The sequence below is a fragment of the Flavimaribacter sediminis genome, from assembly GCF_019492055.1.
Lineage (GTDB): Bacteria > Pseudomonadota > Alphaproteobacteria > Rhizobiales > Rhizobiaceae > Flavimaribacter > Flavimaribacter sediminis.
Map to the genome: position 1 here is coordinate 56,850 of NZ_JAICBX010000001.1, position 114,722 is coordinate 171,571.

Below are 114,722 nucleotides of genomic sequence, written 5' to 3' on the forward strand. Positions count from 1 at the left end.
GAGGCAAGGGCGCTGGCGAGGGTGAAACCGGCTGCCGAAATGCTGAACAGCACGCGTGTGGACAAAATTCGCGCCAGGATACCGGACAGTGGAATCATGATGACCTCGGCTATGAGATAGGAGGTCTGCACCCAGGCGATCTCGTCCTGTCCGGCGCCGAGGCCCGCCTGGATCTCGGACAGCGAGGCCGAAACGATCTGGATGTCGAGAATGGCCATGAACATGCCGAAGACCATCGCCAGAAAGGCGATGACGCGGCGCATCGGCACCGCGTCCCCGGACGGTTCGGCGAGGTCCGGAGTAAAGGTCGCGTCGGACATGGTCGCAGGCTCTAGTGGGCGGCCGCGGTGCGGGTCATGTCATCGGGCGCGGTGCGGCTGTCGATGTCGACAACGACGCTGAGGCCCGCGCGCAGGCGGCCGCTTTCAAGCGCATCGGCCGGCAAGGCGATCCGCACGGGCACACGCTGGACGATCTTGGTAAAATTGCCCGTGGCGTTGTTGGCCGGCAGGAGCGAAAATACCGAGCCCGAGGCCGGCGAGATCGAAACCACGGTTCCCACAACCGGTTCGCTTTCAAAGGCGTCGACATGAATGTCGACCTTCTCCCCGGGTACTATGCCCTCAAGCTGGGTTTCCTTGAAATTGGCGTCAATATAGAGCGCATCGACGGGCACAAGCGCGGCGAGGCGCTGGCCGGCGGAAACGAAATCGCCTTCGTGCGTGGCGAGATTGCCGACAACGCCGTCATAGGGCGCGCGAAGGACGGTAAAGGAAAGATCGCGGTCCGCCTTGTCGGCGGCGAGTCTCAGGGTAGTCAATGTGCTCTCGGCTTCGGCCTTTTGGGCGTTCAGCACCGCGATATCCGCATTCGCCGCCAGGATGCCGGCTTTTGCTCCGGCAAGATTGGCGTGCGCCTGCTCGTAGGTAGCCTTTGCGGAATCAAGCATCGCTTCCGATACGTGCCCGGAATGCTGCAGCTTGGACGCCCGCTCAAGCGCCGTCCTTGCGTTCTCGGTCGTCGCCTCGAGCGCTTCCTGCTGGGCTTCGGCTTGCGCAAGCGCTGCGCGACCGCCTTCGATCTGGGCGGCGATCCGCTTGATGGTAAGCTGCTGGGTGGCAATCTGCGCTTTGGCCTGCTCGGCTGCAATCCGGTAATCGCCGTCATCGAGCGTGATCAGCGGATCGCCCGCCTTCACGTGCTGGTTCTCGACCGCGTTCACCGCGGCGATGTAGCCGGTGATCTTGGGAGATATCGTGGTGATGTCGCCTTCGATATAGGCGTCGTCGGTAGAAATCATGAACCGTCCGACGGTCCACCAGTCATAGCCAAACCAGCCGCCGCCGCCGAGAGCGACCAACAGGATTGTCATGAGGATCATGCGACGGACGGGCGACCCGCCGTCGGTATTTGTCGCCTTTTCCGCCGTCGTCGTATCGTTGGCCGGATCCGGCTTGCGCGCCGTTTCTTCGCCGGCCGCCGGCGTAGCGGGAAAGTTCTTCAGTTCGGCAGTAGGGCGGACCGCTGAGGCTGTCTCGTCATTCGCTTCTTCAGTGTCAACACGGTCGGACGCGGGCATCACTGCATTCCTGAAACTTTAAATCGAACCGAACGGTTCGGTTCGAATTGACCTAGGACGTTTTGTGCGCCATATCAAGAGCAAATCGAACCGGGTGGTTCGAAAAAGATTCGTGGAGGCGAGATGTCGGCGGTGTCCATCAGGGACGAAAGCCTGAAGGCGGCTATGGACGCAGCCGACAGGCAGCCTGGCAGGCGGGTGGCGGGACAGGATCCGGCCAAGCGCCAGCAGATCATTGACGGCGCAAAGCGCGTCTTCATGCAGGTGGGATATGACGCCGCCAGCATAAACGACATCACGCGCGAGGCAGGCGTGTCGAAAGGTACGATTTATGTCTACTTCGAGAACAAGGAAGACCTGTTCGGCGCGCTGATCGAACGCGAGCGGTCGGCGACCTTTGCTTCACTGGCGGAGGTGCTGAAGGAAGGTGGAAGCATACGCGACACCCTGTTGCACTACGGAGTTGTCCTGGCGACACGTTTGACGATGCCGCAGGCCGTGCGCGCGCAGCGCATTGTGATCGGCGTGACGGAGCGAATGCCAGCGCTCGGCAAGCGCTTTTTCGACACTGGCCCGGATTCCGGCAAGACGATGCTCAGGACCTATCTCGAAAGGCAGATGGAGTCCGGCCTGCTCGACATACCGGATTTGTCGCTCGCGGCTCAACAGTTCTTCGATCTCAGCACGGCCGGCCTGTTTCGCGCCTGCATCTTCGGAATGCGGGAGACGCCGCCGCCATCGGAAGAGATCGAAACAACGGTGACGAGCGCGGTCGATATGTTCCTGGCGCGCTATGGAACAGACCTCCTCCAGGCGTCCTGATCGTTGATCTGACGGTGCGCGTTTGCGACGTCCTGTCGACAACGGCGGAAAGCGACTGGCGTCCAGGTTTTCCTCATACCACGAGATCGGCATGTCCGGGCGCTGTGATAACGTGCTTCTTTACCGGGGCCGATTCGCCGCGACAGGAGGACATGAGGGATGGCTGGCAAGTTTTACGAGGAATTCGAGATCGGCATGGTGATTGAACACGAGGTTCGGCGCACCGTCACCGATATGGACAACACGCTGTTCTCGACCCTGACGATGAACCCGGCGGCCATCCACATCGACCACGAATATGCGAAGACCACCGAATTTGGAAAGCCGCTCGTCAACAGCATCTTCACGCTTGGTCTGGTCGTCGGCCTGTCGGTTGGCGAGACGACGCTCGGCACGACCGTCGGCAATCTGGGCTGGGAAGACGTCAGATTTCCGAAGCCGGTCTTTGCCGGCGACACGATCCGCGCGACCACGGAAGTGCTGGCCAAACGCGAAAGCAAGTCGCGACCGACGCAAGGCATTGTCACGTTTCTGCAGCGCGGAATCAATCAGCGTGACGAGATCGTGTGCGAATGCCGGCGCCTCGCGCTGATGCTGAAGAGACCGGCGTAACAGGATCCGGTTGTTCGGGTGAATCTGCAAAGCCTCAGTCGCGCGCGAGTGAATCAAGCATCGAGCGCAGCTGATCCATGTCGCCGGCGAGGTCTTCTATCATTTGCGACTGTACGACGTTCCATGTCCGTGCAGCGTCCCGTAACAATGTTTCGCCTTCGTCGGTCAGAGAAACCTGCCGACGCCGCCGGTCGCGGGCGCTTGAGTGATCCATGATGAGCCCGTTCCGGCCAAGCGGTTTCAGGCTGCGTGACATTGCCGATTGATCCATGTCGAAGAAATCCGCCAATTCCTGCACCGACGTGACGGATCGCCCTTTTATTGCCGCCATGATGCCGAGCTGACCGATCGTCAGGCCATGATGCGCGAGCGCCTCATCGTAGCGCCGACTAACCCGACGCACCGCCTGCCGGAGCGTAAGGCCTACGCAGTCACCTCCAACAAGGGCGTCGAGCGCCTCGGTCTTGTCGTCATTCTTCATGGAACTTTCTCTGGACAGCGTCAATATGAATGCATATGCATGCAATTAGTAGGCATATGCATTTAATATCCGGGAGCATCGGGTTTTGGCAAAGAAATTTTTTTTGCAGGGCGTTGCCGTCGAATGCGGGGTCTCCCGGGTCCGCGCAACTGATGAAACTCGGCAAATGTGACCGCAGCCAGATAGGGGATTGAAGCATGTTTCGGATTCTTGTTCTTTCGCTTGCTCCATTTGCGTTTGCGACCGGTGCTTACGCTTTTGCCGGATTGCTGGAGCCGATGGCGTCAGACCTTGGTGTTTCTGTCGCCGTCGTCGCCCAGTTGCAGACAGCTTTCATGATCGCGTGCGGCGTGGGCGGCCTCGTCCTGGCCATTGCGACTGCAAGCGTCGAGAAGCGGACCTTGCTTCTTCTCGTCCTTGTCATCCTGGCCGCCGCCAATGCGCTTTCAGCGATGACATCGTCCTTTTGGCAACTCTCGGTCATTCGGACATTCGCAGGGTTTGTAGGCGCCCTTACAGTGCCGGTCGCTTCAATGCTTGCGGTGATGCTGATCCTACCCGAAAGGCGCTCCGTTGCGCTGGCCGCAATTCTGGGCGGAAACTCGCTTGCGTTTCTTTTCGGCATACCGCTCGGCTCGGTCATCGGATCGGTATACGGCTGGGCTGCGTCCTTCTGGTTCTCCGCGTGCCTTTGCCTTCTCGTGGCGACGCTGACCTACCTGTTCATTCCGAAGAGTGCAGCGCCGCCGCTTTTGTCAGCAAAAGCCTACAGAGTGATCCTTCAATGGCCGATTCCCTGGCTTCTTGGCGTCACCCTGTTGGCGTTCACCGCAACCTTCGCTACCGTTGGCCTGATTGGGCCGGTCGTAACTGCCGCAACAGGTCTGTCCGGCGGATCGATCGGCTTGATGCAGCTTTTGATCGGCGTCGGCTCTGTCGTCGGTCTTTCTGCGGGCGCGCGCCTTGCCGACAAATCCAACCGCCCGCTGCCATGGCTTCTGGCTGGTATACTCGCAACACAGTGCCTCTACATACTCTCACTATCTGGCGGATACATGGCGGCGAATTCAGTAGCTCTCATCGCGACAGCGCTTCTCGCTGGCTCCGCATGTCTTTTTGCCTGCGCCCCGATAATCCAGACGCGGCTGGCCTCGGTCGCCGGACCCGCAGCCACCATAGCTTTTGCCTTCAACGGATCGATGATCTTCATGGAGCAGGGGCTGGGGACAGCCGCGGGCGGCATTGCAACGGCTCGGTTCGGCTTGTGGAGCGTCGGTCTGGCCGGAGCCTTGATTGCCGCCATGGGCCTGGCGCTGTCGCTGCGCGACCTCACCCCGAAAACGACTGCGGAGCCGGCAACGCCAGACGGGGCGGCGCAGAACCGCACAGCCCGGGCATCGCGGATGAGGTGATCGTTGTCTGTTTTCAGGATCCGCCGTTTGTCGACACGACCTGGCGAGTCCCGGCTGTCGCCGGTTTCAGGCACCCGTTCAGGATCAGCGTCACGATATTTTCGTAGGCTTCTTCGTAGTCCCTCGCCGAAAGCCGGCTCTTGCACAGCGTTACGGCCGCAACCGTGGCGAAATCCGCGTAGAACTGGGTCGACGCCCAGATCGTCATGAACAGGTGGTTGGGGTCGACCGGCGCCAGCTTGCCGGCCCTGATCCAGCCCTCGATCACCGCAGCCTTTTCCTTCGTGATCTTCTGCATGTGCTTCTTCTGCTTGCGCGAAAGAAACTTGCCGCCGCGCAGCATCTCGTTGGCAAAGAAGCGCGAATCAACGAGGTTCTTGCGGGAATAGTCCATTTTGGCGCGGATATAGTCGCGCAGCGCATCCTCCGGTTCGCGTTTCGGGTCGATATGATCGAGGGCCCTGTCCCAACCGGCGAGCAGCCTCTCTATCAGCGTCGCGTAGATCGCTTCCTTGGTCTCGAAATAATAGTAGACATTGGCCTTCGGCAGACCGCTCGCCTGCGAAATCTCGGCGATGCGTGTGCCGTCGAAACCCTTGCGGGAAAACAGGTCCACGGCGGCTTTGAGGATCTTCGCCTCGTTGCGCGCGCGTATGCGAGCCTCTGAATTTTTCTTGGGCGCTACCATGGTCGTCCTGTTGTCTCCGGCATTGATCTCTCCCGGTCTGCTTTCTCCGCCTCGGTCGTTTCGCAGTCAAGGGCAATAAACCGTTCTTTTCGGCGAGGGAAGGGGCTGCAGGAAAAATCTGACGTTTTGGTCAGGTTTTGCAATTTCATTACTTGACGTTTTGGTCAGGTCTTGCAAAGCTTGATCCCGTTCCAGGGGGATTTCATGCCGCAACGACTGGTCGAAGCTTTGCAGGAAACGCTGAAGGACTGGCAAGATGATCTGCCAGAGGCCTGGCGCGCGGTCTTCGGCGACGTCGCGCTTGGTTTCGACGATTGCGATCCTTCTCTGATGCTTGAGCCCTGGGAGCCGATCTTTCCCGCCCGCCGCGGCCAGACCTTTCCTGGCGCGCCTGAGGGCGCGCATATGCTGCGCGCATTTGACGATATTGCACCGGAAGACGTGACCTGCCTGATTTTGGGGCAGGACCCCTATCCCGCGCCGGACTTTGCAACCGGTCGTGCTTTTGAGGCCGGCAATGTCGCGGTGTGGCGCGAGCTGGACAAGATGTTCTCGAAAAGCGTTCGCGCTTATATGCAGCTGATCTGCGCGGCGCGCGCTGACAAACCGGAATACGCCCGTTCGTTTGAAGCCTGGCCCGGACTGCTGGACGAAATCGAGTCCGGCAAGGTCGATCTTGAATCCGCCGATCGTCTGGCCGACCGGTGGGTCAGGCAGGGCGTGCTGTTGCTGAATTCCTCGCTCACGCTGTCCCGCTTCCAGGTCGCAGTCGATCCGCATCAGGCGCGCGGGCATTTGCCCGTTTGGCGTCCGCTGATGTTGCGGGTGCTCGAGATTCTCGTCGAACGCGGCGCCCCTCTGGTGATCATCGCGTTTGGCGATGCGGCGACGGACTGTCTGGCTCTCGCCCGCCTGACCAGTCCGTCGCCGCCCATTCATGTGATCTCCCGCCCGCATCCGGCGTTCGCCGACGAATTGCTGCCGATGGAAAACCCCTTTGTCGCCTGCAACCGCCTGCTCGAGGCGAAGGGCGTCCAGCCGATTGACTGGTGACGATATGAGCAAGACCTTCGACTATATCATCATCGGCGCAGGCTCTGCCGGCTGTGTGCTTGCAAACCGGCTGTCCGCCGACCCCGGCGCCAGGGTGCTGCTTCTGGAAGCCGGCGGCCGGGATCGCAATCCGCTGTTTCGCCTGCCGATGCTGATGGGCAAGCTGTTTCAATCCGGCGTCTACAACTGGCATTATCACACGGAGCCGGAACCGTATCTCAACGGTCGATCTCTCTACTGGCCGCGCGGCAAGGTGCTGGGCGGTTCGTCCACCATCAACGGCATGATCTACGTTCGCGGCAATCGCCACGACTACGACCGCTGGTCCCAGATGGGCTTGCCCGGATGGTCCTACGATGACGTGCTGCCGGCCTTCCGCCGCTCCGAAGGACACATTCAGCGCAATGGGGAGTACCACGGCTCCGGCGGGGAATTGACCGTATGCCGGGCGCGGGGCTCCAATCCGCTGCACGAAATCTTCATCAATGCGGGCGTCGAGGCCGGACACCCGGCCAATGACGACTTCAACGGGGAAGGCCAGGAGGGTTTCGGCCGGTTCGACTTCACGATCAAGGACGGCAAGCGCTGGTCGACCTCGCGCGCCTTCCTGCAGCCTGTCCTCGACCGGAAGAACCTGACTGTCGAGACCGGCGCGCTGACAAAGCGGATTGTCGTGGAGAACGGCCGGGCCGTCGGCGTCGAATATCTGCAGGACGGAGAGACCAAAACGGCGCATGCGGATCGCGAAATCGTCGTTTCCGCCGGCACGGTCAACTCGCCGCAGGTTCTGCTTCTTTCCGGCATCGGTCCGGCCGATGAAGTCGCAGCGCACGGCATTGAGCCGGTGCACGATCTTCCCGGCGTTGGCAAGAACCTGCAGGATCACGTCGATTGCGTCATGTCCTGGGAATGCACCAAGCCTGTCACCCTCTATTCGGACCTGCGCGCCGACAAACTGGCATGGTCGATGGTGGAAGGGATGATGTTTGGTCGCGGCATCGTCACGACCTTTTCCTATGAAGGCGGCGCCTTCCTGAAATCGGATGACCGGCTGGAAGCGCCGGATATCCAGCTTCACTTCATGCCGGCGCTGGAAAAGACCGCCAATCTGCATTTCCCGAATCCCTTCAAGCGCAAGAACCCAACGGAAAGCGATCACGGCTTCACCATGCGGGTCGGTCCGGTCAATCCGGAAAGCCGCGGCGAGATCACGCTGCGCTCGGCCGATCCTTCCGATGCGCCGCGCATCCAGGCCAACTATCTCCAGTCCGATCACGATCTTCAGACGATGATCGCCGGCATCCGGATGACGCGGGAGGTGATCGCGCAGAAATCCTTCGATCCCTATCGCGGCAAGGAACTTGCGCCGGGCCCGGAAGCGGCGAGCGACGCCGACCTCGAGGCCTGGCTTCGGGAGACGGCCATGACGACCTTCCATCCGGTCGGCACCTGCAAGATGGGAACGGATGCGAACGCCGTCGTCGATGCGCGGCTCAAGGTGCGCGGCCTTGAAGGTCTCCGGATCGCCGATGCGTCCATCATGCCGATCATATCGAGCGGCAACACCAATGCGCCCGCCATCATGATCGGCGAGAAGGCGGCGGAATTCATGACAATGGAGGATCAGCGCTCATGATTGTCGAACATCGCACTTACACGTTTCGTCCCGGCTCGGTCGACGGATGGCTCAAGAAATACGAGTCGCAAGGTCTTGCGATCCAGAAGCGGCATCTCAACCGGTTTCTGGGTCTCTATGTCAGCGAGATCGGCCGGCTGCACACAACCGTTCTCATGTGGGGATACGACAGTCTGGCGGATCGCGAGGCGCGACGCCAGGCCATGTATCAGGACCCTGACTGGCAAACCTTCATTTCGGAAGTCTGGGCCCTGGACGCGATCCGGAGCCAGGACGTGATGATCATGAATCCTGCGCCCTTTTCTCCCGGCGCTTGATACGCGAAACGGCCGCTTCGACGCGCCGCGGCCGTCATAACAAGAACTGCGAAACTCAGAGAAGGAACTGAACGATGACTGGAAAGATCTTAACAGGAAACACCATGCTTCGCGTCCCGGTTCGGCGGCGCGGTCTGCTCAAGACGGCGGCCGGCGCGGCTGCGCTCGGCATGACTGGCAATCTGTTCTCCTCGCTGGCACACGCGGCCGATGGCCTCGTGGCGCTCGTCCACACGCAGGCCGCAGGCGACAGCGGCCCCGTCGACTCGATGATCTCCAAGCTGAAGCAGCTTGCTTCGGAAAAGGGTTTTCCCTACCGGGCGATCTACGCCCAGGATCCGGCGACCTACGAGACCATCTTCCGCACGCTGGGCGACGCAGGCGCCGCCGTGGTCGTCTCGACCTTCAACGAAGTCGCCGAGCCCATCAAGGCCGTCGCGCCGGATTACCCCGACACCAAGTGGATCCAGTTGTTCGCCGATCCGTTCGAGCCGCCGATGCCGAACGTCGTCACGGTGTCCTATGACTATTACCTCGGCTGCTACCTGTCCGGCATTTTCGCTTCCGGCGTCAGCGCGAGCGGCAAGCTTGGCTTTATCGGCGGCATCTCCATTCCACCGATCAACGCCGATTTCAACGCATTCACGGCGGGCGCCAAATCGCTGCGTCCGGACGTGACGTCGACCGCCGCCTTCGCCGGCTCATTCCAGGATCCGGCCAAGGGGCAGGAAATCGCCACGCAGATGTTCAGCGACGGGATCGACTACATCCAGACCGACGCCGCAGCGACCGATTTCGGCATCATCACCGCGGCGAACGAAGAGGACGGCCGCATGGTCAGCGCTCTCGACCCGGCGCAGTTCCCGCTCGGTCCGAAATCGTTGATCGCGATCGTCGGCCTCGATTTCGGCATGTCGCTCTACAATGAAGTCAGCAACGCGCTCGGAGACGATTGGGACGGCGGAAGCCATGTCTCGACGGGTCTCGGCACGGGCGTCATCGACTTTGTCCGCTCGCCGCTCTTCGAAGAAGACGGTTCGGACGCGCTCAACGCCAAGGCGAAGGAAATCTGGCCGGAAGTCGAGAAGGCCAAGGCCGCAATTCTCGACGGATCGCTCAAAGTGCCGTTCAATACCGAACTCTGAGGAGATTGGTTGCGATCCGCGGACAAGGGCAAATGAGCGAAACGACGGCTGCCGTTCTCGACTGCCATGACGTCACCGTTCGTTTTGGCGACGTCGTGGCCCTGTCGAATGTTTCGGTCTCATTCGCCAGCGGAGCGATCCACGCGGTTGTCGGCCAGAACGGCGCCGGCAAGACCACGTTCGCCCGCGTCATCGCGGGTCTTATCGATCCAGACGAGGGCAGCGTCCGGATATCCGGGCGCGACATGCCGAAAGGCAGTGTCAACGACGCCAGGCGGGCGGGCGTGGAACTCGTACATCAGAGTTTCGCGCTGCCGCCGTCCTTTACCGTCGCCGAAGCCATGCAGTTCGGCGGCTCGGGCGGAAAACTCTATACCCGCAGCCAGCTCGAGCGACGCTGGCAGGCCCATCTGGACGCCCTCAACATCAATGTGAAAGCCGGGCAGCGGATCCGAGACCTGCCTGTGGAAAGCCAGCAGAGCGTGGAGATTGCGCGCGCGCTCGTCACCGACGCCAAACTGCTGATCCTGGACGAGCCTACGGCCGTGCTCTCGCCCGAGGGAGCCGAAAAACTCTTTCAACGCATAAGGCATCTCAAGAGCGCCGGCGTCACCATTATTCTCATCCTTCACAAGATACGCGAAGTGCTGGCGATCGCCGACACGGTTTCCGTCCTGCGGGGTGGCAAGCTGGTGGAAGGTCCCGTCGCATGTTCGGGTATCGACGCGGACAAGCTTTCCGAGCTGATCATCGGCCCCTCCGCCCGGCCCCTCGACGAGGACGACCGCGCGGCGCTGACCGGATCCGCGTCTTCGCTGCACACCCATGTCGGCGTCTCCGGAAAGGACGGCGCTGCGCCGCCGATCCTCGACATGAAGTCGGTCTCTTCCGCGCCGGATGGCGACGGACCGCCGCTCACCGACGTCAGCCTCGCCATCCGACCGGGCGAGATCGTCGGCGTCGCCGGCGTGGAAGGCAATGGCCAGCGCACGCTGGTGCGCGCGCTTTCCGCTCTTGCCGATGTCGAGAGCGGAACAATAGCGCTCGACGGACGACAGGTTACGACCTTGCCGTTGCAGGGGCGCCGGATTGCCGGATTGCGGGTCATTCCCTTCGAACGCAATGTCGAGGGGCTGAGCCTGACCAGTTCGCTGTGGGAAAACTGGTCCGCCCGAAAATTGCTGCAGGGTTCGCTCCTGTCCTGGATCAGGCCGTCCGCGCTGCGATCGGAATGCAAATCCGCCCTCGACGCCTGGGACGTGCGCTATGCGACTGTCGCCCAGCGCGCCGGAAGCCTGTCCGGCGGCAACGCCCAGAAGGTCATCCTGTCGCGGGAGATGGACGAGGACGCGCGGCTCATCATCGCCGCGCAACCGACGCGCGGACTGGATATCGGCGCGACCGCCTTCGTCTGGAACGCCCTCGACCAGGCGCGGCGACGCAATTGCGGCATCCTGCTGATCTCGTCCGACCTCGATGAAATCATGGACATCTGCGACCGGGTGGTCGTGATGCTCTCCGGACGGATCGCCGGCACGTTCGAGCCTCCCTACGATATTGCGCGCATCGGCGCCGCCATGACGGGGGTGACGCATGACCGATAGCCTCGTCTCCATCGCCCGCGCGCTGGTTTTCATCGTCGTCGCGCTTGTGCTCTGCGCCGTGATCTTCTCTATCGCCGGCTTCTCCGCGGAGCTCATGTTCAGCGCCATCATAGACGGGGCGTTCCTGCGCAATGGCGCGCTGAACCACGCGCTGCGCTGGGGTTTGCCGCTGTTCATCACGGCCGTCGGCGTCGCCATTTCGTTCCGCGCGGGTTACTTCAATATCGGCGCGCAGGGCCAGTTTTACGTGGGCGCGATCTGCGCCGCTTTCGTCGCCGAATGGACGAGCGGCGCGCCGGCCTTCGTCGTCCTTCCCCTGTGCTTCCTGGCGGGCATGATCGGCGGCGCCCTGTGGGCGCTTTGGCCCGGCCTTTTGAGGTTGCGTTCGGGCGCGGACGAGGTGATTACCACGCTAATGGGCAACTTCCTGGCCGGTCTGCTGCTCATCTATGTCACGTCCGGGCCGCTAAAGGACCAGTCCGGATCGGGCCAGCAGGCGTCGAGCCGACCGCTCGAAGCCGCCTATCGCATCAGCAATTCGCTGGGCGTGTCGCCGCTCATAATCTCGATTGCCATCGTCGTCGGCCTCTCGATGTGGCTTCTGGTGAACCGCACGTCGTTCGGCATGATGTCGGGTCTGGCCGGTCGCAACCCGACGATGGTCACCTGGCAGGGCGCGAAGCTGTGGAAGGTCGGGCTCGCCAGCTTCCTGATCAGCGGCGCGCTTGCCGGCCTCGCGGGAACCATCGAACTGATGGGGCCGAACGGGCGGCTAGCCTCCGGCTTTCTTCCGGCCCACGGCTTCACCGCCATCCTGATCGCGCTGGTCGCCAATCTCTCGATCCTGGGAAGCGCTGTCGCGGCACTGTTCTTCGGCGGTCTCGCCTCCGCCGCGCTTTACCTTCCGGTCATCGCCGGACTGCCGTCGTCGGCGATCGACATCATTAATGCGGCGATCGCACTCTTCATAACCGCGCGTTCGCAGTTGATCGACCGCATCATGCGCTTCAGGAGCAGAGCCAATGGATGACATCATCATCGCCATCCTGCGATCCGGCACGCCGCTCGTCTACGTGACGCTCGCCGGCGTGATCGCGCAGCGCGCCGGCATCTGGCACCTTGGCCTGGAAGGGCTGATGATCGCTGGCGCATGCGCCACGATCCTTGGCATCGTGTTCACGCAATCGATTGTGTTGGCGTTGCTCATCGCCGTGGGCGTATGCATGGTCGCCTCGGTTTTGTTCTGGTTCGTGGTGGAAAAGCTCAAGGCAAACCAGATCATCGCCGGCCTCGGCCTGACAGGCCTTGGCCTCGGCGGCACGACGCTGGCGATCGAATCGATTTTCGGCAGTCAGGCGGCGGTCAGCGCGCCGTTCGGGCTGCCGCGCATCGGACCGTTTTTCGGTTCTTTCGGCAATCTCTCGATCCTCGTTCTGCTGATGCCCTTCTTCGTTTTTGCGTTCTGGGTCCTGCTTCGCCGCACGCGTTTCGGTTTGCGGTTGGCGGCGGCGGGCGAGCACCCTTACGCGGCGAGAAGCGTGGGCATCGAGCCGTCGCGGATCCGTCTTGCAGCGCTCGTCATCGGCGGCGCCCTGTGCGCGCTGGGCGGCGCGGAGCTTGCCGCCGGCAGTTTGCAGTTCTTCTCGCAAAACATGACCGCGGGCCGTGGCTTCATGGCCTTCGCCGCCGTTATCTTCGGCGCGGGGCATCCCGTAGGCGCCGCGCTCGCCGCCATGTTCTTCGCGATTGTCGGCGCGCTGGGCATCAGGGCGCAACTTGTCTTTGGAGACCGGGTGCCGCACGACCTGCTTTTGGGTCTTCCTTATATCGCAACCGTGATAGGCATCTGGATGAGCGCCCGCCTGCGCGGCGGCGCAAAGGCCATCTCCGGCTTCGGCGAATTGCGCGACAATTGAGAAAGGCGGCGGTGTGAAACGCAAACTCATCATTCTTACCGATCCGGGACAGGACCAGGCGGCCGCAATCCTGATGATTCTCGGCGCGCCGGAAATTTTTGACGTGCTCGGCATGGTGGCGACCGCCGGAAATATCGATCTCGGCTACACGACGACGAACTGTCTCAAGCTACTGGAGCTTGCCGGCCGCACCGATATTCCCGTCTATGCCGGGTGTCCGCGCCCGATGATGCGCGACCTCGTCACCGCCGAACATGTGCACGGACCGACAGGACTCGACGGTCCTCAGCTGCCGGAGCCCGTGACGGAGATCGCCTCCGGTCACGGCGTCGAGTTCATAATCCACACATTGCGGGAACAGCCGGCCGGCGAGGTGACGATCTGCGGCCTCTCGCCACTGACCAATCTGGCCATGGCGCTGGTTCAGGCGCCCGATATTGCGCCGCGCATACGCGACATCGTCGCGATGGCCGGCGCCTATTTCGAGGTCGGCAACATCACCCCGTCGGCGGAATTCAACGTCTATGTCGATCCGGAAGCAGCCGATATCGTGCTGAACGCCGGCATTCCGATGACAATGCTGCCGCTGGACGTGACCCACCAGATGCTGTCGACTCCCGATCGGCTTTCGGCGATGCGCGCGCTGGGGAATCGGTGCGGCGTTGCGACGGCGGAAATGCTGGAGTTCTCCGAAAGCTTCGATCTGAACAAGTATGGCTGGGAGGGCGCGCCGCTACACGGTCCGTGCGTGCCAGCCTTCATGCTGCAGCCGGAGATGTTCGAGGGCCGTCAGATCAACGTGACTGTCGAGACCGGCAGCCAACTGACACGCGGGATGACTGTCGCCGACTGGTGGCAAATCACCGATCGCGAGAGAAACGTCTTTTATGTTCGCAACGGCGACGCCGAGGCCTACTACGCGCTCCTCCTGAAGTGCCTCGGCAATTTGCCCTGACGCTCATATCAACCTGAAAACCTCGAAATCGCCGGTTCTGCCTTTCAGCGTGTGGGCACCGGCGGCGACCGTTTCGAATTCCGGCCCAAGCGCTGCGGCGGTCGATCCGCTGATCAGGATCGCGACTTCGGTGTCCGGCGGATAGACAACCTTGCCCAGTTGCTCCAGGCGCTGGCCGATATTCACCGTGTCTCCGATGATGGTGTAATTTATCCGTCCCGGCGCGCCGATATTGCCGACGGTCGCGTTACCGGTATGGATGCCGATGCGAATGCGGACCGGCGTTTCGTTCCGGCGCCTGCGCTCCTCGTTCTCTTTCTTCACCGCCTTCTTCATTGCGAGCGCGGCGCGGCAGGCCCGCCGGGCGGAATCCGGTTGCGGATCGGGCGCGCCCCAGAACGCCATGACCGAATCGCCCATGTATTTGTCGATCGTGCCTTCCTCGGCGTCGATGCATGCTCCGAGGATTTCGAAATGCCGATTGACCAATGTAGCCACTTCGGGCGCCGTCATGTCCTGCGAAGCGGTCGAGAACCCGGCGATGTCGGTGAAGAGCACCGTTATTTCCTGTTCCGTGGTTGCGGTTGCTCCGGCTTCGCCGCGCTTGATCAATCGTTCCACGATCTTGCGCGGAACGTAAAGCTCGAACCAGCGCAGCGCATGCAGCATGGCGTTGAAGGCTTTCGACTGGTTGTCGATCTCCCTGAAAATGCTGCCTGGCAGATCGCTGATCTGATTGATCTCCAGATCGCGGATGCGGCCCGCGGCGTCCGAGAAGTTGACGATTGGTCTCGCAATGCGACGGCCCAGCAAAACGGCGGCGATCAAAGCAACCAGCAGCGCGCCGACGCCGACATAGCCGGAGATGATCAACCGGCGAATTTCGTCTCCCATATCGGACGTATTGATATAGGCGCCCACGAGCAGGGGTTCGTCGCCGTAACCTTCGAGAGTTTGATAGACGTAGACATATTGTTCGCCGCCGATATCAAGCGCATGGCCCTGATTGCCTTCAGCGAGCGCCAGGTCAAGTTCATAGCGGTCGACTTCGCTCCAGATGGAGCCAAGGATATTGTCGCTGAAATTTTCCACTGAGGGCAACGGGTTGTCTACCGTTCGGCCGGGATAGGGGCCGAGCAGATCGGGATGCGCGAGCACGTGGTCGCGCCCGTAAAGGATGAAGCGCTGCGTGGGATCACCCTTGTCCGTAGACTGAACGAAGGACGAGAGTTCGGGAATGGACACGGCGGCCGCCACCACGCCGACGAGTTTCCCGTTTCGGTGCACCGGGTAGGCCATGTTGATGAAAGTGCTGTCCGGTCCCTCTCGATAGGTTGGCGGAGACCATTGCGGTTTGTGGGTAAACTTGTCCCAACCTTCTCGTATTTGCTGGTCGTCCGAGACATCCCCGGTCCGGATTCTGACGCTGGCGTCTGGCAGTCGCTGCGCCTGGATCGACTGGAAATCGGCGTCCATATAGGAGATCGCCTTGATTTGCGGCGTCGCGGCCAGGGCCCCGGTCAGCAACGTTCCGAAGGTGTTGACATCATGCGGATCGACATCGCCGCGCACGATCTGGTTGGCGATGAATTCGGCCTGATATTCGGCTGGCCGCAAATGGTCGCGAACGCGATTAACGGCATAGGCGATGTTCTGGTTCGCATTGGCGCTTAGCAGGTCGATCGTGTTTCTTTGCGCCAGCCACACGCCGACGAAAAGCACGCTGCCGACGGAAATCAGAACGAGCACGCTGATCGCAGTCGCCAGAGTCACGGTGATCGACAACCGGCCGTCCCATTGATCTTTCTGTCGCGCCGCCTTCCCGGGTTTTACGCCGGGATCGGGATTTGTCGACGCATTGCCCTCCCGGTCAGACATCCTCCAGTCGACCTTTCCGTTTGCCTCTCGGCCTCAGCCCCATGGCAACATATGCCTGCGCGATATGAAAGGTTCAATCCCCCTTCTTGACCGCTCCAGTGTCGATCATTTGTCGAAACATTTCCGTTATCGAAGATTTGATCGACCGGTATTGCATACCGAGCGCCTGTTTTGACTTGCTGTTGTCCGCACGCCATGGATAACCCATATTCAGCGTCACCATCTTGCGGGTGATGGCCTTGTTGGTTATCGGACCAAGGAGCCAGACCAGCCATTTCGGCAGTTCCCGGGTCGGGAATGGCCAGCTTTCGCCGAATTCCTCGCGCAGCATTTTGGCGAGATCCAGCAGGCTGTGATGTTCCGCATAGACAATATGACGGCCTTCAGCCTCGGGCAGAAACGCGCCTTTCAGATGGGCCTCGGCGACATCGCGCACGTCCACAAGTCCGAACTCATAGGGAGGAACCCCAGCCTTCATCGTTCCGTCTCCCAACTGCCGCATCAGGTTGAAGGACTCGGAAGTCTGGGAGTCCGCTGTTCCGGGTCCGACAATGAGCGCCGGATTGATCGTGACGAGCCGCCAGCGGTCCTGCGCCTCGGCGATTTTCCAGGCGGCCTTTTCTGCTTCCACTTTCGAGTAGGAGTAGCTTTGGTGATCCAGGGAAGAGGACCGGTTCCACACCGCCTCCGTCAAAACGCCTCCCGGGGCGTTGGAGACATCGGCGTTGTCTCCATATATCGCGGCGCAGGAACTGGTCAGCACGACCCGTTCGACCGATTCCGTGCGATTGGCTGTCTCGAGGACGTTGCGCGTGCCCTTGACCGCCGGATCGACGAGGTCGTGCTGCGGGTCTTCCACGTCCAGGGTGAAGGGTGAGGCGGTGTGGAAGACGATGCGACAATTTTCCATCGCCGGACCATAGCTGCCTTCCTCAAGCAGATCCGCCTTGAACAGGATCAGTGCGCCAGGCAGATCTGCTTCCATTGTTTTCAAATGGGCGGTCTTTGCCTCATTGTCCGGATCGCGAACGGCGGCGTGGACCGTAAAGCCTTCTTCAAGCAGACGTCTGACTATCCACCCGGCCAGATAGCCGGTGGCGCCGGTCACCAGAACCGGTCGAGAGGTGTCCTGAGTCATGAAGATCTCCGCTTAACAAGTGCCCACGACTGTAAATATAGGTTGCCTTGGAGAAATTGCACTTGTCCTTTGGGATCAATTCCAGGACCAACGGCGCCAGAAGGCAACGTCAGGTCTGATGACTATTCCATGGAAAGTGGCTGATTATGCGTTCCGGGGCGGTTTGGGCGCCGCGCGCCGCGTCGAGCAGCACTTTGGGCGATCGCAGGGATTCACCGCGCCAGGCAATGTACTGATCCGGACGGACGAGCGCGTATCGCGTTCGGTAGAGCGCGCTGACGGCGAGACTTTCGGGCGCGTAAATGGTCAGCGGCATACCGATGGCTCTTGCCGCCTCTATCAGGTCCTGCTCCTGGTCCTCCAGGGGCTGGTCCAGTCGCAGGAGCGTGAACCCCTTGCCGAAATGATCGTAGAGCGACGATCCGTCGGGCAGCCACGCATGGGGCGCCAGAGACCCGGGACAAGTGGATGGCCTGTATTGGGTTACCGAGAAGGCTGGCGGTTTGTCGCCCTTCTCGGAAAGTATCACCGGCGACTCATATCGATAGCCGAGGACGACGCCGAGCGGGTAAAATTCGGGCGCTTTCACCTGTTTCACGGCTTCAGCGGCTTCGCTGCGCCGGGTTGCGCCTTCCTGCGTGTCATCATCGAGAGCAGATGAGAGGAACTGCTTGCTCAGCGCGTTGGCGTTTTCCGTCGAGGTTTCAAGCACCTTTTGATGCAATGGTTTGCGTTCGGTCTCGTAGCTGTCCAGCAGCGTTCTGTCCGCCCAGCCGTCGAGCACGCCGGCAATCTTCCAGCCGAGATCGACGGCGTCGCCAATACCGAGATTAACACCGTGGCCGCCGAATGGTGAATGCAGGTGACAGGCGTCTCCGGCCAGAAAGACGTCGCCGCCGCCGTAGCGCTCGGCAAGAAGCTCGTGAGCGCTCCAGTCGTCGCGCCCCAGCACTTCAACGGGATAGTTGCGCCCAATCGATTGTCTGACCAATTCCAGCAAGGTTTCGCTGTCTGCTTCCTTGTTTCCGACAGCGCTTATGCCCCAAAACCAGACATCATTGGTGTCCATCGGACCCATGATGCACGGGGCTTCCGGGTTGACGAGAAAATGAAGCAGCGCCTGCTGGTCGCCAAGGTCGTCGTTCAGCCCCGGAATGCGCAGGATTAGGGTCGTAAACGATTCGATTGAACTTGCGCCGCTCATGGTGACGCCGAGAGTCTTGCGCACCGTGCTGTCTGCGCCGTCGGCGCCAACAAGAAAACGCCCCTCGAGAGTGACGACTTCGTCCGTCTCCAAATTGCGCGCCGACGCCGCGACGCCGCCATCCTTGTGCTGCTGGAGGCTCTCCAGTCGATGCCGGAACTTGACGTTGGCCAGAGGCTGCTTGCGCAGATGGTCAAGCAGAACGCCTTCTATGGAGGATTGCGGGATGAAATCCGCGCGTTCCGGGAAACGGTCGTCACGAATTGGGGACAAGCAGAAGGCGTTGTCGAAGAAGTAAATGTCTTTGCCGAAAAGTCTGGTCGAATATCGGACGCGTCGCGGAAAATCTGTCGTGAAAGGAGATTGCCACCGCATAAGGCCGGAAAGCCCCCATCGCCGCAAATGCGCCATGGTGCGCACGTCAGCAATTTTTGAGCGAGTCTCTTTTCCGATCTGCTCGTTCTGTTCAATGACGCAGACGGTGCGGCCGCGCGATGTCAGTTCCGTCGCAAGCGCCAGCCCCACAGGTCCCGCTCCGGTAACGACCACATCATATTGCTTTGCAGTCACCTAGTTACCCTCCGGTCGGACTGCGGTGGGGCTTTTCAGCGATCACGAAGACCGTACCGAAACCGCCTGGTCCAGGTCGTTACAGGCGACAATCGCTTCAAATCTTCTGAAAACCGTAATGCGAGCCTAACAGACCGCGGACCGTAAGAATTCGAACTGGCCACCACCATACCGAGTGTGTAAATGTACTAATAACTTACAAGTGTATTACCTTAAGTTTCACCGTCGCCTTTTTACATGCATAGTAAACCTGTAAGAATGAAAAAAAGAAATTGTCAATAAAAAAAGATTTTTGGTGATCATGGATCGCTGGAAAGCAGAAACCCGTGGAAGACCCGACAGCGCATAAAAGCCTGACCGCCCTTACCTATGAACGTATTCGTATGGCCATTGTCACCGCGCGTTACAGGCCGGGTGAAAAACTGCGGATCGATTCTTTGAAGAAGGAATTCGACGCGAGTACCGGCGCCGTGCGGGAAGCGCTGGCGAGGCTTACCTCGGAGGGCCTTGTGACGGCGGAGCCGCAGAAGGGATTCATGGCTTCGCTGATTTCACGCAAGGAACTGACGGATCTGACCGATGCGCGTGTCGTCATTGAACAGATATGCCTGGAATCCTCGATAAGGAATGGCGACATTGCGTGGGAAGGACGCGTGCTTTCGATTGCGCACCAGTTAACGAAGCTTAAAGTCGTCAACATCGCGACGAAAGGCCGCGATGTGGAATGGCATCGTTGCCACGAAAAGTTTCACGACGAGTTGACGTCGGGATGCGCGAACGATTGGTGGTTGAAACTGCGCCAGCAACTCTACGTCCAGTCCGAGCGTTACCGGCGACTGTCCGGCCCCTTTGGAGATGCCGACAGGGATGTCGACGCCGAACACAGGACCATTGTCGACGCCGTTCTGGAGCGTGATGTGGATAAAGCGAAAGAACTGATGGCGAACCATCTTCGCCTGACCGCCGAAAACCTGCTAAAGTCGGAAATTCCTTTCTCCGCGCCTCTGGCTCCAGCAAATGCATAGTTTGAAAACTATTCTCCAGTCAGGCCGCGAGGCTGCGCAGAGCGCATGAACGACACCGCGTCCGCCGCTATGCCCACCAGGGGCTATCGCTGGGTTCTGCTGGGCGGCATCTGGCTTATCTACTTCTGCTTCGGCCTGATCGCGGCGTCCATGGCGCCGCTGTTGTCCCGCATCGCGCTCGATCTCGACATCGACTATGCGACGATCGGTACGATCCTCGGCGCCTGGCCGCTGGTCTATATCGCAGCCGCCATTCCGTGCGGGGCCTTGCTCGATACGATGTCTCCGCGCCTGACCATGTTCATCGGCTGCGTCATCATCGGTCTTTCCGGAGTGTTGCGCGGCGTCGCCCAGTCCGATCTGACCATGTTTCTGGCTGTTGGCGTTTTTGGCGTTGGCGGACCGCTGATTTCGATCGGCGCGCCGAAACTCATCTCACTCTGGTTCGACGACAAGACCCGCGGCGCGGCAATGGGCCTCTATATTACCGGACCGGCGCTCGGAAACGCGGTTGCGCTTGCTGCGACCAACAGCCTGGTGCTGCCGCTTGCCGGCGGAGACTGGCGGACGGTGATGTTTGTCTACGCCGCTATCGCTTTCGTTATTTCCATCCTTTGGCTCGCCATCTCCAGCCATCCCGACGCCGGCGATTCAAAGCTGCATTCCGACGGGGTGCAGTTCAGTTTCCGCGCGATTTCAGAGATTCTTTCCGTGCCCACCGTCAGAATTGTGCTCCTGATGGCGATCGGCGTGTTCTTCATCAACCACGGCATCAACAACTGGCTGCCGGAAATGCTCCGGCTCAAGGGGCAATCCGCGGCCGAGGCCGGATTCTGGTCTTCCATCCCGACGATCGTCGGCATTGCAGGCTCGCTGCTTATTCCGCGATTCGCCACGCCGGAAAGACGCATTCCCTTACTGCTCGGACTGTTCATCTCCGTTCTGTTGTCGAGCCTGCTGTTGCAGGCGTCGACAAGCGCGCCGCTCTTTGCAGCTCTCATCCTGTTTGGCGTCGGCCGTGGCGCGCTGATAGCGGTGGTGATGCTGGTGCTGATGTCATCGCCCGACGTGCCGAGGCGCCGGCTGGGGCTCGCCGGCGGCATGTTCTTCGTCGCCGCCGAAATGGGCGGCGTGCTCGGTCCCGTCACTATGGGCGTCCTGTCCGACTGGACGGGCGGGTTCTCGGCGCCGGTACTCGCCATCACCGCTGTCAGCCTGGGGCTTGTCCTGCTCGCGTCGTTTCTGCTCTTGCGCGGACGGGCGTCAGCTTCCTGAGAACTCTTCCGCGAGTGCGCTCGCCTGGCGCACAAGCAGGCTCGCATCGACATCCACCGCCGTGAACACCGTGCCGATGTCGATGCATCGTTTCGCGAAATCCCTGTCGAGCGTCAGGATGCCTGCGGGCTTGCCGGCCTTGCGGATCCTTTTGATGGCGTCTTCCACGGCGGCCACGACCTCGGGATGTCCGTGTTCGCCGGGAAAGCCCATGCTGGCTGCGAGATCCGCCGGACCGATGAAGATCCCGTCGATCCCGTCCAGCGCTGCGATCGCCTCGATTTCGTCGAGCGCCGAGCGGGTTTCGACCTGCACGATCAGGCACAGCTCGTCGGCCGCCAGTTTGGCGTAATTTTTGATCTTGCCGAAACGGGTGGCGCGGGTGGAGCCGGCGACGCCGCGGATGCCGGCCGGCGGGTAGCGCACGGCCGCAACCGCCTCTTCGGCCTCTTTCCTGTTCTGGACATAGGGCACGAGCAGGGATTGGGCGCCGATATCGAGAATCCGCTTGATCAGGACGGCGTCGTTGCTGGCCACGCGAACCATTGGAGAAACAGGGTAGGGCGCGACGGCCTGCAACTGGTCGAGAACGGTTACAGGGTCGGCGGGCGAGTGTTCCGTATCGAACAGGATCCAGTCGAAACCGCATGTCGCAAGGGCCTCGGCCGTATAGGCCGAAGGCAAAGTGCACCAGATCCCGATCTGCTGCTTGCCTGCGGCGATGGCGTGCTTGAAATTGTTTTTCGGCAGTTCCATGGCGCTTTCTTCCTTATAATGCTTCGGATTGTGGCCATCGCCACATATGCACCATCTGGCGCAGTTAATCCGTCAGATGTATCTACTTGTGCGCAAGTGTGAAGATCAACACCAATCGGAGCTAGCAAATGCAACCGAACATGAAGACTTTCCTGGAAGAGCGTCGACGCGTGCTCGCCGCCCTTGCGGGTGTCGCGGGTTCGCTGCTTTTCACCGGCGGCGCCCGCGCCGAAGATTCCGTCGGCAAGGTCGGCCTGTTGAGCGGCCGCGCGACAGCTGTGCGCGGTTCGTTGGACGTCGCGCTCGAGAAGGGTTCCGAACTCGAAATCGGGGATCTTGTGAAGACGGATGTCCGCACCATCGTGGAACTGCTGCTCGGACAGCGCACCACGATCAGGCTTGGAGAGAGCGCGGAGCTCCTGATCGATTCCTTTGTCATGAACATGCGCGGCAGTTTCGACCTGATGCAGGGCGCGATGTTCTTCGACAGGCCGGAAGACGAGCCGAGATCCGATGTGATGATTCGGACGGTGTTCGGTCGGCTCGGCGTGCGCGGCACCCGGTTTTTCGCCGGTCCCAACCGGGGCGTCTTTGCTGTATTCGTGGAGCGCGGCGCCGTCGTCGTCGCGGCAGGCGGCGAAACCGTCACGCTCGGGCCCGGCGACGGGGTGAACATACCCGAGCCCGGCGCGCCGCCGGAAGACGTCGTGCAATGGGGCCAGGGACGCATTGACGAGGTTTACGCCAGCGTCGGGCTTTGATCCGGCGACGGCGGCCGCTTTTGCCCGTTGGAAGGCGTAAACACATGCATGGCGCCGATGCCGCGTAGCTCGGTCTCGCCGAGATCGATCAGGTCGCGTTCGGGCATCAGGGAACGCGCCCTTTCGCCCACGAGGATCGAGGTTTTGAACATCTTGTTCGCCTGTTCCAGCCGCGCCGCCATGTTGATGGACGAGCCGAAGGCCGCATAATCGACCCGGTCGGTGTCGCCGACGTCTCCAAGCACCACTTCGCCGGATTCGATGCCGATGCGGGTTCGGCCAAGACCGTGATCGATCGCCGGCGACGTTTTGCGGAAGCTTTCGGAGAAGCTGATGATTTGGGTCGCGCAGTCGAGGGCGGCGTCTGCGTGTCGTTCTAGCTCGAGCGGCGCATTGAAAATGGCGTGAACGCCGTCGCCCGTTGTTTTGTCGACCATGCCGCCATGGGCGATAATGATCCTGGTCAGACCGGCGAAGTAGCGATCGAGTATGTCGATAAGCTGCTCCGGCGTCGTGCGCTCCGAAAAGCCGGAAAAGTCTTCCAGATCGCTGATGAGCGACGTCGCCAGGCGCCGTTCTCCACGCAGTTTCAGCAAATCGGGCTCGTTGACGAGCTTGGACACGAGCGCTGCGGGCATGCGTTGTTCGAACCGGTTGCGGATAAGGGTTTCGGCGGCCCGAACAGCCGAGTATTCGAAGGCCGCGCCGGCGACCGAACCGGCGATCACGGTGACAAGCGGCAGCGTTGGCCAAACGATGATGTTGAATACGTGAAACAGAAAGGCGCAGGTTGCGAGCCAGATGGCTATCAGCAGCACGACCACGGCGGGCACAGCGATCGGGCGCACCGTGGAACAGTAAAACGCCATCACAACGCCAAGCGCGATCGCGACAAACAGCGTCGCCGCTTTCGCCCAGCCGGGAACATAGAGGCTTGATCCAGTCACGATGCTGGCGACGGCGTCGGCGTGGATCTGCACTGAGGGCATCAGGGGATCGCCGGGAACGGGTCGCAGACCTCCAAGTTCCGGCGCGCTGGATCCGATGAAAACGATCCGGTCGCTGAATACGTCGCTTTCGATTGCGCCGTTCAGCACGTCTGCGGCCGAAACAGTGCGGTCGCTGCGCTGTTGGCTGGTTGCGAATCGAGGCCGCAAGCTGCCGCTCCTGTCGATCCGCGCATGACGGTCGCCGAGCCTGATTTCGTTTGGATTCCCGAGCAGGAAAATCGCGGTCGGCGGCAGCGTCAGCCGAAGCGTGTCGACGGGCAGCGAGGCGTATCCGGCGCCTGCGATGCCGACAGCCACGGGCACAGAACGAATTCGTCCATCGAAGCCGCCCGTCAGCGAAAGCGTCGAATTGCCGGCGGCTGCGTCGAGATAGACGCTGCATGACGCGTCGGCGCCATTGGCGATCCAGAGATCCGGCACTTCGAGACTTCTCTCCAGAACCATCGTGTTTGCGGCCGGCGGCGCTCCACCGGTTTTGTCAGACAGCAGGAAACCCATCGAAACGGGCGTTTCCCGAAGCGCCCGCGTCAGGCGCTGTACATCCGGATCGGACGGATCGCAGGGTTCGCCGAGGACAAGATCGAGACCGATCGACGACGCCCCCGATTTTCCGATTGTTTCGATCAAGTCCGCGAAGCGTGCGCGTGAAATCCGGCGCCCGCCGATTTCCGCGAGGCTTTCGCTGTCGATATCGACAACGAGTACGCGATCGGTGTCCGGGGGCGGCCTCAGGGACGCGATCGTGTCGATGATAGCGTAGTTGAAGCGATCCGTGATGCTGGCGGGGGAAAATACCCAAAGCACGGCGAAGAGGGCCGCAATGACCGCCCCCTTTACCCCCGAACCCAGTTCCCTTCGGCGCATCAACATAATGGCAATTCCAGTTCGCCGGCGCCGTCAGCAACCATCGCGAAATGCAGGCGCGGCGGGCTCGCGTCACTTTTACGCGCTATTCGCAGGGAAATGCAAAAGTCTCGCCTCCGACTGCAATATTTTGTAGGTCAATGGAGACGTCGAATGCATGTCCGTTTGTTGAAGGAGAAGAAAAGTGCGCCGTCCCTGCTTGTATTTGATCCTGGCGATGCTTGCTTCGAGTCTGCTCCTCGGCGCGGCGCATACAGCGGCGGCGCAGGGGGAAAACGGCCAGGCCGCGATCGCGGCTGGCGACCATACCATCGGCGACACCGAGATCGAAGACCGGATTCGCCGCATTTACAACGAAATCGCGGGTTTGCAGGACGTTGCTGTTTCCGTGCGGGCGGGCGTGGTGCGATTGACCGGAAAGGTCGCGGAACTGCAGGTGGCGACGCAGGCGGAAGCGTTGGCGTCACGCGTCGAGGGCGTGGTCGCCGTCACCAATGAAATCGAGGAGGAGACGTCGGTATCGGAGAGACTGGTGCCGGTCTATGATCGTCTGGAGACGCGGCTTTTTCAGTCGATCAACTATTTTCCGCTGTTTCTCGTCGCTCTGTTTTTCTGGGCCGCCGTCACGGGCGTCGGTGTTCTGATCGCCCACTGGGAGTGGCCGTGGAACCGCATTGCGCCCAACGCCTTCATCGCCAATCTGATCCGGCAGCTTGTCCGCATCGTCTTCTTCGTGATCGGCGCGGTGCTGGCGCTGGATATCCTTGGAGCGACCGCGCTGCTGGGCACGATCCTCGGCGCAGCCGGCATCATTGGTCTGGCGGTTGGCTTCGCCGTGCGCGACACGGTCGAAAACTACATCGCCAGTATTCTGCTCAGCGTGCGGCAGCCGTTCCGACCCAAGGATTTTATTGCGATCGAAGGCTATGAAGGCCTCGTCATCAGCCTCACGTCCCGCGCCACCATATTGATGGAGCAGGATGGCAACCACATTCGCATCCCCAATTCCACGGTCTTCAAGGGCAATATCGTCAACTATTCGACCAATCCGGATCGCCGGTTCCTCTTCAAGATCGGAGTTGGTCCCGATTGCGATATCGACAAGGCGCTTGAGACCGGGAAACGCACGATCAGGGATCTCGATTTCGTTCTCGACGACCCCGTCGCGGATGGATGGATTGACGATTTCGGCGATTCCACGGTGGTTTTATGTTTTACCGGCTGGATCAACCAGACGGAGACCGATTTTCTGAAAGCTAGGTCGGAAGCCATGCGTCTCGTCAAACGGGCGCTCGAGGCAAGTGGATTCGAACTGCCGGAACCGACATACCGGCTGCGCGTTGACGGTGGTGTCGCGGGCGGCGAACTGCCGCGCCTGACATCGACGGACACGGACAGGGCGGAGAGAAAGTCAATCGAACGCGCAAAGGCCGAATCGGCCACGCCGAAAAACACCAGCGCCGATCACGATCTCGAGCGGCGGGTGGAAGAGGAGCGCGATGCCCGTTTGAAGGGCGATCTCCTTGATGTCGCCGCGCCGAAGGAATATGGCGATTCCTGACGGTCCGTTTCGTGCGTACCGACCGGATCCCCGACGGGGACCGGAAATAACTTATCGGAGTAGAAAATGATCAAATCGAATATTATGAAAACGGCTGCGGTCGCAGCGGTGCTGGGTCTGCCTTTCGCCACTGCCGCGAAGGCGGACAACGTGGAAGTCGGCGCCCTGGACTGCACTGTCAGCGGCGGCGAAGGATTCATCTTCAAATCGACAAAGGAACTTGCCTGCACGTTCAAGTCCATCGACGGCAGCCGCCCGGTCGACACCTATGCCGGCTCGATCACCAAATACGGTCTCGACATCGGCAAGACCGACAAGGCTCTGATCAGCTGGGTCGTTTTCGCTCCGACGGGTGAAAACACGCCTCCCGGCGCGCTTGCCGGCGAATACGGCGGCGTGAGCGCCGAGGCGACCATCGGCGCCGGTCTCGGCGCAAATGTGCTTGTTGGCGGGCTTGAGAAGAGCATCGCCCTGCAGCCGGTGAGCGTCTCCGCCCAGACGGGTCTGAATTTCGCGCTTGCCATCAGCGAGCTGAAGCTGACCGACATTCCTGACTGATGTCAGCATGCACGCCCCTCGACAGTTCTGTCGAGGGGCGTGCAACAATGCGGGCGTTACAGGATGATGATCAAGACAATGAGAACAGCGCAGACGGCGCCAATCGCCCCCGTAATGCGCCAGTAATTGCCCGACGCCCTCTTTATTCGAGACATGTTCTCGATGGATTCAGGATCGCACGGATCCCGTTTCTTTACGGCTTTCTTCTTTTCACCCGTTCCAGTGATATCCGTCATGACAGACCTCCTTGCAGGCTGTGATGGATTAAAGCTTGGCGCGCCGAAAAGTTCCCGAAATCAGGCCTTTTCAGGGCCCCGCGCTCTACCTTCGTCAGTCCTTGATGAAACCAATTCAGGCCATCGGCGTTAACTATTCATCAAAGGAGGCTAACGATGCCGCACCTGAAAGCCATGAAAGCACTGTTCATTTTCGCAGGCGTCGCGCTGACGCCGGCGGCTGCTCTGGCGGCCGACGACGAAGCGCATCCGGCAAACGATTCGGTTCTCGGATTGACTGTCGTGTCTGAAAGGGGAACCCCGCTGGGTTACGTGCTGGACGCTCCAGTCGATGATCAGGGCGTCATCGAAACGATCGAGGTCGCGGAGTTTCACACAGACGAAACTGTTCAGGTGACCTTCAGCGTCGACGCCAAGCGCGTGCTTCGCGTGGATGACCTGCAGGTGGTCATCCGGCCTTCCGACATCGAAAGCATTCCGGTCGCCAGGAACCGCGTAACGCGGACCGGGGCCGAGGGCTGATCAAAACGGAGATAGAGATGGTTACTGCTCTGAGTTTACTCGCAATTCTTGTAGCCGGGATGTTTCTCGGCACGATGAGCGCGGCGATCATGAAGATGCGTGAAGAAGACGAAGCACGGGCGCATTTTGTGGCCCGCCACGCAAAATTTCGGAACTTCTACCGCGCTTGACGGTTTGGTTTCTGTCAGCGGCTAACACTAACGGAGCGATCAATGGAATTTCTGTTTGGTATTCTGGTACTCATTCTCGACATCTATGCGATTATCAAGGTTATCCAGAGCGGCGCAACCACCGGCGCCAAGGTGCTTTGGATACTTGGTATCATCATCTTCCCGATCGTCGGCTTCATTGTCTGGCTGATCGCCGGCCCGAAGGCGCCAGGAAGCGTGACGGTCTGAGAATAGCTGTAACGCACTCGACGGCCCGGAAATTTCCGGGCCGTTTTGATTCGGGCAGATTGCGCTTCCACCGTCGGGTCCTTATGGTCCGGTCTGCAATTCAAGGTCGGAGATTGGCGTGGCAGTCAGCGCGGAAAAGCAGAGCCTGTGGGACCAGAGGTTTCTCGCCCTCAGCAATCACATTTCACAGTGGACCGAAGACCGGAATTTCAAGGTCGGCGCCGTTATTGTCGGGCCCGCGCTTGAGATCCGTTCCACAGGCTACAATGGTCTGCCGCGCGGCGTGAAGGACGATGACGACAGCCGCTTCGATCGTCCAAGCGGCGAAAAATTCTTCTGGTTCGAACACGCCGAACGCAATGCGATCTACAATGCGGCGAGAGCAGGAACGCCTGTTGATGGCTGCACGATTTATGTGAACCGTTTTCCCTGTTCGGATTGTGCCCGTTCCATCATCCAGTCGGGCATTTCCCGGGTGTGTTGCCCCGCCAAACCGGAATTCGACGGGGCGCTGGATCACAGTTTCGACGTTTCCGAAATCATGCTCAGGGAAGCGGGCGTCAAACTCGATACTCTGGAAATCGAATAGTCTGGCGGTTTGTGGGTCGCCCGATTCAATACAGTTCCACGACATCCTGAATCTTGAAGTTTGCGTTGCCAACCTGGGTGATGTCGGCGATCACGAATGACGAAGCGGCGATTTGCACATAGAAGTCTGTGTCCGATCCGTCCTTGAAGACGATCTCCAGGTCATCGAGACTGTCGACGCCGTAGGCGTCCATCGAGATGTGGATCGTTTCACCGTCGGCGATGCAGAGGTCCGCGATCTCGTTGCTGCCGCCATTGAGGTAGAACGTATCGACGCCGCCGCCGCCCTTCAGCCAGTCGTCTCCGGTGCCTGACACGATGATGTTGGCCTCGTCCGTTCCCCAGATCTGGTCGTCGAAGTCGCTTCCGATGTAGTTCTGGATGTTCTTCAGGTCATCGGAGAAACTTCCGGATTCGGAATACGCCTTGACGCCGAACCACATGACGATGCCTTCGGTACTGTCTGCGTAGGAAACAGTGTTGTTGCCTTCGCCGCCGTCGATGACGTTCTTCCCGGCGCCCGCCACGAACAGATTGTCGCTGGAGCTTCCCGTCATGACGTCGTCGCCCGACTCCGCCCACCGGTCCATCGCCTCTTGCCGGTCCAGATCGGCGTCGAACTGGTAGCCGGCGTAAATCTTGTCGAGATTGATGCCGAAGGCCTCGTAAGGGTTGACGATACCGTCACCGGTTTCCACCGCTCCGTTTGCGCCTTCGCCGTCAACAGTGATCCGGTCGAGGAGTTCCTCGGCCGTCCAGCCATCTCCCTGGACGCTGACCAGGGTGATGACGTTGCCGGTCTGGCCGTCGATTATGAAGAAGCGGTTGCCACCGAACTGCTCGATGACGAGATCGTCGAATCCTGTAAGGCCATAGGCGTTGCTGGAAATGTGGATCACCTCGCCTTCGGCGATCGAGAAATCCATGATCCAGTGTTCGTAACCGCCGCGCAGCACGAAGTTGTCGACACCGTCTCCGCCGGTGATGTTGGTGAACCCGCTTCGGCCGGCATAGAGCCAGTTGGCTGATCCGTCTCCCGTAAGCGCGCCGCCCTTGTCATCGTCGGCGAAAAGCTTGGTCGGTATGTCGAAATCGATGGAAAACGACTTGCCTGTCATATTCTGCAGGATCGCAATCGTTTCGCCGGTTGCCGCGATCCTGAGATAGCCGTTTCCGTCGGCGTCGGGCCCCTCATAGATGAGCTCATCCCGTCCGGTTATCCCGTAGGCTTCATAGTCGACCTCGATATGGTCTTCGCCAGGTTCAAAGTCGACGATCGTGTTCTCGCCGCCGTCCAGGATGAACAGGTCTCGGCCTTCTCCACCTTCCAGGATGTCGTCGCCTTCTCCGCCGACAAGCACGTCGGCTCCGGCGCCGCCGAACAGGTAGTCGTTGCCGCCGCCGCCCATCAGCGTGTTCGACTGATGGTCGCCGCGGATGGTGTCGTCATACTCGGTGCCGCGAATATTCTCGATGCTGTAGTTGCGGTCGACGCCGATGACGTCAGTAAGCACGCCATTGAGTTCCATCTTGTAGGCGTGGCCGTTGACGACCTCGTAATACTGGTCGCCATTGTTGTCGAAATAGGTGACTGACATATCGACATCGATGCCGCGATTGGCGGTCACGTAGGAAGCCGTGTCGTTGCCGTCTCCGCCGTAGAGGAAGTTGTTTCCGCCTCCGCCATAGAACACGTCGTCGCCGCCAAAGCCGTGCAGCGTGTCGTTGCCGTCGTTGCTGGTGGTATAGCCATCCGGGGTGTAGCCGTAGAGGGTATCGCCGTACTGCGTTCCCAGGATCAGGTCGTCCGACACCGTGCCCTCCACGGTGAAGCCGCCATGGGCGCCGAGGATGAGAAAGGAGCCGTCGCCGATCCCGGCCAGTTGCTCGGGGTCGATGCCTTCGAGAGGGGTAGGTCCGTTGATGCCCCTGTAAACGCCGTCCGGGGTGATCAGGATGGCATTCTGCTTCAGCGCCTCGGTGAAGGCGGCCTTCTCGGCCGTATCGAGGCTCGATCCCAGTCCGAGTTCCTCCGCCAGCGCATCGAACTTGACCGTCAGGATCTTGTCGGCGGTGTTTTCGAGGTCCTGGGTGAAACTGAAGTCGCTGACGAAATTATAGTCCTCGGAAAGGAAAATGCCCTGCTTGGAACTGCCGTCCAGCGGGAAGATGATGACGTCCCGCGTCGGATCGAAATCGGTGATCTCGACGAAGGCGGCCTTCGGAGCCGGAATGACTTTGGTGCCTCCGGTGGAAAAAAGGGCTGTTATGAGGTTCGACACAACAGGGAACAAGCCTCGAGTGGCCTTGCTGCCGCTGAGTCCGATAAGGCCCAGGTCGCCCGCCGTTTGGCCGAACGCACCGGCGAGTTCGGAGCTCCAGTGGCCCCAGTCGAAATGCGTGTAGGTGGGGCCTTCCAGTTCCCCGATGACAAAGGTGTCGAAACCCTCGCCGCCGGTGAGCGTGTCGCCTTCATTGTCTTGGAGCGGACCGGTGAACAGCCAGTCGTTGCCGCTGCCTCCGAAAAGCATATCCGCGCCGGCGCCGCCATAGAGGAAATCGTTTCCGGATCCGCCATACAGCCAGTCGTCGCTACCGTAGCCGTAAATGATATCGTCGCCTTCTCCACCATAAATTGTATCACCGATACCGCCTTGCTTGATGATGACCTTGTTCGTGTTTCCCGGACTATATTCAATGTAGTAGGTCCTGGAGTAGTCATCGTTTCCGTGAATCACGTCGTCGCCGTCGGTTCCTATGATCGTGGAATAGGCATAATGACGGGTGATGAACGACAGGAAACCGCCGGGGACCGTGTCCCAGCTATTATCGAAATAGGTGTCGGACATCTGGTAGGTGCCCTTGCTGCTGAACTGGAAATCTTGCCCCAGTTCCCATTCCCACCACTTTCTGATCTGGCCGCCGTCGTCAGGCTCGATCCAATGTTCATCCCATTGATATGCAGACATAAAATTGTCCTCCTTGGTCGTGATACAATAATGTCGGGCAAAATCGCCACGCCATTGGTGCTGGCTTTAGACACAGGAAATGTGTTCGATCAATGCCGCTTGCACCATCATGGACGAGATTTAATCCAGGGGTTAGTCGCCGGTAATGTTTCGACCTGAGATTGTGCCAGGACCTCCAGTCACTGCGCAAGCAGCACCGGGTCGGACCAATGTTCGGGATGCAGGGGCGTGGGTCCGCCGGAGGCGTGCTCCTGGTCGCGCGAGGCGCAGGATGCTGTCTCCGGCGGATTGGATTGACTGCAACCTTGAGTAAAACATCTATGATGTTCATGGCCGGTTGCAGGTCGAAAGAGCTCTAATACAGTTCCACGAAATCCTGGATCTTGAAGTTGGCGTTGCCGACCTGGGTGATGTCGGCGATCACGAACGACGAACCGGCGATTTGCACATAGAAGTCTGTGTCCGATCCGTCCTTGAAGACGATCTCGAGGTCATCGAAACTGTCGACGCCGTAGACGTCCATCGAGATGTGGATCGTTTCACCGTCGACGATGCAGAGGTCCGCGATCTCGTTGCTGCCGCCATTGAGGTAGAACGCATCGACGCCGCCGTCGCCTTTCAGCCAGTCGTCTCCGGCGCCCGACACGATGATGTTGTCCTGGTCGCTGCCCCAGATCCGGTCGTCGAAGTCGCTTCCGATATAGTTCTGGATGTTTTTCAACTCGTCGGAGGCGCTTCTGGAATCGGTGTAGGCCGCCATGCCGAACCAGACGGTGACGCCCTCTGCGCTGTCCGCATAGGAGACGGTATTGTTGCCGCCGCCGCCGTCGATAACGTTGTTTCCGGCCCCAGCTACGAAGAGCTCGTCGGCCGACGAACCCGTCATGACGTCATCGCCGGACTCCGCCCACCGTGCCACGACTTCTTCCCGGTCCAGTTCGGAGTCGAACTGGTAGCCGGCGTAGGTCCGTTCGACATTCACGCCGTAGATATTGAGCGGGTGTGTCGGTCCGGTCTCCTCTGAATCGGCTACATCGTCATTGTAGCGGACCCCGTCGAGGTAGATCTGCCCCAGCAGATCCTCGGCCGTGGCCTGAGATCCCTGGACGGAGATCAGCGTTATGGGATTTCCTTCGGCGTCGAAAATGAAAAAGCGGTTCGCGCCGAACTGCTGGATGACGAGGTCGTCGAACCCGGAAAGCCCGTAGGCATCTCCCGAGATATGGATTTCTTCACGTTCGGCGACCGAGAAATCCATGATCCAGTGTTCATAGCCGCCGCGCAAAATGAAAGTGTCGACGCCGTCGCCGCCGGTGAGGTTGGTGAAGCCGCCTCGGCCGGCGAACAGCCAGTTGACGTTTGCGTCTCCCGTCAGGCTGCTTGCGTTGTCGTCGTCGGCGAACAGCTTTTCTGGAATGTCCACCTCCATGGAGAAGGTTTTTCCCGTCATGTTCTGAAGGATGGCGATCGTCTCGCCGGTCGCGGCGATCTGCAGATAGCCGTTTCCGTCGGCGTCAGGCCCGACATAGACGAGGTCGTCGCGGCCGGATACGCCATAGGCCTCGTAGTCGACCTGGATGTGGTCTTCGCCCGGTTCAAAGTCGACGATCGTATTCTCGCCGCCGTCCAGGATGAACAGGTCGCGGCCTCTGCCGCCTTCCAGCGTATCGTCGCCTTCGCCTCCGGCCAGGACGTCGTCCCCGTCGTCGCCGAACAGGTAGTCGTCGCCGCCGCCGCCCATCAGGGTGTTCGAATTCGCGTCTCCACGAATGTCGTCGTCGAACTCTGTTCCCCTGATGCTCTCGATACTGTAATTGCGGTCGACGCCGATCACTTCCTTTAAGACACCGTCTATCTGGTCCTTGTAGGCGTGGCCATTGACGACCTCGTAATACTCGTCGCCATTGGCGTCAAAATAGGTTTCCGTCATGTCGACGGTAATGCCGCGATTGGCGCTGACGTAGGAAGCCGTGTCGTTGCCGTCTCCGCCATAGAGCTTGTTCCTGCCGCCGCCGGCCATGAAAAGATCGTCGCCGCCGAAGCCGTGAAGCGTGTCGTTGCCGTCATCGTCGGCCGTGTATCCGTCAGGTGTGTATCCGTAGAGCACATCGCCATACTGCGTTCCGAGGACGAGATCGTCAGACACAGTGCCTTCGACGGTGAAACCGCCATGGGCGCCGAGAATTAGAAACGAGCCTTCTCCGAGTTGCGCCAGCTTATCCAGATCGACGCCTTCGATCGGTTTCTGCCCGTTAATGCCCATATAGGCGCCGTCCGGCCGGATCAGGATGGCATTCTGCTTCAGCGCTTCGATGAAGGCGGCTTTTTCCGCCTCATCCAGGCTCGAGCCCAGTCCGAGTTCCTCGGCAAGTTCATCGAACTTGACCGTCAGGATTTTGTCGGCGGTGTTCTCGAGGTCCTGCGTGAAGCTGAAATCGCTGACGAAATTGTAGTCCTCGGTCAGGAATATGCCTTGCTTGGAGCTTCCGTCCAGCGGGAAGATGATGACGTCCCGCGTCGGATCGAAATCGGTGATCTCGACGAAGGCTGCGGAAGGCGGCGGAACCGTCTTGTCTTTTCCGGCTGCCTCGTAAGCGTTCATGAAATCGAGAAGCATGGGCACGACTTCCTTCATCACCTTGCTGCCGTTCCCGACAACGAACGCCAGATCGCTTAAATCCGTGAACAGACCTTTAAGCAGATCCGAACTCCATTCTCCCCAATTGAACGACTGGTGGAGGGATTGTTCTATCTCTCCGATAACGAAGGTGTCGAAGCCTTCGCCGCCTGTCAGTATGTCTCCCTCATTGTTCTTCAGACTGCCGGTGACAAGCCAGTCATTGCCGGTCCCGCCAATCAGGATGTCGGCGCCGGCGCCGCCGTGAAGGAAATCGTCGCCCGATCCGCCTTCCAGTCGATCGTTTCCGCCGTAACCGTAGATAATGTCGTTGCCTACGCCACCGTAGATTGTGTCTCCGATGCCGCCGTAGCTGATGGTGTATGTGTTTGTGGCGTTGCCGCCGGTGCTGACCACATACGTCTTGGAATAATCGTCATTCCCGTGGATGACGTCGTTGCCGTCAGTCCCGATGATTGTGGAGTAGGCCTGGTGCTTTTTGAGGAATGACAGGATTCCACCGGAACTGACATCCCAATTGTTTTCGAAATAGGTGTCGGTCATCTGGTAGGTTCCTTTGCTGCGGAACTCGATCTCCTGCCCTTCGTCCCAGGACCACCATTTCTTCAGTCGACCCCCGTTATCGGGTTCGACAATATGCTCATCCCATTGATATGTAGACATGATTATACGATCCTTCTCGAATTCCGAGTTTGGTGATTGTGTGATTTATGCTGGCTTGTGCGCGTCTGTATGGCCGCTGAGTTAGGCTGAACCGCGCGGTCGGGCAATCCGGTTTTCGCGATTGTGGAGGAGAATTAATCCAGCCTTAATCGCCATGTAATTCTACGCGCACTATGTGCATCAAATGAGCTGCGCCGACCATCGGTCACAGCCGCAGGAGACGCTCGAAACGGGTGTTGGTCGGAAAAAACGCTTCGTTGCGACAATCAATGAATACGCCTTTGACGACCGGATCCATCCGGAAGTCGAGCTTACCAAAGTTTAAGGAAAAACTGATGGCGCTCAACCGCAGGTTAAACCATATGAGGGGCGTCAGCCGCTCGTCTTGAGCGAGCCTACCCAAACCGATGGGAGCACGGGATCATGTCAATGGCAGGGAATCCGACGCCGATTGAAGGCGCTGCATTCGCGCCTGTTTCAGGCAAGGATGCGCCTCGAAGCGCATCCGGCGCGCGCGCGCCGACCGGCAAGAGCGTCGATCCGGTGGGAGACGCCTTCCGGTCGCTGCGCGCCTGTTTCACCGGCGTCGCCGTCGTCAGCGCCGTCATAAACCTTCTGATGCTGACCGGACAGATCTTCATGCTGCAGATCTATGACCGGGTGCTTGCGAGCGGCTCGGTTCCGACCCTTGTCACGCTGTCCGGGCTGGTGCTGGCGCTCTTCGGCTTCATGGCGCTGCTTGACGGGTTGAGAAGTCGTATTTTCACCCGGATCAGCCAGGATGTGGACAACCGTCTGTCGGGGCTGGCGTTCCGGACATCGACAGTCCTGCCGGTCCGGTTCGGCGCGAAGGGCGCGGCGATAAGACCCGTTCAGGATCTCGACAATGTCCGCGCATTCCTCGCCGGATCCGGTCCGGCGGCGATCTTCGACATGCCCTGGCTGCCGTTCTATCTGGGGATTGTTTTCCTGTTCGCCAGCCTCCTCGGCTTCGTCGCCCTTGCCGGCGCGGCGATCATCTTCACCCTGATCATCATCAACGAGCTCATTGCGCGAAAAGCGGTGAAAAGCGCCATGCAGACAGCCGGTCAGCGCACCTCCAGCATCGAGGAGTCCCGCCGTAACGCCGAAGCGATCCAGGCCATGGGCATGTCCGGCGCGCTGACCGCCCGCTGGACCGACAGCAATGTCGGCTACCTGGATAAACAGCGCCACGCGGCGGACTGGTCGTCGCTGTTCTCGACCATGATCAAGAGCACGCGCATGGTGCTTCAGTCCGCCATGCTCGCCGTCGGCGCCTGGCTCGTCATCCAGCAGGAGATCTCTGCAGGGGTGATGATCGCGGCCTCCATCATGACGGCGCGCGCGCTTGCGCCGGTGGAAGCGGCGATCGGCAACTGGCCGGTCTTCGTTACGGCGCGCAGAAGCCTCGGCCAGCTGCGAAAGATCCTGCGGGAGAATGAGGGAGCGTCCGGTCTCATTCCGCTGCCGTTGCCCAACAAGTCGCTTAAACTCGACCGCTTCACCTGCGGTCCGGACGGCCAGGCCGTCGTCAAGGCGGCGACCTTCGATCTCGAAGCTGGCGACGCGCTGGCGGTCGTCGGCCCCTCCGGATCGGGCAAATCGACACTGGTGCGGGGCATCGCCGGCGCGATCCCGCACATGTCGGGCGACGTGCGTTTCGACGGCGCCGAACTCGAGCAGTGGGCCGATGACCGGATCGGCGCCTTCATCGGCTACCTGCCGCAGGACATTCAGCTTTTCGACGGAACCGTTGCGGCGAATATCGCGCGGTTCGCGGGGGAGGCGGATCCGGCCGCCATTGTCGAGGCGGCCCGCCTCGCCGGCGTCCATGAACTGATCGTGGGTTTGCCGGACGGCTACAATACGGTCATCGGATCGGCGGGCTATTCGCTCTCCGGCGGCCAGAGGCAGCGCATCGCGCTCGCCAGGGCGCTGTTCGGCGATCCCTTTGTCGTCATTCTCGACGAGCCGAATTCCAATCTCGACGCCAACGGGGAGGCCGCGCTGACGGAGGCTATCAAGGCCCTGCGCGAGAAAGGCTCGATCGTCATCATCGTATCCCATCGTCCGTCCGCCATGGCCGTCAGCAACAAGGTGCTGTGCCTGAGAGACGGTCAGGTGGCGGCGTTCGGGCCAAGACAGAAGTTTGTCCGGCCGGTGGAAGCCGTCAAGGAGGCAGGAGAATGACAATGAAAACTGCAAGCTCGTTCACCAAAAGCATACGCAGTCATCTGACAGCCGCCTTCGTTGTTGTTCTCGCCCTGACGGTCGGGGTCGGAAGCTGGGCTGCCTTCACCGAGATCTCGGGCGCGGTCGTTGCGCCCGGAACGCTGGTCGTGGAATCCAGGATCAAGGCGATCCAGCACAAGGAGGGCGGCATCGTTCGCGACATCCGTGTCCGCGACGGCGACTACGTTCAGGCCGGCGATCTGCTGCTGGTTCTGGACGACACGGTCACGCGCGCCGAGGTCGCATCGCTGACGCAGCAGCTGGAATCCCTGCATGCAAAGAAGCTGCGGTTGAAGGCAGAGCGCGACGGCCTTTCGGACCTCGCCGTTCCGGCGAGCGAAAGCAGCGCGACCGAAACGGCGCGTTCGCATCATGAGGAACACCAGGCCCATCTCATGGACGCTCGCCGCCAGAGCCGCGAGGGCCGCAAGGATCAGTTGATCGACCAGATCGGTCAGATCCACAAGAAGATCGAGGGGTTCGAGGCCCAGCTTGTTGCGAAGGTGGAGGAAATCGAGCTGGTCGAAAAGGAGCTCGTCGACCTCGAGCATCTCCTCAAACAGCAGCTTGTCCAGCAAAGCCGCGTCACGGCGTTGCAGCGCAATCGCGCGCAACTTGTCGGCCAGCATGGCGGCCTGACGGCGGCGATCGCCGAAGCCAACGAGGCGATCAGCGAGCGACGCGTCCAGGAAATCCGGATCGACGAGGATTTTCGGGCCGAAACGCTGGAATTGCTCGATCAGGTCCGGACTGAAATCGCCAGACTGGAAGAGCGGAAGGTGGACGCCGAGGATCGCCTGACCCGCAACGAATTGCGGGCGCCGAAATCCGGATATGTGCATGCGTTGGGCATGCATACGGTGGGCGGCGTGATCGGCGCCGGCCAGACGGTCATGCAGATCGTGCCGGGCGCAGACCTCCTGGTGGTCGAAGCGCCGGTGTCCCCTGTCAGTATCGACCAGCTGGCGCCGGGTCAAAAGGCGACCCTGCGGTTCCCCAACTTCAACCAGCGCACCACGCCGACGCTCACCGCATCGGTAAAGTTCATTTCGCCGGATCTGGTCTTCGACGAGACGACCGGTCAGGGCTTTTATAATCTTCGTCTGGAGATCGACAGCGACGAATACGCCAAATTTGGCGACAAGCCGCTGCTTCCCGGCATGCCGGTGGAGGTTTTCATCAAGACCGAAGACCGCAATGTCCTGTCCTATCTGGTCAAGCCGATGACCGACCAGATCGCCCATGCCTTGCGCGAACGCTGATTAAGGCGTTCGACGCTGCGGCATGGGGATATTCAGTCCGAACTCCTCGGCGCATTCGATCGCCGATTCATAGCCCGCGTCGGCGTGCCGGATGACCCCGCTTGCGGGGTCGTTCCATAGCGTGCGTTCGATCATGGCGTCGGCTTCCGCCGAGCCGTCTGCGACAAGGGCGATGCCGGCGTGCTGTGAATAGCCCATGCCCATGCCGCCGCCATGGTGGAAGGAGACCCAGGTCGCGCCGTTGGCCGCGTTCATCAGCGCGTTGAGTATCGGCCAGTCGGAGATCGCATCCGATCCGTCCTTCATGCCTTCCGTCTCGCGATTGGGACTGGCGACGGAGCCGCTGTCCATGTGATCACGGCCGATCACCACCGGCGCCGACAATTCGCCGTTGCGCACCATCTCGTTGAAGGCGAGGCCGAGGCGATGCCGGTCGCCAAGACCGACCCAGCAGATACGGGACGGCAGACCCTGGAACTTGATATGCTTGCGCGCCTTGTCGAGCCAGGTGTGCAGAAACGCATCGTCCGGCATCAGTTCCCGCACCTTCGCATCGGTCTTGTAGATGTCTTCCGGATCGCCCGAGAGCGCCACCCAGCGAAACGGTCCCTTGCCCCGGCAAAAGAGCGGGCGGACATAGGCTTCCACGAAACCGGGAAAGCCGAATGCGTTTTCGGCGCCAGCCTCTTGCGCCATGGCCCGCAGGTTGTTGCCGTATTCGAGAACGATCGAGCCTTTCTCCTCGAAATCGAGCATCAGGCCGACATGCCGCGCCATGCTTTCCTTCGCAGCCTTTGAAACAGCATCGGGATCGCTCTCGCGCATACTCTCCCATTTTTCCAGCGTCCAGCCATGGGGCAGGTAGCCGTTGACCGGATCGTGCGCCGAGGTCTGGTCCGTCAGCACATCCGGCGTGATGCCAAGGCGCTGCGTCTCCTCCAGCATGTCGATGACATTGCCGGGCACCGCGACGGAAAGCGGCTTGCCGTCGGCGTTGGCCTTTTCGATCATCGCGAGGGCGTCCGAAAGGTTCGGCGCTTGCGTGTCGAGATACCCTGAGCGCAAGCGGAATTCGATCTTGCTCGGCTGGCATTCGGCGACGATGGCGTTGAAGCCCGCCATTGTGGCGGCCAGCGGCTGGGCGCCGCCCATGCCGCCAAGGCCGCCGGTCATGACGAGGCGGCCGGCGGTTTCGCCGCCAAAATGCCGGCGGCCGATCTCGGAGAAGGTTTCGAAGGTCCCCTGAACGATCCCCTGGCTGCCGATATAGAGCCAGGAACCGGCCGTCATCTGCCCGAACATCGTGAGCCCCAGCCGGTCGAGCTCATGGAATTTCTCCCAGGTTGCCCAGTGCGGCACGAGATTGCCGTTGGCGATCAGCACCCGCGGCGCGCCCTTGTGCGTGCGCAGCACGCCGACCGGCTTGCCGGACTGCACAAGCAGCGTCTCGTCGCTTTCGAGATCCTTCAGTTGCTCGACGATCGCGTCGAAGGATTTCCAGTCCCGCGCCGCCCGGCCAATGCCGCCATAGACCACCAGGTCCTGGGGCCGTTCGGCGACCTCCGGGTCGAGATTGTTCATCAGCAGGCGCAGCGGTCCTTCGGTTTGCCAGCTTTTGGCGTTCAGTTCCGCGCCCCTCGGCGCGCGAACAACCCGTGTGTTCGACAGGTTGGCGTTCATGTCCTCACCCTTCAGATTATTTTCTTTTTTCTCATGGCGGCGATGGCGTCCTCATCAAGTCCGAGCACATCATGCAACACGTCATCCGTATCCTCGCCGAGCATCGGCACATGCGGATCCCTGACGCCCGGCGCCCCTGAAAACCGAACCGGTTGCGGGACAAGCGGGACGCTTCCGAATTTCGAATGCGCGCCGTCGACGACGAGGCCGCGGGCGGCCGCGTGCTCGCTTTGCGTCAATACCTTCAGGTCCCAAACCGGGCCAGCCGGGATGCCGGCCTCCTGCAGGCGGGTCACCAGCGCTTCCTGCTCCTGGTTGCGGGTCCAGTCGGCAATCAGCGCGCGCAGTTCGTCTTCGTTTGCGTTGCGGTCGGCGTTGGTTTTGAAACGCGGATCGTCGGCAAGGTCGGGCGCGCCCATCAGCGCGCAGAGCGACCGGAAAGCCGTCTGCGAGAAACAGACCATCACGATGTCGTCGCTGGTGGTCGGGAAACTGTCGACCGGATAGGTGACGGGATGGCGGTTGCCGGCCGGCTTCGGCGTATCGCCGGAATAGAGCTGACGGGAGAGGCCGGTCAACTCCATCGCCATGACGGAATCGAGCATGGCGACATCGACATGGTGTCCCTTGCCGCTGCGTTCGCGGTCGAACAGGGCGGCGACAATGCCGAAGGCCGCGAACATGCCGGTGCAGACATCGGCGATGGATTCGCCAACCGCAGTCATCGGTCCGCCTTTCGGTCCGGTGGTGCTCATCATGCCGCTCATGGCCTGGATCACCAGGTCGAAGGCAGGCCAGTTCTTCAGCGGGCTGTCCTGGCCAAAGCCGGAAATGCTGGCGTAGACGATCGTGGGATTGAGCGCCCGCACCGAGGCTTCGTCCATGCCGAGCCGGGCCATCACGCCCGGTCGGAAATTCTCGACGATCACGTCGCATTTCGGGATCAGGTTTTTCACGACCGCAAGGCCTTCCGGATCCTTCATGTTGATGGTGACGCTCTTCTTGGCGCGGTTGAGCATCATGAAATATGTGCTCTCGCCGTCCCTGTAGGGTCCGAAATGGCGCGCCTCGTCGCCGGTTTCCGGCATTTCGATCTTGATGATCTCGGCGCCGAGATCGGCCAGCATCGACGTGCAGTAGGGACCCGACATGACCCGCGTCAGGTCGAGAATGCGAATGCCGGAGAGGATCGGTCTGTCACTCATTGCCCGTTCCTCATAGCGTTAGCACCAGCTTGCCGACGGAGTTGCGGTTGCTCAGCGCGTCGAGCGCTTGCGGCAGATCCTCGAGCGTGAAATCGGAACGGACCACCGGATTGATCTTTCCCTGTTGCAGCAGCTTCTGAATTCGTTTGGTCATATGCGCGATCATCGGGCCGTCACGGTCGTGATCCCACAGCACGCCGCGCGCCGTCAGGCTTTTCAAAAGCAGGTAATTGGACGGCAGCTGCGCAATCTTGCCGGAGGCGAAACCGACGATCAGGAGCGTTCCATGCCGGGCGATGCAGCGCAGGCTCTCGGTCGCCACGTCGCCGCCCACCGGATCGACGACAATCGTGGCGCCCTTGCCCTCGGTCGCTTCCTTCACGGCGTCCTTCCAGTTCTTGTCGCGGTAATTGACGCCGATATCGGCGCCGTGATTTTTCGCGAGGTCCAGCTTTTCGGAACTGCCGGCTGTCGCGATCACCTTTGCCCCGGCGGCGTGGGCGATTTCGACGGCGGCCAGGCCCACCCCGCCGGCTGCGGCGTGAACAAGCACGCTGTCCTGCGGTCCGACGTCGACGCTGTCGTGTAGCGCCACCATCGCCGTCATGTAGGAGACCGGCAGCGCTGCGCCCCTGGCGAAATCGACATCGTCGGGCAGGGCGATCGCCATGTCCTCGCGCACCTCCGCGAATTCCGAGAAGCCGCCCCAGAAAACCTTGCTGGCGATGCGATCGCCCGGCTTCCAGGCGCTGTCTCCGGCGACCTCCATCACGGCGCCGGCGATTTCCTGACCAGGTATGAAGGGGCGGGGCGGACGCACCTGGTACTTCCCGTCGATCATCAGGATGTCGGAGAAATTCAGCGCGGACGCAGCGACCCTGACGACCATCGTTCCCGGTTTCGCGCGCGGCGCCGGGCGGGTCGAAAACGTCAGATGCTCTGCGCCCGGCGTTTCGCCGGAAATCCATGCAGCCATCGAAACGGGAAGGGCGGCGGTCATGCAGCCCCTCCGTTGATGTGTCGGGTCACGCCTGCTGCAATCGACACCAGTTCATTGGCGATGACCTTACAGGTTTCGGGCTTTGCGCGCGGGATGGGCAGGGCGACGGCGAGGCTCGCCACCGCCGTTCCGTTCGGACCGAGAATGGGAGCGGCGATGCCTATCGTGCCTTCGAAGGTCTCTTCCCTCGATATCGCGTACCCGCGCTCGCGGGTCAGCTTCAGAGCCTCCTCGATCGCTTTCCGGTCGACAACCGTGTGATCAGTGTAGGATTTCAGGTCCCTGTCCAGCGCCTCCTGTTGCAGGTCTTCGGGCAGAAAGGCCAGTATCGCCTTGGGCGCCGCGCCCGCATGAAGGGGAAAGCGCGATCCGATGCTTTCGAAAACCCGCAGGCCCTCCTGCCGGCCTTCTATCTGGTCCACGCAAACGGCGGCGAGATTGGCGGCGTCCAGGGCGCTCAGGATAACGGTTTCGTTGATTTTGGCGGCCAGAGCCTCCATGCTCGACTGACAGACCTTTCTCAGGTTGAAGCCGGCGCTGGCGCGGTTGCCGAGTTCTATCGCGGCCAGTCCCAGCGTGTGCTGACCGGAAGAGCCGATCTGGACGAGATAGCCATGGCTTGCGAGAAAACGCACAAGTCGATTGACGGTGGACCGGTTGAGGCCGGTCGCACGGACGAGGTCGGCCTGCGACCAGGCCGGACTTTCGATCTGAAACATGTCGAGAATCTGGAAGGCCTTGGCGACAAGAGCCACGCCTGCCGGAGATTCGGCCTTGACTTTCATGCAATGTAACCCGCTATATGTGACATGCGTTCATATTATGAGACGCTATTTCGTCTATGGCGTCAACCATATTGTCGAGAGTGCAGAGACAGATCGACGGAAGATCAACGAAAATCCCCGCAGGGGCGGAACAGACAGGAGACCAATATGACAGTATTACTGAGAAGCGCTGTTGCAGCGATCGTTCTCGGCGTCGCGGCGACATCCGCATTTGCCGACGACATGAAGAAGGTTGCTATCTCGACCATCGTCGAGGTGCCGGCTCTGACGGACACGAAGCAGGGTATCATCGATGCGCTCGCAGCCCGCGGCTACGTCGACGGCGAGACGATTACCATCGACTACCAGAACGCCAACGGCAATATGCCGACCCAGCAGCAGATCGCCAAGAAATTCGTCGGCGACAGCCCGGACATCATCATGCCGATCACCACGCCGACCTCCCAGGCGATGGTTTCGGCCACGTCGGATATCCCGATCGTCTTTTCCACGGTTACCGATCCGGTCAAGGCGAAGCTTATTTCCCAGTACGAAAAGCCGGGCGGCAACGTCACCGGCGTGTCGGACGCTGCGCCCATCGAGCCGCAACTCGACCTGTTCCAGGAAATCGTTCCGGATCTCAAGAAGATCGGCTTCATCTACAATCCGGGCCTCGACAATGCCGTCGCCACGCTCGGCTGGGTCAAGGAATTCGGCGCGCCGCGCGGCATCGAGGTCGTCGAATCGCCGGCCCCGACCACGAACGAAGTCATTCTCGCCACCAAGAAACTGATCGGCGAAGTCGACGCCATCTACATCCCGAACGACACCACGATCGTTGCGGCGCTGGAGGCCATCGTGAAAGTCGGTCAGGATGTGGACCTTCCGATCTTCACCGGTGAAACCGGCGGCGTCGAGCGCGGCGCGATTGCGTCCGTCGGTCTCGACTATATCGGTATCGGAGAAATCGCCGGCAACATGGCCGCCGACGTGCTGGAAGGCAAGCCGGTCGGCGAGATCGACGCCGTCATCGCCTACAAGGTGCTGGACAAGTTCAAGGTCGTCATCAACAAGGGCGCGGCCGAGCGCATGGGCGTCACGATCCCGGAATCGGTGATGGCCCAGGCGACCCAGGTCATCGAATAGCAATGTTGCGGCGCGCCTTCCGGCGCGCCGTTCTCTCCATTTGAAAGCCTTTCTTCATGTCCCTTTATGAAATCCTCGGAACGCTTGAAACGGGGTTCATTTTCGGCATCGTGGCGCTCGGCGCCTTCCTGACTTTCAGGATCCTCGATTTTCCCGATTTGACGGTCGAGGGAAGTTTTCCACTAGGCGCCGCCGTCGCCGCAACGCTGATGGTGTCGGCCGGATGGAACCCGTGGATCGCGACGATCTGCGCCGGACTGGCCGGGTTCGTCGCGGGCTTCATGACCGCCTTGTTGAATGTGCGCTTCCGGATCCTGCACATCCTTGCCGGCATCCTGATCGCGATATCGCTCTATTCCATCAATCTCAGGATCATGAGCGGTCCAAACAAGCCGCTGCTCATGGTCGACAGCGTGTTTACCTATCTCGAGATTTTCGGCATTCCGGGCTATATCATCAACCCGATTTTCCTGGGCATTCTCATCATACTGATCAAACTTGGGCTCGATGCGTTCCTGGCTACTGGCTACGGAATATCGATGCGCGCGGCCGGCTCCAATCCGGCCATGGCCGAAGCGAACGGCGTCAATGTGGGTAATATGAAACTGTTCGGCGTCGGGTTCGCCAATGCGCTGACGGCTTTTGCCGGCGCGCTCTTCGCGCAGATCTTCGGCGCCGCGGACGCTTATATGGGCATCGGCGTCATCATTGTTGGACTGGCCTCCGTCATCGTGGGCATGTCCATCATGCCGTCCGGGACCATCTTTCTGGCGACGATCGCCTGTATTGTCGGCGCTATTCTCTATCGTCTCGCGGTGGCGCTGGCGCTGAACGCCGACTTCATCGGCTTTCAGGCCTCCGACGTCCAGCTCGTCACGGCGTTGCTCGTAATCATCGCATTGATCCTGCAGCAGTCAGGTAATGTCCGGTCGATGTTCCGCAAGGGGAACAAGCGATGATTCGTCTCAAGGATATTCACGTCACCTTCAACAAGGGGACGCCGCTGGAGACGCGCGCGCTGCGCGGCGTCGATCTGGAGGTGCCGGAAGGCCAGTTCCTGACGATCATCGGCTCTAACGGCGCGGGCAAGTCGACCTGTCTGAATGTCATTGCCGGCCTTACGAAAGTCGAGAGCGGCTCGACGGAAATCGACGGCAAGATCGTCACCGACTGGCCCGTTCACAAGCGGTCGCGAATGCTGTCGCGGGTCTTTCAGGACCCGAAGATGGGCACCTGCGAGGACCTGTCGATCATCGAGAATTTCTCGCTGGCGCACGGACGGACAAATCCGCGCGGCCTGCGCTTTGCGGTCGCGTCCGGAATGCGCGAGGAAGCCGCGGAACGTCTCAAGGTGCTTGGACTGGGGCTGGAGAACCGGCTGGACGACAAGGTCGGCCTGCTGTCCGGCGGACAGCGCCAGGCGGTTTCCCTGCTGATGGCGGCGACCGGCGACACCAAGGTGCTGCTGCTGGACGAGCACACGGCGGCCCTTGATCCAAAAACCGCCGAATTCGTCCTTGAGCTGACGAAAAGTATTGTGTCTACGCTCAAACTGACAGCGGTCATGGTCACGCATTCGATGGCGCAGGCGCTGCATACCGGCGAGCGGACGATCATGTTTCACCGCGGCCGGATTGTTTTCGACGCCGCCGGCGAGGCGCGCGACAAGCTCGAAGTCGGCGACCTGCTCGAACTGTTCAAGCGCGAGCAGGGCGAGGAACTCGCCGACGATTCCCTGCTGCTGGGTTGAGACTACAAAGTTGACGGCCGCGTCCGCGGTCGCCTTTCTGACCAAGGAAACTGAAATGCCCTGGATCGACACGATCGATTACGAAGACGCCGACGGCAAACTGAAGATGCTCTACGACCGGGTGAAAGGCCCGGACAACAACGTCGACAACATCATGATGATGCATTCGCTGCGCCCCCACACCATGGAAGGGCACATGGCGATCTACAAATACGTGCTGCATCACAGCGCCAACAAGGTGCCGAAATGGTTCCTGGAAACCCTTGGCGTCTGGGTCAGTTCGCTGAACGACTGCGATTACTGCGTTGAACACCATTTCGCCGGCCTGAAGCGTTTGCTGAAAGACGACGAGAAGGCCGACGCCATCAGGATGGCGATCGAGTTGCGCAACATTGATTCCGCGCCGCTTGAGCAGAAACAGAAGCTGGCAATGGTGTATGCGCGTGAACTGACCCGTGACCCTGGCGGCATGCGGGAAGATAGCGTTCAACGACTGAGGGACGCGGGGTATAGCGACGGCGAGATCCTGGAGATCAACCAGGTGTCCGCCTATTTCTCCTATGCAAACCGCACGGTTCTGGGATTGGGCTGTTCCACGAAGGGCGACATTCTCGGGTTGTCTCCGGGCAATTCCGAAGATCCGAACGACTGGAGCCATGGATAAGCGATGGGTGGATTTCCGATAGAGCGAATCCGCGCAATCACCTTTCCGCCGCCGCCCTCGATTGCCGACGTTGCCGGCAGGGCCGACGTCGGCCTTGTGCGCATGAACTTCAACGAATCCGCCCGCGCTCCGTCGCCGAAGGCCATGGAAGCGGCGTCGCTGGCGCTGCTCGATGCGAACCGATATCCCGACCACGAATCCCGGGTCCTGGCTGCGGCGATCCACGACAAGACCGGTGTTCCGGTCGACCGGATGAGTTTTGGCAACGGCAGCGGCGAAGTTCTTGTCGCGGCCGCCATGGTCAGCATCGAGCCGGGAGACGAGGCTGTCATGCCCGCTCCCACGTTCCCGACCTGCGGCAAGGGCGTGCAGATCGCCGGCGGGCGGATCGTCAATGTTCCGCTGAAGCCGGACGGAAGCAACGATATTCCGGCAATGCTCGCGGCTGTGACCGAACGCACCCGGCTGTTCTATCTCTGCACGCCCAACAATCCCACGGGTGGCGTAATCGCTGCCGATGACCTGCGGACGGCCTTCAATAAAGTGCCGGACACCTGCATGCTTGTCGTCGACGAGGCCTATTTTGAATTTGCCTCGGTGGAGGGCGGACCGGATGTTCTTTCGCTTCTGAAGGAGCGGGCGGGGCCTTGGATTGTCACACGTTCGTTTTCAAAGGCCTATTGCATGGCCGGGCTTCGGGTCGGTTATGCGCTCGCCAGCGACAATGATATCGCCTACGGCCTGTGGCAGCTTCGGCCGAACTTCAATCTCGGCCGTCCGGCGCTCGCCGCCGCGGCTGCAGCCATGCGGGATGAGGCCTATCTGCAGGAAACGCTGAGACTGACGATCGCCGGGCGCCAGCGCCTGTCCGAGGCGCTTGCGTCCTTGGGTTTCGAGGCCTTTCCGAGTTTCGCTAATTTTCTCACCGTACGTGCCCCTTTGCCCGCATCGAAACTTGGCCGGGAACTTGAGAAGAAGAAAATTCTCGTCCAGCCGCTCCCCTGGCCGGATGAGCGGGGTTCGCTGAGGATAACGGTGGATTCCAGGGAGAGCACGAACCGGCTTGTCGAGGCTCTCGCCGACCTGATAGAGCCATAGGCATGCGGGAACCAATTGACGAAATCATCGCCGAGCTCGGCGAACGCGGCGTGGTGACGGAAGAGGCGGCCATGGCGCGCCATCTGGACGACATGATCGGGTCGACGCCCGTTACGCCGGTCGCTGTCCTCTGTCCGGCGAGCACGCAGGAAACATCTGCGGCCGTCAAGTGGTGCGCCCGGCGCGAATTCGCGATCGTGCCCCAGGGAGGGCTGACAGGGCTGAGCAGTGGGGCCGTGCCGCTCTCGAACCGCAAATCCGTGATCCTGTCGACGCATCGCATGAACAGGATCCGCGAAGTCGATCCGCTCAACAACAGCATGACTGTCGAAGCGGGCGTCGTTCTCGCCGAAGCAAAGGCGGCGGCTGAAGAGGTCGAGCGCTATCTGCCGCTCAGCCATGGCGGCCAGGGCTCCAGCCAGATCGGCGGCAACCTGTCGACCAATTCCGGAGGCAACAATGCCCTGAGATACGGTACGGCGCGCGATCAGGTCATGGGTCTTGAAGTCGTGCTGCCGGACGGGACGGTCTGGAACGGCCTGAGGAAACTCAGGAAGAACACGGCCGGTTACGATCTCAAACAGCTCTTCATCGGCGGCGAGGGGACGCTGGGCGTAATCACCGCCGCGGTGTTGAAACTGCGGCCCTTGCCCCGCAATCGCGTGACCGCATTCGCCGCCGTGCAGTCGCCGGAAGCGGCCCTGCGGGTATTGCGGCGCCTGGAAGCTGCGCTTGGCGAGACCGTCGCCGCTTTCGAGCTGATCTGTCGCACCGCCCTTGAACAGGGCTTGAGCGCAGAAGGCGTCGTATTGCCGCTTGCCGAACCGGCCGACTGGAGCGTCCTGGTCGAGGTCGAAACGCCGGCGCTTTCGTTCGATATTTCCGCAGCGCTTGAGGAAGGTTTGGCGGCATGCATCGAAAGCGGCGACGTGGCGGATGCTGTCATTGCCCAGTCAGTCGCCCAGCGTCAGGCCATGTGGCGTCTTCGCGAGGCGATCGCCGTCGTCTTCATCGAGGACAAGCATTCATTGAAAAACGACACGGCCGTTCCGGCGGGGAATGTTCCCGACTATATCGTCAACGCGACAGCCGCCGTGTCCGACTATCTGCCCGGTGTCCGGTCAGCGCCCTTTGGCCATGTCGGCGACGGCAACATCCATTTTAATCTTCTGCGACCGGAGACGATGAGCGGACCGGATTTTCACGACCGTCACGAGACGTTGAAAAAGATCGTCGAGGAAGAGGCGCTGAAACTTGGCGGGACGATCAGCGCCGAGCATGGCATTGGCGCAATCCGCCGCAAGAGCTTCGACCTCAGCGCCGACCCGGTCGAAAAGGACCTCATGCGCAGACTGCGCAAGGCGCTCGACGACAACCGGCTGTTCAATCCCGACGTGCTCCTCTGAGGCGCGGTGAGGCTGGAACGCAAGCAGAACATTGTTGCTGCAATATTCGGGTTTTTGTGCTATGTTGGTCGTTTCGCAAGGAAGGAAACGGCATAACGGGGAAACCGCCGTTTATGCAGGGGTTCGTCAAAATCGCGGATTCCCGAAACAAACCCAAATGGCAGAAAGCGTAGAATCCCGAAACAAACCCAGATGCACCACAAAGCGGAATCCCGAATCAAAGCCATATGGCTAAAAACGTGAATTCCCGAAACAAACCCAAACGCCTCGGAATACAAATTCCCGAAACGAAGCCAGATAGCGTGAATCACGAATTCCCGAAACAAAGCCAGATGGGAGGGAAGGCAGGGCCCTGGAATGAACCGGGAATAATAATACAATAAAAACAATATTTTAGTAAAAAATGAATGTAATCCAATGGAGCATCGTCCATGGTGAGCGCGGACAAGGTAATCGAGTGGCTGGTCACGTCCGGCTCCCGCTGCAGTTCACCCGCAGAATTGCTTGCGGGATATTGTGAGCGCCTGGGTGAAGCCGACATTCCGGTTGACCGGTCGACGCTCGGCGCTCCGCTGCTGCATCCGATCGCGCAGTCATCCTATGTCTTCTGGGACGTCGAAACCGGATCGAGCCAGCGCTGGTTCCAGTGGACGGCGGATGCGCTGGAAACCATGCGCGCCAGCCCGATCTATCCCGTCTATACGGAAGGCCGAAGCAGCCGCTTGCTCCTGGCGGACGAGGAAGACCGCGCCCGTTTTCCGATCGGCGCAGACCTTTGGGACGAGGGGTACTTCGAGTACCTCGCACTGGCGCTTTCCTTTTCGGACGGTTCCTGGAAAGTGCTCACGCTCGCCACAAAGAACGCCGAAGGTTTCAGCGACTGCGACAGGCGGGAAGTCGACAAGACATTGCCGGCCCTGGCGCTGGTTTTCGAAGGATTCATCGCCCGCAATACGGCGCGCACGCTCATGGAAACCTATGTCGGCAAGCGGGCCGGACTGCGCGTGCTCGACGGCGAGATCGCGCGCGGCGACGGCAGCCGCATCGACGCCGTGATCTGGTTCTGCGATCTGCGAAACTACACGGCGCTTTCCGAGAAACACGGCGAGGAGGAACTGCTGGCCATCCTCAACGCCTATTTTGAACTTGTGACCAACGCCGTCGAAAACAATGGCGGCGAAGTGCTGAAATTCATCGGCGACGCGATGCTGGCGGTCTTCCCCGTCGACGGAGACGGCGAGCAGGCAGTCAAGCGGGCGGAAGACGCCGCTTTTGAGGCTCTCGCAACCTGGCGCAAGCAAGGGACCGATCGTTTTGCCTTCGGCGTGGCTTTGCATCCGGGCGAGGTGTTCTACGGCAATATCGGAGGCGGGGCGCGGCTGGATTTCACCGTTATCGGCGCTGCTGTCAACATGGCGAGCCGCATCGAAAGCCTGGCGGGCGACCTCGGCGAGCCGCTGCTGGTTTCACAGGCGATCGTCGAGCGTTCGTCGCGCAGCTGGCGGGAAATCGGAGCCTACGATCTCAAGGGCGTTTCAGATCCCGTGACCGTTTTTGCGCCGGAGGCCTGACCCATTCTACTGGATCAGCCCTCCGCGCAAAGCCGTGACCGCGGCGTGATGCTTGTTCAGGCTGCCGAGTTTGCGCGTCGCCGACAGCGCATGGTGATTGACGGTGGAAACCGAGAGATTGAGGATCGTCGCGATTTCTCCCGCCGTCTTGCCTTCGAGCGTCCATGCGAGGCATTCGCGTTCCCGGATGGAGAGTTCAACATCTTCCTCGACGCCGGGAAACGGCAATCTGATCTGCTCGCGCATCACCCGGTCATGGGTGCCGTAGGCTGCCGCGAAGATGCGGCCGTGCTCGCTGCGGGTCGCATCGAGCAGGTGGCGTTTGTCCGACGAAACCACGTTGAAGACAGACACCTCGCCGTCCGGTCCGTGCATCGGGATGGCGAGACCATAGGAAATGCCAAAACATTTCGCCTCGTCGAAGACAAGCCGCTGCGGCTTCTTGAAATCCCTCAGGAAACGCCCCTGACCCCAGTAGAAAGGCTGCATGATGCGCGTCGACAGATCGGCGACGGGATCGACTTCGAAGTAGCGCAGGGCGCGGTACCGGCCAAGCCACGCGTCGGGATAGCTTGTCCTGATCGTCTCGTCGATGGGAAACGGCTTGTTGCGCGGCGGGCGCAGGATCATGAAGGAGAAATGCTCCAGGTTCATGGCGCCCAGCATGGCTTTCATGCGGACGCCGACCTCGGCGTCGCCATCATCGAATTGGTAGTCGCTGTCAGCAAGCCATGGCTTCATGGGTTCCATCCTTCCGGACCGTTTCGCTGTTCCCGGATTCGTATCGGTCTATCCGATAGATTGCGTGGTTTAAGCGGCGCAACCCGTCATTCGGTTTCCGCGAAAGCGATAAGATTAAGAATCTATACCGAGCGGCTGGATTTTGGCAAACCTTTGCAATTGAGGCGCCGCCGAAATCTCTAGTAGCCTCGTCGTCGAATATGAATTTCGATCACCTTTTTCATGGAGATAAAGATGCGCAAGCTCACAAAGGCCCTGGCAATTGCTACGGCGCTTACGACTTTTGCAACGACGGCGGCTTACGCCGATCTCGTCAAGATTGGCGTGCTGGCGCCATTGACCGGACCGACCGCCTCCGATGGCGAGGAATTCGTGCGCGGCGTGGAACTCGCGGTGGAAGAAGTTAACGCCGAAGGCGGCGTCGCCGGACATACTTTCGAAGTGGTTCCGGCGGATGTGGTCGACCACTCGGCGGCCAACGTCACCTCCGCCGTCGAACGGCTGCTCGCTACCGATGGCGTCGAGATCATCCTGACCGGTTACGCCAGCCTCTCGCTGTTCGAGGTCGAGCTGATGGCCGAAGCCGGCATGCCCTATCTGCCGGCCGGGCCTTCGCCGCAATTTGCGGCGATCGTGACGCAGGATCCGGAAGAGTACGATTGCTGCTGGTCCTTTACGGCCGACTTCAAGGGGTATGAAACCGAAGTCACGCCGATGATCGAAGCCCTGTCCGAAGCCGGGCATTTCCCGCTCGAGGACAAGACGGTCGCCATCATCTCTTCCGACAACCCCTATTCCAAGACCATTTCCGAAGGCATGAAAGAGGTCTTCACGGAAGCCGGATGGACGATCACGCTGGATGAACTGGTGCCTTTCGGCCCGGTCAGCGACTGGCGTCCGATCCTCGCCAAGGTGCGCGAGAACCCGCCGGAAGTCATCATCAACACCGACTATATTCCGGCCAACGCCGCCCTGTTCACCAACCAGTTTCGCGAGAACCCGACGGACTCGCTGGTGTTCCTGCAATATGCGCCTCTGGTTCCGGAGTTCGTGGAACTGACGGGCGAAAAGTCCAACGGCATTCTCTACAACGCCATTGGCGCGACGCTGAATGTCGACGCGCATCCGCGCGGTCAGGAAGTCTTCAAGAAGTACAAGGACAAGTACGACATCGAATCCGGCGCCTATGGCACGGGCCTCTATGAAATGGCGAACATCTATTTCGACGCGCTGGAAAAAGTCGGCGATCCCAAGGATCACGACGCGATCGGCAAGGCGATCGGCGAAACCAGCCGTCCGGTCTCGGCAGGGTTTCTCGAGTTCGATCCCGAGACCCATGTGGCGAAGTACGGTCTCGACTACATTCCCGTCACCTTCTTCCAGATCCAGGACGGCAAGGGCGTGATGATCGGCCCGGACAAGTACAAATCCGGAGACTTCGTCAAGCCCGAGTGGATGGAATAGGCGCGTAAGTCACATCCACATGCCGGCCATTCTTGAAATTGACGGCCTGACCAAGTCTTTCGGGGCTCTGGTGGCCGTCAACCAGGTTTCCTTCGCAGTCGAAAAGGGCGAGATCCTCGGCATTGCCGGGCCAAACGGCTCCGGAAAGTCGACGCTGTTCAACCTGATCAGCAGGATTCCCTTCGGCTCCGACAGCGGACGCGTCGTCTTCGAGGGGCGGCGGATCGAGCGCGCGAGCGACAACCAGATCGCGCGCAGCGGCGTGATCAGGACCTTTCAGCGTGAGGCGGTGTTTGCGTCACTGTCATGTATCGACAACATCCTCGTCGCCGTGGAACAGACGCTGGGCGTTCGCGGAAAGGAAGCCGAGCGGCTTGCAGATGAGGCTTCCGATCTCGTCGGCTTCCCCAAGAACTTCCACAATATGCCCGCTGTCACAATGCCGGTCTTCTACCAGAAGCAGTTGATGCTCGCGACGGCCGTCGCCCAGAAGCCGAAACTGCTGCTGCTCGACGAACCGGCCTCGTCGCTGGTCGAAAACGAGGTCGAGTGGGTGCGCGACACGATCATCAAGCTCAACCAAACAGGGATCACGATTCTGCTTATCGAACATGTCCTTCCGCTGCTGATGGCCGTCTCCCGTCGTTTGCTCGTGATGGAGCAGGGCAGCGTCATCGCGCTCGGCAATCCGGCGGAGGTCACGCGCGAGAAGCAGGTCATAGAAGCCTATCTGGGGCAACCGGTGTGAGCGAGGCCCTTCTGGAATTGCGCGACCTGAGCGGCGGCTATCCGCCGGTCTCGGTCTTCCGCGGCGTCAGCATGTCGGTCGGCGAGCAAGAATCCGTCGGTCTATTCGGACCCAACGGACACGGCAAGACGACGCTGTTGAAAACCGTCGCCGGCCTGATCGACCCGTGGGAGGGCGATGTCGTCTTTCAGGGACGCCGTCTCAATGCGGAAGGCAAGATGCGGCCGCGTATTTCCCGCAACTTCAACTACGACCTGTTCCAGAAACGCCGCATCCGGGCGGCGACGGTCGTCGAGGCCGGCGTCATCTACGTCATGCAGGGCAATCTCCTGTTTCCGGAAATGACTGTTGAAGAAGTTCTGGGCGTTGCGCCACTGGCGGCTAAGGGCAGAAGCGGCGTGCGCGAAATGCGCGAGCGCGTCCATCATCTGTTTCCGCGCCTGCAGGAGCGCCGTTTCTCGAAAATCCGCTATCTCTCGGGCGGCGAGCGGCAAATGGTTTCGATAGCGGTCGGACTGCTGGCGCTTCCGAAACTTCTGATCCTCGACGAGCCGACGCTGGGTCTTTCGCCGAAGCTTCGCCTTGAACTCATGCAGGCCGTCAGGCAGATCCGCGAAAGCCGGGTTCCCTTGATCATCGTCGACCAGAATATCGAATTCCTCTCGGGCCTGGTGGACCGTCTGCTGCTCTTCGATCATGGCGCGATCACGCGCGAGATCGACGCCGCCTCGATGCCGTCGCATGACGAAGCCATGGCCATGATGTTCGGAGAAAGCCATTGATCTCCGTTGATACGTTTCTGTTTGTTCTTGCCTCCGGCGTCCTGCTCGGCGGTCTCTATGCACTGATGGCGACCGGGCTCGCCGTGGTCTGGACAACGCTTGGCGTTTTCAACTTCGCGCATGGCGTCTTCGTCGCGCTCGGCGCCTACATCGCCTGGCAGGTGACCCAGAGCGTGACGGGAAGCGTCGGCTATCTGCTTGGCGCGGCGCTTTCGGTGGTGTTGATGTTCGGGGTGGGCTTTGTCCTGCACTACGTGCTCGTTAAACCGTTCGAGCGTAACGCCAATCTCGTCCTGCTCGCCGTCATCACGACGCTTGCCGCCGCCTCGATCATCGAGAACGGAATCCTGCTTGTCTGGGGCGCGCGCGACAAGCAAATCGCGCCTCCGATCAGCGGCACGGTTGGCCTGATGGGCGCGGAAATCAGCGCAAATGACGTGATGATTTTGATGGTGGCGCTGCTCGCCCTGCTGGTTCTTGCGATCTTCCTGCGCCGTACGGCGATGGGTCGTGCCATGCGCGCAGTCGCCCAGAACCGAGAGGCGGCGGAACTGATGGGCCTCAACGTGTCGCGCCTCTACGCTATGACGATCGGCCTGTCGGCTGCGACCGCGGCGCTTGCCGGCGTCTTCATCGGATCGGTGCGCTTCATCAGTCCGACCTTCGGAAGCGATCCGCTGATGAAATCGCTGATCGTCGTCATCCTCGGCGGCGTCGCGCGGTTTACCAGCCCTATCCTCGCAGCCTTCATCGTCGGGATCGCCGAATCTTTCTCGGTCTATTTCCTTGGGCTCTACTGGGCGCCGGCGGTGCTCTTCGCGATGATGATCGCCGTGCTCCTGATCAAGCCCGAAGGCCTGTTCGGCCATCGTTCGAAGACGCTGTAGGAGCGCGAACCAACAATGAAATATGCTCCTCCCTTCCAGTGCACCAACGGGTTTTTGCCGGTTCTTGTCGCATTCATCGCCCTGGCGCTGATCCCGCTCTTCCTGACCGAGACTTACGCCAGGCACACGCTCATCCTGGTTTTCGTCTACGCCATTCTCGCCTCCAACTGGGACATTTCGCTGGGGCTTGGCGGCATCGTCAATTTCGCCCATCTGGCGTTCTTCGCGATCGGTCTCTACAGTTTCGGCATTTTCGGCAAGGTGCTGGGCATCGACCCGTGGATCGCCTTGCTGCTTTCACCTCTGCTGGCGGTAGCCTTCGCCGCGCTGCTCGCCATTCCCATTCTGCGGCTTGAGGGCATCTACGTCATCCTGGTGACGATCGCCGCCGCGCAATTGCTTCTGCAGATCGTCGTCAGCCAATCAGATTATACGGGCGGAACCAGCGGCATGGTGCTTCTGCCGCGGCTGGAGATCTTCGGCTACAAGCTCAGCAAGGACAACCGCATCGGCTATTATTATCTCGCCCTGGCGCTGCTGACATTCTCCACTTTCTTTCTCTACAAGCTGCAGCGCTCGTCGCTCGGGCGCGCCATCAAGGCGCTGCGCGACAACAAGTATTACGCCATTGCCCGCGGCGTTTCCGAGGGCAGGCTGCGTCTCTACACGTTGTGCGCATCGGCTTTGTTCCCGGGGCTTGCCGGTGGCTTCTACGGGGCCTATCTGCGCGTCGCCTCGCCGGATGTCTTCGGCCTCGGCTTCCTGACGATTACGCTCTCGATCCTGCTGCTCGGTGGCCTCTCCACCATCTGGGGGTCTCTGATCGCAGCCTTCGTCATCACCATTCTCGCGCAAGTCCTCGGCGACTACGGCGCCTGGCGCAGCATCATCATCGCGCTCGTGATCATCGCCGTGGTCGTCGTCTATCCGGGCGGGCTGTTCGCCGCCGTCCAGGAAGGCTGGGGCGCGTTCAACCGCTTCAGAACCGATGCGAGGGCCAGCTGGCGGCGGTCGCGCGGCGCAGATATGCGAAAAGCCGTGATGGGCGCGCGCGACAGGCTCGTCGAGACGCGTCACGGCAAGATATCGGTTTGCGAGTCGGGACAGGGAGACGAGGCGATCCTCTTCATTCACGGCAATTCGTCGTGCAAGGAGGTCTTCCGGCATCAATTCGCGGAATTCGGCAAGGACCATCGGGTGGTGGCCTTCGACCTGCCGGGCCACGGCGTTTCGCCCAACGCCGACCCGGAGGAAGATTACAGCATCGAGGCCTATTCCGAGATCGCCTGCGACATCGTCGAAAAACTGGGTCTCGGAAAACCGATCGTGTTCGGCTGGTCGCTCGGCGGCTATGTGGCGTTGGAATATGCGGCCCGCGGCTACCCGTCGAGCGCAGTCGCAATTTGCGGCACCTCGCCTGTCGGCAAGTTTCCGGAAGACATGCCGCGCGGCTACATCGCGACCCCCCACATGGAGCTAGCCGGAAAGCGGTTCCACTCGCCGCATGAGAAAGCCAATTACGCGGCGCATACGATCGGCATGGAAAAGGGGGGCGAACCGCTCGTCTGGCAGGCGGTCTGGCGGACCGACGGGCTTGCGCGCGAGCAGGCCTTCTCCAAACTCAAGACCTGCAACTGGCCGCGCCAGGTGCGGATGTTGAAAGATGGAAAGATACCCTTCGCGATGATCAACGGACCGAAAGATCCCTTCATCAATCACGAGTACTGCCGGACCTTTGGATATGGCAATATCTGGGGCGGCGAGCCGCAAAATGTCGCTGAGGCGGGCCATGCGCCGTTCCTCGAGGATCATGAAACCTTTAACCGGATGTTGCGGGATTTCCTGACCTGGACGAAAGGTCCTGCGAGGGCGGACTGACCGTTTTTCCTTCGCTGGTCCGCTTTGGTTATTGTGGCCATACGCACATATTGCTGGGTGATTGCTACTTATAGTTTATCCTGTCGTAAATATACTTCGCGGGAGGATGCCATGAACAGACAGGAACTTGGCCAGTCGCTGAACCTCAAGATCGAGATGATCCCGGAGGGCGCTTCAAATCGCAGCGGCCGAACGATCACGCCGCAATACATCACCATTCACAACACCTCCAACGACCGGGCAGGAGCCGACGCCAACGCCCATTCGCGCTTCGTTCGGGAAAAGGGGTGTTATGTGCTTCCGTCGGGAAAACAGAACTTTGTTTCCTGGCATTTCACCGTCGACGACAAGTGCGTCATCAAGCACCTGCCGGTAAACGAGCGCGCCATTCACGCCGGCGCCGGCAACGCCGTCAGCATCGGCATCGAGATCTGCATGCACAAGGGGATCGACCAGGCGGCCGCCAATGCGCGCGCCGAGCGCCTGGTCGCGGCTTTGATGCATGATCTCAACATTGCTCCAGCCAATGTCCGGCCGCACAAGGCTTGGACTGGAAAGGCATGTCCGGTTCTGCTGCTGTCAACGTTTGATGGTTTTGTCCGCAACAGCGACCGGATGTGCCGGGAAGTTCGGGCGTATGTCGTGCCGGAAAGCCTGCTCAGCGCTCGGGAGTTCGAGGCGCCGGAACCACCGGCGGAGGATGTCGTCCTGGAAAGTCTCGGCGTCGGCCCTGAAGAGGAAATCAGCCATGACGAGGAACACGAACTGATCGCCGAGGCGGTCAATGCGTTTGTTCAGTAGATCGTTCGGCTCCGGCGCGCCGATCAGATAATCGGGATGGACGCGACGAAATCCTTGCTCTTTTCGCCGAGCCGCTGTCTCACGATGTCTCTCAGATCAGTATAGAATGTTGTGTCGAGCACGAGCCTTTGGGCGGCGGTCCACATTTCGATCTCCTGGCTCCCCCAGCCGAAGAAGAGGACGTTTCTGCGATTGTCGTTGGAACGGTAGTAGAACGCCCCCATGGCCATGCCGATGGCGCCGTTATCGGCTGCCTCGGCCGCTCCGATCTGGAAATTGCCGCCGGTTTCCACCGACACGTTGAAATCGAAGAGTTTGATCTGCCGTGAATCGTCGGCCATCTTGCCGAGAGAATCGATCGCCGCCTCCAGAATGGCGAGCTGGTTGCCGGTGGCCACCGCGGTGATCACGCCGATCGCTTCCTGGCTCATGAGCATCGCGCCCTCGGCGCGCCGGCTCTGCTGGAAGGCGAAGCCCTCGATCACCCAGCCCATTTTCGTCAGAACCTCGACATAGGCGTCATACCACTCGCGAATCTGAGACCCCCGATTGAACTCCGCATCGGCGGCGCGGGCGGCGAACTGGGTCGAATCGAGCACGTCGCCCTTTTGCTCGGCGCTCACGCCTTCGACAAATGCGATCAGATTGGACGCGTTTATGGCGGCCTTGTGTTCCTCCTGTATGTCCCGCAGATCACTCCAGGGATCGCTCGTCGCCGCTGCATTTTCGGGCATGATCTCCGAACCCGGCATGCCGGGCATAAGTGGAGCCGGCTCGGCGAGCGTAAGCGCCTCGATAGCTTCGATGGATGATTTAAGGTCCGTTTTCGCCATTTTTACCTCCCCTGGTCGCCATTGAGAGGAAGTATAGCAATCACCAATTGCAGCGTCACGAAAGAAACTGGTCGGCCTTCAAAGAACTATCACATCTATGAAAGCAGAAATGTCGTTGCTCTTCGAATCGTCAGCGCGGACGCGCCGGATTTCCTAACACCGTTGTGTCGGCCGCCACATCCCGTGTGACGACCGCGCCCGCCGCAACAATCGCGCCGTCGCCGATTGTGACGCCCGGCATGATAATCGCGCCGCCGCCGATCCACACTTCGCGGCCGATCGTTACGGGCTTCGCGATCTCTATCCCTTCGGTGCGAAGTTTCCTGTCCTTGTGGTGCTGGGCGCAGTAGATCTGCACATTTGGGCCCAGCATTGTCTGATCGCCTATGCTGACGGGTGCGGTATCGAGAATGACGCAGCCGGCGTTCAGATAGACGCCTCGGCCAAGGGTAACGTTGAGCCCGTAGGCGCAGTGGAACGGCGCTTCGAGATAAGCGTCCTCGGCGATGCTCTGAAGCAACTGGACGAGGTAGGGACCCGCGCTGCGGCGCTCGTCCGGGGGCATTGTGTTGTGCTGATGAACGGCCCGGCGCGCCCGTTTGCGCAGTTCGTCCAGTTCTGCGTCAAGGCAGGTGTACCATTCGCCCGCCGCCATTTTCTCCCGTTCGGATCGCGCCATCTCAGGCCTCCTTCAGGCGTAGATGTAGGGATCGCGGACCGCGGGCCTGAAGGCCGGGTTTGTAGGTCGGTTTCTCCAGGAGCTCGATCGAAATGAAACGGTTGAGCAGCGACGTGAAAATTACTTCCATGTCGAGCCTCGAAAGATGATTGCCGAGACAGAAATGCGGACCGGCGCCAAAGGCGATGTGGCGGTTGGGCGTGCGCGTGACATCGAAACTGTCGGGGTTCTCGAAGACCGCGGGATCTCGATTGGCGGAAGCATAGAGCAGTCCAAATTTCGTGCCTTTCGGGTAACGCCGTCCTTTCAGTTCGATCTCCTCGGAGTTGTGGCGGTGGAAGAAGGGCAGGGGCGATTCGTAGCGAAACATTTCCTGCACGGCCGTTCCGATCAGCGCAGGATTGTCCCGCAGTTTCTGCATCTGGTCTGGAAATTCCAGCAGCGCATGCATGCCGCTCCCGAGAACGTCGATCGTCGATCCGTGTCCTGCTTTCAGGATCAGCATGACCGTCGCAATAAATTCGTCTTCCAGAAAACCGCCATTCCGCTCCACTTCGAGAAGCTGGGATATCAGGTCGTCTTTCGGATTCTTTTCGCGCTCGGCTTTCAGTGCGATCATGTATTCGGCGAATTCGCGCGTCGCATTTTCCGCGACGCGCTTTTTCTCCTCCGTTCTGTCGATGTCGAAATACCGGACGATCTCCTCCGACCATTCGCGCAATTTCGGACAGTCCTCATCCGGCACGCCGAGCATGCGCCCGATAATGTGTCCCGGAACATGCGAGGCCAGTTCAGAGACGAAATCGATCTCGTCACGATCCGAAAGACTGTCCAGCAATCCGTCGACATAGTCCTGGATCAGCGCCTGCCAGTGACTGACCGCAGAGGATGTGAAATAGCCAAAAATCTGCCTGCGCAGGCGATCATGGACCGGCCCGTCGCTTTCCAGAAGGTTCACCTGAACGTAACGTTCATGGTACGGCATGTCATGCCAGTTGTTTTGGCGCTGCAACGCTTCAAGTTCGTCCCGCGTGGCTATCCCTTCCAGCGAACGAACCATGCGCTTGTCGAGCGCGAGCGCCCGCACATCCTCGAACCGCGATGCGATCCAGACGTCGAAATCTTCGAAGTAATAGAAGTCGTCTCCTTCCCGCAGCCTTGCATAAGCTGCATAGGGATCTCTGGTAAACGCCTCTGAAAGCGGCTCGAATGCCCATTCAGTCGAAAGACCGCGTGCGATACTCATGATGCGCCTCGTTTGTCTGTCTTCAAGTGGTGATACTGTAGGAAAAGACCGGCTCTACGCAATCGGGATCGCGCGAAACAATAATGACGACATCGTCACGCCTACAATATCAGCTGCGCATTACCCGGCCCTTCGTCAAGAATTGCGCGGAGCTTTTCCAATCCGGCCTTGAGCCGGCTTTCGTCGGCCTCGTGGCTCAGGCAGATTCGGATAGCGTTTGGCGCTGACTGCGCCGCTACAGCAAACGCCGTTCCGTTCGTTACCTTGACACCCCCGTCCGATGCCTCAAGAGTAAACTGGTCGGCGGACCACCCGTCGGGAAGCGTGAGCCAAAAATGAAGCCCATGGGTCACTTCAGGTATATATCCGCCAAGGATGTGTTGGGCTATTTGCTGGCGTTTATGTGCGGTTTTGATCTGCATTTCAGTCAGTTGTTCGGAGGTTCCATCCTGAATCCATTGGGCGAAAATTTCCGTCATCAGTGGAGGGGGCATCCAGCAGGTCAGGTTCACCGCATTGCGAATTGGGTTGACCATTCTGGTCGGCGCGCAAACCAGACCGACGCGCAACCCGGGAGCCAGGCATTTCGAAGCGCTGGTTATATAGATCGTGCGTTCCGGGGCGAGCATGGCCACCGGTTCGTGGCGATCCCTGTGCAGCAAACCGAACACATCATCTTCGATGAGAAGAATATCATGGCGACGGGCGATGCTGGACAAGGCTCTGCGCCGCTCCGCTTTCATCGTACGGCCGGTTGGCGTCTGGAGCGTCGGAGTTATGTAAAGGGCCTTGACCGAACGCTCACTGCATATCCGGTCGAGTTCGTCAGGGCGGACGCCGTCCTCGTCAATCGCAACGGGCGCAATTTTCAGGCTCAGACGGGCAGCCATCGCCTTGACAGGCGCGTAGGTCAGCGCTTCGGTCAACAACAGGTCCCCCGGCCGGGTGAGCGCCGTTAACGCTGCAAATACGCCGTGCTGCGCGCCGGAGGAAATGACGATCCGGTCCGACTCGGACCTGACGCCATGTCGTCGCAGCCATTCGATGCAGGCGTCTGCGACGCGGCCGGAGTCGGATTCCGTCTGGTAATCGGCGAGAGCGGACAGCGTTTGCGATTGTCCAAGTACGGCGCAGGCCTGTGCGAGTTTTGAACCAGCCAGACCCGGTAACGGAAGATTGCGGGAGAGGTCGATAGGGCCTGTGCGCTTTCTGGTCAAACCGCCATCATCACCTGTCTCCCGGATTGTCGAAGGTCCCCGGACAAAGGTGCCCCGCCCGACTTCGCCGCGAATCAAGGCGCGTTCCACGGCTTCCGAATAGGCCCTGCTTGTCGTGTTCGGAGACACGTCCAGTTGATAGGCCAGTTCGCGATGCGGCGGCAGCTTTGCCCCATAGGACAGTCTCCCGCTTTTGATATCATCAGCGAGGGCTTCAACAATCTGGAGGTATTTCGGTCCTCGTTTGCCTGTGAGGTCCGGCAGCCAAATTGCCATCAGTGCAATGTTTTCCTTGTTGGTGCTATTTTTCAGTGCAATATTGGATGCAATCAATGCATTTTGCAAGTCTGGATAACGCACGTGGTCACTCCCAAAGCGTCGACGGGAGTCTCCCTGTCACTCGTCAGTCTCGGCCTTCTCGCGGTCATGCCAATCATCTCCAATGGCCGGCCGGAGGGATTCAGCGCTCTGGGCTTTGCCTTTTATCTTTCGGTCTGGCAGACGATCTTCGCGCTTCCTCTGTTCGTCGTCGAGTTATGCTTCGGAAACAGAGGGATATTTGCGGCCGGTCTCGATTTTCGCGCGGCCTGGCGAACTGCTCTTGTGGCCGTTGCGACAGGAGCCATGTTCGGTTTGTCCACCTATCTTTATGTGCTCGGCGTCGAGCGGGCCGGAGCGGCTAGCGCATCAATTGCCCTGCAGGCTTATCCCGTCTTTTCCATTTTTTGGGAGACATTGTTTCTCAAACGCCGGAAATCGCCGTCGGAACTCGTATTGACGGCGGTGCTTGTTGCGGCTCTCTATTATCTCGGGACACAGGGAACGGGGCGGATTGACGGATTTTCCGCATGGTTTCTTGTCGCCCTTGCGGTGCCGTTCCTGTGGAGCATTGCCCACGTGATCATCAAGGAGGAATTCAATCGCGTGCCGATAACCCCGGCGCAGGTAACATTGTTTCGGGTGGCTGTTTCGTCGGTATTTCTGGCGATCATTCTGGCGTTTGTCGACCCGGCGGCATTCCTTGCCGATGCAAGCCGTCTCGACTTCCAGTCATTCGCCGTTCTCATGGGACTGGTCTATTACCTTGAGCTGCTCGTCTGGTTCTATGCTGTGCGCCATATCGACGTCTCCCTGGCCAGTTCCATCACAACGCCGTGGCCGGCGTTCACCATGCTGCTGGCGGTGATTGTCCTGGGTAATGAGGTTGAGACCTATCAGATCGGCGCATTTGTGATTGTTGCGGCTTCGATTTACGGTCTCACCCTGGCTGGGTTGCAGAAAACTCGTCGTCAAAATGCGTGACGAAGACGACAGCGTTACGGCTCGGACCAGATATCCCGCATCCGGTTCCAGATTTTCTCTCCGACCAGGCAATCATAGGCTTCGCTCGCCTGAATGCGCACGACCAGGTCCCGGGCCATGGGCGGGGCGGCGTCAGCCAGTTCCAGAACAAGTTTCTGGCGAACGGCGGCCGGAAACTGCGACCATTCTTTGACCGGCAGAACGAACGACCTCGGCCCGCCGATGACGCAATGTCGATAATACTGATCGAGATCATCCAGCATCCATTGCGTGCCCATGCCTTCTTTTGTCATCAGAGGCAAACCATTGATGACAATGCCGCGGGCGAGCGCCTCGTCGCGGGCAGGCACGACCGGCCGTCCATGATTGTTGGGCCCGTCGCCGGAAATATCGATGACCTGACGATTGGCGATGAAACCATTGTCTGCGAAAAGGCCTGACGTAAAGTCGATTGCGCCCGAGATCGACGTGCGCCGCAAGGAATTCTCGAAACGGGCGGTGAGTTGTTCGGCGAAGACGCGGGCCTCGTCCACATTGCTGATGATCATCCAGTCGACCACCACGTTCTGGGACCATGAACCGGCCCATTCGACATAGGTGATGGCTATGCGGCCGATCAGACCATTGCGAATGGCGCCTATCACCTCGTCGCTGACGATGGCTTCGGCGTATCCACGTCTCTGGATTTCCAGTTCATTGGGAGTCATCGACCGGGAGACGTCGACAGCGAGGATAAGTTCGACGTCAACCTCTGTGTCGTCCGCAACAGAAATGCCGGCGGGGAAAACCGACGCCAGAATGAGAAGAAACAGGCAAACGAAATGTCTGGTGCTACAACCCGCTACCCGTTTCGGCGATTTACCGAAATCAGACATGGCCATTTAATAACGATAGCACGAATCCGAGCTTGTTGCGCGCTCTTTGCATCGCAACATCGATTTTCCTCAATGACATTTGCGGCGCCGGAAAGTGATCAGATCGACGCAGCGGCGCTGCAATGGCTGGAATTCACGCGCGGCAGGTGCAAGAATGAATCTCACAGCTCTTGCAGGCAGAACGGATTGGCGAGGTCAACCGACCTGATCTGCTCGTTCGGGCTAATAAGTGAGCGGTTTTGGTCGAACCGACCGGCCCGTCAAATTTAGCTATGAGGGGATTGCCATGGTTACGGAGAAATCCATCCGCATGTCGCATCGCGCCATGTCTGCGGCGCTTGTTCTGCTGCTTGCTCTATTCAGCCTGTTCGCCACGGCGGCGGTCGGGCAACATTTGCGCGACGGCAGAAACGTCGTTCTTGAGGGGGACCTGACCGGCGTCCAGTTCACTGGCGGCGAAACCGTGCTCATCAAGGCAAATATTGCAGATGACCTGTTCGCCGCTGGCCGATATGTCACGCTCGAGGACGCGACGGCTGGAAACACCTATATCGCCGCGTTTGAAGTCGATCAGCGCAGTGGCGCCGTCGGCGATCTGGTGGCCATGGCGCATACGGTCATCATTTCCGGCAGCGTGGAAGATGACCTGTTGTCGGCCGCCCGGATGATCAGGATAGCGTCATCCGCCACGATCGGGGGCGACGCGCGGCTGGCGGCCGAAAACATGGATATCGGGGGGAAGATCGCAGGCAATCTCCGGGCCGCGGCAAAGAGCGTAACCATATCGGGCGAGGTTGCCGGTACGGTGGACCTTCTTGCGCAAAAGATCGTCATCGGACCGAACGCAGTCATCAACGGCGATGTCACCTATCGGTCGGAAGTCGAGCCTGAAATCGCTGAAGGCGCAAAGATCTCCGGCAGTGTGACAAAAGTCGAAAGCAATCTCCCGGAGATGCGCTCGATCATTGGCGCAATAATCGGCATCGTCATCGGTTTGCTGATCGGCTGGGTTGTGGCGTTCCTCGTTCTGACCGCGATTCTCGCCTGGGCCTTTGTCGGTTATTTTTCCATTGCTGCGAATCGGCTCGTCGACCGGCCCTGGGCGAGCCTCGGCATCGGTATCGCAATCCTGATAGTCGGAGCCGTGCTGAGTTTGCTGCTTTTCATTTCGATTGTGGGGATTCCCCTGGGCGTCGCCCTGTTTGTTGCGATCGGGATCGTCAAACTTTTCGGATCCGTAACCGTGAGCGCTTGTGTCGGTCTGTATCTGAGAGGGCTGCTGCGACGCAGTGCGCCGCCGCCCTCGACCGCCGGCAGGACAGGTTGGACCGTCATCGGCGCCGTCATTCTGGGTCTTGTGATGCTCATTCCCTTCGTCGGCGTCGTGATCACCGGCCTGGCTGTCGTGGCGGGAGCCGGCGCGGCTTCCGTGGAGGCCTGGCGCAGGCTCCGATTGACGACCGTGTGACGGACTTCCGTTACGTTTTGTCGGGAGGCGGCAGCATATAGCTTCCCGACACCGAGGCGGCGGGAGCGCCGCCTTGCTCGCAGAGAATGGCGCGCAGGAAAGCCATCTGCCGGCCGAGCCGCAGGATCTCGACGTCGCATTTGACGCCGAGATTGCGTATCGGCTTCATGAAGGACGTCGTCTGATCTACCGTCGTCACCGGCCGAAAACCGTCGAATCTCGCGCACAGAGCGAGCACCATCGCCGTATCGGCGAAGGCCGACAGGGCTTGCCCGCAAACGATGCCGCCTATCCGAACGAGGCGGTCGTTTTCCGGGATCGTGAACCGAGCGAGATTGTCGTCAATTGATGTGACCTCAATCGCGAGGTCTTGCACCCAGGGCGCGAAAACCTGTGGAATGATTTTGGCGACGTCGTGCTTGTCCAGCATCTGCTTCCTCCCGAACCGATTTCCCTTTCTGACAGGGTTAACATGGCCGGGACGAGGTGCAATAGTGGGGTCCGCATGTTGCCGAGATGGAAGGGGATTGTCATGGCGGAAGATCGAAAGGCGCTGTCGCGCGCCGTGCTGAATTTGTGGAGTTCGGAAGTCGGCGATTCTGCGGACGGACTTTTCAGCGAGGATTACGTCAATCATCAGGAACCGGACGCCGCAGGCGACATATCGGACAATACGCTCAAGGATTATCTGGCGATCGTCGATGTGTATCGCAAGGGATTTTCAAAGTCGGAAGTGCGTTTCCACATGCAGATCGAGGAAGGGGATCTTGTCGCAACCCGCTGGACAATCAAGGGCGTTAACGACGGTGAATATCTCGGTCACGCGCCAACCGGCAAGACCGTTGAGTGGACCGGCATCCAGATTGACCGGTTTCGAGATGGAAAGATCGTTGAAAGCTGGGTCGATTGGGATAAGTACCGCTTTATGAACACTTTGGGGTTCATTTGAGGTTTCGGCACCAAACAAGAGGATAACATGGCTTCAATACCTCCCGTTTGTGATTTCGGATGGAAAGCGATCGATGCGGAACTCCCCGGAACCGATGGCAAGACCCATCGTATTTTCGATCACACGGGTTCGAATGGTCTCCTTGTCGTCTTCATCTGCAATCATTGTCCCTATGTGAAAGCCATCGCCGACAAGCTCGTGCGCGATGCAAAGGATTTGCAGGCCATGGGCATCGGCGTTGTGGCGGTCAATTCCAATGATTCCGTTTCGCATCCCGAGGATTCCTTCGACAACATGGTCAAATTTGCCGAAGCAAACGGTTTCACATTCCCTTATCTGCATGATGAGGGTCAGTCAGTCGCCAAATCCTACGATGCGGTTTGCACGCCTGATTTCTACGGGTGCAACAGCGATCTGGAACTGCAATATCGCGGTCGCCTGGATGCGTCGCGGGCGCAGGCCGGAGTCAGCGATGCGCCGCGCGATCTTTACAACGCGATGAAGCAGGTCGCTGAAACCGGCAGGGGGCCGCAGGATCAGGTTGCCTCCATGGGCTGTTCCATCAAGTGGAAGGCAGCCTGAACGTCATCAGGAACGGAGCGCGGGCAGGCCAATTCCGGTCGATTGAAATCCGCCGTCGACGGACAGCAATTGTCCCGTGACGTAGCTCGCCTTGTCGGATGCAAGAAACACAACGGCCTCTGCGATCTCCTGCTCGCTGCCATAGCGGTTGAGTGGAATGGCGTCGTGATAGGCCGACCGGATCTCCGGCGTGTGGACGGCGAGCGCAAGCTTCGTGTTGACCGGGCCGGGCGCGACGCAATTGGCGCGAACGCCGAACTCGCCGAGTTCGGCCGCCTGCTGCTGGGTCAGGTGAATAACCGCGGCCTTGCTCGTTCCATACGCGATGCGCAAAGTGCTTGCCCGCAATCCGGAAATCGAGGCTATGTTGACGATTGCGCCCCTGGCTTCCTTCAGCGCAGGAATGAGCCTCTGGGAACACAGGAAGACGCCGTCCAGATTGGTCGCCATGACAGTGCGCCAGCGTTCGAAATCAGTTTGCTCGATCGGGCCGAAATCTGCGACGCCGGCGTTGTTCACCAGCGCATCGATCCGCCCAAATGTGTTTTCCACCTGTCTCGCCATGTCGTCGACCTGATCCGGAAAGGACACGTCGCAGATAACGGGCAGGACATCGTCAAGGTCTGCCGCAGCCTCTCGCAGCGTGTCGGCGTCCCTGTCGATCATGGCGACGCGCCGACCTTCTTCAAGAAACAGTTTCGTGGTCGCGAGGCCTATGCCGCGCGCAGCGCCCGTAACAATTGCTGTTTTTCCGGTCATTTCTCCACCCTGCGTCTGAACGCTTCCTCACTTCGCTTTAGCTGTCCGGCTTCAAAACGCCAAGCGCAATCGAGGTCCGACCCGAGGTCTCGGGAAGCATCCACAGGGGGAGAGGCGAGTCGTAATCAGATTTTTCTAAGATGGTTATCCGGCAGGAAGTCGAGGCTCGTCCGGCTTTCGGTCGATGGCTCGAAGGCGCCGACGCCGTTTTCCGATGCAACGTAGAAGCCTTCCCCAACGGAGCTGAGACCGCACGCATCACGACGGTTCAGAACCTCAAGCGCATTGCCCGAGCGGGCGTCGAAGATGACTGCGCAACCACCCTTCGGAGACGTCGCCGCGAAGGTCGCGTCATCAGCGCTGACCCTGACGGAGCCAATATAATTGCGGAAGCCGCCGATCAGGTTCGTCGGCATGTCGAAGAGCCGGATATTCTCGCCCAGCGCGCCTGTGCCAAGGAGCGGCGGAAGATCCGCTTTGTTGCCCTCATATTGGCCGCCGAAGAATATGCGTCCATTTGCGTCAGCGTCCATGTGACGGATCGAGAGTTGATGCAATTCCGGCGACAATGCGTGTTTCTCCAGCAGATCACCGGTTTCCAGGTCAATGAAGGCAAGCGAAGGCGCCATGGTCGCGAGGTTGAGCTTTTCCCTGCCGAAATCCGGATGGGTCTCAATTCCGCCGTTGGCGACCGCAAGGGTGCGGCCGTCGGGCATAAGCAGAATTTCGTGCGGCCCGAGACCGTAGCTCGACAATTCGCCGATCCGCCTGAACCGGTCGGTGGCGTCGTAGACGCCGATGACGCCTTTCACCCCGTCGTAATCGTTTTCGGTGGCGTAAAGCAGATCGCCGTCTGACGTGAATGCGCCGTGACCATAAAAATGTCGCCCCTCCGGCGCGGCGAAGAAATCCGGTTCTTTCCGACCCTGGACGTCGAAAGCGACAGCAAAGTTGCCCGGTCGTCGTGCAAACGCGACGGCCCGGCCTCGTGGACGATCCAGTGTGATGTCATGGCCGCGATCCGGCAGTGGGACGCTGAAAATTTCCCGACCGTTCTCGTCGAACAGAACGGCGACGAAGCTGCCGTCAGGACGTTTTCCCGCGCTGGCAAAGACGATGCTTTCGGCTTCCCCGCCCTGCGCGAAACCAGGTCCGACCGCAAGGAAAAGACCGGCGCCGATGCCGGTAAGGAATGACCGCCGGTTCGCCCGACGCGCGCTTTGCGATCCTCCCGTCATGTCAATCTCCGTCCAGAGAGCTGAAGCCGGGCTGAAACCCCAGATATGCGCCCATCTGGTCGCCGATCATGTCTCTGAGACTGTCAAGCGCAATGGTCGCGTAGATGAGTTTTCCGCGTAGAGGGGGATCTGAAAACGCCTCTTCGACCGGACGATTAACGGCGCCGATCGCCCGTTTCACGTTTGCAAATTCGAACGGCACCGCATTGACCAGATACTGGCCTTCTTCGGGCAGTCCATCTGCGAATCCTGCTGTGTCCAGGAGTTCCTGGATAGCCTCGACATTGGCGAGAAGCGCGGGGAAGGTCTGTCCGCTCCGCCACAGTGCGCTGCGTTTCGGCGCCGCGCGTGATGAATCCTCACCCAGAGCGGTTTTGAGCTTGAGGTCGCTTGCAATGTCTAGACCTTCGAGGATTGCGTCGCGAAATTCCGAAGCGGCTTCGAGCGGTGTCCGATAAACCGGATTGTCGTCAGCGGGGTTTTTTAAAAGAGCGGAGTAGCCATCCGGATTCGCCCAGTCGTCGCGCAATTCCGCGCTGATGATCGCCATGTTGGTGGCGACTCCAAGTGCGAAGCCGCAGCGGAAGCGACCCGATGGAGCGTCGTCCCCCAGTTCTTCCGAACCGGTTCCATAAAGGAGATAATCCAGCGCGCCGAGCCCCTGTATCGCGACGCTTTTTTCCGCCAGCGCTTGCGCGGAAGTGACGTCGTCTTCCTGCTCCCTCAACGCCTGCGTGATACGCTTGAGAGCAAGCCCTCTCCGATCCGGCCAGAAATACAGCCGCTCCAGGCGGTTGTCGTCGATCAGGGGGCCAAAGCGCAGGAATTCCACTGCCGACCAGGCCTTGACCACGTCGCCGAACTGCGCGTGAACCGTCATGAGCGCGCTTTCCGACGGGTGCTCGCAATAGTCTGAAAGCGTGCCCTGGAGATCCTGCGTGGTTGCTGCAAGCCGTGCAAAGGACGGTCTGATGTAGTCGTCGATCGCTCTGTCGACGATGCCGGACATGAAGCCTTCCGAATCCGGCTCAAGCGTTTGAGCGAGTGACGATGTCGTCAGGAATGCCAGAAGACAGGCGATCGCAAGGGACTTTATCATCAAAGGCTCTCCAGAAACCTGATCAACGCCTGGCGCTGCTCACGTGTCATCGCAGCGAAATTCTCTCGCGCCGTTTCGGCTTCTCCACCATGCCACAAGATCGCCTCTTCCAGATTACGAGCGCGGCCATCGTGGAGAAAATAGGTGTGGCCGTTGACGGTCTCCGTGAGGCCGATGCCCCAGAGCGGCGGCGTACGCCATTCGCGGCCATCGGCCTCGCCGACCTGTTGGCCGTCAGCCATTTCATCTCCGAGGTCGTGCAACAGAAAGTCGGAATATGGCCAGATCAGTTGAAACCGGTGTTCTTTTTGGGGTGCGTCCCTGGTGGTGACGAATTTCGGGGTGTGGCAGCTTGTGCAGCCTGCCGCATAGAATAGTTCCTTTCCCTCCAGTACCTGAGGATCGTCGACATCACGGCGCTGAGGAACAGCCACATTGGAGGAGTAGAAAGTCACAAGATCGAGAACCGGATCGGGCGCTTCCGTATCGCCCAGTCTATCCTGGACGCCGTCAGGCAATGCGCGGCAGGCGGTCTGGTTTTGCGTGCAGTCGCCATAAGGATTCGCCGAAGCAGGCGACGATATTCCTATGTCGCCGGAAAAGGCGTCCGCCGACTGCTGGCGGATGGTCGCATTCTGCGCCTTCCATCCAAATCTTCCGAGCGTGAGTTCTCCGGTCTCCGGATGACGCACGATCTGGACCCTGCCCGAGACGCCGTCCGCGTTTGCGTCGTCGGGGTCGGCGTTGGCGATGATGTCTGCCTGGGGAATGGCTTCCACGAGCCCAAGCCCGATCATGGGCGGCGCGATGCGCGGCGAGATCGCTATTTCGGGATGCATGTCTCCATAGGCCAGGTCCTTGATCTCAAAGGTCGGATAACGCAGGGAAACTATCTCGCCGTCGGGGTAGGCGAAGGGCTTTTCCGTATAGGCGACGCTGATCTTTCCTTCCGCAGCCAAACCCGTAACCGCCTTGTCCTGCAATTGTCCGCCGTAAACAGGGTCGGCGAAATTCAGAACCGCGTGATCTGCGATCAGTCTCCGTTCCGCTTCCGTGTTTGCTGGTCTGGCCAGCCGTATGAGCATCGAAGTGGCGTCGCCGTCTGCAAGTGGCGGGTGACCGCGTCCGTCCTTCAGGTGACAACTCTGGCAGGAGCGGGAGTTGAACAGAGGCCCCAGACCGTCGGATGCCTGGGTGGACGACGGAGATGCAACCCACAATTTGCGGAAAAGCGCATTGCCGAGCTTGAATTCCTGCTCCTGCTCGAAAGTCAGGTTGGCGAGGAATTGCGAGAAGGAATCGCGATTGACGAGTTTCTTCGAGGTTCCGGCGCCTCCTTGCATGGTCTCGAAGGCTTCTGCGCCGGAGAAGTCGGTGGTCGGTTGCGTGACTTTCCGGACCCGTTCCAGATCCTCTGCGGTGAGGTCCTGCCTGGCGCGTTTTTCAAGAATTCCGGCGTGGTTCCCGGCATCGACCAGCGACGCCGTTGCAAAGAGCAACGTGAACGCTGACAGAGCTGCAAGTGCGTGCCGTCTCAAGAGTTTCCACCATTTCCAGCGCGCGTCTGGAGGGCTATTTCTCCGGACAAGGCGCCTGCTGTATTGGAGCAGACCTTTCGATTCAATGCGTCGGAACGCCGCCTACTGGAAGACAGCGTTCGGATTGTCCAGGCTGTCTGAACCCTCGATTGCGAGAGTTTCGAGTTCGAGCGTCGCGACCGCGCGTTCGATCGAGCGGGTCTGATCGATGAGCCCGTCGATTGCAGCCTGAACCACGGCGTTGCCTTCCGTATTGCCTTCGCCGATCATCTGATCGTAGGCTTCGACTGAATTCGCCCTCTCGGCCATCGCCTTCATTTTCTCGATCGTCACGTCCAGTTTCGCCTTCAGCTCCGTATCGACGCCGGCGTCCTTTTCGGCCACCAGATCGGAAACGGACGGTCCTGTGACAGTGCTGCCGTCAGGCCGGGTATATTCGCCAAGATAGACATTGCGAATTCCGATCGCATCGTAGAGGTGCGAATTGTGTGTGTTGTCGGAAAAGCAGTCATGCTCTTCCTCCGGGTCCGCAAGCAACAGGCCAAGCTTCATGCGTTCGCCGGCGAGTTCGCCGTAAGACAATGAACCCATGCCAGTGAGGATTACGGACAATCCGGTTTGGGGGTCCTCAAGCAACTCCCGGCGCGCTGCTCCGTCAGCGCCCCAATTGGCGACCATTTCCTCGAGATCGGTGACGAGCAGGTCGGTGGCCGCCTCAAGATAGGCGCGTCGGCGTTCGCAGTGACCGCCTGTGCAACTCTCGAGATCGAAATCGGTGTAGGGACGATCTCCCGCGCCCGGCCCGGTTCCGTTGAGGTCCTGCCCCCAGAGCAGGAACTCGATGGCGTGGTAGCCGCTCGCCACATTGGCTTCTATATCGCCTGCTTCATGCAGGGTTCCGCCTATGAATTCCGGGGTGATTTCAGTCGCGTCGACCTCTTCGCCGTTGATCATCAGTACGGAGCTGGCGATGACATTCGCTGTGTAGAGGCTGTTTTCGTCGCTTTCGCTGCCATAGGAGGTATCGACATAGTCGATCAGTCCTTCATCCAGCGGCCAGGCGTTGACCCGACCTTCCCAGTCGTCAACGATCGCGTTGCCAAACCGATATGCTTCGGTTTGCTGATAGGGCACACGCGCTGCAAGCCAGGCTTCTTTCGCCGAATCAAGCGTCTCCTGTGAAGGATTCGCCAGAAACGCGTCGACCGCTGCTTCAAGCGATTTCGCCGTTGTCAGCGAATCGGAATACGTCGCTTCGGCAAGGTCCGCATAATGGTCGACCACCTCTTGCGCCGATGGCGCAGCCGCTGCATGCCCTGCAAAAACGAGGGAAGTCGCTGCAAGCACAGTGCGAATGGTTCTCTTTTTTATCATCTGGAATCCTTCTGTTTAGAAGTATCGAATTCGGCCCCACGGGTTGCGCGATTTCGCTGCCGGCACAGGCTTGGAGCTTTGGGGTTTAAACATGACTTCTGTTATCATTATTTCAGCATATGTAAATCTGCCTGCGGCGAATATTCTGTCGCAGGGCGAATATGCGAAATGCCTGTCGAACGTCGTTGGTTGACCGTTCGTTCGGTTTATTTTACTTCTAGCCGTCCTAAAGGCTGCGCAGGTGCGTGACGTGTTCACGAACCCCGTCGCAGGCAGCGAAGGGCTTGCCATGGCTCGTACCCGGGCACAGGACTACGATGAAAAGCGGTTGGCGATCTTGCAACAATCCGCCGAGCTGTTTTCCAGACACGGTTATTCCGGCACCTCGATCACGATGATTGCGGATGGATGCGGCGTCTCGAAGGCGCTGATCTACCATTATTATCCGGACAAGGAAGCTGTTCTGTTCGACATGCTCGACGAACATCTGCAGAGCCTGGTCGAAGTCGTCCAGAACGCATCTGACGCCGTTGCGGATCCCCGCGAGCGGGTCTACGCCATCGCCGCGGCGTTGCTGGACGCCTACCAGGACGCGGACGCTCATCACCAGGTGCAGATATCAAGCCTGAAGCTGTTGCCGGATGACAAGCAGGAGCTGTTGAAGAATTGCGAGCGCACGCTTGTGAAGCTGATGTCGGAAGCGCTTGCCGAAGCTCTTCCGCACCATGCCGACGGTCCTTTTCTCATGCCGCTGACCATGTCGGCCTTCGGGATGCTCAACTGGAACTACATGTGGTTCCGGGAAGGCAGAGGAATGACGCGCGCCCGATATGCGAGGTTCGTTGCTGATCTGCTTCTGTCCGGGGCCCCCGAGGCAATCAGGTCTGACAGCTTCTGAAAACAGCGCCTCAGAAAGTGCATTTCTTGAGTTGCTGAACCCTTCCGTCCGGCTTTCCGAAACCGCGACCATTCGCTTGTTCCACTACCGGTCGCGGGTGTGCTATCGGGTTCGCTATTCTCATGGATGACATAATGCTTTGGAGGAATTCATATGTCGGACGAACCCTGTTGCGATGTGGCGCATCTCGGACATGTAGAGATTTTCACCAACAAACCGGAAGAAAGCCTCGACTTCTTCGTGAATGTCTACGGACTGACGGAAAGCGGCCGGGAAGGGGACTCTGTCTATCTGCGCGCCTTCGACGATTATGAATATCACACTCTGAAACTGACGGCGTCCGACACAACCGGTGTTGGACATATCGGCTACCGGTGCTCCTCGAAGGCGGCGCTTGAGCGACGCGTGGCGGTTATCGAGGAAATGGGATGCGGAAAGGGCTGGATCGACGGCGACCTCGGACACGGACGCGCATACCAGTTTACCGATCCGGACGGGCACCTGTTCGAACTCTACTACGACACGCGCGAATATACAGCGCCAGCGGATGAGCAGCCTGCGCTGAAGAACATCGCCCAGCGTTATCATGGCCGTGGCGTCTGTGTGCGGCGGATCGACCACCTGAATTTGCTTGCGCGCGATGTCAGCGCGATCCGGGAATTCATGACCAAGGCGCTCGGCAGTCGCGTGACCGAATTGATCCAGCTCGACAATGGCCGGCTCGGCGGATGCTGGTTTACGGTCAACAACAAGAGCTATGACATCGCCTACACGGAAGACCATGCGAACGCGCAGGGGCGTTTTCACCATGTGACCTATGCGGTGGACCAGCGTGAGGATGTTCTGCGGGCCGCAGACATCTTCCTCGAAAATGGCGTCTTTATCGAGACTGGCCCGCACAAACATGCGATACAGGGAACGTTCTTCCTCTATGTTTACGAACCCGCCGGCAATCGCGTCGAAGTCGCCAACGCCGGCGCGCGCCTGATCCTGAGGCCGGACTGGAAGCCGGTTATCTGGACGGAGAAAGAACGCAAGAAGGGACAGGCCTGGGGACTGCAGACGATCGCCAGTTTCCACACCCATGGCACGCCGCAGGTCGGCGCCGACTGAACCGGAAAAGCGTTTGCTCAACATCTGACACAGGCCCGGTCCGGCCGGAATTGGTTTTCCCGTTGGCCCGCGGCCGCCCTGTGTTATCCAGTGGCGCGCAGCGCGTCGAGTGCAATCTCAGCTTGCCAAGCCCCACTTGAACTGCTAATGCCATTTCAACTAATATATTAGTATCTGAGTTGATGGAATCGTTGTTGCCTCGGTTCCGGACGCATTTTTAGCGAAACACACGGGAGGAAGACATGAAGACCAGAGGATCGAAAATTGCAGTCGCCATGCTGGCGGCAGGGCTCGCATTGGGCGTCGGCGCAACCGGCGTTTCAGCGCAACAGGTATTGCGTCTCGGCACGGTGTTGTCGCCGCAGGATCCAATGGGTCAGGGCCTGGAGCGCTTAAAGGAGAAGGTCGAAGAGCGCACCAATGGCGAGGTGGTCATCGAGGTGTTCCACAATTCGCAGCTTGGCGACACGCGCGATATGCTCGACCAGGCGCGCGCAGGGGCGAATGTCGGCACGGTGACGGACGTTGCAAGGCTTGCAAGCTTTGTTCCCGAACTTGCAGTACTCAGCGCCCCGTTCCTGTTTGACGATTTCGAGGACGCCGACAAGTTTGCACAGTCGGAACCCTACCTTGCCTGGGGCGAGGAATTGACGGACAAGGCCGGCCTCGTGATGCTGGCTTCCAACTGGTATCAGGGCGCCCGTCATGCGCTGACGCAGAAGCCGATTGCATCGCCGGCGGACCTTAAAGGCGTCAAGATGCGCACCATCGGCGCACCGGTCTGGATCGAAACCATCGCGGCCATGGGCGCGACGCCGACCCCGATCGCCTGGGGCGAAGTCTACTCGGCGCTGCAGCTCGGCACGATCGATGCAGCCGAGGCTCAACCGACGGCCATCTGGGGCGCGAAGCTGTATGAGGTCATCAAGGATGTGAATCTGACCGGACACATCCAGCTTGTCACGGCGCTCGTGGTCGGGGATGATACCTGGAGCAAGCTGACGCCCGAGCAGCAGGCGATTGTACGGGAGGAAGCGATCGAAAACGGACGTTGGGCTTCGCAGCTCACCATCGAACTCGGTGAAAAAGCTCTGAAGGACGTGGCTGCGACCGGAGTGAACGTCAACGAGGTCGATCGCGAGGTCTTCAAGGAGGCCGTGTCGGGCGTTTACGGCAAGCTGGAACTGGAAGACGAGGTCGCCGTCGTCAAGGAAGTCCTCGGCAAACAATAAGCCATTCGGCCGCGCGGGTGGAGAACTGTCATGATGATGCGCATCGAATTCACCCTCGCGGCCCTCTTGCTCAGCGCGATCGTCTGCCTTGTGGCGATCGCCTCGATAACCCGTTACGCAGGCGCGCCTATCATCTGGTCGGTGGAAGTCGCGCAAACGCTGTTTATATGGCTCTGTATGCTTGCCGCGGATATCGCGCTCCAGCAATCGCGGCATTTCGGACTGGACTGGTTGGGCGATATTCTCGCGCCGGTCTTTGGTCGGATGGTGAAGATCTTCAACATCGCGATCGTTCTTGTCCTGCTTGTCTTTCTCTTTGTTTATTCGATTGAGCTGGTTCGTTTGAGCCACCCGCGCCTTTACGGAGCGACGCAAATGCATTTCTCGTTCGTCACCGGGGCGCTGCCATTCGGGTTGTTTCTGATGATCAGAACGCTTGGCTACGAGCTCTATCGCAGTCTCCGGAAACCGGTCGACACTTCATCTGCAGACGGACTGGCCGGCCAATGATCCTCATCAGCGTTGCGTTGCTTTTCGCCCTGTTCCTGATCATCGGCGTTCCGGTCGCTTTTGCCCTGGCGCTCGCCAGCATTCCGGTCTTCATTTTCAGCGGCGGCATGCCGCCGACCGTGGCATTGCAGAAAATGGCGGTCGCGACGCAGTCTTTCCCGTTGCTCGCCGTTCCGTTCTTCATTCTCGCCGGCAATCTGATGAATGTGACGGGCCTCACGCGCCGTCTCGTCAATTTTTCTCGGCTCCTTACCGGCTGGATGGCCGGCGGATTGCTTCAGGTGAGCGTGGTTCTCAGCTTCATGATGGGAGGCGTGTCCGGGTCGGCGGTGGCCGACGCCTCGATGCAGTCGCGCCTGTTTGGCAAGGCGATGGTGGAGCGCGGCTACAGCCGCGGCACGTCAGCCGCGGTGATCGCCTTCAGCTCCATCATTACAGCGACAATCCCCCCAAGCATCGGACTGATCCTGTTTGGTTTCATCAACGAAGTTTCCGTCGGACGTCTTTTCCTGGCGGGCGTTGTTCCGGGTCTCCTGCTGATGTTCGTGCTTATGGCGGTCACCGGTATTGTCGCGTCGCGCAGAGGGTACGCGCCAGAATTGCCCGAACGTCCAACCGGTGGCCAATTGCTGGCAAGCGCGGCTGAAAGCATCTGGGCGCTGCTGTTTCCGATCATACTGATTATCGGTTTTCGGTTTGGTCTCTTCACGGCGACGGAGGCCGGAGCCTTCCTTGTCTTTTACGCCCTCATAATCGGGCGGTTCGTTTATCGGGAGCTCGACTTCGAAAAGCTTCTGGACGCGATGCGTGGAACCATGGCGGACCTGGGTATGGTCATGCTTCTCATCATGATGGCCGCTGTGCTCGGATACGCCATGACAATCGAGCGAGCGCCGCAGGAAATCACCGAATTTGTCACCTCGATCACGGATGTCTCCGTGCTTGTCCTTATTCTGGTCGTCTGTCTGTTGATCGTGACCGGTATGTTTCTTGAAGGCGCAGCAAACATCCTGCTGATCACGCCGATCGTCTTGCCGGTTCTTGTGGCGAGCGGCTTCGATCCGATTCATATGGGCGTCATCATCGTGACGCTGATCAATTTCGGCGGCGTGACGCCGCCGGTCGGCGTCATCATGTTCACAGTCTGCGGCATAATGAATTGCAAGTCGGGAGAATTCGTGAGGGCCTCGCTGCCGTTTTTCCTGGCCATGATTATCTTTTTCGCCATCCTCATCGCGTTCCCGGGCCTGTCACTCTATCTGCCGAGGCTATTGATGTGACGGACGACGAACCGGCCTGGCGCTTCACCATCCTTTCCGATCTTTGGGCGGAACTTGGGGAAAGCCCGGCATGGTCAGAAGAGGACAACTGTGTCTGGTGGATCGACGTCTCGGGAAGAGCATTATTGCGCACCGATTGCGGGAATGGCCGAACCCGGCGCTGGGATCTTCCGGAGACAGTAGGCTTTGCCGTCCTGGCGGATGACGATTCGATCGCAATCGGTCTGGAATCCGGGATTTATCGGTTTGCCGAAAAATCAGGTCTTGGCGCGCGTCTTGCGGCATCGCCTGGCGAGGGCCTTCGCTACAATGACGCGTCGATCGATCCGGCCGGACGGATCGTTTGCGGCACAATGGACCGTGATAATGCTCGCCCAGCGGGAACGATCAGTCGCGTCGAGCCGGACGGCTCCATGTGCGTTCTCTTTGCCGGTCTCTATACGCCGAATGGTCTTGCCTTCGATGCTGTGCGGGATCGCATGTATTTTTCCGATTCGCATCCGGAATCCCGGACGATCTGGGTTTGCGATTACGATCCGGTTTCGGGCAAGACGTCTGACAGGCGCATTCTGGACCTATGCCGGGATAGAAAGGGACGTCCTGACGGCGGTGTGGTCGACAACGCCGGAAACTACTGGATCGCGGGCGTCGACGCCGGTGAATTGTGGTGCTACTCCCCGGCAGGTGAACGCATCCGAACGGTCGCAACCGACAGTGATTATCCGACAAAGATGACCTTCGGTGGTAGTCGCGGAGATCGTGCGTTCCTGACGTCGAAACATATGGATGGAGAGGGCGGATTCCTGTGTCAGGCGACAGCCGATGTCACGGGTGTTGATCAAAAACTCAAAAGTAATCCGGATACCGACTGACGATCAGGTCAACAGCGCTCAGTGTGCCGGACAAGTGTTTGCGAATGGCGTCGGCTGTCCGGTCCTGGTCGGAGGCTTCGATCGCATCGAGAATCCCGCGGTGATCGGAAAGCACCGTGGCGGCCTTGCCGGCGTCGGGCAGATGCAGATTGCGCAGCCTGTCGATATGGCCGGAGCGTGAAATGATCAGATCCCAGAGATTGGCCTGACCTGCGGCTTCCGCCAAAGCCGCGTGAAAGCGGGTGTCGAGGTCGCGAAACCGGTCGATCCAGTTCTCCGTCTCAAGAACCCGCTCTTGTGATTGCCAGATATGTCGCGCCTCTTTTGTGAGCGAGCGATCGTCTGACCGGGCAAGCACGCGGCCGATTTCCAGTTCGACGGCTGTTCTCAGAAACTGGGTCTCGCGCGCCTGGGCGATGTCGATCTTTGACACGAGCGTTTTGGATTGCGGGTAGACCTCGATAAGCCCCTCTTTTTCCAGCAGAATGAATGCATCGCGCACAGGAGTCTGGCTGACGCCGTATTGTTGGACGAGTTCAAGACGGGAGAGACCTTCGCCTGGCTTGAGTTCCAGAGAAATGATTCGCGAACGCAGATCCTCATACACCTGGATCGCCGCAGGCCGTTTGCGATCGATGGCGAAATGATGGCGCGCCGGTTTGCCGGTCTGCGCAGTTTCCTCGCTCGTTGTCGGCAATCAAATCTCCTGTTCGCCTGGACGCGCCGTGGTTTGCGCCATTGCTTTGGGCAAACTAATATATTAATACATCGATCAGATGTCCATTCCGGCGCAAGCCGGACGGAAGCAGGATCGAGGCTTGGTCGGCTGACAATACATTCACGCCTGACGGAGGCAAGGGCAGGCTTGGCCAGGGAGCCGTCGTTCGAATTTGCTCTTCGTGTTTCAGGACATGTCGAAACGATAAACAGGACCAGCCGGACAGACGAGTCGGTCGCCGGCGCGCGGAGGAAACGGCGCAAATGACAGAAAAGAAATCGCTGCGCAGCGAGCGCTGGTTTGCACCGGATGACTTTCGGTCCTTTGGCCATCGGTCGAGGGCGCAGCAAATGGGTCTCCGACCGGAGGAATGGTCCGGCAAGCCGATTGTGGCGATTCTCAACACCTGGTCCGACATCAATCCGTGCCACCAGCACTTCAAGCAGCGCGTCGAGGACGTGAAGCGCGGCGTTCTCGAAGCAGGCGGTTTTCCGATTGAACTTCCCGCGCTGTCGTTGTCCGAGAGCTACGTGAAGCCGACGACCATGCTCTATCGCAATCTGCTGGCGATCGAGGCCGAGGAACTTCTGGTGTCCCATCCTGTCGACGGGGCGGTTCTCATGGGCGGTTGCGACAAGACCACGCCCGGCCTCGTCATGGGAGCGATCAGCGCCGGCCTGCCGTTCATCTTCCTGCCAGCCGGACCCATGTTGCGCGGCAACTGGAGGGGCAAGACCCTCGGCAGCGGCTCGGACGCATTCAAGTATTGGGACGAGCGACGCGCGGGTGAAATCACGGCGAAGCAGTGGGACGAGATGGAAGCGGGCATCGCCCGCTCCTATGGTCACTGCATGACGATGGGAACGGCCAGCACCATGACGGCCATAGCAGAAGCGCTTGGCCTGACCTTGCCGGGCGCCTCATCCATACCGGCGGCCGATTCCGGACATATCCGCATGGCCTCGAAATGCGGCGTGAGGATCATCGGGATGATCGCCGAAGACCTGACCCCGGACCGGATTCTCGATGAGAACGCCTTCGACAACGCATTAACCGTCGCGATGGCCACCGGATGCTCCACCAACGCCGTCATACACCTGATAGCGATGGCGAGAAGGGCTGGCGTTCAGCTTGATCTCGAGGCCATCGACGGCAAAAGCCGCGACGTTCCGGTTATCGCCAATGTGCGGCCGTCCGGCGCGACCTACCTGATGGAGGATTTCTACTACGCAGGAGGCCTGACTGGCCTCATGTCCAGACTTGGCGACCACCTTCACGCCGATTGCATGACGGTGACGGGCCAAACGCTCGGCGAGAATCTTGAAAACGCCGAGATCTATGATGACGACGTCATACGCAGCCTCGACAATCCGATCTACCGGGAGGGATCGATCGCTGTTCTGAAAGGGAACCTGGCGCCGGACGGCTGCGTCATCAAGCCGGCTGCGTGTGATCCGAAGTTTCACGTGCACGAAGGTCCGGCCATGGTCTTTGACAGCTATCCCGACCTCAAGGTCGCGCTCGACGACGAGAAACTCGACATTACCGCCGACCACGTGCTCGTTTTGCGCAACGCCGGGCCAAAAGGCGGGCCGGGCATGCCGGAATGGGGCATGATCCCGATGCCGAAGAAGCTTCTGAAGGAAGGGCATCGCGACATGGTGCGCATTTCGGACGCCAGGATGAGCGGCACCAGCTTCGGCGCATGCGTGCTCCACGTGGCGCCGGAATCCTATGTCGGAGGGCCGCTGGCGCTTCTGAAGACCGGAGACATCGTGCGCATGGATGTTCCGAACAGGCGGATCGACATGCTCGTCAGCGACGAGGAGTTGCAAAAGCGCCGCGCCGCCTGGAAGGAACCGCCGCCGAAATTCGGGCGTGGTTACGGCTGGATGTTTCTCCAGCATATCGGCCAGGCCGACAAAGGCGCTGATTTCGACTATCTGGAAACGGCCTACGGACCTGCGTCCGGCGAGCCGGATATTTATTAAGGCCGCCCATGTCTGAAACACTTGATGAGAAAACAACGTCGATCCTGCAGCGGGTCAGTACGGCGTCGATCTGCACGGCGCTTTTCAAGAACGGATTGCGGAACCAGTTCATCCAGGATGTGCGGCCGCTTGCGAAACCGAAGCAGAACATGGTTGGGCCCGCCTATACGTTGCGCTACATTCCGGCGCGGGAAGATAGAAACGGCATATCCGTATTCGAAAATTCCGAGCATCCGCAGCGTCTTGCAGTGGAGCAGTGTCCTGAAGGCCACGTCATGGTCATGGACAGCCGCAACGATCCGCGCGCGGCCTCCGCCGGATCCATACTCATTACCCGGCTGATGGTTCGCGGTTGCGCCGGCGTCGTCACCGACGGCGGGTTTCGAGACAGCCCCGTTATCGAGACGCTGGATATCGCCTGCTATCACAACAGGCCGTCCGCTCCCACGAACCTGACGCTGCACGAAGCATGCGACCTGAATGTGCCGATCGGATGCGGCGGGGTCGCGGTGTTTCCGGGCGACACAATCGTCGGCGATGGTGAAGGCGTCGTCGTTATTCCGGCGCAAATGACCGCAGAGATCGCCGAGGAATGCGCACGGATGGAGCGATTCGAGCAATTCGCCACGGAGCAGGTGCTCAAGGGTGCGCCGGTTATCGGTCTTTATCCCCCGACCAAGGAAAGCGCCAGACAGGCTTTCGAGGTCTGGCTTGCAGAACGGTCGGATGATTGCACTTGACACTCCATTTCGAGAAATGCAGGTTGAAACGCCTTTCGGATTAATCCATCCAGAGTTGAGGTGGAGAGGTCAGGCGGGCGGCGACATACGGGCGACCAGTCTGCGTTTTGCACGACTGCGGGCGGGATCAGGCGTTTGGCGGAGGATAGAAGATTCCTTTGCCAGAATAATTCCGGCCACCTGTTTCAGAAAATTGATTTCAGATTTCCGGCGTTTTTTGACGGGAAGCAAAAGTGTTTTAATTATGTGGCGACCAGCCGAAAAAAGATATGACAGGATGTCATATCGACAATGTGGAAATTCGGGGCTGAGCGTATCGGTGTTGTCTCTCGGACTGTGGCACAATTTCGGACCCGACATTCCCTTCGACATCAAACAGGCGGTTTGTCGGCAGGCCGTCGATCTGGGGATAAACCATTACGATCTGAACGCCGGCGCCGGGTCTTCGCCCGGCTCGGCCGAAGAAACCTTCGGCGAGATATTGCGAACGGATTTTAGCGACATCCGCGACGAACTGGTGATCTCCGTGAAGGCTGGCTTCGGCGCCTCGTCCGGCAACCATCCTGCACGGAGCAGTCGGAAGCATCTGGTGGCCAGTTGCGACCGCAGTCTTCGGCGAATGGGCCTCGACTATGTCGACATTTTCTACACGCATCATCGGGATCCGAAGACGCCTCTGGAGGAGACCATGTCGGCGCTCGACCACATCGTGCGTTCTGGCAGGGCTCTCTATGTCGGTTTGTCCGCCTATGACACCAAGTCGACGCGCGAAGCAGTGGAAACCCTCAAAGAGCTTGGCACACCCTGCCTCGTCTACCAGCCGAGACACGTTTCCGGCGATCACTGGTTGGATGACAGGGAACTGAAGACGATTCTCGACGAGAATGGCGTCGGCGCGATCGTCTTTTCGCCGCTTGCCCAGGGTCTGCTGACGAGCCGATATCTTTCCCGTGCATTGCAGGACGGATACGTGGCGGAAATGCCTTCCTCGGCGTCTTCTTTCCAGGACAGTCTCCTGAACAATGTGCGTCGCTTAAATGGCATTGCGGCCGGCAAAGGCCAGTCCCTCGCACAAATGGTGCTTGCATGGATTTTGTGGGGAGGCAAAATGACATCGACGCTGATCGGCGCCACCCGGCCTGAGCAGGTGGTCGATTGCGTCATGGCGATGAACCATGTCGATTTTTCGATCGAGGAATTGACGCAGATCGACTGGTTCTCGCGGGTAGTGAATGTCCGACTTTCCGCCGTCGCCGCACAGAGGAGGAATTGAGGCTGCCATGATTTTCAATCCGGTGCTTCCCGGTTTCAACCCGGATCCGTCGATCTGCCGCGTCGGCGACGACTACTATATCGCCACATCGACTTTCGAATGGTATCCGGGCGTGCAAATCCACCACTCGCGAAATCTCGTGAACTGGAGCCTGGTCAAGCGTCCGCTGGAGCGGGCCAGCCAGCTCGATATGCGTGGAGATCCCGATTCCTGCGGCGTGTGGGCCCCATGCCTGTCCTATGCCGACGGCCTTTTCTGGCTTGTCTATACGGACGTGAAGAGGCTCGACGGCAATTTCAAGGACGCGCACAACTACATCGTCACATCTCCGACGATCGAAGGCGAATGGTCGGATCCCGTCTATATCAATTCCTCGGGTTTCGATCCGTCGCTGTTTCATGACGAAGACGGCCGCAAATGGTTCATGAACATGCTGTGGAATCACCGTTCCAATTCGGTAGGCGGTAGTCCCAAGCATCCGGCCTTCGCAGGCATCCTGCTGCAGGAATATGATCCGGATGCGGGCAAGCTGGTCGGGCCGGTGAAAAACGTCTTCCAGGGAAGCTCGCATGGACTGGTGGAAGGCCCACATCTGTTCAAGAGAAAGGGCTGGTACTACATGACCGTGGCTGAAGGCGGGACGGGATACGACCACGCCGTCACCATGGCGCGGTCCCGGTCCATCGACGGACCCTACGAAATCCATCCCGACACGTTTCTGATCACCTCCGCAAACGCTCCTGACGCCGCGCTGCAGCGGGCCGGGCACGGCCAGATCGTCGAAACTCCAGCTGGCATCGTCTTTCATACCCATCTCTGTTCCAGACCGCTTCCCGGAACGAGACGCTCGCCGCTGGGGCGTGAAACGGCGATCCAGCGCTGCGAGTGGCGCGATGACGACTGGCTCTATCTCTCGCAAGGGGGCGTCATGCCGTTTGTCGAGGTGCCGACCGAGGATCCACTTGTCGATCCGGAGCCGACCAAAGCGACGCACAGGATTTTTGACGGCGACCAGCTGCCGCCGGAGTTCCAGTGGCTGCGTTCACCCGAACCGGAAAAACTGTTCTCGATGACCGGAAGCGCGCTGCGTCTTCACGCCCGGGAATCGATCGGAAGCTGGTTCGAACAGGCGCTGGTGGCGCGGCGACAGGAGCACTTCGTGTTTCGCGCCGAGACGGAAATCTCGTTTGCGCCGGAAACCATCCAGCAGGCGGCCGGGCTCACCCACTACTACAATCGCCACAAATTTCATTTCCTGGCTGTCACCTGGCATGAGAAACTCGGCCGGGTCCTGACGATCCTGAGTTGTCCGGGCGACTGGCCGGACGGCCGTCTCGAGTTTCCGCTCGATGAGCCTGTTCAGCTGCCAGCCGACGGACCGGTGCAACTGGCGCTTGAGGTGGATCTCGGCGAACTCCGTTTCTTCTGGCGCGTTTCAGCTTCCGAAGACTGGAAACAGGTCGGGCCTGTTCTCGACGCCAGCGTGATTTCGGACGAGGGCGGTCGCGGCGAACATGCGTCATTTACCGGCGCGTTCGTCGGCATGGCGGCGTTCGACACGAGCGGGTCGGCCATAAAGGCCGATTTCTCCCGCTTCGATTACGCGCCGCGTTGAACTCAGGCACGCTGTTTTCCGATGCTGGATGAGGCGACCGCCAGAACGACAATCGCGCCGACCAGCACTTCGCGCACATAGCTGTCGACGCTCATCTGCGTCAGCCCGTTGTCGAGCACGCCAAGGATAAGAACGCCGACCAGCGTTGCAAAGACCCGCGGCTCGCCTTCCTCGCTCATCGTCATGCCGAGGAAGACGGCGGCGATGGCGTCGAGCATCAGCCCGCTGCCCTGGGTCGGGTTCGCTGAGGCCACCCGGCTGGCGTACATCAGACCGGCTGTGGCGGCGCCGAGCCCGGTCAGGGCGAAGGCTGACATACGCAGTATCCGAACCTTCACGCCGGCGAGCCGCGCCGCCTCGTAGTTGCCGCCGATTGCATAGAGTCGTCTGCCATAGGGCGTATGCTCAAGGCCGATCCAGACGAGGATAAGCACGGCAACGGCGAGGATCGTCAGATAGGGCAGGTGCAGGGGTTGCAATCCAAGCCATTCGAGCGAAATTCCGCTGCGCGCAAAGCCACTGAACCCGGATGGAATATCCCGGCCGAATATAGTCTTGCCGCCGCTGACCAGAAAGGCGCCGCCGCTGAACATGGTCAGCGTGCCGAGCGTGGCGACGAACGGTAATATGCCGATATAGCTGACGAGGAAACCGTTGAAGAGACCGCCCACGGCGCCGACCGCAAGGGCTGCGGCGACGCCGGCATAGATCGGGTAGTCATTACTGAAGACGATCGCCGCCGCCACGCCCGCAAGACTTGCCATGGACCCGACGCTGAGGTCAAAATCGCCCATGACCATGACAATCGTCATGGTGAAGGCCACGACGGCGAGCATGCTGATCTGCTGCGAAATATTCAGCATGTTTCGCGGCGTCAGGAATGTTTCGGGCAACTGCATCCAGAAAAACACGATGATGGCGCAAAAGCCGATGAGGGTTCCGAAGCGGCGAACAAGGCTGAGCAACGATCGAATCCTATTCGTAAAACATCTGCAGAAGTCGCGCGGGCGTCAGGCCGTCGGTCTCGACAATGGCGTGTTGACGGTGGTCGCGCATGACAAGGATCCGGTCGCACATGCCGATGAGTTCCGGAAGGTCCGACGAGGTCATGATGGTAGTGCTGCCGGCTGCGCTGAGTCCGCGGACAAGCGTGTAGATGTCAAACTTGGCGCCCACATCGACGCCGCGCGTGGGTTCGTCGAGCAACAGCAACTCCGGCGTTTTGCCCAGCGCCCTTGAGAAGACGACCTTCTGCTGGTTGCCGCCGCTGAGCTGATAGCAAGGCTGGCCGAGGCGGCTGTATTTGAGCCGAACGCGCTCGGCGATAGCGCCGGTATGAATGCGCTCCTTGCGCCTGCTGGAAAAGATGCGCGCGGATCCAAGCTGTCCGAGATGCGGCAGAACGGCGTTGTCGACGATGCTCCGTCGCAGCATCAGGCCTTCACGCCGGCGCTCCCTCGGCACATAGGCGATCCGCCTCTTCCATGCGACCGAAGGGGCTGATGGCAGCGTCTGCTTGTCCTGGAACGTGACTGCGCCCGAAAGCGGCTTCTCGTCGCCAAGGAAGGCGTGCAGGACTTCGCTTTGCCCGGATTCGGCAAGGCCCGCTACACCCAGTATCTCGCCCCGCTTCAGAGAAAATTCCAGCCCGTCCACATGTTTCGTGCGCAGCTTCTCGACAGTGCAGAACATTTCCCTCGCCGGCGTTCCTGTGCGCGCTGGATAGGTATCGCGGATCGCGCGGCCGGTCATCGCCTCGATGATCCGCTCGCGGCTGGTCTCGGCGATCCGCGAGGTCTCGATCGTGCGGCCGTCCCGATAGATCGTCACGCGATCGCAGTTCTGCATCACCTCGTTCATCCGGTGCGAAACAAAAAGGACCGAAGCGCCTGATTGCTTGAGCCCCTCTATGACGGCGAACAGCTTGTCGCATTCCTGTCCGGTCAGCGCCGCCGTTGGCTCGTCCATGACATAGAGGCGGGCGGGATGCGCATCGGAAGACACGAGGGTCGCGGCGATCTTGACCAGCATCTGGTCGCCGGTCGAAAGCCGCGCCGTCTTGCGGCGGGTGTCGATGTGATCGACGTCAAGGCGTTCCAACGCTGCGCCCGCCTTGTCATGCACGCGCCGCCAGTCGACGGCGAGTCCGAAACGCCGCGGATAGGCCTGGGCCATGACGATGTTCTCGGCCACGGAGAGGTGTGGAACGATGTTGAGTTCCTGGTGAATGAACCGAAACCCCTGGCGGGCGGCATCGTCAGGACCTTCGAGCGGGACCTTTGACCCATCTATATGGAGCGAGCAATCATCGGGCCTCACGACGCCCGCCAGCACCTTGATCAAGGTGCTCTTGCCGGCGCCGTTCTCGCCCATCAGTGCATGGACTTCGCCGGCCTCGATCTCGAGACTGGCGTTATCGAGCGCCGCGGCGGCGCCGTAGCGTTTCGTAACATGATCGAGTTTCAGGAAGGTCATTGCAGCGAAGGAGGTCGGCGGGACTTATGCCCGCCGGCCGCGCTTTTGGTCATTGGCCGTCGACGTTAGCTGCAGTCACAAGTTTTGCGGGCACGTAGATCGCGCGTTCCTTGATGGTTTCGCCGGCGAGCGTGCGGGCGACCGCATCGGCGGTCGCTGTTCCGATGCCGACGAAATCCTGTGCGACGGACGCCTCGAAATTGCCGCCGGCGGCAATTGCCTCACGAGCCTGCGGGTTCGCATCTATGCCGGTGATGACGATGCCCTCATCGGCGCGGCCCGCGTCCTCGATCGCCTGCAGTGCGCCGAGCGCCGGCTGGTCCCAGGCCGCCCAGACGGCTGCGATGCTGCCTTTTTCGGGATGAGCGGCGAGGATTGCCTCCATCTTGGCGCGGGAGTCGGCGATGCCGCCGTCCTGAACGTCAGGCGTAACCCGGTCGATCACCTCGATATCGGGAAAGTTTCCGAAGACCGCATCGGCGATGACGCCGCGTATCTGCACCGGCGGGAACGGGTCGAAGACGAACATAACAACATTGCCCTTGCCGCCGATCCGGTCAGCGATATAGGTCGCGGTTTCCGCAGCCATGGCGTAGCCATTGCTGGTGACATTGGTGACGAGCAGAGCGTCGGCGCCGGAATCCATGCCGATGACCGGAATTTCCGCCTGTTTGGCGACTTCAAGACCGGCCGCCACCTGGGTCGGATCGACATTGATGACGATCGCGTCGACATTCTGGTTGACGGCGTCTTCGATGCGGCTGATCACGGCGGCGACGTCGCCGGCCGTATCGATGACATTGACGTCCCAGCCTTTTTCACCAGCCGCCGCCTGGAAGCCTTCGAGATAGAATTGCGTGCCTGGCTGCGCGAGATAAGGCGTGATCACCGCCACCTTTTCGGCGGCCTGAGCGCCGGCGGCGAGCATCAAAGCCGACGCCAGCGTCACGGCCATTGATTTCATGAGTTTGCGCATAGTCCTCTCCTGTTCGAACTTATTTGTCCCGTTCAGACCTTGAAGGTTATTACAATTGGCTTCTCTACGAAAAGGCTTTTGTCGTCTATCGAATTTCCGGCTTGTGCAGACCGACAAGCGCATGACTGAGATCCTTCGTCGACTCATAGGCCTGTTTGTACAGGTCGAAGAGCCGGTCATAGTGGCCGCGTCGGGCCGCATCCGGTTCGTAGACGCGGTCGAACTGAACAAGTCTGGCGAAGGCTGTGGACAGATCCGGCATCAACCCGGTGGCGACGGCGGCGATGCCAGCCGCCCCCAGAACACCTGGGTCCCCCACGGACGCCCGCTTCAGGCGCTTGTCGAGCACATTCGCCCGGATTTGGTTCCAGATATCGGATTTGAAGCCCCCGCCGCCGCAATTGATGGCGTCAGGCGTCATGTCGGCGGAGACTTCGAGCCGTTCCTGCACCCAGCGCGCCGAGCAGGCTACGCCCTCCATCACGCCGCGCGCGATTTCGGCCGGCCCAGCGCTACTGTCTATGCCAAGGAAAGTGCCGCGGGCGTGGATATCCCAGAGTGGCGCGCGCTCGCCCTGAAGGTGCGGCAGGAAGAGCGGGGCGGGGGCGTCGAAATCGAGCGCCTCTACCTTGCGGGCCAGCATTTCTGGCGGGTGACCGAGCAAACGCGAGCACCAGTTGAGCGACTCGCCGCCGGACTGGGTCGGTCCGGCGTGCAGCGTCAGCCCGTCGTAGGAAGGAAAGACGATCACGCCGGGCGAGGGCTTGACGGCGTCGGACAATATGCCGAGCACCTCGCTCGTGCCGCTTAGATACATTGCATGGCCCGCGCCCGGAACGCCGATGCCGAACATGCCGGCCCATGCGTCCATCGTGCCGACGGCGACTGGAACGCCGGCGCATGGGAGGCCGTCGCGCACCTTGCCGGCAATCGCAGTCATCGGCGCCAGCGGCACGACGCGCTCGGCGGCGCCAGGCACATGGGCGAACAGGTCGGGGATGGGGCTGAGCGCGGCGTCGACCAGCCCGAGATTGCCGATCTGATCGGAAACGGCCTCGCCGGTAAGACGCTGGATGCAATAGTCCTTCGGCAGCATCACCCAGCGGGTCTTTTCCCATATGTAGGGCTGGTTCTGTGACATCCAGGACATTCGGCTCATGCAATGGCTGGCGTCGATGGGGCGTGGCGCGCCCCACCAGCGGACGCGATCTTCCACCGGCACTTTCTCATCCAGGCGCGCGGCGGCCTCGGCGCAGCGTCCGTCCTGCCAGACAATAGCCGGGGCGAGCGCCTCGCCGCTTTCGTCGACAAAGAGGTGCGTGTTGACCTGTGACGTCAGGCCCAGCGCCCTGACTTCCGTGAGGTCGTGGTTCGCGGCAAATTTCGAGAGCGCAGCGAATATGTGCTTCATCCAGAGTTCGGGATCCTGCTCGACGACGCCGTGCTTGCCGTGAACGGTCTCATAGGGCTTGGCGTAGCGGTCGACGACCCCGCCGGCGATATCGAAAAGGATCGCCTTTACGCTCGTTGTTCCAACGTCGACGCCGATCAACATTTCCTGCGCCATCCCTACCTCGCCGCGTCACCAGAGTTGCGTGGACAATGGCAATGATGGGTTGGTGCATTCAAGTCTTTTGTCGCGCCGCCGGCCGATCTCCTTTCCGCAATTTTCTTTTAGGCGATGCAATTTTCCAATAGGAAAAACTGTGCTATGTCCTTTACGCGGCATGGGTTCACGAGGGGACCACGCCCGCCTGCGTGTCTGCGTTCATGCGCAGGCTCCTGACGCAGCGGGCTTTACGCTGAAAATACAGGAGGACTACAGACATGAAAAAACTATCTACATTCGTGACTGCGCTCTGCGTCTCGTTCGTGCTCGCATTCGCCGCTCACGCGGAGTGGAAACCGTCCGGGCCGATCAAACTTCTGATCGGTTTTGACGCCGGTGGCGAAACCGACACGCTTGGTCGCGTCGTGGCCAAGGCCATGGAAGACCAGACGGGCTGGAAGATCATCGTCGAGAACAAACCGGGCGGCGGCGGCATCGCCATGTTCACCGGGTTGGCGGTCGCCAAGCCGGACGGGCAGACGCTTGGCATGGGCGTCAACATGCCGATCCTGGTCAACCTCGTCCTGCGCGGCAAGGATCTGCCGTTCGATCTCGACAGTTTCGACTATCTGGCGACGATCGCGCGGGCCCAGCTCGCCATCATCGCCAAGTCCGATGCGCCTTTCGACGACATGGCCGGCCTGATCGAATATTCCAAGGGCGACGACGGCGCGCTGATCGCCTTCGATGCAAAGCCGCAGGAACTTTTGATGAATTTTGTCGGTGGCGCGTCCGGCGCGAACTTCAAGCTTGTACCGACCAAGAGCAGCGCCGAGATGATCCAGGATATCCTGGGCGGACACGTGGCGGCGTCCTTCGCGGCCGGCGCGCATATACCGTATCTGGAAAGCGGCGACGTCAAGATGATCGCAAGCGCCAATGACGGCCGCCACAGCTATGCTCCGGACACGCCTACGGTGAAGGAGCAGGGCTTCGACATTTTCGTCGATCCGTATTTCTTCATCGCAGCGCCTGCCGGCCTTTCCGATGATACAAAAGCCGCCCTTTCGGCTGCGCTGAATGAGGCGATCAATTCGGACGAGGTCAAGGCTGTGATCATGAACACGCTGAAAACCGAGCCGAGCGATCTCGGCCCGCAGGGAACGACCGACATGATGACCGGCGGCGTGAGCAATGTCGCGAAACTCTTCGGCAAGTAGAAAAGGACAAGCGGAGAAGGCGGCATGTCGGCAAACAGGCTCTCAGGCGTTTTTGTGGCGTGCGCCGGCCTTCTCCTGCTGTTCCTGATTATCCCGGCCAATACGGAAACGGTCGATTACGGCCGGATGCGGCCGCAGACGATCCCGGACCTCTGCGCGATCCTGCTTGTTGCATTCGGCGTTCTCCATGCGATCAGACCGCGCGGTGAGGTGGCGATCGAATGGCGCGAAGTCTGGCGTTTCGCCCTTTTCGCGACGATTGCGGCGGTGTCGCTTTTTCTGATGGGCCGGTTCGGTTTTCCGGTTATCGCGCCGGTGACGGCGCTTGTGGTGATGCTTCTCATCGGTGAAAGAAGACCGGTCTGGCTGGCGACAGGCGCCTTGATCATTCCGGCTGTCGTGTGGCTTGTAGTCGTGCAACTGCTGGAGCGGACGCTGCCGTGAGGGGGGTTGGCCTTGCCTGACATGGATGTGCTTCTGGCAGGGCTTTCCGACGCCTTCAGCCTGGTCAATCTGCTGTTCGTGATCGCCGGCGTCATTGTGGGTCAGTTTGTCGGCGCGGTGCCGGGCATTGGCCCGGTGATGGCGATGGCGATCGCCATACCTTTCACGTTCTTCATGCCGACCCTGCCGGCGATCGCCTTCCTGGTGGGCGTCAACAAGGGCGGGTTGTTCGGAGGCGCCATCCCGGCGATCCTGATGAACACGCCTGGCACGCCGGACGCGGCGGCGACCGCTCTGGATGGGCATCCCCTGGCCAAGCAGGGCAAGCCGGTCAAGGCGACCAAAATGGCGCTCTATTCCTCCATTACCGGCGACACGTTCAGCGATATCGTCCTGATCACGATCTCCGCGCCGCTGGCTGTTCTGGCGCTGAAAATGGGACCGGTGGAGATCTTTGCCTTGATGATCTTCGCCTTTTCGGTGATCGCGGGCCTGGTCGGCGACTCCATGGTCAAGGGCGTCATTGCGGCGGTCTTCGGTCTGCTGTGCGCCACGGTCGGGATCGATCCGGAACACGGCACGCCCAGGCTCTATTTCGGCTTCTTCGAACTGTTTGACGGTCTGCCGCTCGCCGCGGTCGCGATCGGCATGCTGGCCGTGTCAGAAATCCTGAGACGGCTCGCCAGCGCCGGATCGACCCCGCGTTCCGCTATTACGTCGCTGGACGGCGACGATCCGACAGTCAGCCGGGTGAGCTGGGCGGAATACTGGTCGTGCCGCTACGTTATGGCGCGCGGCGCCGTCATCGGGACGGTGCTCGGCGCCATTCCGGGGATCGGCTCCACGGCTGCGGCCTTCATGAGCTACGCCAGCGCCAAGCAGGCCTCCGACGAGCCGGAAAGCTTCGGCAAGGGCAATATCAAGGGGATCGCCGCGGCGGAGTCCGCAAATAGCGCGGTGATGGGCGCCAATCTCATCCCGCTGCTGGTGATCGGGATCCCGGGCAGCATCGCCGCGGCCCTCCTGATCTCGGCGTTCAAGATCCACGGCATCCAGCCGGGGCCGCTGCTCTTCGAACAGCAGGGCAGGCTGATTTACGGCCTCTTCGGCGCGATGATACTCGCCAATGCGACCAACCTTATCGTCGGCCAGTTCAGCCTGCGGCTCTGGACCCGGGTGATCTCAGCGCCGGAATCGGTGATATTTTCGAGCGCGCTTCTGCTCTGTATCGTCGGGGTCTACATGTCGACTGGCGGACTGTTCGGCGTCGCCGTCATGCTCGTCTTCGCTGTCGTCGGCTACGTGATGAATGTCTTTGGCTTCCCTGTCGTTGTTTTCATCATCGCCTTCTTCCTGGGCGGGAGTTTCGAGACCTACCTGACCCAGACCATGGTTATCCTGGACGGCGATCTCACACGCATGATCGACTATCCGATTGCGGTCGCGCTAGTGGTGCTTGCCCTGATCTCCGTCTGGTGGCTGGGCTTCCGGAAGAAGGGATAGGTTACGGCGTCGGCGCGTCTTCCCGCATCAGTCCGGCGGATTTGAGATCGGACCAGAGCGCATCGGGAATCTCGGCGCTCATGGTCGCCTTGTTGTCCTTCACCTGTTCGACGCTCTGGCCGCCGGGGATGACCGAAACGACGCACGGATGGAGAAGCGGGAAGCGGATCGCGGCCTCTCGCAATTCGACACCGTGTTTGCTGCAGACTTCCTGGATCTTGCGGACCCGGTCGAGGATCTCAGGCGGCGCCGGATCGTAGTTGTAATAGGCGCCTTCCACGGGGCCCGTCGCCAGGATGCCTGAATTGTAGGGTCCGCCGAGCGCGATGCCGATGCCGCGCGCCTCGCAAAGCGGCAGGAATGTCTCGAGCGCTTCCTGCTCCAGCAGCGTGTAGCGACCGGCGAGCAGGAAGATGTCAAAATCCCCGCGCTCCGCCATTGTCTGGGCCGGCTCCCACTCGTTCATGCCGACGCCGAAAGCCTTGATCACGCCCTGGTCGCGCAGCGAGAGAAGCGCGTAGTATCCGCCGCGCATCAGTTCGTCGATGCGCGCGTCGCAGGCCTCGCGCGAACCGTGATTGAAGAGGTCGATGTCGTGGGCGTAGAGGATATCGACCTTGTCGACGCCGAGACGCTCCAGCGAGAATTCGAAGGACCGCATCACGCCGTCATAGCTGTAGTCGTAGATCTCGCGGCGGCTCGGCGTGTCGAAGAACTTGCCGATGCCGGTGCGGTCTTCCGGCGCGCAGACCTCAAGCAGTCGCCCGACCTTGGTGGACAGGACATAGTCGTCGCGCTTCTTGCTCCTTAGAAAACGGTTCATGCGGGTTTCGGCAAGCCCGAAGCCATAGAGGGGCGCGGTGTCGAAATAGCGGCATCCGGTCTCCCAGGCTTCGTCCAGAACCGCGGCGGCGTCCTCATCGGAAATGGCGCGATAGAGATTGCCCAGAGGCGCGGTTCCGAAGCCGAGTTCGGTAAAGGTCAGTCCACCATTGTCGATACGCCGCCAGTGTCGCTTTTCCATGTCGCGCCTCCGTTTCTTTGTGGTTGGTTGCATTCGATAGACAGGTCTGACGCCCGGTGTTAACGTCCGCCCGCAACGCGGGTTCGGACGTAGCACCGGCTGCGATGTTTGAAAAGGCGGCGCGGGGGGCGAGGTATGAAGACGATTGTTTGCTACGGCGATTCCAACACCCACGGCACCGTTCCGATAACCAATCTCGGCGATCGTCACCGCTACGCGCATGATCAGCGCTGGCCCGGCGTGCTCGACCGCCGGCTTGCCCCGCATTGGCGCGTGATCGAGGCAGGGCTTCCCGGCCGCACGACCGTGCATGACGATCCGATCGAGGGGCCGCAACGAAACGGCAAGACCGGCCTGCCTGTTTCGCTTGAATCCCATCGCGACGTGGATTTGCTGATCATCATGCTCGGAACCAACGATCTGAAGCCGCGCTTCGGCGTCAGCGCCTACGAGATTGCGGCCTCCGCCGGCAAGTTGGCGATGATCGCCCAGGCAAGCCAGTGCGGCCCGGATGGCGGCGCGCCGAAAATCCTTCTGGTTGCTCCGCCGCCGGTACGCGAGACCGGCGTTCTGGCGGAAATGTTCGCTGGCGCGGAGGAGAAATCGGTGCGATTCGGCGAACTGTACGGCCAGGCGGCGCGGGCCAATCGCTGTCTTTATCTCGACGCCGGCGACATTATCGAATCCAGCGCGACCGACGGCGTGCATTTCGAACCGGACATGCATGCCCGTCTCGGCAACGCGATCGCCGATCTGATCGAGCGGGACATCGGTCTGGATATCTGAAAAGGAGGAGGCTTTATTGCTCAAGGGAATCAATCCGCTGCTCAACGCCGAAGTGCTGCATGCTCTGGCGGCCATGGGCCATGGCGACGATCTCGTGATCGTCGACACCAATTTTCCGGCCGACGCCGTGGCGCGCGAGACGACCTGCGGCAAGGTTCTGCGCATCGACCGGCCGGCGGCGGAAGCGGCGGCGGCCATCCTCTCCGTCTATCCGCTCGACAGTTTCGTCGACGATTCGGCGGCCCGGATGGAAGTCGTCGGATCCCCGGGCGAGATTTTGCCTGTCCAGCATGAAGTGCAGGCCGAGATCGAAAAGGCGGAAGGAAAGGCCTGGCCGATGATCTCCATCGAACGCTTCGCTTTCTACGAAAGGGCGAAACAGGCCTATTGCGTCATCCAGACCGGCGAACGCCGCTTCTACGGCTGCTTCGCCTTGCGCAAGGGCGTTATTCCGCCGGATTGACAGGTCCGCCAGGGGACGGCGACATGGTCGGATTTACGGCAGACAGCCGGAAATGGTGGATACTGGCCGCTACGTCCGGCGTGCTTGGTCTTACCGTGCTGGACGAGACGATCGTTGGCGTGGCGCTTCCGACCGTGCGCTCCGACCTCGCAATGGGGGCGCTCGCCTCGCACTGGGTGGTCAACGCCTATCTCCTGACCTTTACCTGTTTCGTTGCGCTTGGCGGGCGCCTGGGAGACGCGATCGACCGCGGACGGCTGTTCGTCTTCGGCGCGTTGCTGTTCGGGTTGTCGTCGCTCGCCTGCGGATTTGCGCCGAGCGGCGCTTTCCTGATCGGCGCCAGGGCGATACAGGGCGCGGGAGCGGCGATCATCTTTCCCGCCGCCATGTCGATGATAACGCTGGCCTTCAAAAAAGAAGAGCATGGCGTGGCGCTCGGGCTGCAGACGAACATATCCGCGCTCTTCATGTCGCTCGGACCGCTGGTCGGCGGCCTTTTGACAGACACGCTGTCCTGGCGCTGGATCTTCTGGGTTAACCTGCCGGTGGTGATCGCCGTCGTCGCCTTCGTGTTCCTCGCCTGGGACAAACCACCGCCGGAGCGGAAGCCGGCCGGCAAACGGGATCACTGGGGGCTTCCTACGCTGATCGTCGGTCTCAGTCTCATCGTCGTCGCTCTGATGCAGGGCGCCGACTGGGGCTGGCTTTCCGGGCTGACGCTGCTTCTGTTCGCAGCCGGAATTGTCCTGCTGGCGATCTTCGTCATGGTCGAGAAGCGGCTGGAGACGGCCTTCTTTCATGTCGACCTCCTGAAGATCGCCACCTTCACCGGCGGCAACATCGTCTTCTTCTCGTTCCAGTTCATGAAGATGGTCATTTTCGTGTTCACGCCGCTCTACCTGCAGCAGGTGATGAAGGTGTCGGCGATCGGCTCGGGCGCGGTGCTGCTCTTCGCCATCCTGCCGACGCTCCTCACCTCCTACGGCTCCGGAAGGGTTTCCGACCTTTACGGGTCGCGCGCGCCGCTGCTCATCACGCTGGTCATCAACGGCGCAAGCGTTCTTCTCATCGCCCTTGGCGTCGGCCTTCAGTCATTCTGGCTGATCGTCGCCGCCCTGATTGTCTGGGGCGCTTCGCTGCCGTCCTTCGCCGTGCCGGCGCGCAAGGCGCTGATGAACGCCGTGCCGGAAGCCGAACGCGGACAGGCGAGCGGCATCAATCTCACGATCCAGATGTTCGGCGGGACCGTTGGCGTCGCGCTTTGCGGCGCGCTGCTTCTGGAAACCGGCCAGTTCTGGCCGGTCTACCTGACGACCGGCGCGCTGGTCTTCATCACCGCCCTGTTCGTCTGGCAACTGGTGGAGAAAGAGCGCAGTGAAGTAAAAATTCATACTAAGTAATTGAATAAATTATATAAAAAATAGATTTCCAAAATCTGGCTTTGTTTCGGGAATCCGCTGTTTGCCGAATTTTCCCAATCTGGGTTTGTTTCGGGAGTTCGCGATTATCGCGCTCCGGCATGATTTGGCTTTGTTTCGGGAATTTGCGATTTTCACGCGCGACAGAGATCTGGGTTTGTTTCGGGAATCCTCGTTTTCACGTTGGTAATGGTCCGCAGGCGCCTGGTCCGGTCCCTGTTTCCCTCCACTTTCGACGACCCCTTTTAGCACAAACAGCGCCAAAAAGCAGCAAGTAAGTTCATGATATGTTCCGGCCCATTCGGTCTCACGGGATCAAAACGATTGCGCCTGAAACCTCTCCGTTTCTCAGGCGTTCGAGCGCCTCGTTCGCCTGATTGAGCGGCATCAGCGTCACGGAGGTTTCGATCTTGACCCTGCCCGCCGTCTCCAGAAATTCGAGAGCGTCGTTGCGCGTGAGATTGGCGATCGAGTGGATTGTGCGTTCGCCCCAGAGAATACTGTAGGGCATCGACGGGATGTCGCTCATATGGATGCCGCCAAGCACTACCGTACCGCCTTTCTCGACGGCTTTGAGCGCAGCCGGCACCAGCGCGCCCACCGGCGCGAATATCATCGCCGCTTCCAGCTCCTCCGGCGGCACCTCCTCCGATCCGCCGCTCCAGACGCAGCCCAGCGACGTTGCGAATTCCTGGGCGGTTTCGTCACCGGTCCGTGTAAAGGCGTAAAGCTTGCGTCCCTCGTGAATGGCGACCTGGGCGATGATATGGGCGGCGGCGCCAAAGCCGTAAATGCCGAGCCGCTGTGCGTCGCCGGCCGCTGACAGCGTGCGGTGCCCGATGAGACCGGCGCAGAGCAGGGGCGCGGCTTCCGCATCGTCATAATTGTCCGGAAGTGGAAAACAGTAGCGCGCATCGGCCAGCGTATGCGTCGCGTATCCGCCGTCGATATGGCAGCCGGTAAAGCGCGCATGATCGCAAAGGTTTTCGCGCCCGGACAGGCAATAGTGGCATTCGCCGCAGGTGTAGCCGAGCCAGGGAATGCCGATCCGATCGCTGATCTCGTGATTGTCGACGCCTTCGCCAAGCGCTACGACGCGGCCGACGATCTCGTGGCCCGGCACGACAGGCAGCTTCGGATCGGCGAGTTCGCCGTCAATCAGATGCAGGTCGGTGCGGCACACGGCGCAGGCGAGAACCTCGACCAGCACTTCGCCTTTTTGCGGTTTCGGGATCGGCCGGGTTTCCGGGCGCAGCTTCTGGCCGACGCCGTCGAAAACCATTGCGAACATGTTCCCGGCCTCGGCCACGACGTCAGAGCTCCGGCGGTTCTGTTTTCATGCCGAGATGCAGCGCGTCGCCCGTCCAGGGATGCGCGCGCGCGACTTCCTCGTTCAGTTCCACGCCGAGACCCGGTTCCGGTGAGGGAATGACGTACCCGTTTTCCCAGCGGATCGGGGATTTGAGTAATTCGGAATTAAAGCCGCCCCATGTCTGGATGCTTTCAAGGATCAGGAAGTTGGGCGAGCAGGTTGCAAGCTGGATGTTCGCTGCGCCGACAATCGGTCCGCAATAGAGGTGCGGGGCAAGCTGGGCGTAACGCGTCTCCGCCATGCCGGCGATCTTGCGGGCTTCGAGCAAACCGCCGACCCGTCCGAGGTTCATTTGCAGGATCGAGGCGGCGCTGTGGTCGAGCACACGAGCAAATTCGTATTTCGTGCAGAGCCGCTCGCCGGTGGATATGGGAATTGAGGTGTAGCGCGCGACTTCGGCCATCTGCTCTGGCATTTCCGGCGGCACCGGCTCCTCGAACCAGAGCGGGTCGTAGGCTTCAAGCCGCCGCGCCATGCGCTTGGCGCCTGATACGGTGAACTGGCCATGGGTGCCGAACAAAAGATCGGCGCGCGTGCCGACCGCTTCGCGGATTCGTTTGCAGAAAAGTTCGGAGCGTTCGAGATCCTCAAGGCTCGGCTGGTGGCCGTCATAGACCGTGTAAGGCCCCGCCGGGTCGAACTTTACGGCGGTGAAGCCCTGCTCGACGCAGGCGAGCGCCGCCTCGGCCGACATGTCCGGATCGTTGTAGACATTGCGGGTATCGGGATCCGGATAGACGTCCCCGTCCATCGGATAGAGATAGGTGTAGCTGCGCAATCGTTCATGCACCTTGCCGCCGAGAAGGTCGTAGACCGGCCGGTTCGCCGCCTTGCCGACGATATCCCAGCAGGCCATCTCGAGCCCGCTCAACACGCCCATGACGGTGACGTCCGGGCGCAGCGTGTAGCCTGCGCCATAGGTGCGCCGCCAGAGCTTCTCGATATGGTGCGGGTCCTCGCCCTCGAAATTGCGGGCGAACACGTCTTCGGCCATTTTCGCGCAGAGATGCGGGCCGAAGGTCGCATTGTAGATTTCGCCATAGCCGACAACGCCGCAGGCCGTGACCAGCTTGACGAAGATGAAATAGTTGCCGCCAAAGCGCGGGGGCGGATTGCCGACGACGAAGGTTTCGATCGTTTGCAGTCTCATTGCGTCACCGTTTCTCCTGCGTCGTCGAGAATAAGGTCCGCGCCCCTTTGTGCAAGCATGATGGTCGGCGCGTTGGTGTTTCCGGAGGTAATGTTCGGGAAGGCCGAGGCGTCGACGACCCTGAGCGCCTCGACGCCGTGGACTTTCAGCCGGCTGTCGAGAACGGAATTTGTGCTGTCAGACCCCATCCGGCAGGTGCAGGTCGGGTGGTAGTTGGTGGCGCCCCGCTCGGCGAAATCGGCATGGATCTCCTCGTCGGACATGGTCGAGGGATCGGGCTGCTTCGACCGCTTGACGAGCGTTTTTATCGTTGGCGTGTCGATGAGCCGACCAAGAAGGCGCGCGCCGCGCAGGACGGCCGCGCGGTCATCCTCCGTGGCTAGCGAGTTGGGACGTATGCGCGGCGGCGCATCCGGATCGGGCGAAGCGATATCGATGCGGCCGCGGCTGGTCGGACGGCAGGGCTGAAACGAAAGGAGAAAGCCGGGTGCGGGATCCAGTCGTGGCTTGTCGCCGCCGCCCGAGGAATAGGTCGCCGGATTGCAATAGATCTGCATGTCAGGAAAGGCGCGGTCCGGACCGGATTTCAGAAAACCGCCGCACTGGTTGATGCTCATGCTCAACGGTCCGCGCCGGGTGAGGGCATAGCGCAACGCCACCCATGCCCGTCCATGCAGAGGATAGAGCATTCCGTTCAGCGACGGTTCGTTCGATTCGTAGAGATAGGTGATGGCGAGATGATCCTGCATGCCGCCGCCGACCTCCGGCATGTCCTGCAGCACCTCGACGCCGGTCTCTCTCAGATGCTCGGCGGGCCCAAGGCCCGAGAGCTGCAAAAGTTTGGGGCTGTTGACGGCGCCGGCGCTGACGATGACCTCGCGATCGGCTTGGACCGTTTGCGATCGCCCGCCCTGGCGGATGGAAATCCCGGTCGCCTTTTTGCCGTCGAACAGGATGCTATCGACCATCGCTTTCGTCAGAACCGTCAGGTTCGGCCTGCGCAGCGCCGGTTTGAGAAAGGCGCTGGCCGACGAACAGCGCCAGCCCATGCGGGTGTTGTTGTGGAAGAATCCCAGACCTTCCCACTTGTCGCTGTTGGCATCGGGCGTGATCGGCCATTGCGCCTCGTGCGCTCCTTCGATGAAGCGAGCGGTGAGCGGGTGGACCTGGTCGGTCTCGTCTGTCACCCACAGAGGTCCGTCGCCGGTTGTCTCCAGCCTGCCGTTGACGCGACGCGCTTTGGTTTCGGTGCGCTCGAACACCGGCAGGACCGACTTCCAGTCCCAGCCTTTTGCGCCTGCGGCCGACCAGTCGTCGAAGTCGGGCGGCAGGCCGCGGCAATAGACCATGGCGTTGATCGAGCTCGATCCGCCGAGGACACGACCGCGCGGCCAGTAGGCGACGCGTCCGTTGAGGCCAGGGTCAGGCTCGGCCGAATACATCCAGTTGACGGCGGGATTTCGGAAGGTGAAACCGTAGCCGATCGGCACCCTTATATCGGGTCGCCGGTCGCTTCCGCCCGCCTCGACCAGCAAGACCGTATGGCGGCCGCTGCGCGACAGCCGTTCTGCGAGCACGCATCCGGCGGAGCCGGCGCCGACCACGACGAAATCAAATCTGGCCCCGTTCATGCTGCGACTCCGGCAGAAGGCGGTTCGAAGAGGCCACACGAATAATCGACTCGCCGGACGCGGACAACCCGCAGTTTTTCGCCTCCTGCGTGTTGAGATCGCCGCCAAAATAGATCAAGGATGAACAGAAGAGTCACGAGTCGGGAGAAAGCTGTGCCGAATGTCATGCGTCGGGAGGAGATCGCCTTTCTCCTCTATGATTTTCTCGATCTGGAAAACCTTGGAAGCAGGCCGCGATACGCCGAAGCCGGACGCGACGTCTACGACGCGATCCTGGAAAGCGTCGAGCGGATCGCCGAGGACAAATTCGAGCCGCACGCGGCCAAGGTGGACGCCAACGAACCGACATTCGACGGCGAGACCGTCTCGATCATTCCGGATGTGAAGGAGGCGCTCGACAGTTTCTCGGAAGCCGGCCTGATGGGCGTGAGTTTCGACGAGGCCTATGGCGGACTGCAGCTTCCCTATCTTCTCAATACGGCGATCTCGGCCTGGTTCGGCGCGGCGAATACGGGCACGCACGGCTATGCCGGCCTCACCATGGCGGCGGGCAATTTGCTTGCCGAACACGGCGACCAGGAGCAGAAGGAAATCTATCTCAAGCCGATGATCGAGGGCCGCTATTTCGGCACCATGGCGCTGTCGGAGCCGCATGCCGGTTCGTCGGTCGGCGACATCCGGACCCGCGCAGAGCCGCAGGACGACGGCCGCTATCGGCTCTTTGGAAACAAGATGTGGATATCCGGCGCGGACCACGAAATGTCGGAGAACATCATCAATCTCGTGCTGGCGAAGATCCCCGGCGGGCCGCCCGGCGTGAAGGGCATTTCGCTGTTCATCGTGCCGCGCTACCTGATCGAGGCGGACGGTTCGCGCGGCGAGCGCAACGACATCAAACTTGCCGGGCTCAATCACAAGATGGGCAATCGCGGCACCGTCAACTGCGTTCTCAATCTCGGAGAGAGCGGGGGCGCGGTCGGCTATCTCGTCGGCGAACCGCACAAGGGCCTCGCCCAGATGTTCTCGATGATGAACGAAATGCGGATCGGCGTGGGCCTGAGCGCCGCCGCGACCGGCTACACCGGCTATCTGCATGCGCTCGCCTACGCCAGGGACAGGACGCAAGGCCGGCCGCTGACGAACCGCGATCCCTCTTCGCCGATGATCCCGATCATCCGGCACGCCGACGTGCGCCGCATGCTGATGCAGCAGAAAGCCTACGCGGAGGGCGCGATGGCCTTGTGTTTCTTTGCGGCGCGCCTCTTCGACGAAGCTGCATCGGGCGATGGCGAGGCGGCAGAAGAGGCCGATGCGCTGCTCGAAATGCTGACGCCGATCGTCAAATCCTGGCCGTCTGAGTTCGGGTTGCGCACAAACGAGAGCGCTGTCCAGGTGTTCGGCGGCGCCGGCTATACGCGCGACTATCCTGTCGAACGTCTCTATCGCGACAATCGCCTCAACCATATCCACGAGGGCACGCGGGGCATCCAGGGGCTCGATCTGCTCGGCCGAAAGGTGCCGATGGAGGGCGGCAAGGCCTTCCGGCTCTTGATGAAGAAGATCTCGGAAACCGTCGCGGAAGCATCGAACTCTGATGATTTGAGGGAAAGCGCGCAAGCCCTTGAAAAGTGGTCGCAACTTGCCGCCGAAACGACGGCTTCCATGGGGGCGAAGGCTGGACAGGTCGATCCGGAAACCTACCTGGCCAACGCCACGATCTATCTCGACATGCTCGGCCATGTCGTCGTCGGCTGGCTGTGGCTGAAACAGGCGCAGGCGGCGCTCAAGGCAATCGAGACCGGAGGGGCGGCGGGCGACGCCTATTACGACGGAAAAATAAAGGCTTGCCAGTATTTCTTCCGATACGAAATGCCGGTGATCGAGAGCCAGTGCGCGCTGCTCGTCAGCATGGACCGGACATGCCTGGAAATGGACGAGGCCGGTTTCTAATATCCGGTTCTCGTTGAGCTGCCATCTCATTTTTCGCCCGCACGGACGTGCGGGCAGCTGGATGCCGGATCAAGTCCGGCATGAGGGATTTTGTAGTTAACTCAATAAATTAAGGCTATTTTGTCCTCTAATGCGGGATCCGGTTCCGCCGTATTTCTATATGGTATATCTGTTTTATAGAAATAGAAGTAATATCAATTACTTAACGCATGCTGATCATATTTTGAATCATTCACGAAGACGGGGACTGACCTACTTGTCCGTTGACAAGATCACGACCTTCTCTCATCCTTGACGCTTCACCAGGGGGGTCCCGACATGGGGCTGAGATACTGCTGGCGCAAGCAGCGCAGTGACCCGATGAACCTGATCCAGTTCATACTGGCGTAGGGACGGTGCGGAAGCTTCCCGGGTCTCAACCCCGCTTTCGGAAACGACGAGATTCCGATCCGAATCCGGCAAGCCTCTTTCTCCTTTCGACGTCGAACTGGGTCTCCAATGCAAGCGAGCAAAGGAGGCTCCCATGACTGCTCCCATCAACCGGTCCGGCGCTACGCCGACCGTCACGACCGGCGCGCTGCCGGCTTCCCGCAAGGTCTACAAGTCTGGCCGACTGCATTCCGGCCTGCGCGTTCCGATGCGCGAGATCGCCGTGCACCCGACCTCCGGCGAACTGCCGGTTACGGTCTACGATTCTTCCGGACCCTATACAGACGCGGAACGCGCGACCGACATCGGCGCAGGCCTTCCGCGGGTCAGGGAAGCGTGGATAAGAGAACGCGGCGGCGTCGAAACCTACGAGGGCCGCCACGTGAAGCCCGAGGACAACGGCTTTGTCGACGGCAAGCGGCTGACGCCGGAATTTCCCGTCCGCAATGCGCCGATGAGAGGCCGCAACGGAGCCGCCGTCACCCAACTCGCCTATGCCCGAGCCGGCGTCATCACGCCTGAAATGGAATTCATCGCCATCCGCGAAAATCTCGGTCGGGAGAAAGCGCTGGAAACCGGATACGACGGAGAGCGTTTTGGCGCGGCGATCCCCGATCACGTGACGCCGGAATTCGTCGGCAGCGAGGTGGCGCGGGGCAGGGCGATCATTCCCGCCAACATCAACCATCCCGAATCCGAGCCGATGATCATCGGCCGGAATTTCCTGACCAAGATCAACGCCAATATCGGCAATTCGGCGGTCACGTCCTCGATGGCCGAAGAGGTCGAGAAGATGGTGTGGGCGACGCGCTGGGGCGCCGACACGGTCATGGATCTTTCCACCGGCCGCAACATCCACAACATCCGCGAATGGATCATCCGCAATTCGCCCGTGCCGATCGGCACCGTGCCGATCTACCAGGCGCTGGAAAAGGTTGGCGGCGTGGCGGAGGACCTGGACTGGCCGGTCTTTCGCGACACGCTGATCGAGCAGGCGGAGCAGGGCGTCGACTATTTCACGATCCATGCTGGTGTGAGGCTGCGCTATATCCCGCTGACCGTCGACCGCGTCACCGGCATCGTCTCGCGCGGCGGCTCGATCATGGCCAAGTGGTGCCTACATCATCATCGCGAAAGTTTCCTCTATGAACATTTCGAGGAGATCTGCGACATCTGCCGGATGTACGACGTGTCGTTTTCGCTGGGCGACGGACTGCGGCCCGGATCGATCGCGGACGCCAACGACGCGGCGCAGTTCGCGGAACTGGAGACGCTGGGCGAACTCACCCGCATCGCATGGGCTAAGGATTGCCAGGTGATGATCGAGGGGCCGGGACATGTGCCGATGCACAAGATCAAGGAGAATGTCGACAAGCAGCTCGAGATCTGCGGCGAGGCACCGTTCTACACGCTCGGGCCGCTCACGACCGACATCGCGCCGGGCTACGACCACATCACGAGCGCCATCGGGGCGGCGATGATCGGCTGGTTCGGCACGGCGATGCTCTGCTACGTGACGCCGAAGGAGCATCTGGGTCTACCGGACCGGGAGGACGTGAAGACCGGCGTGATCACCTACAAGATCGCGGCGCATGCGGCGGATCTCGCCAAGGGGCATCCGGCGGCGAAGGTCCGCGACGACGCGCTGTCGCGGGCGCGGTTCGAGTTCCGCTGGGAGGATCAGTTCAACCTGTCGCTCGATCCGGAAACGGCTCAGAACTTCCACGACGAGACATTGCCGAAGGAGGCGCACAAGCTCGCGCATTTCTGCTCCATGTGCGGACCGAAATTCTGCTCGATGCGGATTTCGCACGACATCCGCGCCGAGGCGCAGAAGGAGGGTATGGCGGCGATGGCGCAGAAATATCGCGAAGGCGGCGACCTCTACATGTCTCCGGAGGCGCTGGAGAAGTCCGGGGAGCAGGAACTGTGACCATCCTGATCAAGGGGGCCGGGGTCGCCGGCCTCGCCCTTGCGGCGGAACTCGCCAGGCGAGGGGTCGGGGTGACAGTTGCCGATTGTAGCGAAAGACCCCTCGGCAACGCCTCTTCCATGGCGGGGGGAATGCTGGCGCCCTGGTGCGAGCGGGCGAGCGCGGAAGAGGAGGTGCTGACGTGGGGCAGGGACGCCGCTGATTGGTGGGACGCTATGCTGCCGGGCGAAGTGACCCGTAACGGAACGCTCGTCGTCGCGCCGGGACGGGACAGGGTGGAACTGGCGCGGTTTGCCGAACGGACATCGGGCCATGCAGTGATCGACGCCGACAGGATCGCGGAGCTGGAGCCGGACCTGGCTGGTCGCTTTCGCCATGCGCTGTTCTTCGATGGCGAGGCGCATCTGGATCCGCGTCGCGCATTGTCGGGGCTGGTTGATATGCTGGAAAGCCGAGACGTGCGATTTTACTTCGGCGGAGCCCCCGGCGATGCCTCAGTGCATTGCGCGCTTGAAGCCGACTGCACGGGTTTTGCACAAGCTGTGGACGATCCCGACCTGCGCGGCGTGCGCGGCGAGATGCTGATCCTGCGGACCGCCGAGATCAGCCTGTCACGACCGGTGCGGCTCCTGCATCCGCGGTTTCCGGTCTATGTGGCGCCGAGGCGGGACCATTGCTTCATGGTCGGCGCGACGATGATCGAAAGCAGCCGGGCGGGACCGGTTACCGTGCGCTCTATGATGGAGCTCATGAACGCCGCCTACAGCCTGCATCCGGCTTTCGGCGAAGCCGAAGTGGTGGAAACCGGCGTCGGCGTCCGCCCGGCCTATCCCGACAACCTGCCGCGGGTGAAAGTCAACGACGGCGTGGTTTCTATCAACGGGCTCTACCGTCACGGCTTTCTGCTGGCCCCCGCCATGGCCAGGCAGGCGGCCGATCTTCTCTGCGAACAGATATCAGGAATGGAGTTGCGCAATGGAACTCACGGTTAACGGCGAACGCCATGACGTCGCGGCCTCGACGCTCGCCGACCTCATGGACGCGCTCGATTATCGCGGCGAATGGCTGGCGACGGCCGTCAACGGCGAACTCGTCAAGGCGTCACGACGGTCCGAGCGGTTTTTGCAGGACGGGGACCGGATCGAAATCCTGTCGCCGATGAAGGGAGGCTAAGCCATGCTGGAACTTTATGGTCGGGCGATTTCCTCGCGTCTTCTGCTTGGAACCGCGAACTATCCTTCGCCCGCTGTGCTGCAGAGGGCGGCGCGCGAAGCGGGCGCGCAGATCGTGACGGTGTCGCTGCGCCGGGAGATCGCCGGCGGCAGCGGCCGGGTCGGCGGTTTCTGGTCGCTGATCTGCGATCTCGACGTGCAGGTTTTGCCCAACACGGCCGGCTGCCACTCGGTCAAGGAAGCCGTGCTGACGGCGCAAATGGCGCGCGAGGTGTTCGGCACGAACTGGATCAAGCTCGAGGTGATCGGCCATCACGACACGCTGCAGCCGGATGTCTTCGCCCTCGTGGAAGCCGCGCGCATCCTGGTCGACGACGGGTTCGAGGTGTTTCCCTACACGACCGACGATCTTGTGGTCGCCGACCGGCTGCTCGATGCCGGATGCCGGGTGCTCATGCCCTGGTGCGCGCCGATCGGCTCCGCCAGGGGGCCGGTCGACAAGGATGCGCTCAGAAGCCTGCGCGCCCACGTTCCGGACATTCCCCTGATCGTCGACGCCGGGATCGGACGCCCGTCGCATGCGGCCGCGGTCATGGAGCTCGGTTACGACGCCGTGCTTCTCAACACGGCAGTGGCCGCTGCCGGCGATCCCGTGGCCATGGCAAAGGCCTTCGCGCTGGCGATCGAGGCGGGACATCTCGCGGCCGGCGCACAGCCGCTCGAACCGCGTGACGTCGCCGTGCCGTCCACGCCGGTGATCGGCAAGGCGGTGTTTTCGTGACGCTCGATCCGTTCTATCTCATCGTCGACAGCGCCGCCTGGATCGAGCGGCTGGCGCCGCTCGGCGTCAGGCTCGTGCAACTGCGGATCAAGGACGGCGCGGAAGCGGAGCTGCGCGCCGAAATCCGCAAGGCGCGCGACCTCTGCCATGCCCATGGTTGCCAGCTGATCGTCAACGACTACTGGCGCCTGGCGATCGAGGAGGGATGCGACTTCGTGCATCTCGGTCAGGAAGATCTCGCCGAAGCCGATCTTCCTGCGATCAGGCGCGCCGGATTGCGGCTGGGAATCAGCACCCACGACCATGATGAACTGGAAACGGCGCTGGCGGCCGAACCGGACTATGTCGCGCTCGGTCCGATCTATCCGACCCGGCTGAAAAAGATGAAGTGGGACCCGCAAGGGCTCGATCGCATCGCGCAGTGGAAGAAGCGGATCGGCGACGTGCCGCTGGTCGCGATCGGCGGGCTGACGCCCGATCGGCTGAAGGGCGTGTTCGCGCATGGCGCCGACTGCGCGGCGGTGGTGACCGACATAACGCTCAATTCCGATCCGGAAGCGCGGACAGCGACTTGGATCGAAACCACCGCGCGATGGCGATGAGGCCGCATGTGCTGGTCGTCGGGGGAACCGATTCCTCGGGCGGCGCCGGCGTGACGCGCGACGTAGCGACGCTGGCGGCGTTCGGCGTTGCGGCCTGTCCGGCGATCACGGCCGTGACCGCGCAGACCCACCGTGACGTGAGACATGTCGAAGCGATGTCCGCGGACCTGATCCGGCGGCAAATGGATGCGGCCTCGGAGGCGAACCCGATCGGCGTCGTCAAGATCGGCATGCTGGGACATTCGGAAGCCATCCGCGCCGTCGCATCCTTTCTGGAAGACCACAGAGACATTCCGGCGGTGCTCGATCCGGTTCTCGTCAGTTCGTCGGGAGGCCGGCTGACAGACGAGGCGGCGATCGACGATCTGAGAGACTGCCTAATGCCGCTCTGCAATCTGGTGACGCCCAATCTTCCCGAACTGGCCTGTCTGCTCGGAGAGCCGGAGGCAAAATCCGCATCGGCGGCCGAACGTCAGGGCAGGGCGTTCTTGAAGCAGGGCTGCCGAGCCGTGCTGGTCAAGGGCGGGCACGCCGTCGGAGGCGCCGCAACAGACGTGCTGTTTCGACACGATAGCAAACCAGTCCGGTTTTCGGCGCCCCGGCTGAACGGATCGTTGCGCGGGACCGGCTGCATGCTGGCGAGCGCGATCGCCGCCGGTTTGGCCAGCGGCGAAAGCCTTGAAAACAGCATCCGCTCGGCGAAAGCCTATGTCTTCGACCGGATTGCTGAAGCCTCTACAATGTGAGATCGAGACCGGCCGCCAGATGCTCGGCCAGCGCGTCGAGGGTTTCCGTCTCTGTGTGGAGGTGGAATTCCGGGGTTTCCGGCGCCTCGTAGGGACTGTCTATGCCGGTGAAGTTCGGCAGTTCACCGCGGCGCGCCTTCTTGTAGAGCCCTTTCGGGTCGCGCTTTTCGGCGGTTTCAAGCGGCGTGTCGACGAAAATCTCCACGAACTCGCCTGGCTCGAACAGTTCGCGCGCCATCTGCCGTTCCGCGCGGAACGGCGAGATGAAGGCGGTCATGACGATCAGCCCCGCGTCGACCATCAGCTTGGCGACTTCGGCGATGCGGCGGATGTTTTCGACCCGGTCGGCGTCGGTGAAGCCGAGATCGCGGTTGAGGCCGAGGCGGACATTGTCGCCGTCGAGGATGTAGGTCCGCAGGCCCTGGGCGTGCAGGCGCTGTTCCAACGCATTGGCGATGGTCGACTTGCCGGAGCCGCTGAGGCCGGTGAACCAAAGCACCTTGCCCTTGTGGCCATTGAGATGCGCGCGCGCAGCCTTGTCGACGGTGACAGCCTGGCGGTGAACGTTGCTGGCGCGCCGCAGCGCATAGTCGATCATTCCGGCGGCGACAGTGCGGTTGGTCTGCCGGTCGATGAGCACGAAGGAGCCCATGGCCGGGCAATCCCTGAAGGGCTCGAAGGCGACCGGCCGGTCGAGGCCGAGTTTCACGACGCTGATGTCGTTGAGCGTGAGGTTGCGGCCGGGCACCTCCTCGAAGGTGTTGATGTTGTATTTGTGACGAATGTCGGACAGCGTCGCATTGACCGTGGCGGCGCCGATTTTCATGCGGTAGCTGCGGCCGATGAAGCCTTCTTCCTGATCCATCCAGACGAGCTTCGTCTCGAACTGGTCCGACGTTTCGCACGGGTCCTGTCCGGCGACGATGACGTCGCCGCGCGATATGTCGACTTCCCGGTCGAGCGTGATCGTGACGGCCTGGTCCGTCAGCGCTGTGTCAAGCTTGCCCATACCGAGCAGGATCTCGTCGACAGTGGCGAGTTCGCCGGAGGGCAGGATGCGCACCTGATCGCCCCTGGAGACGGTGCCCGCAACAACCGTGCCGGCATAGCCGCGGAAGTCGAGATCCGGGCGATTGACCCACTGCACCGGCATGCGGAAGCCGTGATCGGCGAGCGCCTTTCGTGTTTCCACGACGCCGAGGAAACCGAGCAGGGTGGGCCCGTGATACCAGTGCGTCTTGCCTGACCGTTCGACGATGTTGTCGCCCTTGAGCGCCGAGACGGGGATGGCCGTGATCGTCTCGAAGTCGAGCGCTTCGGCCATCTTTCCATAGTCCTCGACGATGGCGTCGTAGATCGCCTCGTCGTAGCCCACGAGGTCCATCTTGTTGACGGCGAGCACGATGTGACGGATGCCGAGCAGCGAGGCGATGAAACTGTGCCGTCTGCTCTGGGTCAGCACGCCCTTGCGCGCGTCGATCAGGATGACGGCGACGTCGGCGGTCGAGGCGCCGGTGACCATGTTGCGGGTGTATTGTTCGTGGCCGGGCGTGTCGGCGACGATGAACTTGCGCTTGTCAGTCGCGAAAAACCGGTAGGCGACGTCGATGGTGATGCCCTGTTCGCGCTCGGCGCTCAGGCCGTCGACCAGCAGAGCGAAGTCGATGTCTTCGCCTTGCGTGCCGATCTTGCGCGACGTGTTTTCGAGTTCCGCGAGCTGATCGTCGAAGATCATCTTCGATTCGTAAAGCATGCGCCCGATGAGGGTCGACTTGCCGTCGTCGACGCTGCCGCAGGTGATGAAACGGAGCGTTTCGAGGCCTGCCTGATGCTCCAGATAGGACTGGATGTCCTTTGCCGTTTCGACGTTCATCAGAAATACCCCTCCTGCTTCTTGTGCTCCATGGAGGCTGCGCTGTCGGTGTCGATGGCGCGTCCCTGGCGTTCGCTGCTGTGGGTCTGGAGGAGTTCGAGAATGATCGCGCCGAGGTCTTCGGCTTCCGAATCAATGCCGCCGGTGAGCGGATAGCAGCCAAGCGTGCGAAAGCGGATCTTGCGGAACTTGACTGTTTCGCCGTCCATCGGCCTGACGCGGTCGTCGTCAAGCATCATGAGCATGCCGTCGCGTTCGACCGTCGGCCGGACATGCGAGAAGTAGAGCGGCACGATGGGGATGCTTTCGCGGTAGATGTACTGCCAGACGTCGAGCTCGGTCCAGTTGGAGATCGGGAAGACGCGGATGCTCTCGCCCTTGCTCTTCGTGGTGTTGTAGAGGTTCCACAGCTCGGGACGCTGGTTCTTCGGGTCCCAGCGCTGCGTCGTGGTGCGGAAGGAAAAAACGCGCTCCTTGGCGCGGCTCTTCTCCTCGTCGCGGCGGGCGCCGCCGAATGCGACGTCGAAACCGTATTTGTCGAGCGCCTGTTTCAGCCCCTGCGTCTTCATGATGTCGGTGTGGACCGCGCTGCCGTGGTCGATCGGGTTGATGTCCTTCTCGACGCCCTCCGGATTGACGTGGACGATCAGGTCCATGCCGGCGTCGGCGGCCATGCGGTCGCGAAACTGGTACATCTCCTGGAACTTCCAGCGCGTATCGACATGCAAAAGCGGGAAGGGCGGGGGTGACGGGTAGAAGGCCTTGCGCGCCAGATGCAGCATGACGGCGCTGTCCTTGCCGACCGAATAGAGCATCACCGGATTTTCGGCGGTGGCGGCCACCTCGCGCATGATGTGGATGCTTTCGGCCTCCAGCCGGTCGAGGTGGGTCAGGTGCGCGGTTTTGGGGACATCGCCGCCGGAACGGGCGACGATATCCTCAAGGTCGATGATCGGGTGATAGGCGGCGAGCGCCGCGGTCACGCCGTCGGCGAGCCTGTTTTCGCTGTCGATGCGTTTTCTCAGGCGCGCGGTCAGCCGGCCGTGCGGCCAGACAAGCATCCGGCGCTCCGGATCTTCGCGCAGTGAGCCGATGGCCTGCAGAAGCTCTTCGTCGGTTGGATCATCCGATGACAGGAACACCCAGCGGCGGCCGCCGCGACCGTCATTGGAGACCAGAAGGCTGCGACCATCCGGCGTGGCGTGCAACTGGACATAGAGGGACAGCACGCGTTCCTTGCGCGCCAGTTCGGCGAGCGTTTCCGCCGCGAACGCCTTTATCGCACGCTCCTGCTCGTCGCGCAGGTCGGCCGTCTCCAGCGCCGGCGGCAGCAGGCCTTCCGACAGGATCGTGCGTTCGACGGTGCGCTTGGTGGCCGCGTCGCCGTGTTCGGAGAGCGCCGAAAACAGCGTGTCCGTGGTCCAGCAGCGGACTGCGCCGTCGCCGGAGGTCCGGTTCCGAAGAACCTCTTCAGGAAATTTCATAAGATGTCGCCCTTTGTCGCAAAATGCAAAATGATTAAAGCATCAATGCGAGAGATTTGTAAATGACTCCAAAAATGACAGTCAATTACAAGATTTTACAAATTGCGACACTGAAAAGTTACCGACCGCCGTAGGCTATGAAGGCGGAATTGCGAAATCCCGCATCCTGCTTGCCGTAGACGAAGGCTGATCCGTCTTCCCCCACGACCTTGCCGCCGGCGCCGGATAAGACGGCGTGTCCGGCGCCGATGTCCCATTCCATGGTCGGACCGAAGCGCGGATAGATATCGGCTTCGCCTTCCGCCACCACGCAGAATTTCAGGGAGGAACCGCGCGAAACGCAGTCCGTGATGCCGTTTTCGCTCAGGAAGGCGTCGGTCTTTTCGTCGCGGTGAGACCGGCTTGCGACGGCGGTCAGCTTTTCCGGAACGGGCCGGACGCGCAGCGCCTTGCGGTCGGCGATGGCGTCGACGCCTTCGCCGGCTTTCACCGAGCCGCTCCACGCCTTTTCGCCGTCGGACCAGTAAATTGTATCGAGCGCCGGGCAGAACACGACGCCGAGCAGAGGCTGGCCGTTATCGATGAGGGCGATGTTGACGGTGAAATCCGTCCGGCTCTGGATGAACTCCTTGGTGCCGTCGATCGGATCGACAAGAATGAAAGCGTCGCCGTCGAGCTGCGGAATGCGGCCGGCCGAAACCGATTCTTCCGCAACGACCGGAAACCGGGAGGCGCCCTTCGCCAGGTACTCGAGAATGATCGCCTCGGCTTCGCGGTCCGCCGCCGTCACCGGCGAATTGTCGGATTTGGTCTCCACGCCGGACAGGTTGCGGTAGTGCCGCATGACGACGCCGCCCGCCGCCAGCGCGGCCTCGAGAAACAGGTGTGTCAGTGATTCACGCTCGGCCGAGCCAACGGACTGCGCCATTTATCAATCCTCATATTCCCATGTATTGCTGACAGCCGTTTACGAGCGGCCGTAAATGTCTTCGTAGCGGACGATGTCGTCCTCGCCCAGATAGCCTCCCGTCTGCACCTCGATGAGGGTCATCGGCTCTTTTCCGCGATTTTCCATCCGGTGGATATTGCCGCGTTCGATATAGGTCGATTCGTTCGCCTCGAGCACGAGATTGGCGTCGCCGTTGACGATATGGGCGACGCCCTGGACCACCGTCCAGTGCTCCGAACGGTGCTTGTGCGACTGCAGGCTGAGACAGCCGCCGGGCCGCACCTCGATCCGTTTGACCTTGTAGCCCGGGCCTTCGTCGAGAATGGTGTAGGATCCCCAGGGGCGGCGGCCTTTCGGGAAGCTTGCGTGGGCTTCGTGGCCCGCGTCCCGCAGCTGTTCGAACAGCGCCTTGACGTCCTGCGCCTTGTCCTTTTTCACGACCAGCGTCGCGTCGCGCGTGTCGACGACGGCGATGTCGTCAACGCCGACCAGTCCAACCAGGCGATTTTCGGAATGAACGAAACAGTTGTGCGCGCCGACCATTGCGACGTCGCCGATCGCCGAGTTGCCGTCCGCGTCGCGCGCGAAACTTTCCGAGAGCGAAGACCAGGTTCCGACGTCGCTCCAGCCAATATCCGCGCGAATGACGGAGAGGTTTTTTACTTTCTCCATCACCGCGTAGTCGACCGAGATCTTCGGAACCCCGGCGAATGTCTCGCCGTCCAGCGTCGTCTCTATGCGGCCGTCGTCGAACTCTTCCCTGTCGCCTTTTTCGATGGCGAGGCGGCTCTTTTCGAGGATTTCTGGACACAGGTCCTGCATCGCCGTGATCATGGAGCCGGCCGCAAAGCAGAACATGCCGGAATTCCAGAGGAAGCGGCCTGATTCCAGATAGGATTGTGCGGTTGCGACGTCGGGCTTCTCGACGAAGCGCACGGCGTTCTCGCCGTCGACCTCGATGTAACCGTAGCCGGTTTCAGGTCCTGTCGGCTCGATGCCGAAGGTGACGATGCGACCTTCCGAGGCCCGTTGCGCCGCCTTGGCGACGGCTGCGCGAAAGCCTTCCCGATCGAGGATCACGTGGTCCGCGGGCAGAAGCAGGATGATTGCGTCGTCGCCGAAGGCGCCCGCCACATAGGCTGCGGCGACGGCCGTGGCTGCGGCGGTGTCGCGGCCTTGCGGCTCCAGAAGATAGTGGTTCCTGACCGGACCGCCGTCATAGTGCTCGTACTCATCGACCGTTTTGAACGAGGAATCCCGCGCCGTGATCGTCACCACGTCTGCGACGCTTTCCAGCGAGGCGGCGCGCTCATAGGTATTGAGCAGGAGTGACCGGCCGTTTTCGAGCGGCAGGAAGGGTTTCGGGTGGGACTGGCGCGAAGCTGGCCAGAGGCGGGAGCCCACGCCGCCGCTGACGATGACTGGAACGATCATTCTTTCGGTATTTCCTGGAGGAG

Annotated in this window: 103 protein-coding genes and 1 riboswitch (1 of these 104 only partly in view); of the genes, 62 read left to right on the forward strand and 41 right to left on the reverse strand. The window is 60.6% G+C overall.

Going from position 1 to position 114,722, the window contains the following annotated elements:
* Both K1W69_RS00290 and K1W69_RS00295 read right to left on the reverse strand, forming a co-directional pair.
* Window positions 1–263, reverse strand: the 5' end (the start) of a protein-coding gene (locus K1W69_RS00290) for a DHA2 family efflux MFS transporter permease subunit (RefSeq protein WP_370688207.1). It extends 1,258 nt beyond the left edge of the window; 263 of the gene's 1,521 nt are visible here — the first part of the coding sequence; the start codon lies at window positions 261–263; the stop codon falls past the left edge of the window.
* 68 nt (window positions 264–331) lie between these two features.
* Window positions 332–1,579 (reverse strand): HlyD family secretion protein, encoded by a 1,248-nt coding sequence (locus K1W69_RS00295; protein ID WP_220226339.1) that lies wholly within the window; start codon window positions 1,577–1,579, stop codon window positions 332–334.
* A 123-nt stretch (window positions 1,580–1,702) separates the two neighbouring features.
* Here K1W69_RS00295 and K1W69_RS00300 point away from each other — a divergent pair, with 123 nt between their 5' ends.
* Together K1W69_RS00300 and K1W69_RS00305 are read left to right on the forward strand one after the other, a co-directional pair.
* Entirely contained in the window at window positions 1,703–2,401 is a 699-nt protein-coding gene (locus K1W69_RS00300) for a TetR/AcrR family transcriptional regulator (protein ID WP_220226340.1), read from the forward strand.
* Between the two features lie 159 nt (window positions 2,402–2,560).
* Entirely contained in the window at window positions 2,561–3,013 is a 453-nt protein-coding gene (locus tag K1W69_RS00305; protein WP_220226341.1) for a MaoC family dehydratase, read from the forward strand.
* A gap of 34 nt (window positions 3,014–3,047) precedes the next feature.
* On the opposite strand, the gene K1W69_RS00310 is transcribed toward K1W69_RS00305, so the two are convergent.
* A complete protein-coding gene (locus tag K1W69_RS00310) occupies window positions 3,048–3,494 on the reverse strand; it encodes a MarR family winged helix-turn-helix transcriptional regulator (RefSeq protein ID WP_220226342.1) in 447 nt (148 codons plus the stop codon).
* A 197-nt stretch (window positions 3,495–3,691) separates the two neighbouring features.
* On the opposite strand from K1W69_RS00310, the gene K1W69_RS00315 reads away from it, so the two are divergent.
* Window positions 3,692–4,906 (forward strand): MFS transporter, encoded by a 1,215-nt coding sequence (locus tag K1W69_RS00315; protein ID WP_220226343.1) that lies wholly within the window; start codon window positions 3,692–3,694, stop codon window positions 4,904–4,906.
* A gap of 13 nt (window positions 4,907–4,919) precedes the next feature.
* Here the strand turns inward: K1W69_RS00315 and K1W69_RS00320 are convergent, their stop codons facing one another.
* Window positions 4,920–5,594, reverse strand: coding sequence for a TetR/AcrR family transcriptional regulator (locus K1W69_RS00320; protein WP_220226344.1), 675 nt, complete (start codon window positions 5,592–5,594; stop codon window positions 4,920–4,922).
* 204 nt (window positions 5,595–5,798) lie between these two features.
* Here K1W69_RS00320 and K1W69_RS00325 point away from each other — a divergent pair, with 204 nt between their 5' ends.
* From K1W69_RS00325 to K1W69_RS00360, 8 genes are all read left to right on the forward strand, one after another.
* Window positions 5,799–6,647 carry a uracil-DNA glycosylase family protein gene (locus K1W69_RS00325; RefSeq protein WP_258570754.1) on the forward strand — a complete coding sequence of 283 codons (849 nt, stop codon included), beginning with the start codon at window positions 5,799–5,801 and terminating at the stop codon, window positions 6,645–6,647.
* Between the two features lie 4 nt (window positions 6,648–6,651).
* Window positions 6,652–8,283, forward strand: a complete 1,632-nt coding sequence (locus K1W69_RS00330) for a GMC family oxidoreductase (RefSeq protein ID WP_220226345.1) — start codon at window positions 6,652–6,654, stop codon at window positions 8,281–8,283.
* The gene (locus K1W69_RS00335) at window positions 8,280–8,600 is read left to right on the forward strand and encodes an NIPSNAP family protein (protein WP_220226346.1); all 321 of its coding nucleotides are present in this window, start codon (window positions 8,280–8,282) and stop codon (window positions 8,598–8,600) included. Before K1W69_RS00330 ends, K1W69_RS00335 begins: the two co-directional genes overlap by 4 nt.
* A gap of 104 nt (window positions 8,601–8,704) precedes the next feature.
* Window positions 8,705–9,745, forward strand: a complete 1,041-nt coding sequence (locus tag K1W69_RS00340) for a BMP family ABC transporter substrate-binding protein (RefSeq protein ID WP_258570755.1) — start codon at window positions 8,705–8,707, stop codon at window positions 9,743–9,745.
* A gap of 32 nt (window positions 9,746–9,777) precedes the next feature.
* On the forward strand, window positions 9,778–11,349 hold the full coding sequence (locus tag K1W69_RS00345) for an ABC transporter ATP-binding protein (RefSeq protein ID WP_220226348.1): 1,572 nt from the start codon (window positions 9,778–9,780) through the stop codon (window positions 11,347–11,349).
* Window positions 11,339–12,379, forward strand: a complete 1,041-nt coding sequence (locus K1W69_RS00350; RefSeq protein ID WP_220226349.1) for an ABC transporter permease — start codon at window positions 11,339–11,341, stop codon at window positions 12,377–12,379. The genes K1W69_RS00345 and K1W69_RS00350 overlap by 11 nt, the downstream gene beginning before the upstream one ends.
* The gene (locus K1W69_RS00355; protein WP_220226350.1) at window positions 12,372–13,265 is read left to right on the forward strand and encodes an ABC transporter permease; all 894 of its coding nucleotides are present in this window, start codon (window positions 12,372–12,374) and stop codon (window positions 13,263–13,265) included. The genes K1W69_RS00350 and K1W69_RS00355 overlap by 8 nt, the downstream gene beginning before the upstream one ends.
* A 13-nt stretch (window positions 13,266–13,278) precedes the next feature.
* Window positions 13,279–14,220: a nucleoside hydrolase gene (locus K1W69_RS00360; protein WP_220226351.1), complete on the forward strand. Its 942-nt coding sequence runs from the start codon at window positions 13,279–13,281 to the stop codon at window positions 14,218–14,220.
* 3 nt (window positions 14,221–14,223) lie between these two features.
* Here the strand turns inward: K1W69_RS00360 and K1W69_RS00365 are convergent, their stop codons facing one another.
* The 3 genes from K1W69_RS00365 to K1W69_RS00375 all read right to left on the reverse strand — a co-directional run bounded on the left by K1W69_RS00365 (window position 14,224) and on the right by K1W69_RS00375 (window position 19,010).
* The gene (locus K1W69_RS00365) at window positions 14,224–16,098 is read right to left on the reverse strand and encodes an adenylate/guanylate cyclase domain-containing protein (RefSeq protein WP_220226352.1); all 1,875 of its coding nucleotides are present in this window, start codon (window positions 16,096–16,098) and stop codon (window positions 14,224–14,226) included.
* 73 nt (window positions 16,099–16,171) lie between these two features.
* Complete coding sequence (locus tag K1W69_RS00370) at window positions 16,172–17,236, reverse strand: NAD-dependent epimerase/dehydratase family protein (protein ID WP_220226353.1); 1,065 nt, start codon at window positions 17,234–17,236, stop codon at window positions 16,172–16,174.
* A gap of 109 nt (window positions 17,237–17,345) precedes the next feature.
* Window positions 17,346–19,010, reverse strand: coding sequence for an FAD-dependent monooxygenase (locus tag K1W69_RS00375; protein ID WP_220226354.1), 1,665 nt, complete (start codon window positions 19,008–19,010; stop codon window positions 17,346–17,348).
* 326 nt (window positions 19,011–19,336) lie between these two features.
* Between K1W69_RS00375 and K1W69_RS00380 the strand changes: the two genes are divergently transcribed.
* Entirely contained in the window at window positions 19,337–20,035 is a 699-nt protein-coding gene (locus K1W69_RS00380; protein ID WP_220226355.1) for a GntR family transcriptional regulator, read from the forward strand.
* Window positions 20,036–20,080: 45 nt separating this feature from the next.
* A complete protein-coding gene (locus K1W69_RS00385) occupies window positions 20,081–21,310 on the forward strand; it encodes an MFS transporter (protein ID WP_220226356.1) in 1,230 nt (409 codons plus the stop codon).
* Here K1W69_RS00385 and K1W69_RS00390 read toward each other — a convergent pair.
* Window positions 21,299–22,066, reverse strand: coding sequence for an HpcH/HpaI aldolase family protein (locus tag K1W69_RS00390; protein WP_220226357.1), 768 nt, complete (start codon window positions 22,064–22,066; stop codon window positions 21,299–21,301). The genes K1W69_RS00385 and K1W69_RS00390 overlap by 12 nt on opposite strands.
* Before the next feature lie 128 nt (window positions 22,067–22,194).
* Between K1W69_RS00390 and K1W69_RS00395 the strand changes: the two genes are divergently transcribed.
* Entirely contained in the window at window positions 22,195–22,827 is a 633-nt protein-coding gene (locus K1W69_RS00395; protein ID WP_220226358.1) for a FecR family protein, read from the forward strand.
* On the opposite strand, the gene K1W69_RS00400 is transcribed toward K1W69_RS00395, so the two are convergent.
* Window positions 22,806–24,707, reverse strand: a complete 1,902-nt coding sequence (locus K1W69_RS00400; RefSeq protein WP_220226359.1) for a CHASE2 domain-containing protein — start codon at window positions 24,705–24,707, stop codon at window positions 22,806–22,808. The two genes, K1W69_RS00395 and K1W69_RS00400, sit on opposite strands and share 22 nt — an antisense overlap.
* Window positions 24,708–24,918: 211 nt before the next feature.
* Here K1W69_RS00400 and K1W69_RS00405 point away from each other — a divergent pair, with 211 nt between their 5' ends.
* Both K1W69_RS00405 and K1W69_RS00410 read left to right on the forward strand, forming a co-directional pair.
* On the forward strand, window positions 24,919–26,262 hold the full coding sequence (locus K1W69_RS00405; protein WP_220226360.1) for a mechanosensitive ion channel family protein: 1,344 nt from the start codon (window positions 24,919–24,921) through the stop codon (window positions 26,260–26,262).
* Between the two features lie 66 nt (window positions 26,263–26,328).
* Entirely contained in the window at window positions 26,329–26,820 is a 492-nt protein-coding gene (locus K1W69_RS00410; protein WP_258570756.1) for a DUF992 domain-containing protein, read from the forward strand.
* A 56-nt stretch (window positions 26,821–26,876) separates the two neighbouring features.
* On the opposite strand, the gene K1W69_RS00415 is transcribed toward K1W69_RS00410, so the two are convergent.
* Window positions 26,877–27,056 (reverse strand): hypothetical protein, encoded by a 180-nt coding sequence (locus K1W69_RS00415; RefSeq protein WP_220226361.1) that lies wholly within the window; start codon window positions 27,054–27,056, stop codon window positions 26,877–26,879.
* Window positions 27,057–27,212: 156 nt separating this feature from the next.
* On the opposite strand from K1W69_RS00415, the gene K1W69_RS00420 reads away from it, so the two are divergent.
* The 4 genes from K1W69_RS00420 (at window position 27,213) to K1W69_RS00435 (ending at window position 28,565) form a co-directional block, all read left to right on the forward strand.
* A complete protein-coding gene (locus K1W69_RS00420; RefSeq protein ID WP_220226362.1) occupies window positions 27,213–27,578 on the forward strand; it encodes a hypothetical protein in 366 nt (121 codons plus the stop codon).
* Between the two features lie 17 nt (window positions 27,579–27,595).
* Entirely contained in the window at window positions 27,596–27,748 is a 153-nt protein-coding gene (locus K1W69_RS00425) for a hypothetical protein (protein WP_220226363.1), read from the forward strand.
* A 42-nt stretch (window positions 27,749–27,790) separates the two neighbouring features.
* A complete protein-coding gene (locus tag K1W69_RS00430; protein ID WP_220226364.1) occupies window positions 27,791–27,976 on the forward strand; it encodes a PLDc N-terminal domain-containing protein in 186 nt (61 codons plus the stop codon).
* A gap of 118 nt (window positions 27,977–28,094) precedes the next feature.
* Entirely contained in the window at window positions 28,095–28,565 is a 471-nt protein-coding gene (locus tag K1W69_RS00435; RefSeq protein WP_220226365.1) for a deoxycytidylate deaminase, read from the forward strand.
* A 25-nt stretch (window positions 28,566–28,590) separates the two neighbouring features.
* On the opposite strand, the gene K1W69_RS27255 is transcribed toward K1W69_RS00435, so the two are convergent.
* Together K1W69_RS27255 and K1W69_RS00445 are read right to left on the reverse strand one after the other, a co-directional pair.
* Window positions 28,591–31,533, reverse strand: coding sequence for a calcium-binding protein (locus K1W69_RS27255; protein WP_220226366.1), 2,943 nt, complete (start codon window positions 31,531–31,533; stop codon window positions 28,591–28,593).
* A 355-nt stretch (window positions 31,534–31,888) separates the two neighbouring features.
* Complete coding sequence (locus K1W69_RS00445) at window positions 31,889–34,834, reverse strand: calcium-binding protein (RefSeq protein WP_220226367.1); 2,946 nt, start codon at window positions 34,832–34,834, stop codon at window positions 31,889–31,891.
* Between the two features lie 429 nt (window positions 34,835–35,263).
* On the opposite strand from K1W69_RS00445, the gene K1W69_RS00450 reads away from it, so the two are divergent.
* On the forward strand, window positions 35,264–37,045 hold the full coding sequence (locus K1W69_RS00450; RefSeq protein ID WP_220226368.1) for a type I secretion system permease/ATPase: 1,782 nt from the start codon (window positions 35,264–35,266) through the stop codon (window positions 37,043–37,045).
* A gap of 2 nt (window positions 37,046–37,047) precedes the next feature.
* A complete protein-coding gene (locus K1W69_RS00455) occupies window positions 37,048–38,349 on the forward strand; it encodes an HlyD family type I secretion periplasmic adaptor subunit (RefSeq protein WP_258570757.1) in 1,302 nt (433 codons plus the stop codon).
* Here K1W69_RS00455 and hutU read toward each other — a convergent pair whose 3' ends face one another.
* The 4 genes from hutU to K1W69_RS00475 are packed head-to-tail and all read right to left on the reverse strand — an operon-like array spanning window position 38,350 to window position 43,019.
* Window positions 38,350–40,029, reverse strand: coding sequence for a urocanate hydratase (gene hutU, locus K1W69_RS00460; RefSeq protein WP_220226370.1), 1,680 nt, complete (start codon window positions 40,027–40,029; stop codon window positions 38,350–38,352).
* 11 nt (window positions 40,030–40,040) lie between these two features.
* On the reverse strand, window positions 40,041–41,234 hold the full coding sequence (locus K1W69_RS00465) for a CaiB/BaiF CoA transferase family protein (RefSeq protein WP_220226371.1): 1,194 nt from the start codon (window positions 41,232–41,234) through the stop codon (window positions 40,041–40,043).
* A gap of 10 nt (window positions 41,235–41,244) precedes the next feature.
* A complete protein-coding gene (locus K1W69_RS00470) occupies window positions 41,245–42,234 on the reverse strand; it encodes an NADPH:quinone oxidoreductase family protein (protein ID WP_220226372.1) in 990 nt (329 codons plus the stop codon).
* A complete protein-coding gene (locus tag K1W69_RS00475; protein WP_220226373.1) occupies window positions 42,231–43,019 on the reverse strand; it encodes an IclR family transcriptional regulator in 789 nt (262 codons plus the stop codon). The genes K1W69_RS00470 and K1W69_RS00475 overlap by 4 nt, the downstream gene beginning before the upstream one ends.
* A gap of 147 nt (window positions 43,020–43,166) precedes the next feature.
* Here K1W69_RS00475 and K1W69_RS00480 point away from each other — a divergent pair, with 147 nt between their 5' ends.
* From K1W69_RS00480 to K1W69_RS00510, 7 genes are all read left to right on the forward strand, one after another.
* The gene (locus tag K1W69_RS00480) at window positions 43,167–44,144 is read left to right on the forward strand and encodes an ABC transporter substrate-binding protein (protein WP_220226374.1); all 978 of its coding nucleotides are present in this window, start codon (window positions 43,167–43,169) and stop codon (window positions 44,142–44,144) included.
* A gap of 56 nt (window positions 44,145–44,200) precedes the next feature.
* A complete protein-coding gene (locus K1W69_RS00485) occupies window positions 44,201–45,103 on the forward strand; it encodes an ABC transporter permease (RefSeq protein WP_220226375.1) in 903 nt (300 codons plus the stop codon).
* Complete coding sequence (locus tag K1W69_RS00490; RefSeq protein WP_220226376.1) at window positions 45,100–45,894, forward strand: ABC transporter ATP-binding protein; 795 nt, start codon at window positions 45,100–45,102, stop codon at window positions 45,892–45,894. Before K1W69_RS00485 ends, K1W69_RS00490 begins: the two co-directional genes overlap by 4 nt.
* A gap of 55 nt (window positions 45,895–45,949) precedes the next feature.
* Window positions 45,950–46,558 carry a carboxymuconolactone decarboxylase family protein gene (locus K1W69_RS00495; protein ID WP_220226377.1) on the forward strand — a complete coding sequence of 203 codons (609 nt, stop codon included), beginning with the start codon at window positions 45,950–45,952 and terminating at the stop codon, window positions 46,556–46,558.
* A gap of 3 nt (window positions 46,559–46,561) precedes the next feature.
* Complete coding sequence (locus K1W69_RS00500) at window positions 46,562–47,656, forward strand: pyridoxal phosphate-dependent aminotransferase (protein WP_220226378.1); 1,095 nt, start codon at window positions 46,562–46,564, stop codon at window positions 47,654–47,656.
* Between the two features lie 2 nt (window positions 47,657–47,658).
* Entirely contained in the window at window positions 47,659–49,062 is a 1,404-nt protein-coding gene (locus K1W69_RS00505; RefSeq protein WP_220226379.1) for an FAD-binding oxidoreductase, read from the forward strand.
* A gap of 431 nt (window positions 49,063–49,493) precedes the next feature.
* Entirely contained in the window at window positions 49,494–50,633 is a 1,140-nt protein-coding gene (locus K1W69_RS00510) for an adenylate/guanylate cyclase domain-containing protein (RefSeq protein WP_220226380.1), read from the forward strand.
* Between the two features lie 6 nt (window positions 50,634–50,639).
* On the opposite strand, the gene K1W69_RS00515 is transcribed toward K1W69_RS00510, so the two are convergent.
* Complete coding sequence (locus K1W69_RS00515; RefSeq protein ID WP_220226381.1) at window positions 50,640–51,374, reverse strand: helix-turn-helix transcriptional regulator; 735 nt, start codon at window positions 51,372–51,374, stop codon at window positions 50,640–50,642.
* 234 nt (window positions 51,375–51,608) lie between these two features.
* Here K1W69_RS00515 and K1W69_RS00520 point away from each other — a divergent pair, with 234 nt between their 5' ends.
* The 6 genes from K1W69_RS00520 to K1W69_RS00545 all read left to right on the forward strand — a co-directional run bounded on the left by K1W69_RS00520 (window position 51,609) and on the right by K1W69_RS00545 (window position 57,934).
* A complete protein-coding gene (locus tag K1W69_RS00520; protein WP_220226382.1) occupies window positions 51,609–52,838 on the forward strand; it encodes an ABC transporter substrate-binding protein in 1,230 nt (409 codons plus the stop codon).
* A gap of 19 nt (window positions 52,839–52,857) precedes the next feature.
* Window positions 52,858–53,586: an ABC transporter ATP-binding protein gene (locus K1W69_RS00525; RefSeq protein ID WP_220226383.1), complete on the forward strand. Its 729-nt coding sequence runs from the start codon at window positions 52,858–52,860 to the stop codon at window positions 53,584–53,586.
* A complete protein-coding gene (locus tag K1W69_RS00530) occupies window positions 53,583–54,368 on the forward strand; it encodes an ABC transporter ATP-binding protein (protein ID WP_220226384.1) in 786 nt (261 codons plus the stop codon). The genes K1W69_RS00525 and K1W69_RS00530 overlap by 4 nt, the downstream gene beginning before the upstream one ends.
* Window positions 54,365–55,255, forward strand: coding sequence for a branched-chain amino acid ABC transporter permease (locus K1W69_RS00535; RefSeq protein ID WP_220226385.1), 891 nt, complete (start codon window positions 54,365–54,367; stop codon window positions 55,253–55,255). Before K1W69_RS00530 ends, K1W69_RS00535 begins: the two co-directional genes overlap by 4 nt.
* A gap of 15 nt (window positions 55,256–55,270) precedes the next feature.
* Window positions 55,271–57,133, forward strand: coding sequence for an alpha/beta fold hydrolase (locus K1W69_RS00540; protein WP_220226386.1), 1,863 nt, complete (start codon window positions 55,271–55,273; stop codon window positions 57,131–57,133).
* Between the two features lie 111 nt (window positions 57,134–57,244).
* Window positions 57,245–57,934, forward strand: coding sequence for a peptidoglycan recognition protein family protein (locus K1W69_RS00545; RefSeq protein WP_220226387.1), 690 nt, complete (start codon window positions 57,245–57,247; stop codon window positions 57,932–57,934).
* Between the two features lie 23 nt (window positions 57,935–57,957).
* Here the strand turns inward: K1W69_RS00545 and K1W69_RS00550 are convergent, their stop codons facing one another.
* The 4 genes from K1W69_RS00550 to K1W69_RS00565 form a co-directional block, all read right to left on the reverse strand.
* Window positions 57,958–58,767, reverse strand: a complete 810-nt coding sequence (locus K1W69_RS00550; protein ID WP_220226388.1) for a hypothetical protein — start codon at window positions 58,765–58,767, stop codon at window positions 57,958–57,960.
* Window positions 58,768–58,897: 130 nt separating this feature from the next.
* On the reverse strand, window positions 58,898–59,446 hold the full coding sequence (locus K1W69_RS00555) for a sugar O-acetyltransferase (RefSeq protein ID WP_220226389.1): 549 nt from the start codon (window positions 59,444–59,446) through the stop codon (window positions 58,898–58,900).
* Between the two features lies 1 nt (window position 59,447).
* Window positions 59,448–60,692 (reverse strand): cytochrome P450, encoded by a 1,245-nt coding sequence (locus K1W69_RS00560; RefSeq protein WP_220226390.1) that lies wholly within the window; start codon window positions 60,690–60,692, stop codon window positions 59,448–59,450.
* 101 nt (window positions 60,693–60,793) lie between these two features.
* Entirely contained in the window at window positions 60,794–62,185 is a 1,392-nt protein-coding gene (locus K1W69_RS00565; RefSeq protein WP_220226391.1) for an aminotransferase-like domain-containing protein, read from the reverse strand.
* Window positions 62,186–62,269: 84 nt separating this feature from the next.
* On the opposite strand from K1W69_RS00565, the gene K1W69_RS00570 reads away from it, so the two are divergent.
* The gene (locus tag K1W69_RS00570; RefSeq protein ID WP_220226392.1) at window positions 62,270–63,211 is read left to right on the forward strand and encodes a DMT family transporter; all 942 of its coding nucleotides are present in this window, start codon (window positions 62,270–62,272) and stop codon (window positions 63,209–63,211) included.
* A gap of 14 nt (window positions 63,212–63,225) precedes the next feature.
* Here K1W69_RS00570 and K1W69_RS00575 read toward each other — a convergent pair whose 3' ends face one another.
* Window positions 63,226–64,086: a DUF1194 domain-containing protein gene (locus tag K1W69_RS00575; RefSeq protein WP_220226393.1), complete on the reverse strand. Its 861-nt coding sequence runs from the start codon at window positions 64,084–64,086 to the stop codon at window positions 63,226–63,228.
* 286 nt (window positions 64,087–64,372) lie between these two features.
* On the opposite strand from K1W69_RS00575, the gene K1W69_RS00580 reads away from it, so the two are divergent.
* Entirely contained in the window at window positions 64,373–65,554 is a 1,182-nt protein-coding gene (locus tag K1W69_RS00580) for a bactofilin family protein (protein WP_220226394.1), read from the forward strand.
* A 10-nt stretch (window positions 65,555–65,564) separates the two neighbouring features.
* Here K1W69_RS00580 and K1W69_RS00585 read toward each other — a convergent pair whose 3' ends face one another.
* A complete protein-coding gene (locus K1W69_RS00585; protein WP_220226395.1) occupies window positions 65,565–65,984 on the reverse strand; it encodes a PaaI family thioesterase in 420 nt (139 codons plus the stop codon).
* A 102-nt stretch (window positions 65,985–66,086) separates the two neighbouring features.
* Between K1W69_RS00585 and K1W69_RS00590 the strand changes: the two genes are divergently transcribed.
* Together K1W69_RS00590 and K1W69_RS00595 are read left to right on the forward strand one after the other, a co-directional pair.
* Complete coding sequence (locus K1W69_RS00590) at window positions 66,087–66,503, forward strand: ester cyclase (protein WP_220226396.1); 417 nt, start codon at window positions 66,087–66,089, stop codon at window positions 66,501–66,503.
* Between the two features lie 27 nt (window positions 66,504–66,530).
* Window positions 66,531–67,085: a thioredoxin family protein gene (locus K1W69_RS00595; RefSeq protein WP_220226397.1), complete on the forward strand. Its 555-nt coding sequence runs from the start codon at window positions 66,531–66,533 to the stop codon at window positions 67,083–67,085.
* Between the two features lie 6 nt (window positions 67,086–67,091).
* Here K1W69_RS00595 and K1W69_RS00600 read toward each other — a convergent pair whose 3' ends face one another.
* The 5 genes from K1W69_RS00600 to K1W69_RS00620 form a co-directional block, all read right to left on the reverse strand.
* Window positions 67,092–67,844: an SDR family NAD(P)-dependent oxidoreductase gene (locus K1W69_RS00600; protein ID WP_220226398.1), complete on the reverse strand. Its 753-nt coding sequence runs from the start codon at window positions 67,842–67,844 to the stop codon at window positions 67,092–67,094.
* A gap of 125 nt (window positions 67,845–67,969) precedes the next feature.
* On the reverse strand, window positions 67,970–69,082 hold the full coding sequence (locus K1W69_RS00605; protein ID WP_220226399.1) for a DUF1513 domain-containing protein: 1,113 nt from the start codon (window positions 69,080–69,082) through the stop codon (window positions 67,970–67,972).
* A 1-nt stretch (window position 69,083) separates the two neighbouring features.
* Window positions 69,084–70,181 carry an imelysin family protein gene (locus tag K1W69_RS00610; protein WP_220226400.1) on the reverse strand — a complete coding sequence of 366 codons (1,098 nt, stop codon included), beginning with the start codon at window positions 70,179–70,181 and terminating at the stop codon, window positions 69,084–69,086.
* Window positions 70,181–71,719, reverse strand: coding sequence for a di-heme oxidoreductase family protein (locus K1W69_RS00615; protein ID WP_370688155.1), 1,539 nt, complete (start codon window positions 71,717–71,719; stop codon window positions 70,181–70,183). The genes K1W69_RS00610 and K1W69_RS00615 overlap by 1 nt, the downstream gene beginning before the upstream one ends.
* 102 nt (window positions 71,720–71,821) lie before the next feature.
* The gene (locus K1W69_RS00620; RefSeq protein ID WP_370688208.1) at window positions 71,822–73,090 is read right to left on the reverse strand and encodes an imelysin family protein; all 1,269 of its coding nucleotides are present in this window, start codon (window positions 73,088–73,090) and stop codon (window positions 71,822–71,824) included.
* Window positions 73,091–73,382: 292 nt separating this feature from the next.
* Here K1W69_RS00620 and K1W69_RS00625 point away from each other — a divergent pair, with 292 nt between their 5' ends.
* From K1W69_RS00625 to K1W69_RS00650, 6 genes are all read left to right on the forward strand, one after another.
* Entirely contained in the window at window positions 73,383–73,991 is a 609-nt protein-coding gene (locus K1W69_RS00625; protein WP_220227788.1) for a TetR/AcrR family transcriptional regulator, read from the forward strand.
* Between the two features lie 153 nt (window positions 73,992–74,144).
* The gene (locus K1W69_RS00630) at window positions 74,145–75,104 is read left to right on the forward strand and encodes a catechol 2,3-dioxygenase (protein ID WP_220226402.1); all 960 of its coding nucleotides are present in this window, start codon (window positions 74,145–74,147) and stop codon (window positions 75,102–75,104) included.
* Between the two features lie 242 nt (window positions 75,105–75,346).
* Entirely contained in the window at window positions 75,347–76,336 is a 990-nt protein-coding gene (locus tag K1W69_RS00635; RefSeq protein WP_220226403.1) for a C4-dicarboxylate TRAP transporter substrate-binding protein, read from the forward strand.
* Between the two features lie 30 nt (window positions 76,337–76,366).
* Window positions 76,367–76,846 (forward strand): TRAP transporter small permease, encoded by a 480-nt coding sequence (locus K1W69_RS00640; protein ID WP_220226404.1) that lies wholly within the window; start codon window positions 76,367–76,369, stop codon window positions 76,844–76,846.
* Window positions 76,843–78,126 carry a TRAP transporter large permease gene (locus K1W69_RS00645; RefSeq protein WP_220226405.1) on the forward strand — a complete coding sequence of 428 codons (1,284 nt, stop codon included), beginning with the start codon at window positions 76,843–76,845 and terminating at the stop codon, window positions 78,124–78,126. The genes K1W69_RS00640 and K1W69_RS00645 overlap by 4 nt, the downstream gene beginning before the upstream one ends.
* Window positions 78,123–78,998 carry an SMP-30/gluconolactonase/LRE family protein gene (locus K1W69_RS00650; RefSeq protein ID WP_220226406.1) on the forward strand — a complete coding sequence of 292 codons (876 nt, stop codon included), beginning with the start codon at window positions 78,123–78,125 and terminating at the stop codon, window positions 78,996–78,998. Before K1W69_RS00645 ends, K1W69_RS00650 begins: the two co-directional genes overlap by 4 nt.
* Here K1W69_RS00650 and K1W69_RS00655 read toward each other — a convergent pair.
* Entirely contained in the window at window positions 78,973–79,695 is a 723-nt protein-coding gene (locus tag K1W69_RS00655) for a GntR family transcriptional regulator (protein ID WP_220226407.1), read from the reverse strand. The genes K1W69_RS00650 and K1W69_RS00655 overlap by 26 nt on opposite strands.
* A 284-nt stretch (window positions 79,696–79,979) precedes the next feature.
* Here K1W69_RS00655 and araD point away from each other — a divergent pair, with 284 nt between their 5' ends.
* The 4 genes from araD (at window position 79,980) to K1W69_RS00675 (ending at window position 85,335) form a co-directional block, all read left to right on the forward strand.
* A complete protein-coding gene (gene araD / locus K1W69_RS00660; protein ID WP_220226408.1) occupies window positions 79,980–81,707 on the forward strand; it encodes an L-arabinonate dehydratase in 1,728 nt (575 codons plus the stop codon).
* Between the two features lie 8 nt (window positions 81,708–81,715).
* Entirely contained in the window at window positions 81,716–82,447 is a 732-nt protein-coding gene (locus K1W69_RS00665) for a ribonuclease activity regulator RraA (protein WP_220226409.1), read from the forward strand.
* Window positions 82,448–82,688: 241 nt separating this feature from the next.
* Entirely contained in the window at window positions 82,689–83,720 is a 1,032-nt protein-coding gene (locus K1W69_RS00670; protein ID WP_220227789.1) for an aldo/keto reductase, read from the forward strand.
* Window positions 83,721–83,727: 7 nt separating this feature from the next.
* Window positions 83,728–85,335, forward strand: coding sequence for a glycoside hydrolase family 43 protein (locus tag K1W69_RS00675; RefSeq protein ID WP_220226410.1), 1,608 nt, complete (start codon window positions 83,728–83,730; stop codon window positions 85,333–85,335).
* Between the two features lie 2 nt (window positions 85,336–85,337).
* Here the strand turns inward: K1W69_RS00675 and K1W69_RS00680 are convergent, their stop codons facing one another.
* The 4 genes from K1W69_RS00680 to K1W69_RS00695 form a co-directional block, all read right to left on the reverse strand.
* Window positions 85,338–86,300, reverse strand: coding sequence for an ABC transporter permease (locus K1W69_RS00680; RefSeq protein ID WP_220226411.1), 963 nt, complete (start codon window positions 86,298–86,300; stop codon window positions 85,338–85,340).
* 10 nt (window positions 86,301–86,310) lie between these two features.
* Window positions 86,311–87,810: a sugar ABC transporter ATP-binding protein gene (locus K1W69_RS00685; RefSeq protein WP_220226412.1), complete on the reverse strand. Its 1,500-nt coding sequence runs from the start codon at window positions 87,808–87,810 to the stop codon at window positions 86,311–86,313.
* Between the two features lie 49 nt (window positions 87,811–87,859).
* Window positions 87,860–88,786 carry a substrate-binding domain-containing protein gene (locus K1W69_RS00690; protein WP_220226413.1) on the reverse strand — a complete coding sequence of 309 codons (927 nt, stop codon included), beginning with the start codon at window positions 88,784–88,786 and terminating at the stop codon, window positions 87,860–87,862.
* An 85-nt stretch (window positions 88,787–88,871) separates the two neighbouring features.
* On the reverse strand, window positions 88,872–90,353 hold the full coding sequence (locus K1W69_RS00695) for a xylulokinase (RefSeq protein WP_220226414.1): 1,482 nt from the start codon (window positions 90,351–90,353) through the stop codon (window positions 88,872–88,874).
* Between the two features lie 260 nt (window positions 90,354–90,613).
* On the opposite strand from K1W69_RS00695, the gene K1W69_RS00700 reads away from it, so the two are divergent.
* From K1W69_RS00700 to K1W69_RS00710, 3 genes are read left to right on the forward strand one after another with little or no spacing between them, the layout of a single operon-like run.
* Window positions 90,614–91,555: a tripartite tricarboxylate transporter substrate binding protein gene (locus K1W69_RS00700; protein WP_220226415.1), complete on the forward strand. Its 942-nt coding sequence runs from the start codon at window positions 90,614–90,616 to the stop codon at window positions 91,553–91,555.
* A 24-nt stretch (window positions 91,556–91,579) separates the two neighbouring features.
* Window positions 91,580–91,999 carry a tripartite tricarboxylate transporter TctB family protein gene (locus K1W69_RS00705; RefSeq protein ID WP_220226416.1) on the forward strand — a complete coding sequence of 140 codons (420 nt, stop codon included), beginning with the start codon at window positions 91,580–91,582 and terminating at the stop codon, window positions 91,997–91,999.
* A 21-nt stretch (window positions 92,000–92,020) separates the two neighbouring features.
* The gene (locus K1W69_RS00710; RefSeq protein WP_258570853.1) at window positions 92,021–93,502 is read left to right on the forward strand and encodes a tripartite tricarboxylate transporter permease; all 1,482 of its coding nucleotides are present in this window, start codon (window positions 92,021–92,023) and stop codon (window positions 93,500–93,502) included.
* Between the two features lies 1 nt (window position 93,503).
* Here K1W69_RS00710 and K1W69_RS00715 read toward each other — a convergent pair whose 3' ends face one another.
* Window positions 93,504–94,526, reverse strand: a complete 1,023-nt coding sequence (locus K1W69_RS00715; RefSeq protein ID WP_220226418.1) for an aldo/keto reductase — start codon at window positions 94,524–94,526, stop codon at window positions 93,504–93,506.
* 135 nt (window positions 94,527–94,661) lie between these two features.
* Between K1W69_RS00715 and K1W69_RS00720 the strand changes: the two genes are divergently transcribed.
* From K1W69_RS00720 to K1W69_RS00730, 3 genes are read left to right on the forward strand one after another with little or no spacing between them, the layout of a single operon-like run.
* On the forward strand, window positions 94,662–95,312 hold the full coding sequence (locus K1W69_RS00720; protein ID WP_220226419.1) for an SGNH/GDSL hydrolase family protein: 651 nt from the start codon (window positions 94,662–94,664) through the stop codon (window positions 95,310–95,312).
* A gap of 16 nt (window positions 95,313–95,328) precedes the next feature.
* A complete protein-coding gene (locus tag K1W69_RS00725) occupies window positions 95,329–95,775 on the forward strand; it encodes an RbsD/FucU family protein (protein WP_220226420.1) in 447 nt (148 codons plus the stop codon).
* Between the two features lie 23 nt (window positions 95,776–95,798).
* Window positions 95,799–97,175 carry an MFS transporter gene (locus tag K1W69_RS00730; RefSeq protein WP_220226421.1) on the forward strand — a complete coding sequence of 459 codons (1,377 nt, stop codon included), beginning with the start codon at window positions 95,799–95,801 and terminating at the stop codon, window positions 97,173–97,175.
* 325 nt (window positions 97,176–97,500) lie between these two features.
* Here K1W69_RS00730 and K1W69_RS00735 read toward each other — a convergent pair whose 3' ends face one another.
* From K1W69_RS00735 to K1W69_RS00745, 3 genes are read right to left on the reverse strand one after another with little or no spacing between them, the layout of a single operon-like run.
* Window positions 97,501–98,484, reverse strand: coding sequence for a zinc-dependent alcohol dehydrogenase family protein (locus K1W69_RS00735; protein WP_220227790.1), 984 nt, complete (start codon window positions 98,482–98,484; stop codon window positions 97,501–97,503).
* Between the two features lie 22 nt (window positions 98,485–98,506).
* Window positions 98,507–99,715: a mandelate racemase/muconate lactonizing enzyme family protein gene (locus K1W69_RS00740; protein WP_220226422.1), complete on the reverse strand. Its 1,209-nt coding sequence runs from the start codon at window positions 99,713–99,715 to the stop codon at window positions 98,507–98,509.
* Complete coding sequence (locus K1W69_RS00745) at window positions 99,712–101,346, reverse strand: GMC family oxidoreductase (protein ID WP_220226423.1); 1,635 nt, start codon at window positions 101,344–101,346, stop codon at window positions 99,712–99,714. The genes K1W69_RS00740 and K1W69_RS00745 overlap by 4 nt, the downstream gene beginning before the upstream one ends.
* Window positions 101,347–101,499: 153 nt before the next feature.
* On the opposite strand from K1W69_RS00745, the gene K1W69_RS00750 reads away from it, so the two are divergent.
* The 7 genes from K1W69_RS00750 to thiD all read left to right on the forward strand — a co-directional run bounded on the left by K1W69_RS00750 (window position 101,500) and on the right by thiD (window position 108,959).
* The gene (locus K1W69_RS00750) at window positions 101,500–103,296 is read left to right on the forward strand and encodes an acyl-CoA dehydrogenase family protein (protein ID WP_220226424.1); all 1,797 of its coding nucleotides are present in this window, start codon (window positions 101,500–101,502) and stop codon (window positions 103,294–103,296) included.
* A 294-nt stretch (window positions 103,297–103,590) separates the two neighbouring features.
* Window positions 103,591–103,707, forward strand: a riboswitch (TPP riboswitch).
* Between the two features lie 112 nt (window positions 103,708–103,819).
* A complete protein-coding gene (thiC, locus tag K1W69_RS00755; RefSeq protein ID WP_220226425.1) occupies window positions 103,820–105,658 on the forward strand; it encodes a phosphomethylpyrimidine synthase ThiC in 1,839 nt (612 codons plus the stop codon).
* Entirely contained in the window at window positions 105,655–106,650 is a 996-nt protein-coding gene (gene thiO / locus K1W69_RS00760) for a glycine oxidase ThiO (protein WP_220226426.1), read from the forward strand. Before thiC ends, thiO begins: the two co-directional genes overlap by 4 nt.
* Entirely contained in the window at window positions 106,634–106,831 is a 198-nt protein-coding gene (gene thiS, locus K1W69_RS00765; protein ID WP_220226427.1) for a sulfur carrier protein ThiS, read from the forward strand. The genes thiO and thiS overlap by 17 nt, the downstream gene beginning before the upstream one ends.
* A 3-nt stretch (window positions 106,832–106,834) precedes the next feature.
* Window positions 106,835–107,611 carry a thiazole synthase gene (locus K1W69_RS00770; protein ID WP_220226428.1) on the forward strand — a complete coding sequence of 259 codons (777 nt, stop codon included), beginning with the start codon at window positions 106,835–106,837 and terminating at the stop codon, window positions 107,609–107,611.
* Window positions 107,608–108,213 carry a thiamine phosphate synthase gene (locus K1W69_RS00775; protein ID WP_220226429.1) on the forward strand — a complete coding sequence of 202 codons (606 nt, stop codon included), beginning with the start codon at window positions 107,608–107,610 and terminating at the stop codon, window positions 108,211–108,213. Before K1W69_RS00770 ends, K1W69_RS00775 begins: the two co-directional genes overlap by 4 nt.
* Complete coding sequence (gene thiD, locus K1W69_RS00780) at window positions 108,183–108,959, forward strand: bifunctional hydroxymethylpyrimidine kinase/phosphomethylpyrimidine kinase (RefSeq protein WP_306308753.1); 777 nt, start codon at window positions 108,183–108,185, stop codon at window positions 108,957–108,959. Before K1W69_RS00775 ends, thiD begins: the two co-directional genes overlap by 31 nt.
* Here thiD and cysN read toward each other — a convergent pair.
* The 4 genes from cysN to K1W69_RS00800 all read right to left on the reverse strand — a co-directional run bounded on the left by cysN (window position 108,949) and on the right by K1W69_RS00800 (window position 114,699).
* The gene (gene cysN, locus K1W69_RS00785; protein WP_220226430.1) at window positions 108,949–110,832 is read right to left on the reverse strand and encodes a sulfate adenylyltransferase subunit CysN; all 1,884 of its coding nucleotides are present in this window, start codon (window positions 110,830–110,832) and stop codon (window positions 108,949–108,951) included. The two genes, thiD and cysN, sit on opposite strands and share 11 nt — an antisense overlap.
* Window positions 110,832–111,767: a sulfate adenylyltransferase subunit CysD gene (cysD, locus tag K1W69_RS27370; protein WP_370688209.1), complete on the reverse strand. Its 936-nt coding sequence runs from the start codon at window positions 111,765–111,767 to the stop codon at window positions 110,832–110,834. The genes cysN and cysD overlap by 1 nt, the downstream gene beginning before the upstream one ends.
* 667 nt (window positions 111,768–112,434) lie before the next feature.
* The gene (gene cysQ, locus K1W69_RS00795) at window positions 112,435–113,244 is read right to left on the reverse strand and encodes a 3'(2'),5'-bisphosphate nucleotidase CysQ (protein ID WP_220226431.1); all 810 of its coding nucleotides are present in this window, start codon (window positions 113,242–113,244) and stop codon (window positions 112,435–112,437) included.
* A 39-nt stretch (window positions 113,245–113,283) separates the two neighbouring features.
* Entirely contained in the window at window positions 113,284–114,699 is a 1,416-nt protein-coding gene (locus K1W69_RS00800) for a mannose-1-phosphate guanylyltransferase/mannose-6-phosphate isomerase (protein ID WP_220226432.1), read from the reverse strand.
* Window positions 114,700–114,722: the final 23 nt, after the last annotated feature.

What these genes read in the sequence shown, in the direction of transcription:
- K1W69_RS00295 (WP_220226339.1), bottom strand. Translation starts at nt 1,579, where the DNA reads ATGCCCGCGTCCGACCGTGTTGACACTGAAGAAGCGAATGACGAGACA.
- K1W69_RS00300 (WP_220226340.1), top strand. Translation starts at nt 1,703, where the DNA reads ATGTCGGCGGTGTCCATCAGGGACGAAAGCCTGAAGGCGGCTATGGAC.
- K1W69_RS00305 (WP_220226341.1), top strand. Translation starts at nt 2,561, where the DNA reads ATGGCTGGCAAGTTTTACGAGGAATTCGAGATCGGCATGGTGATTGAA.
- K1W69_RS00310 (WP_220226342.1), bottom strand. Translation starts at nt 3,494, where the DNA reads ATGAAGAATGACGACAAGACCGAGGCGCTCGACGCCCTTGTTGGAGGT.
- K1W69_RS00315 (WP_220226343.1), top strand. Translation starts at nt 3,692, where the DNA reads ATGTTTCGGATTCTTGTTCTTTCGCTTGCTCCATTTGCGTTTGCGACC.
- K1W69_RS00320 (WP_220226344.1), bottom strand. Translation starts at nt 5,594, where the DNA reads ATGGTAGCGCCCAAGAAAAATTCAGAGGCTCGCATACGCGCGCGCAAC.
- K1W69_RS00325 (WP_258570754.1), top strand. Translation starts at nt 5,799, where the DNA reads ATGCCGCAACGACTGGTCGAAGCTTTGCAGGAAACGCTGAAGGACTGG.
- K1W69_RS00330 (WP_220226345.1), top strand. Translation starts at nt 6,652, where the DNA reads ATGAGCAAGACCTTCGACTATATCATCATCGGCGCAGGCTCTGCCGGC.
- K1W69_RS00335 (WP_220226346.1), top strand. Translation starts at nt 8,280, where the DNA reads ATGATTGTCGAACATCGCACTTACACGTTTCGTCCCGGCTCGGTCGAC.
- K1W69_RS00340 (WP_258570755.1), top strand. Translation starts at nt 8,705, where the DNA reads ATGCTTCGCGTCCCGGTTCGGCGGCGCGGTCTGCTCAAGACGGCGGCC.
- K1W69_RS00345 (WP_220226348.1), top strand. Translation starts at nt 9,778, where the DNA reads ATGAGCGAAACGACGGCTGCCGTTCTCGACTGCCATGACGTCACCGTT.
- K1W69_RS00350 (WP_220226349.1), top strand. Translation starts at nt 11,339, where the DNA reads ATGACCGATAGCCTCGTCTCCATCGCCCGCGCGCTGGTTTTCATCGTC.
- K1W69_RS00355 (WP_220226350.1), top strand. Translation starts at nt 12,372, where the DNA reads ATGGATGACATCATCATCGCCATCCTGCGATCCGGCACGCCGCTCGTC.
- K1W69_RS00365 (WP_220226352.1), bottom strand. Translation starts at nt 16,098, where the DNA reads ATGTCTGACCGGGAGGGCAATGCGTCGACAAATCCCGATCCCGGCGTA.
- K1W69_RS00370 (WP_220226353.1), bottom strand. Translation starts at nt 17,236, where the DNA reads ATGACTCAGGACACCTCTCGACCGGTTCTGGTGACCGGCGCCACCGGC.
- K1W69_RS00385 (WP_220226356.1), top strand. Translation starts at nt 20,081, where the DNA reads ATGAACGACACCGCGTCCGCCGCTATGCCCACCAGGGGCTATCGCTGG.
- K1W69_RS00390 (WP_220226357.1), bottom strand. Translation starts at nt 22,066, where the DNA reads ATGGAACTGCCGAAAAACAATTTCAAGCACGCCATCGCCGCAGGCAAG.
- K1W69_RS00395 (WP_220226358.1), top strand. Translation starts at nt 22,195, where the DNA reads ATGCAACCGAACATGAAGACTTTCCTGGAAGAGCGTCGACGCGTGCTC.
- K1W69_RS00400 (WP_220226359.1), bottom strand. Translation starts at nt 24,707, where the DNA reads ATGTTGATGCGCCGAAGGGAACTGGGTTCGGGGGTAAAGGGGGCGGTC.
- K1W69_RS00405 (WP_220226360.1), top strand. Translation starts at nt 24,919, where the DNA reads ATGCTTGCTTCGAGTCTGCTCCTCGGCGCGGCGCATACAGCGGCGGCG.
- K1W69_RS00410 (WP_258570756.1), top strand. Translation starts at nt 26,329, where the DNA reads ATGATCAAATCGAATATTATGAAAACGGCTGCGGTCGCAGCGGTGCTG.
- K1W69_RS00415 (WP_220226361.1), bottom strand. Translation starts at nt 27,056, where the DNA reads ATGACGGATATCACTGGAACGGGTGAAAAGAAGAAAGCCGTAAAGAAA.
- K1W69_RS00420 (WP_220226362.1), top strand. Translation starts at nt 27,213, where the DNA reads ATGCCGCACCTGAAAGCCATGAAAGCACTGTTCATTTTCGCAGGCGTC.
- K1W69_RS00425 (WP_220226363.1), top strand. Translation starts at nt 27,596, where the DNA reads ATGGTTACTGCTCTGAGTTTACTCGCAATTCTTGTAGCCGGGATGTTT.
- K1W69_RS00430 (WP_220226364.1), top strand. Translation starts at nt 27,791, where the DNA reads ATGGAATTTCTGTTTGGTATTCTGGTACTCATTCTCGACATCTATGCG.
- K1W69_RS27255 (WP_220226366.1), bottom strand. Translation starts at nt 31,533, where the DNA reads ATGTCTGCATATCAATGGGATGAACATTGGATCGAGCCTGACGACGGC.
- K1W69_RS00445 (WP_220226367.1), bottom strand. Translation starts at nt 34,834, where the DNA reads ATGTCTACATATCAATGGGATGAGCATATTGTCGAACCCGATAACGGG.
- K1W69_RS00450 (WP_220226368.1), top strand. Translation starts at nt 35,264, where the DNA reads ATGGCAGGGAATCCGACGCCGATTGAAGGCGCTGCATTCGCGCCTGTT.
- K1W69_RS00455 (WP_258570757.1), top strand. Translation starts at nt 37,048, where the DNA reads ATGAAAACTGCAAGCTCGTTCACCAAAAGCATACGCAGTCATCTGACA.
- hutU (WP_220226370.1), bottom strand. Translation starts at nt 40,029, where the DNA reads ATGAACGCCAACCTGTCGAACACACGGGTTGTTCGCGCGCCGAGGGGC.
- K1W69_RS00465 (WP_220226371.1), bottom strand. Translation starts at nt 41,234, where the DNA reads ATGAGTGACAGACCGATCCTCTCCGGCATTCGCATTCTCGACCTGACG.
- K1W69_RS00470 (WP_220226372.1), bottom strand. Translation starts at nt 42,234, where the DNA reads ATGACCGCCGCCCTTCCCGTTTCGATGGCTGCATGGATTTCCGGCGAA.
- K1W69_RS00475 (WP_220226373.1), bottom strand. Translation starts at nt 43,019, where the DNA reads ATGAAAGTCAAGGCCGAATCTCCGGCAGGCGTGGCTCTTGTCGCCAAG.
- K1W69_RS00480 (WP_220226374.1), top strand. Translation starts at nt 43,167, where the DNA reads ATGACAGTATTACTGAGAAGCGCTGTTGCAGCGATCGTTCTCGGCGTC.
- K1W69_RS00485 (WP_220226375.1), top strand. Translation starts at nt 44,201, where the DNA reads ATGTCCCTTTATGAAATCCTCGGAACGCTTGAAACGGGGTTCATTTTC.
- K1W69_RS00490 (WP_220226376.1), top strand. Translation starts at nt 45,100, where the DNA reads ATGATTCGTCTCAAGGATATTCACGTCACCTTCAACAAGGGGACGCCG.
- K1W69_RS00495 (WP_220226377.1), top strand. Translation starts at nt 45,950, where the DNA reads ATGCCCTGGATCGACACGATCGATTACGAAGACGCCGACGGCAAACTG.
- K1W69_RS00500 (WP_220226378.1), top strand. Translation starts at nt 46,562, where the DNA reads ATGGGTGGATTTCCGATAGAGCGAATCCGCGCAATCACCTTTCCGCCG.
- K1W69_RS00505 (WP_220226379.1), top strand. Translation starts at nt 47,659, where the DNA reads ATGCGGGAACCAATTGACGAAATCATCGCCGAGCTCGGCGAACGCGGC.
- K1W69_RS00510 (WP_220226380.1), top strand. Translation starts at nt 49,494, where the DNA reads ATGGTGAGCGCGGACAAGGTAATCGAGTGGCTGGTCACGTCCGGCTCC.
- K1W69_RS00515 (WP_220226381.1), bottom strand. Translation starts at nt 51,374, where the DNA reads ATGAAGCCATGGCTTGCTGACAGCGACTACCAATTCGATGATGGCGAC.
- K1W69_RS00520 (WP_220226382.1), top strand. Translation starts at nt 51,609, where the DNA reads ATGCGCAAGCTCACAAAGGCCCTGGCAATTGCTACGGCGCTTACGACT.
- K1W69_RS00525 (WP_220226383.1), top strand. Translation starts at nt 52,858, where the DNA reads ATGCCGGCCATTCTTGAAATTGACGGCCTGACCAAGTCTTTCGGGGCT.
- K1W69_RS00540 (WP_220226386.1), top strand. Translation starts at nt 55,271, where the DNA reads ATGAAATATGCTCCTCCCTTCCAGTGCACCAACGGGTTTTTGCCGGTT.
- K1W69_RS00545 (WP_220226387.1), top strand. Translation starts at nt 57,245, where the DNA reads ATGAACAGACAGGAACTTGGCCAGTCGCTGAACCTCAAGATCGAGATG.
- K1W69_RS00550 (WP_220226388.1), bottom strand. Translation starts at nt 58,767, where the DNA reads ATGGCGAAAACGGACCTTAAATCATCCATCGAAGCTATCGAGGCGCTT.
- K1W69_RS00555 (WP_220226389.1), bottom strand. Translation starts at nt 59,446, where the DNA reads ATGGCGCGATCCGAACGGGAGAAAATGGCGGCGGGCGAATGGTACACC.
- K1W69_RS00560 (WP_220226390.1), bottom strand. Translation starts at nt 60,692, where the DNA reads ATGAGTATCGCACGCGGTCTTTCGACTGAATGGGCATTCGAGCCGCTT.
- K1W69_RS00565 (WP_220226391.1), bottom strand. Translation starts at nt 62,185, where the DNA reads ATGGCAATTTGGCTGCCGGACCTCACAGGCAAACGAGGACCGAAATAC.
- K1W69_RS00575 (WP_220226393.1), bottom strand. Translation starts at nt 64,086, where the DNA reads ATGTCTGATTTCGGTAAATCGCCGAAACGGGTAGCGGGTTGTAGCACC.
- K1W69_RS00580 (WP_220226394.1), top strand. Translation starts at nt 64,373, where the DNA reads ATGGTTACGGAGAAATCCATCCGCATGTCGCATCGCGCCATGTCTGCG.
- K1W69_RS00585 (WP_220226395.1), bottom strand. Translation starts at nt 65,984, where the DNA reads ATGCTGGACAAGCACGACGTCGCCAAAATCATTCCACAGGTTTTCGCG.
- K1W69_RS00590 (WP_220226396.1), top strand. Translation starts at nt 66,087, where the DNA reads ATGGCGGAAGATCGAAAGGCGCTGTCGCGCGCCGTGCTGAATTTGTGG.
- K1W69_RS00595 (WP_220226397.1), top strand. Translation starts at nt 66,531, where the DNA reads ATGGCTTCAATACCTCCCGTTTGTGATTTCGGATGGAAAGCGATCGAT.
- K1W69_RS00600 (WP_220226398.1), bottom strand. Translation starts at nt 67,844, where the DNA reads ATGACCGGAAAAACAGCAATTGTTACGGGCGCTGCGCGCGGCATAGGC.
- K1W69_RS00605 (WP_220226399.1), bottom strand. Translation starts at nt 69,082, where the DNA reads ATGACGGGAGGATCGCAAAGCGCGCGTCGGGCGAACCGGCGGTCATTC.
- K1W69_RS00610 (WP_220226400.1), bottom strand. Translation starts at nt 70,181, where the DNA reads ATGATAAAGTCCCTTGCGATCGCCTGTCTTCTGGCATTCCTGACGACA.
- K1W69_RS00625 (WP_220227788.1), top strand. Translation starts at nt 73,383, where the DNA reads ATGGCTCGTACCCGGGCACAGGACTACGATGAAAAGCGGTTGGCGATC.
- K1W69_RS00630 (WP_220226402.1), top strand. Translation starts at nt 74,145, where the DNA reads ATGTCGGACGAACCCTGTTGCGATGTGGCGCATCTCGGACATGTAGAG.
- K1W69_RS00635 (WP_220226403.1), top strand. Translation starts at nt 75,347, where the DNA reads ATGAAGACCAGAGGATCGAAAATTGCAGTCGCCATGCTGGCGGCAGGG.
- K1W69_RS00640 (WP_220226404.1), top strand. Translation starts at nt 76,367, where the DNA reads ATGATGATGCGCATCGAATTCACCCTCGCGGCCCTCTTGCTCAGCGCG.
- K1W69_RS00645 (WP_220226405.1), top strand. Translation starts at nt 76,843, where the DNA reads ATGATCCTCATCAGCGTTGCGTTGCTTTTCGCCCTGTTCCTGATCATC.
- araD (WP_220226408.1), top strand. Translation starts at nt 79,980, where the DNA reads ATGACAGAAAAGAAATCGCTGCGCAGCGAGCGCTGGTTTGCACCGGAT.
- K1W69_RS00665 (WP_220226409.1), top strand. Translation starts at nt 81,716, where the DNA reads ATGTCTGAAACACTTGATGAGAAAACAACGTCGATCCTGCAGCGGGTC.
- K1W69_RS00675 (WP_220226410.1), top strand. Translation starts at nt 83,728, where the DNA reads ATGATTTTCAATCCGGTGCTTCCCGGTTTCAACCCGGATCCGTCGATC.
- K1W69_RS00685 (WP_220226412.1), bottom strand. Translation starts at nt 87,810, where the DNA reads ATGACCTTCCTGAAACTCGATCATGTTACGAAACGCTACGGCGCCGCC.
- K1W69_RS00690 (WP_220226413.1), bottom strand. Translation starts at nt 88,786, where the DNA reads ATGCGCAAACTCATGAAATCAATGGCCGTGACGCTGGCGTCGGCTTTG.
- K1W69_RS00695 (WP_220226414.1), bottom strand. Translation starts at nt 90,353, where the DNA reads ATGGCGCAGGAAATGTTGATCGGCGTCGACGTTGGAACAACGAGCGTA.
- K1W69_RS00700 (WP_220226415.1), top strand. Translation starts at nt 90,614, where the DNA reads ATGAAAAAACTATCTACATTCGTGACTGCGCTCTGCGTCTCGTTCGTG.
- K1W69_RS00705 (WP_220226416.1), top strand. Translation starts at nt 91,580, where the DNA reads ATGTCGGCAAACAGGCTCTCAGGCGTTTTTGTGGCGTGCGCCGGCCTT.
- K1W69_RS00710 (WP_258570853.1), top strand. Translation starts at nt 92,021, where the DNA reads ATGGATGTGCTTCTGGCAGGGCTTTCCGACGCCTTCAGCCTGGTCAAT.
- K1W69_RS00715 (WP_220226418.1), bottom strand. Translation starts at nt 94,526, where the DNA reads ATGGAAAAGCGACACTGGCGGCGTATCGACAATGGTGGACTGACCTTT.
- K1W69_RS00720 (WP_220226419.1), top strand. Translation starts at nt 94,662, where the DNA reads ATGAAGACGATTGTTTGCTACGGCGATTCCAACACCCACGGCACCGTT.
- K1W69_RS00730 (WP_220226421.1), top strand. Translation starts at nt 95,799, where the DNA reads ATGGTCGGATTTACGGCAGACAGCCGGAAATGGTGGATACTGGCCGCT.
- K1W69_RS00735 (WP_220227790.1), bottom strand. Translation starts at nt 98,484, where the DNA reads ATGTTCGCAATGGTTTTCGACGGCGTCGGCCAGAAGCTGCGCCCGGAA.
- K1W69_RS00740 (WP_220226422.1), bottom strand. Translation starts at nt 99,715, where the DNA reads ATGAGACTGCAAACGATCGAAACCTTCGTCGTCGGCAATCCGCCCCCG.
- K1W69_RS00745 (WP_220226423.1), bottom strand. Translation starts at nt 101,346, where the DNA reads ATGAACGGGGCCAGATTTGATTTCGTCGTGGTCGGCGCCGGCTCCGCC.
- thiC (WP_220226425.1), top strand. Translation starts at nt 103,820, where the DNA reads ATGACTGCTCCCATCAACCGGTCCGGCGCTACGCCGACCGTCACGACC.
- thiS (WP_220226427.1), top strand. Translation starts at nt 106,634, where the DNA reads ATGGAACTCACGGTTAACGGCGAACGCCATGACGTCGCGGCCTCGACG.
- K1W69_RS00770 (WP_220226428.1), top strand. Translation starts at nt 106,835, where the DNA reads ATGCTGGAACTTTATGGTCGGGCGATTTCCTCGCGTCTTCTGCTTGGA.
- cysN (WP_220226430.1), bottom strand. Translation starts at nt 110,832, where the DNA reads ATGAACGTCGAAACGGCAAAGGACATCCAGTCCTATCTGGAGCATCAG.
- cysQ (WP_220226431.1), bottom strand. Translation starts at nt 113,244, where the DNA reads ATGGCGCAGTCCGTTGGCTCGGCCGAGCGTGAATCACTGACACACCTG.
- K1W69_RS00800 (WP_220226432.1), bottom strand. Translation starts at nt 114,699, where the DNA reads ATGATCGTTCCAGTCATCGTCAGCGGCGGCGTGGGCTCCCGCCTCTGG.